Source organism: Providencia burhodogranariea DSM 19968, from assembly GCF_000314855.2.
GTDB classification, from domain to species: domain Bacteria; phylum Pseudomonadota; class Gammaproteobacteria; order Enterobacterales; family Enterobacteriaceae; genus Providencia; species Providencia burhodogranariea.
This window is the reverse complement of record NZ_KB233222.1, coordinates 1,073,664-1,189,006: the sequence shown is the minus strand read 5'-3', so window position 1 is coordinate 1,189,006 and position 115,343 is coordinate 1,073,664. Positions and strand designations below refer to the sequence as shown.

101 protein-coding genes, 1 tRNA gene, 1 pseudogene and 1 riboswitch (1 of these 104 only partly in view) are annotated in these 115,343 nt (G+C 37.9%); of the genes and pseudogenes, 47 read left to right on the top strand and 56 right to left on the bottom strand.

Annotated elements, in window-relative coordinates; genetic code table 11:
• The first annotated feature begins 711 nt into the window (after positions 1 to 711).
• Positions 712 to 1,464 (top strand): YciC family protein, encoded by a 753-nt coding sequence (locus tag OOA_RS04995; RefSeq protein ID WP_008911041.1) that lies wholly within the window; start codon positions 712 to 714, stop codon positions 1,462 to 1,464.
• A 153-nt stretch (positions 1,465 to 1,617) separates the two neighbouring features.
• Here the strand turns inward: OOA_RS04995 and OOA_RS04990 are convergent, their stop codons facing one another.
• Positions 1,618 to 3,339, bottom strand: a complete 1,722-nt coding sequence (locus OOA_RS04990; protein ID WP_040690811.1) for a SulP family inorganic anion transporter — start codon at positions 3,337 to 3,339, stop codon at positions 1,618 to 1,620.
• A 224-nt stretch (positions 3,340 to 3,563) separates the two neighbouring features.
• Here OOA_RS04990 and OOA_RS04985 point away from each other — a divergent pair, with 224 nt between their 5' ends.
• Positions 3,564 to 4,136 (top strand): septation protein A, encoded by a 573-nt coding sequence (locus OOA_RS04985; RefSeq protein ID WP_008911039.1) that lies wholly within the window; start codon positions 3,564 to 3,566, stop codon positions 4,134 to 4,136.
• Positions 4,137 to 4,216: 80 nt separating this feature from the next.
• Here the strand turns inward: OOA_RS04985 and OOA_RS04980 are convergent, their stop codons facing one another.
• The gene (locus tag OOA_RS04980; RefSeq protein ID WP_008911038.1) at positions 4,217 to 4,411 is read right to left on the bottom strand and encodes a YqaE/Pmp3 family membrane protein; all 195 of its coding nucleotides are present in this window, start codon (positions 4,409 to 4,411) and stop codon (positions 4,217 to 4,219) included.
• A gap of 529 nt (positions 4,412 to 4,940) precedes the next feature.
• On the opposite strand from OOA_RS04980, the gene yciA reads away from it, so the two are divergent.
• Positions 4,941 to 5,357 (top strand): acyl-CoA thioester hydrolase YciA, encoded by a 417-nt coding sequence (gene yciA, locus OOA_RS04975; protein ID WP_008911037.1) that lies wholly within the window; start codon positions 4,941 to 4,943, stop codon positions 5,355 to 5,357.
• Between the two features lie 100 nt (positions 5,358 to 5,457).
• Here yciA and OOA_RS04970 read toward each other — a convergent pair whose 3' ends face one another.
• Positions 5,458 to 6,198 carry a TonB family protein gene (locus tag OOA_RS04970; RefSeq protein WP_008911036.1) on the bottom strand — a complete coding sequence of 247 codons (741 nt, stop codon included), beginning with the start codon at positions 6,196 to 6,198 and terminating at the stop codon, positions 5,458 to 5,460.
• A 116-nt stretch (positions 6,199 to 6,314) separates the two neighbouring features.
• Positions 6,315 to 6,497: a YciY family protein gene (locus OOA_RS04965; protein ID WP_008911035.1), complete on the bottom strand. Its 183-nt coding sequence runs from the start codon at positions 6,495 to 6,497 to the stop codon at positions 6,315 to 6,317.
• 300 nt (positions 6,498 to 6,797) lie between these two features.
• On the opposite strand from OOA_RS04965, the gene cls reads away from it, so the two are divergent.
• Both cls and OOA_RS04955 read left to right on the top strand, forming a co-directional pair.
• Complete coding sequence (gene cls / locus OOA_RS04960) at positions 6,798 to 8,258, top strand: cardiolipin synthase (RefSeq protein WP_008911034.1); 1,461 nt, start codon at positions 6,798 to 6,800, stop codon at positions 8,256 to 8,258.
• 23 nt (positions 8,259 to 8,281) lie between these two features.
• Positions 8,282 to 8,614 carry an HI1450 family dsDNA-mimic protein gene (locus tag OOA_RS04955; protein WP_008911033.1) on the top strand — a complete coding sequence of 111 codons (333 nt, stop codon included), beginning with the start codon at positions 8,282 to 8,284 and terminating at the stop codon, positions 8,612 to 8,614.
• An 80-nt stretch (positions 8,615 to 8,694) separates the two neighbouring features.
• Here the strand turns inward: OOA_RS04955 and oppF are convergent, their stop codons facing one another.
• The 7 genes from oppF to OOA_RS04920 all read right to left on the bottom strand — a co-directional run bounded on the left by oppF (position 8,695) and on the right by OOA_RS04920 (position 17,686).
• Positions 8,695 to 9,696 carry a murein tripeptide/oligopeptide ABC transporter ATP binding protein OppF gene (oppF, locus tag OOA_RS04950; RefSeq protein ID WP_008911032.1) on the bottom strand — a complete coding sequence of 334 codons (1,002 nt, stop codon included), beginning with the start codon at positions 9,694 to 9,696 and terminating at the stop codon, positions 8,695 to 8,697.
• The gene (oppD, locus tag OOA_RS04945) at positions 9,693 to 10,682 is read right to left on the bottom strand and encodes an ABC transporter ATP-binding protein (RefSeq protein ID WP_008911031.1); all 990 of its coding nucleotides are present in this window, start codon (positions 10,680 to 10,682) and stop codon (positions 9,693 to 9,695) included. The genes oppF and oppD overlap by 4 nt, the downstream gene beginning before the upstream one ends.
• Positions 10,683 to 10,693: 11 nt before the next feature.
• Positions 10,694 to 11,602: an oligopeptide ABC transporter permease OppC gene (gene oppC, locus OOA_RS04940; protein ID WP_008911030.1), complete on the bottom strand. Its 909-nt coding sequence runs from the start codon at positions 11,600 to 11,602 to the stop codon at positions 10,694 to 10,696.
• Positions 11,603 to 11,617: 15 nt separating this feature from the next.
• On the bottom strand, positions 11,618 to 12,538 hold the full coding sequence (gene oppB, locus OOA_RS04935) for an oligopeptide ABC transporter permease OppB (protein ID WP_008911029.1): 921 nt from the start codon (positions 12,536 to 12,538) through the stop codon (positions 11,618 to 11,620).
• 493 nt (positions 12,539 to 13,031) lie between these two features.
• On the bottom strand, positions 13,032 to 14,672 hold the full coding sequence (oppA, locus tag OOA_RS04930) for an oligopeptide ABC transporter substrate-binding protein OppA (RefSeq protein ID WP_008911028.1): 1,641 nt from the start codon (positions 14,670 to 14,672) through the stop codon (positions 13,032 to 13,034).
• 225 nt (positions 14,673 to 14,897) lie between these two features.
• Positions 14,898 to 16,511: an ABC transporter substrate-binding protein gene (locus tag OOA_RS04925; RefSeq protein ID WP_008911027.1), complete on the bottom strand. Its 1,614-nt coding sequence runs from the start codon at positions 16,509 to 16,511 to the stop codon at positions 14,898 to 14,900.
• A 530-nt stretch (positions 16,512 to 17,041) separates the two neighbouring features.
• Positions 17,042 to 17,686 carry a YchE family NAAT transporter gene (locus tag OOA_RS04920; RefSeq protein ID WP_008911026.1) on the bottom strand — a complete coding sequence of 215 codons (645 nt, stop codon included), beginning with the start codon at positions 17,684 to 17,686 and terminating at the stop codon, positions 17,042 to 17,044.
• A gap of 422 nt (positions 17,687 to 18,108) precedes the next feature.
• Here OOA_RS04920 and adhE point away from each other — a divergent pair, with 422 nt between their 5' ends.
• Complete coding sequence (adhE, locus tag OOA_RS04915) at positions 18,109 to 20,769, top strand: bifunctional acetaldehyde-CoA/alcohol dehydrogenase (RefSeq protein WP_008911025.1); 2,661 nt, start codon at positions 18,109 to 18,111, stop codon at positions 20,767 to 20,769.
• Between the two features lie 1,185 nt (positions 20,770 to 21,954).
• Here the strand turns inward: adhE and OOA_RS04910 are convergent.
• Positions 21,955 to 22,584 carry a thymidine kinase gene (locus OOA_RS04910; protein WP_008911024.1) on the bottom strand — a complete coding sequence of 210 codons (630 nt, stop codon included), beginning with the start codon at positions 22,582 to 22,584 and terminating at the stop codon, positions 21,955 to 21,957.
• Between the two features lie 549 nt (positions 22,585 to 23,133).
• Here OOA_RS04910 and hns point away from each other — a divergent pair.
• Positions 23,134 to 23,544, top strand: a complete 411-nt coding sequence (gene hns / locus OOA_RS04905; protein ID WP_008911023.1) for a histone-like nucleoid-structuring protein H-NS — start codon at positions 23,134 to 23,136, stop codon at positions 23,542 to 23,544.
• Positions 23,545 to 23,983: 439 nt separating this feature from the next.
• On the opposite strand, the gene galU is transcribed toward hns, so the two are convergent.
• Both galU and rssB read right to left on the bottom strand, forming a co-directional pair.
• A complete protein-coding gene (gene galU / locus OOA_RS04900; RefSeq protein ID WP_008911022.1) occupies positions 23,984 to 24,904 on the bottom strand; it encodes a UTP--glucose-1-phosphate uridylyltransferase GalU in 921 nt (306 codons plus the stop codon).
• 167 nt (positions 24,905 to 25,071) lie between these two features.
• On the bottom strand, positions 25,072 to 26,082 hold the full coding sequence (gene rssB / locus OOA_RS04895; protein WP_008911021.1) for a two-component system response regulator RssB: 1,011 nt from the start codon (positions 26,080 to 26,082) through the stop codon (positions 25,072 to 25,074).
• A 130-nt stretch (positions 26,083 to 26,212) separates the two neighbouring features.
• Between rssB and OOA_RS04890 the strand changes: the two genes are divergently transcribed.
• From OOA_RS04890 to OOA_RS04880, 3 genes are all read left to right on the top strand, one after another.
• A complete protein-coding gene (locus OOA_RS04890) occupies positions 26,213 to 26,692 on the top strand; it encodes a YchJ family protein (RefSeq protein ID WP_008911020.1) in 480 nt (159 codons plus the stop codon).
• Positions 26,693 to 26,782: 90 nt separating this feature from the next.
• On the top strand, positions 26,783 to 27,631 hold the full coding sequence (gene purU / locus OOA_RS04885) for a formyltetrahydrofolate deformylase (RefSeq protein WP_008911019.1): 849 nt from the start codon (positions 26,783 to 26,785) through the stop codon (positions 27,629 to 27,631).
• Positions 27,632 to 27,768: 137 nt separating this feature from the next.
• Positions 27,769 to 27,853: transfer RNA gene (locus OOA_RS04880), tRNA-Tyr, on the top strand.
• A gap of 1 nt (position 27,854) precedes the next feature.
• On the opposite strand, the gene OOA_RS21220 is transcribed toward OOA_RS04880, so the two are convergent.
• Positions 27,855 to 28,730: a LysR family transcriptional regulator gene (locus OOA_RS21220; RefSeq protein WP_040690805.1), complete on the bottom strand. Its 876-nt coding sequence runs from the start codon at positions 28,728 to 28,730 to the stop codon at positions 27,855 to 27,857.
• A 460-nt stretch (positions 28,731 to 29,190) separates the two neighbouring features.
• Between OOA_RS21220 and xthA the strand changes: the two genes are divergently transcribed.
• Positions 29,191 to 30,003, top strand: a complete 813-nt coding sequence (gene xthA / locus OOA_RS04870) for an exodeoxyribonuclease III (RefSeq protein WP_008911017.1) — start codon at positions 29,191 to 29,193, stop codon at positions 30,001 to 30,003.
• Between the two features lie 326 nt (positions 30,004 to 30,329).
• Here the strand turns inward: xthA and OOA_RS04865 are convergent, their stop codons facing one another.
• The 3 genes from OOA_RS04865 to OOA_RS04855 are packed head-to-tail and all read right to left on the bottom strand — an operon-like array spanning position 30,330 to position 33,868.
• On the bottom strand, positions 30,330 to 32,258 hold the full coding sequence (locus OOA_RS04865; RefSeq protein WP_008911016.1) for a DNA topoisomerase III: 1,929 nt from the start codon (positions 32,256 to 32,258) through the stop codon (positions 30,330 to 30,332).
• Positions 32,259 to 32,261: 3 nt separating this feature from the next.
• Entirely contained in the window at positions 32,262 to 33,302 is a 1,041-nt protein-coding gene (selD, locus tag OOA_RS04860) for a selenide, water dikinase SelD (protein ID WP_040690801.1), read from the bottom strand.
• Positions 33,303 to 33,316: 14 nt separating this feature from the next.
• Positions 33,317 to 33,868 carry an NAD(P)H nitroreductase gene (locus OOA_RS04855; protein ID WP_008911014.1) on the bottom strand — a complete coding sequence of 184 codons (552 nt, stop codon included), beginning with the start codon at positions 33,866 to 33,868 and terminating at the stop codon, positions 33,317 to 33,319.
• Positions 33,869 to 34,186: 318 nt separating this feature from the next.
• On the opposite strand from OOA_RS04855, the gene sppA reads away from it, so the two are divergent.
• The 7 genes from sppA to fhuB all read left to right on the top strand — a co-directional run bounded on the left by sppA (position 34,187) and on the right by fhuB (position 44,026).
• A complete protein-coding gene (sppA, locus tag OOA_RS04850) occupies positions 34,187 to 36,043 on the top strand; it encodes a signal peptide peptidase SppA (protein WP_008911013.1) in 1,857 nt (618 codons plus the stop codon).
• A gap of 326 nt (positions 36,044 to 36,369) precedes the next feature.
• A complete protein-coding gene (gene ansA, locus OOA_RS04845; RefSeq protein ID WP_008911012.1) occupies positions 36,370 to 37,389 on the top strand; it encodes an asparaginase in 1,020 nt (339 codons plus the stop codon).
• Positions 37,376 to 38,032 (top strand): bifunctional nicotinamidase/pyrazinamidase, encoded by a 657-nt coding sequence (gene pncA / locus OOA_RS04840; RefSeq protein ID WP_008911011.1) that lies wholly within the window; start codon positions 37,376 to 37,378, stop codon positions 38,030 to 38,032. Before ansA ends, pncA begins: the two co-directional genes overlap by 14 nt.
• Before the next feature lie 205 nt (positions 38,033 to 38,237).
• Entirely contained in the window at positions 38,238 to 40,313 is a 2,076-nt protein-coding gene (locus tag OOA_RS04835) for a TonB-dependent siderophore receptor (protein WP_008911010.1), read from the top strand.
• A 50-nt stretch (positions 40,314 to 40,363) separates the two neighbouring features.
• On the top strand, positions 40,364 to 41,146 hold the full coding sequence (locus OOA_RS04830; RefSeq protein ID WP_008911009.1) for an ABC transporter ATP-binding protein: 783 nt from the start codon (positions 40,364 to 40,366) through the stop codon (positions 41,144 to 41,146).
• Complete coding sequence (locus tag OOA_RS04825) at positions 41,137 to 42,069, top strand: ABC transporter substrate-binding protein (RefSeq protein WP_008911008.1); 933 nt, start codon at positions 41,137 to 41,139, stop codon at positions 42,067 to 42,069. Before OOA_RS04830 ends, OOA_RS04825 begins: the two co-directional genes overlap by 10 nt.
• Positions 42,059 to 44,026: a Fe(3+)-hydroxamate ABC transporter permease FhuB gene (gene fhuB, locus OOA_RS04820; protein WP_008911007.1), complete on the top strand. Its 1,968-nt coding sequence runs from the start codon at positions 42,059 to 42,061 to the stop codon at positions 44,024 to 44,026. The genes OOA_RS04825 and fhuB overlap by 11 nt, the downstream gene beginning before the upstream one ends.
• Positions 44,027 to 44,116: 90 nt before the next feature.
• On the opposite strand, the gene OOA_RS04815 is transcribed toward fhuB, so the two are convergent.
• Positions 44,117 to 46,300, bottom strand: coding sequence for an extracellular solute-binding protein (locus OOA_RS04815; protein ID WP_008911006.1), 2,184 nt, complete (start codon positions 46,298 to 46,300; stop codon positions 44,117 to 44,119).
• A 305-nt stretch (positions 46,301 to 46,605) separates the two neighbouring features.
• Here OOA_RS04815 and OOA_RS04810 point away from each other — a divergent pair, with 305 nt between their 5' ends.
• From OOA_RS04810 to OOA_RS04800, 3 genes are read left to right on the top strand one after another with little or no spacing between them, the layout of a single operon-like run.
• A complete protein-coding gene (locus OOA_RS04810) occupies positions 46,606 to 47,427 on the top strand; it encodes an MBL fold metallo-hydrolase (RefSeq protein ID WP_008911005.1) in 822 nt (273 codons plus the stop codon).
• 11 nt (positions 47,428 to 47,438) lie between these two features.
• Positions 47,439 to 48,701, top strand: a complete 1,263-nt coding sequence (locus OOA_RS04805; protein WP_008911004.1) for an MFS transporter — start codon at positions 47,439 to 47,441, stop codon at positions 48,699 to 48,701.
• 31 nt (positions 48,702 to 48,732) lie between these two features.
• On the top strand, positions 48,733 to 49,443 hold the full coding sequence (locus tag OOA_RS04800; protein WP_008911003.1) for an MgtC/SapB family protein: 711 nt from the start codon (positions 48,733 to 48,735) through the stop codon (positions 49,441 to 49,443).
• Between the two features lie 71 nt (positions 49,444 to 49,514).
• Here the strand turns inward: OOA_RS04800 and OOA_RS04795 are convergent, their stop codons facing one another.
• Positions 49,515 to 49,817: a YeaC family protein gene (locus OOA_RS04795; protein ID WP_008911002.1), complete on the bottom strand. Its 303-nt coding sequence runs from the start codon at positions 49,815 to 49,817 to the stop codon at positions 49,515 to 49,517.
• Between the two features lie 118 nt (positions 49,818 to 49,935).
• Positions 49,936 to 50,349: a peptide-methionine (R)-S-oxide reductase MsrB gene (gene msrB / locus OOA_RS04790; protein WP_008911001.1), complete on the bottom strand. Its 414-nt coding sequence runs from the start codon at positions 50,347 to 50,349 to the stop codon at positions 49,936 to 49,938.
• 355 nt (positions 50,350 to 50,704) lie between these two features.
• Here msrB and gapA point away from each other — a divergent pair, with 355 nt between their 5' ends.
• The gene (gapA, locus tag OOA_RS04785) at positions 50,705 to 51,700 is read left to right on the top strand and encodes a glyceraldehyde-3-phosphate dehydrogenase (RefSeq protein WP_008911000.1); all 996 of its coding nucleotides are present in this window, start codon (positions 50,705 to 50,707) and stop codon (positions 51,698 to 51,700) included.
• A 406-nt stretch (positions 51,701 to 52,106) separates the two neighbouring features.
• Positions 52,107 to 52,988, top strand: coding sequence for a D-hexose-6-phosphate mutarotase (locus OOA_RS04780; protein WP_008910999.1), 882 nt, complete (start codon positions 52,107 to 52,109; stop codon positions 52,986 to 52,988).
• Between the two features lie 73 nt (positions 52,989 to 53,061).
• On the opposite strand, the gene OOA_RS04775 is transcribed toward OOA_RS04780, so the two are convergent.
• From OOA_RS04775 to fadR, 4 genes are all read right to left on the bottom strand, one after another.
• Positions 53,062 to 53,814, bottom strand: a complete 753-nt coding sequence (locus tag OOA_RS04775) for a MipA/OmpV family protein (protein WP_008910998.1) — start codon at positions 53,812 to 53,814, stop codon at positions 53,062 to 53,064.
• A gap of 274 nt (positions 53,815 to 54,088) precedes the next feature.
• Entirely contained in the window at positions 54,089 to 55,162 is a 1,074-nt protein-coding gene (alr, locus tag OOA_RS04770; protein WP_008910997.1) for an alanine racemase, read from the bottom strand.
• Between the two features lie 113 nt (positions 55,163 to 55,275).
• The gene (locus OOA_RS04765) at positions 55,276 to 56,577 is read right to left on the bottom strand and encodes a D-amino acid dehydrogenase (protein WP_008910996.1); all 1,302 of its coding nucleotides are present in this window, start codon (positions 56,575 to 56,577) and stop codon (positions 55,276 to 55,278) included.
• Between the two features lie 698 nt (positions 56,578 to 57,275).
• Positions 57,276 to 57,992 carry a fatty acid metabolism transcriptional regulator FadR gene (gene fadR, locus OOA_RS04760; protein WP_008910995.1) on the bottom strand — a complete coding sequence of 239 codons (717 nt, stop codon included), beginning with the start codon at positions 57,990 to 57,992 and terminating at the stop codon, positions 57,276 to 57,278.
• 222 nt (positions 57,993 to 58,214) lie between these two features.
• Here fadR and nhaB point away from each other — a divergent pair, with 222 nt between their 5' ends.
• On the top strand, positions 58,215 to 59,762 hold the full coding sequence (nhaB, locus tag OOA_RS04755) for a sodium/proton antiporter NhaB (protein WP_008910994.1): 1,548 nt from the start codon (positions 58,215 to 58,217) through the stop codon (positions 59,760 to 59,762).
• Between the two features lie 256 nt (positions 59,763 to 60,018).
• A complete protein-coding gene (gene dsbB / locus OOA_RS04750) occupies positions 60,019 to 60,540 on the top strand; it encodes a disulfide bond formation protein DsbB (protein WP_008910993.1) in 522 nt (173 codons plus the stop codon).
• Between the two features lie 86 nt (positions 60,541 to 60,626).
• Here the strand turns inward: dsbB and OOA_RS04745 are convergent, their stop codons facing one another.
• The 4 genes from OOA_RS04745 to OOA_RS04730 all read right to left on the bottom strand — a co-directional run bounded on the left by OOA_RS04745 (position 60,627) and on the right by OOA_RS04730 (position 63,689).
• The gene (locus OOA_RS04745; protein WP_008910992.1) at positions 60,627 to 60,932 is read right to left on the bottom strand and encodes a DUF333 domain-containing protein; all 306 of its coding nucleotides are present in this window, start codon (positions 60,930 to 60,932) and stop codon (positions 60,627 to 60,629) included.
• Between the two features lie 36 nt (positions 60,933 to 60,968).
• Positions 60,969 to 61,301: a DMT family transporter gene (locus tag OOA_RS04740; RefSeq protein WP_008910991.1), complete on the bottom strand. Its 333-nt coding sequence runs from the start codon at positions 61,299 to 61,301 to the stop codon at positions 60,969 to 60,971.
• 138 nt (positions 61,302 to 61,439) lie between these two features.
• The gene (locus OOA_RS04735) at positions 61,440 to 62,642 is read right to left on the bottom strand and encodes a sugar transporter (protein ID WP_008910990.1); all 1,203 of its coding nucleotides are present in this window, start codon (positions 62,640 to 62,642) and stop codon (positions 61,440 to 61,442) included.
• Between the two features lie 189 nt (positions 62,643 to 62,831).
• Positions 62,832 to 63,689, bottom strand: coding sequence for an NAD(P)H-hydrate dehydratase (locus tag OOA_RS04730; RefSeq protein WP_008910989.1), 858 nt, complete (start codon positions 63,687 to 63,689; stop codon positions 62,832 to 62,834).
• A 293-nt stretch (positions 63,690 to 63,982) separates the two neighbouring features.
• Between OOA_RS04730 and OOA_RS04725 the strand changes: the two genes are divergently transcribed.
• Positions 63,983 to 64,204, top strand: coding sequence for a DUF2594 family protein (locus tag OOA_RS04725; RefSeq protein WP_008910988.1), 222 nt, complete (start codon positions 63,983 to 63,985; stop codon positions 64,202 to 64,204).
• A gap of 436 nt (positions 64,205 to 64,640) precedes the next feature.
• Here OOA_RS04725 and OOA_RS04720 read toward each other — a convergent pair whose 3' ends face one another.
• The 5 genes from OOA_RS04720 to OOA_RS04700 all read right to left on the bottom strand — a co-directional run bounded on the left by OOA_RS04720 (position 64,641) and on the right by OOA_RS04700 (position 69,986).
• A complete protein-coding gene (locus OOA_RS04720; protein WP_008910987.1) occupies positions 64,641 to 64,922 on the bottom strand; it encodes a hypothetical protein in 282 nt (93 codons plus the stop codon).
• Between the two features lie 390 nt (positions 64,923 to 65,312).
• A complete protein-coding gene (htpX, locus tag OOA_RS04715; RefSeq protein ID WP_008910986.1) occupies positions 65,313 to 66,194 on the bottom strand; it encodes a protease HtpX in 882 nt (293 codons plus the stop codon).
• A 443-nt stretch (positions 66,195 to 66,637) separates the two neighbouring features.
• The gene (gene prc / locus OOA_RS04710; protein ID WP_008910985.1) at positions 66,638 to 68,680 is read right to left on the bottom strand and encodes a carboxy terminal-processing peptidase; all 2,043 of its coding nucleotides are present in this window, start codon (positions 68,678 to 68,680) and stop codon (positions 66,638 to 66,640) included.
• 19 nt (positions 68,681 to 68,699) lie between these two features.
• On the bottom strand, positions 68,700 to 69,392 hold the full coding sequence (proQ, locus tag OOA_RS04705; RefSeq protein WP_008910984.1) for an RNA chaperone ProQ: 693 nt from the start codon (positions 69,390 to 69,392) through the stop codon (positions 68,700 to 68,702).
• A gap of 111 nt (positions 69,393 to 69,503) precedes the next feature.
• On the bottom strand, positions 69,504 to 69,986 hold the full coding sequence (locus OOA_RS04700; RefSeq protein ID WP_008910983.1) for a GAF domain-containing protein: 483 nt from the start codon (positions 69,984 to 69,986) through the stop codon (positions 69,504 to 69,506).
• 136 nt (positions 69,987 to 70,122) lie between these two features.
• Here OOA_RS04700 and yebS point away from each other — a divergent pair, with 136 nt between their 5' ends.
• From yebS to OOA_RS04685, 3 genes are all read left to right on the top strand, one after another.
• Complete coding sequence (yebS, locus tag OOA_RS04695) at positions 70,123 to 71,349, top strand: membrane integrity lipid transport subunit YebS (RefSeq protein ID WP_008910982.1); 1,227 nt, start codon at positions 70,123 to 70,125, stop codon at positions 71,347 to 71,349.
• Positions 71,324 to 73,663 (top strand): PqiB family protein, encoded by a 2,340-nt coding sequence (locus OOA_RS04690; RefSeq protein WP_008910981.1) that lies wholly within the window; start codon positions 71,324 to 71,326, stop codon positions 73,661 to 73,663. Before yebS ends, OOA_RS04690 begins: the two co-directional genes overlap by 26 nt.
• 146 nt (positions 73,664 to 73,809) lie before the next feature.
• Positions 73,810 to 74,043, top strand: a complete 234-nt coding sequence (locus OOA_RS04685) for a DUF1480 family protein (RefSeq protein ID WP_008910980.1) — start codon at positions 73,810 to 73,812, stop codon at positions 74,041 to 74,043.
• 362 nt (positions 74,044 to 74,405) lie between these two features.
• On the opposite strand, the gene OOA_RS04680 is transcribed toward OOA_RS04685, so the two are convergent.
• The 4 genes from OOA_RS04680 to ftnA form a co-directional block, all read right to left on the bottom strand.
• The gene (locus OOA_RS04680; protein ID WP_008910979.1) at positions 74,406 to 74,753 is read right to left on the bottom strand and encodes a DUF2511 domain-containing protein; all 348 of its coding nucleotides are present in this window, start codon (positions 74,751 to 74,753) and stop codon (positions 74,406 to 74,408) included.
• 42 nt (positions 74,754 to 74,795) lie between these two features.
• On the bottom strand, positions 74,796 to 75,692 hold the full coding sequence (gene copD / locus OOA_RS04675; RefSeq protein WP_008910978.1) for a copper homeostasis membrane protein CopD: 897 nt from the start codon (positions 75,690 to 75,692) through the stop codon (positions 74,796 to 74,798).
• Between the two features lie 2 nt (positions 75,693 to 75,694).
• Positions 75,695 to 76,081: a copper homeostasis periplasmic binding protein CopC gene (copC, locus tag OOA_RS04670; protein ID WP_008910977.1), complete on the bottom strand. Its 387-nt coding sequence runs from the start codon at positions 76,079 to 76,081 to the stop codon at positions 75,695 to 75,697.
• Between the two features lie 187 nt (positions 76,082 to 76,268).
• Positions 76,269 to 76,772 (bottom strand): non-heme ferritin, encoded by a 504-nt coding sequence (ftnA, locus tag OOA_RS04665; protein ID WP_008910976.1) that lies wholly within the window; start codon positions 76,770 to 76,772, stop codon positions 76,269 to 76,271.
• A 552-nt stretch (positions 76,773 to 77,324) separates the two neighbouring features.
• On the opposite strand from ftnA, the gene OOA_RS04660 reads away from it, so the two are divergent.
• Positions 77,325 to 77,555, top strand: a complete 231-nt coding sequence (locus OOA_RS04660) for a DNA polymerase III subunit theta (protein ID WP_008910975.1) — start codon at positions 77,325 to 77,327, stop codon at positions 77,553 to 77,555.
• Positions 77,556 to 77,652: 97 nt separating this feature from the next.
• Here OOA_RS04660 and yebF read toward each other — a convergent pair whose 3' ends face one another.
• Entirely contained in the window at positions 77,653 to 78,018 is a 366-nt protein-coding gene (yebF, locus tag OOA_RS04655; RefSeq protein ID WP_008910974.1) for a protein YebF, read from the bottom strand.
• A gap of 179 nt (positions 78,019 to 78,197) precedes the next feature.
• Positions 78,198 to 78,464 carry a YoaH family protein gene (locus OOA_RS04650; RefSeq protein WP_008910973.1) on the bottom strand — a complete coding sequence of 89 codons (267 nt, stop codon included), beginning with the start codon at positions 78,462 to 78,464 and terminating at the stop codon, positions 78,198 to 78,200.
• A 259-nt stretch (positions 78,465 to 78,723) separates the two neighbouring features.
• On the opposite strand from OOA_RS04650, the gene pabB reads away from it, so the two are divergent.
• The 8 genes from pabB to mntP all read left to right on the top strand — a co-directional run bounded on the left by pabB (position 78,724) and on the right by mntP (position 87,046).
• Complete coding sequence (gene pabB, locus OOA_RS04645; protein ID WP_008910972.1) at positions 78,724 to 80,097, top strand: aminodeoxychorismate synthase component 1; 1,374 nt, start codon at positions 78,724 to 78,726, stop codon at positions 80,095 to 80,097.
• Complete coding sequence (locus tag OOA_RS04640; RefSeq protein WP_008910971.1) at positions 80,090 to 80,650, top strand: CoA pyrophosphatase; 561 nt, start codon at positions 80,090 to 80,092, stop codon at positions 80,648 to 80,650. Before pabB ends, OOA_RS04640 begins: the two co-directional genes overlap by 8 nt.
• Positions 80,651 to 80,822: 172 nt before the next feature.
• Positions 80,823 to 82,187 carry an L-serine ammonia-lyase gene (locus tag OOA_RS04635; RefSeq protein WP_008910970.1) on the top strand — a complete coding sequence of 455 codons (1,365 nt, stop codon included), beginning with the start codon at positions 80,823 to 80,825 and terminating at the stop codon, positions 82,185 to 82,187.
• Between the two features lie 663 nt (positions 82,188 to 82,850).
• Positions 82,851 to 83,822 (top strand): PTS mannose transporter subunit IIAB, encoded by a 972-nt coding sequence (gene manX, locus OOA_RS04630; protein ID WP_008910969.1) that lies wholly within the window; start codon positions 82,851 to 82,853, stop codon positions 83,820 to 83,822.
• Between the two features lie 87 nt (positions 83,823 to 83,909).
• Positions 83,910 to 84,713: a PTS mannose/fructose/sorbose transporter subunit IIC gene (locus tag OOA_RS04625; protein ID WP_008910968.1), complete on the top strand. Its 804-nt coding sequence runs from the start codon at positions 83,910 to 83,912 to the stop codon at positions 84,711 to 84,713.
• Positions 84,714 to 84,725: 12 nt separating this feature from the next.
• A complete protein-coding gene (locus tag OOA_RS04620; RefSeq protein WP_008910967.1) occupies positions 84,726 to 85,577 on the top strand; it encodes a PTS mannose transporter subunit IID in 852 nt (283 codons plus the stop codon).
• Between the two features lie 90 nt (positions 85,578 to 85,667).
• Complete coding sequence (locus OOA_RS04615) at positions 85,668 to 86,126, top strand: DUF986 family protein (protein WP_008910966.1); 459 nt, start codon at positions 85,668 to 85,670, stop codon at positions 86,124 to 86,126.
• A gap of 152 nt (positions 86,127 to 86,278) precedes the next feature.
• A riboswitch (yybP-ykoY riboswitch) is annotated at positions 86,279 to 86,456 on the top strand.
• 5 nt (positions 86,457 to 86,461) lie between these two features.
• Positions 86,462 to 87,046, top strand: a complete 585-nt coding sequence (mntP, locus tag OOA_RS04610) for a manganese efflux pump MntP (protein ID WP_008910965.1) — start codon at positions 86,462 to 86,464, stop codon at positions 87,044 to 87,046.
• A 295-nt stretch (positions 87,047 to 87,341) separates the two neighbouring features.
• Here mntP and rlmA read toward each other — a convergent pair whose 3' ends face one another.
• From rlmA to OOA_RS04590, 4 genes are all read right to left on the bottom strand, one after another.
• Positions 87,342 to 88,163, bottom strand: coding sequence for a 23S rRNA (guanine(745)-N(1))-methyltransferase (gene rlmA, locus OOA_RS04605; protein WP_008910964.1), 822 nt, complete (start codon positions 88,161 to 88,163; stop codon positions 87,342 to 87,344).
• A gap of 239 nt (positions 88,164 to 88,402) precedes the next feature.
• A complete protein-coding gene (locus OOA_RS04600; protein ID WP_008910963.1) occupies positions 88,403 to 88,588 on the bottom strand; it encodes a hypothetical protein in 186 nt (61 codons plus the stop codon).
• Positions 88,589 to 89,457: 869 nt separating this feature from the next.
• Positions 89,458 to 90,195: a phosphatase gene (locus tag OOA_RS04595; RefSeq protein ID WP_008910962.1), complete on the bottom strand. Its 738-nt coding sequence runs from the start codon at positions 90,193 to 90,195 to the stop codon at positions 89,458 to 89,460.
• 448 nt (positions 90,196 to 90,643) lie between these two features.
• Positions 90,644 to 90,985: a hypothetical protein gene (locus tag OOA_RS04590; RefSeq protein ID WP_008910961.1), complete on the bottom strand. Its 342-nt coding sequence runs from the start codon at positions 90,983 to 90,985 to the stop codon at positions 90,644 to 90,646.
• A gap of 708 nt (positions 90,986 to 91,693) precedes the next feature.
• Here OOA_RS04590 and OOA_RS20755 point away from each other — a divergent pair.
• On the top strand, positions 91,694 to 91,960 hold the full coding sequence (locus tag OOA_RS20755; RefSeq protein ID WP_201764573.1) for a hypothetical protein: 267 nt from the start codon (positions 91,694 to 91,696) through the stop codon (positions 91,958 to 91,960).
• A 14-nt stretch (positions 91,961 to 91,974) separates the two neighbouring features.
• Positions 91,975 to 92,549 (top strand): annotated as a pseudogene (locus OOA_RS04585) (DUF1349 domain-containing protein).
• Positions 92,550 to 92,984: 435 nt separating this feature from the next.
• Here OOA_RS04585 and OOA_RS04580 read toward each other — a convergent pair.
• Both OOA_RS04580 and OOA_RS04575 read right to left on the bottom strand, forming a co-directional pair.
• The gene (locus OOA_RS04580) at positions 92,985 to 94,172 is read right to left on the bottom strand and encodes an MFS transporter (protein ID WP_008910960.1); all 1,188 of its coding nucleotides are present in this window, start codon (positions 94,170 to 94,172) and stop codon (positions 92,985 to 92,987) included.
• A complete protein-coding gene (locus OOA_RS04575; RefSeq protein WP_008910959.1) occupies positions 94,169 to 95,152 on the bottom strand; it encodes an aldo/keto reductase in 984 nt (327 codons plus the stop codon). Before OOA_RS04575 ends, OOA_RS04580 begins: the two co-directional genes overlap by 4 nt.
• Positions 95,153 to 95,213: 61 nt before the next feature.
• On the opposite strand from OOA_RS04575, the gene OOA_RS04570 reads away from it, so the two are divergent.
• Positions 95,214 to 96,152, top strand: a complete 939-nt coding sequence (locus tag OOA_RS04570; RefSeq protein WP_008910958.1) for a LysR family transcriptional regulator — start codon at positions 95,214 to 95,216, stop codon at positions 96,150 to 96,152.
• A 231-nt stretch (positions 96,153 to 96,383) separates the two neighbouring features.
• On the opposite strand, the gene OOA_RS20980 is transcribed toward OOA_RS04570, so the two are convergent.
• The 3 genes from OOA_RS20980 to guaB form a co-directional block, all read right to left on the bottom strand.
• Positions 96,384 to 96,533, bottom strand: coding sequence for an Arm DNA-binding domain-containing protein (locus tag OOA_RS20980; RefSeq protein WP_008910957.1), 150 nt, complete (start codon positions 96,531 to 96,533; stop codon positions 96,384 to 96,386).
• 158 nt (positions 96,534 to 96,691) lie between these two features.
• Positions 96,692 to 98,269 carry a glutamine-hydrolyzing GMP synthase gene (gene guaA / locus OOA_RS04565; RefSeq protein WP_008910956.1) on the bottom strand — a complete coding sequence of 526 codons (1,578 nt, stop codon included), beginning with the start codon at positions 98,267 to 98,269 and terminating at the stop codon, positions 96,692 to 96,694.
• Between the two features lie 214 nt (positions 98,270 to 98,483).
• Positions 98,484 to 99,950, bottom strand: a complete 1,467-nt coding sequence (gene guaB, locus OOA_RS04560) for an IMP dehydrogenase (RefSeq protein ID WP_008910955.1) — start codon at positions 99,948 to 99,950, stop codon at positions 98,484 to 98,486.
• A 172-nt stretch (positions 99,951 to 100,122) separates the two neighbouring features.
• Here guaB and xseA point away from each other — a divergent pair, with 172 nt between their 5' ends.
• The gene (gene xseA / locus OOA_RS04555) at positions 100,123 to 101,505 is read left to right on the top strand and encodes an exodeoxyribonuclease VII large subunit (protein WP_008910954.1); all 1,383 of its coding nucleotides are present in this window, start codon (positions 100,123 to 100,125) and stop codon (positions 101,503 to 101,505) included.
• A 181-nt stretch (positions 101,506 to 101,686) separates the two neighbouring features.
• Here xseA and OOA_RS04550 read toward each other — a convergent pair whose 3' ends face one another.
• The 5 genes from OOA_RS04550 to maeB all read right to left on the bottom strand — a co-directional run bounded on the left by OOA_RS04550 (position 101,687) and on the right by maeB (position 110,694).
• Positions 101,687 to 103,942: a TonB-dependent receptor domain-containing protein gene (locus OOA_RS04550; protein WP_008910953.1), complete on the bottom strand. Its 2,256-nt coding sequence runs from the start codon at positions 103,940 to 103,942 to the stop codon at positions 101,687 to 101,689.
• Between the two features lie 364 nt (positions 103,943 to 104,306).
• Entirely contained in the window at positions 104,307 to 106,472 is a 2,166-nt protein-coding gene (locus tag OOA_RS04545; RefSeq protein ID WP_008910952.1) for a S9 family peptidase, read from the bottom strand.
• Between the two features lie 20 nt (positions 106,473 to 106,492).
• Positions 106,493 to 107,290 carry an energy transducer TonB gene (locus OOA_RS04540; RefSeq protein WP_008910951.1) on the bottom strand — a complete coding sequence of 266 codons (798 nt, stop codon included), beginning with the start codon at positions 107,288 to 107,290 and terminating at the stop codon, positions 106,493 to 106,495.
• A 136-nt stretch (positions 107,291 to 107,426) separates the two neighbouring features.
• Positions 107,427 to 108,299 carry a ChaN family lipoprotein gene (locus tag OOA_RS04535; protein ID WP_008910950.1) on the bottom strand — a complete coding sequence of 291 codons (873 nt, stop codon included), beginning with the start codon at positions 108,297 to 108,299 and terminating at the stop codon, positions 107,427 to 107,429.
• Between the two features lie 115 nt (positions 108,300 to 108,414).
• Positions 108,415 to 110,694, bottom strand: a complete 2,280-nt coding sequence (gene maeB / locus OOA_RS04530) for an NADP-dependent oxaloacetate-decarboxylating malate dehydrogenase (protein ID WP_008910949.1) — start codon at positions 110,692 to 110,694, stop codon at positions 108,415 to 108,417.
• 449 nt (positions 110,695 to 111,143) lie between these two features.
• On the opposite strand from maeB, the gene OOA_RS04525 reads away from it, so the two are divergent.
• From OOA_RS04525 to OOA_RS04510, 4 genes are all read left to right on the top strand, one after another.
• On the top strand, positions 111,144 to 111,764 hold the full coding sequence (locus OOA_RS04525; RefSeq protein WP_008910948.1) for a LuxR C-terminal-related transcriptional regulator: 621 nt from the start codon (positions 111,144 to 111,146) through the stop codon (positions 111,762 to 111,764).
• Positions 111,765 to 112,150: 386 nt separating this feature from the next.
• Positions 112,151 to 112,522: an ArsC family reductase gene (locus tag OOA_RS04520; RefSeq protein ID WP_008910947.1), complete on the top strand. Its 372-nt coding sequence runs from the start codon at positions 112,151 to 112,153 to the stop codon at positions 112,520 to 112,522.
• 14 nt (positions 112,523 to 112,536) lie between these two features.
• Positions 112,537 to 113,667 (top strand): succinyl-diaminopimelate desuccinylase, encoded by a 1,131-nt coding sequence (gene dapE, locus OOA_RS04515; protein WP_008910946.1) that lies wholly within the window; start codon positions 112,537 to 112,539, stop codon positions 113,665 to 113,667.
• The gene (locus tag OOA_RS04510; protein ID WP_008910945.1) at positions 113,664 to 114,332 is read left to right on the top strand and encodes a M15 family metallopeptidase; all 669 of its coding nucleotides are present in this window, start codon (positions 113,664 to 113,666) and stop codon (positions 114,330 to 114,332) included. The genes dapE and OOA_RS04510 overlap by 4 nt, the downstream gene beginning before the upstream one ends.
• 41 nt (positions 114,333 to 114,373) lie before the next feature.
• Here the strand turns inward: OOA_RS04510 and OOA_RS04505 are convergent, their stop codons facing one another.
• Positions 114,374 to 114,763 carry a DUF454 family protein gene (locus OOA_RS04505; protein WP_040691104.1) on the bottom strand — a complete coding sequence of 130 codons (390 nt, stop codon included), beginning with the start codon at positions 114,761 to 114,763 and terminating at the stop codon, positions 114,374 to 114,376.
• 178 nt (positions 114,764 to 114,941) lie between these two features.
• Between OOA_RS04505 and OOA_RS04500 the strand changes: the two genes are divergently transcribed.
• Positions 114,942 to 115,133, top strand: coding sequence for a YpfN family protein (locus OOA_RS04500; protein ID WP_008910943.1), 192 nt, complete (start codon positions 114,942 to 114,944; stop codon positions 115,131 to 115,133).
• On the opposite strand, the gene OOA_RS04495 is transcribed toward OOA_RS04500, so the two are convergent.
• A protein-coding gene (locus tag OOA_RS04495; RefSeq protein ID WP_008910942.1) for a tRNA(Met) cytidine acetyltransferase TmcA crosses the window boundary here: on the bottom strand, positions 115,114 to 115,343 show its 3' portion. The gene runs 1,783 nt beyond the window's last position; the window shows 230 of its 2,013 coding nt (coding positions 1,784-2,013); its start codon lies off the right edge, out of view; its stop codon occupies positions 115,114 to 115,116. The genes OOA_RS04500 and OOA_RS04495 overlap by 20 nt on opposite strands.

The window sequence follows — 115,343 nt, the reverse complement described above, 5'->3', positions numbered from 1 at the left end:
TAATGCTCAAATCAAGATCACATCTTTTAATAAAAATCACGTAATCTGATTAGGTTGGAATTATTATTTCATTTATAGACTTTTTATTTTTGATGCAGATCAATTTTTATCAGATATACATTAAATAAAAATTATTGTTATTCAGTTTATATTTTCAAGCATTAATAAGATATATTCAAAATGCATATTTAATGAAGTAACGTCTGAACTCCCCATGCTCAAATATTTCATCACGATGGTAAATCGTAAACAAAGCTCCTGTATCGCAACAATCTGATGGTCAAAGTCGTTTACATAATATGAGCCGTTTTGTTATACGATTGTATTAGATATAATTACCTTACCCATTGACACCCAAAATGAATGATAAAATTAGAAAGCATAATTTATCGAAATTGATAAAATCAATTTTAGCGTGACATGTCACTTTTTTATTTTTTTAGTTTTAAAACATAATGTTATTAAAAAAAACCAAGGGTAACATTAATATACAAATCATTGATTTCACTACTTGCTGCGACGTATGAACAATCACACTTAATCGCTTTCCCTACATTGTTATGATTAGCGCCTACAATAACCTTTGTGGAAGATAAGTTCTGAACTTTTTTGCTAACTACACGTCTTTTCTCATCTTTCTCTACCTATGCGCTACATACTCAGTTACAATCACGTGAAAATTTTGTCCAGCTTGTAGATAGGAGCATTTACATGTCCATTTCGGCCAACTCACTCATCCGTGATAGCATTAACTTTTTTAAAAATCAGTTGAGTGGCCTATCCACAATTATACTGTTAGCGACAGCAGTCAGTGTTGTTATTTACTCAATGATGATCCCAAATGCGCAGATGATTGGTGTTCTTTTTGACGCTCAAACCAAATTCATCGATGCAGGTAATTCAGGCTTACAAAATTGGGTGCAAGACCTTTCTGAAGAAGATAAAAGCAGCATCCTTCGAGTTTCACTCGGTCTTATTCTTTCAGTTACCTTTGGTAGTTTAATTCTGATTTGCGGTGTTTTATCGTATATTTCAGGGTTATCACGCGGCGAGGAGATGACTGGTACTCAAGCGTTATTAGCCTCTTTACCTAAAGCACTTTCAATGCTTCTGCTATTAGTAATCTGCTCGTTACTGGTTCAGCTAGGCATTACTATCATGGTGCTTCCAGGTGTTGTACTTGCCATCGGTTTTTCTTTAGCGCCTGCAATTCTTATAAGTGAAAATGTAAACCCGTTTAATGCGATGGGTAAAAGTTGGAAGATGTCTTATGCAAACTGGCGTCTGGCTCTGCCAATGGTATTAATTTGGATGGCAACACAAATGCTCGTCAGTTTAGTCGTGAGCAGTCTTAATCTAAATCATATTGTTACAAATGGCCTTTCTTTTTTAATTAACAACATTATTGCTGCGTTTGCATTACTCTATTTTTATCGCCTTTATATGCTGATTAAAAATCAGTAAGCAATCGCAGGGTTAATTAGGTTAAAACTAGACTGCACCCCAAACGTTAACAATAATAGCGAATTAAGGTGCAGTTTTTTATCGCTTAATCTTTGTTTTAAAACATTGCCTCTGATGGTAAACAAATAACTTAGTCAGTGTTCTCACCTATGTTTATGACTCGACGTTCTCGTCCACATCTTTCATTTTTATCTGTTGCTTACTTTGAATTAAACGAATAGCAAAATAAATATCAGGTACTACTAACAAATCATCATCAGAACGATTGATTTTATTCTTCTCAAGCCAACGATTTATCGACGTTCGACGCCCTGCTAAAACTAATGTCACGCCCTTCGCTTTCAATGCGGTCACTATATCATTCAATGATAAAAAAACACTAACATCGTTATGTGTGAAACTCACCGCAGCATCAACAATTACCCATGCCGGTCGTTTGGGTTGATTGTCTAAATGTTTGTTTAACCGCTCTTTAAAATAGTTCACATTGAAATAAGTCAGCGGGGAGTTAAAGCGATATATCAGTATCCCTTCAATTGGCTGAATTTCATTATCTTTTGAAATAGAATGTAACATTCCTTGGTCATCAACCCCTAAAAGCTGATCTGTTGGTCGGAAAATAACTCGAATAAACTGTAACAACCCCAGTAAAACAGCTAAACCAACGCCATTTATCAAGCCCGAAACAAGCACCGCACAGAGAGTGAAAATACACAGTGTAAAGGCTTCTTTATTACGTTTTCGCATCGAAAATATACTGCGAAAACTCAGTAATGACCATGTGGAAACGACTAATACCACGCCCAATGCTGGCATAGGGATGTAACCTAGTAAATTAACCGAAAAAAGTAAAACTGCTAAAATGGCCAGTGCCGCAACTATCGAGACCAACTGTGTTTTGCCCCCCATCATGTCATTGACGGCAGTACGGCTACTCGCCGCACTAACGGCAAAGCCTTGAGATAAGGCTGAGGCAATATTTGCCATTCCTAAGGCTCTAAGCTCCTGATCCGCATCAACAGAGTAACCATTTTTGCTCGCAAAACTTCTCGCTGTCATCATAAAACTCACAAAGCTAATCACGGCTAAGTTCAATGATGGCGTAATAAGATCACGCATTAGCCCAGGATTAAATTGTGGCATTGTAATAAACGGCAGCCCTTCCCCTAAATCGCCAACAATACTGATACCATACTTCTCTACATCAAAAACAACACTCACCATCGTTGCTAATACCATCGCAATTAGCAATGATGGCCACATGTTTCGCTTTTTTTTAATAATAATGATAATCGCCAAAGTCGCTACAGACATTAACAAAGTAGGAATATGTGTTTCGAGGAGTGCAATTGGGAAAGCAATTAAGCGCTCGATAAAATCACTCGGTAATGAGGAAATTCCAAATATTTTACCTAATTGGCTTAAAATTATGGTCAATGCAACACCATTTAATAAGCCCTGTAAAATAGGTCTTGATAAAAAATCGGCGAATGTTCCTAATCTAAATCGAGCGGCGATTAAGCACCACACTCCCGTCATTAAACTCATGACAATAATTAGCTGCCATCGAATGGTATCATCTCCCATTGCTAATGGACTGACAGCTGCGGCTATCACGGCACAAGTCGCTGCATCCGGTCCAATGATCAGCTGCTTAGATGTTCCAAATAAAGCATAAATGATCATAGGTAAAATGCATGCATATAATCCGATGATGGCGTTAATTCCCATTAGCTCCGCGTAAGCGATAGCAACCGGTAAAGCGACTGCCGCGACAGATAAACCCGCTTTGATATCCGGACCAAAGTCAGCCAAACGGTAATTAAATAACGTTTCTAAACCGGGCATCCAGACAAACAATCTTGCCTTTATCATTGTCAGAAAATTCTCTAAAAATTAGGAAGTTAAATTAATATGGTTATTATATATATGAAGTATCAAATATTTTCCATTACTAAAGCCAAATATAAGTAAAATAATGCAAATATGATTGGTAAACAGCGGTATTCTTGGTAAAAAGGAGCAAACTTTTAACAATTCTCACGAAAATCGGTTAAACTATGCCATTATTTTGATGCGAGGCTCGGGTACCCACTGTTATGAAACAACTTATTGATTTTATCCCTTTGGTGATTTTTTTTCTTGTCTATAAAACTTATGACATTTACTATGCCAGTGGCGCATTATTGGTCGCAACCCCGCTCGCGTTACTCGCGACTTATCTCGTTTATAAAAAAGTTGAAAAAATCGCTAAAATCACTTGTATTATCGTGATGGTTTTCGCTTCATTAACGCTTATTTTCCATAGCGATGCCTTTATCAAATGGAAAGTTACCATTATTTATGCTTTGTTTGCTTTAGCATTACTGATCAGCCAATGGTTCACCAAAAAACCATTAATTCAACGAATGTTAGGCAGTAATCAAGAAATTAAACTTCCCGATAGTAACTGGATTAAACTGAATAGCGCATGGGCAATCTTTTTTATTCTTTGCGCTGCATTAAATATCTATATCGCATTTTGGTTGTCTCTTGATACATGGATGAACTTTAAAGTGTTCGGTTTAACCGCTGGGACATTAATATTCACCGTTCTTAGTGTTGTCTATATTTATAAAAATATGTCTAAAGAAGAACACTCAGAAGAAGAAAATCATAAGCCTCAGCAATAAATTATAGTCAATAAAGAACCTGCAAGTTGAAATATCCAATATTATGGAACCATTTCAAAATGCAGGTTTTTTTATTTTGTTTAATATCGTTTGCCAAATGCTTGTTCGATCTTCTTATCTGTATTGTATTGAGATAGCGCATATACAGACCAAATCGCCGCGGGGATCCACCCAATCAAGGTAACTTGTAAAATAAGGCAGATAATCCCAGCAAATGGGCGGCCGATAGTAAAAAATTGCAACCAAGGTAGTAGAATTGCCAATATTAATCTCATATCGTCCCTCCTGAATTCACAACAAAAAAACACAAAACACGTTTTTATTGTAGACAAATAAAATTAATTATTAAATATAAAAAACACTTCTTGCCATTTCTTTGCGTTTTTATAGCCTTGATATGCCCTAAATAATTCAAATTATAGCTAAAAAGTAAAGCAATAAAGCGCTAGTGACTGTTGGTCTTTGTTATTTGTTTTTATTGCATTAACTGATTGAAATGGCAGTAATATAATGATGTTAAGTATTTAGGTGATTAAAAAACATCACAGCAACTTCAAGCTAAAAATCAAAAATGCCCTTCTTATTCGATTAAACATGATTTTTTGCCGTATTGAGTCGTTCTTGCCTTACTTTTTACCTTAGGTAAGGATGTTTAATTCAAATAAAGATTGACCTTCAAAGATCAACAGCCTCTAGGAAAACTGATAACTAAAGTTGGCTCATGATTCATCGTGACTAAAACTGGGGTTATAGTTTATGATTAACGTTAGTTGAACATTTCTATATTTTAATAAAGAGTTTGATATGCAATTACCAAACGGCGAATTAGTTTTACGTACATTAGCAATGCCTGCTGATACTAATGCAAATGGTGATATTTTTGGCGGTTGGTTAATGTCTCAAATGGATATTGGCGGTGCCATTTTAGCGAAAGAAATTGCTCTTGGTCGTGTTGTGACCATTGCTGTGAATGGTATTAAGTTTCAAAAACCCGTTGCTGTTGGTGATGTCGTCTGCTGCTATGCACGTTGTTTAAAGACAGGTAAAAGCTCTATCACCATTAACATTGAGGTCTGGGTTAAAAAAGTTGCAACAGAGCCAGTTGGTCAGCGTTATCAAGCAACTGATGCTGTTTTTACCTATGTTGCTGTCAATGATGACAATACACCACGAGAATTGCCTAAAGAAAAACAGCAATTCAAATTAGAGAGCTCTGAATAGCTTTCACCTTAAGATTATTTTCTAACATAAATATCCCCTCATAATTTTTTGATTCATTATGAGGGGATATTATTTTCAATATGAATAAAAAGATGGTGATTTAAACTTGGCTCACAGTGCCATCAATTTTAAAATAGATTTCTGTTACATAGCCTTTTGCAGGCAATTTTTCGAACGTCCATCGATTCATTGCGCGTTTGACATCACGTTCAAACAAACCTTTTGGGGATGCTTCAACAAATTCAATATTTGTCACTCGGCCATCTTCATCAATGTCATAACGCACCTTAACATAGCCGTCTTTGCCTAAACGCCTTGCACGTTCCGGATAAGAAGGCGCTTGCTTACGAATTGCTTGAGGCCCGCGCTTGCTAGTTGACTCACTACTAGTAGCACCATTATTTTTAGCTGTAACATTAGTATTCGATTTTGCAGGTGCCGCATTTAAATCAGATAACGGTTTCAAATCACTATCATTTTTCGCTAATTTTTTCTCAACAGGCTTAGCATCTTTTTTGATTTCACGTTTTTCTTCTTTTTTAGGCGTTGGCTTTTTCTTTACTTCAGGTTTCTTTTCAGGCAAAGCAATTACAGGCTCAACAACAGGTTCTGGCTCGACAATCGGTTCCGGCTCTGGTTCCGGCTCTGGTTGTGGAGCAGGCTCGGACTGAGCCGTAACAGGCTCTGTTGCAGGCTGCTCCGATTCAAATGCTATCATTGCAACCGTCATAGGCTCCGCAACGGGTGTCATTTTCGGTTGATTAAAAATCCATGCCATAGCAAGACCTGCATGAATAGACAATGAAAGAATAATAATAAGAGGCCAACGAATCCAACGCATATGAATTTTCTACCCTACGACGATAAACCTAAAGAATATGATCACTAGTTTAAATGCAAATAGCAATCATATTCAATAACGTTTGTCCTTCAATGTGAAAATTGTGAAATTTATCCTCAATTTCCCCAGTCATTCCATTGAGTAAATAACAGTGAACGACGGCATTTGTAGATATCAAATTTTCTTATTGAGTAGATACGCATATTGCGTCTTGAATGCCCTTCAAGCCAACGGCGACGGCGACGCAGTGATTGTCTTAACATACGCCAGCGACCAACTTCATGCCTACTACGTCTCATTCTTATCCCTTTTCTTTCTTGAGTAATGAAATTGGCTGAATATTATAAACCTTTACTTGTCTGAGCCAAGAATTACCTTTCAATTAGTTTAATTATTAGAATGACAACTAAAGTAATTTCAAAATAAAACTATCAATATAATGAATTGTTTTTTCGTGATTAATCTATAACATCTAACAAAGTTTTTGATATGAAACTTGGCTAAATTCAATTAAGTTTAGTCTCGAGTTTTATTTAGTCGGGTCTATTTCATTTTTTGACCACTTTTACGCCCCCATGTTTATGAGGTATGTAATCCATATGGCAACAGTTTATACATTATTGAGCTGGTTATTTTTTTTCTTGTACTGGCTAGTGATTGCGGGAGTTACCGTTCGAATTCTGGTCAAACGTAGACCTGTTACCTCTGCCATGACATGGTTACTAATCATTTATATCCTGCCATTAGTCGGAATTATCGCCTATATCGCCTTTGGTGAGCTTCATCTGGGCAAACGACGTGTTGATAAGGCTCAACAAATGTGGCCTTCTGTGGCTACTTGGCTCGAAAATTTACGCCATTCAAAACACATCTTTACCAAAGAGCATAGTCGTGTTGCTGAGCCACTGTTCCAACTTTGTGAAAAACGTCAAGGTATTGCGGGGGTTAAAGGTAACCGTATACAGCTAATGACCACATGTGAAGAGTCACTTAAATCTATTGTTAATGATATCAATAATGCGCAGCATTCAATTGAGATGGTATTTTATATCTGGCAAACAGGTGGTTTAGTTGATGGCGTTACTGAAGCGTTACTCAATGCCGCTAAACGGGGTGTTAAATGCCGTATCATGGTCGATTCTGCTGGTAGCTGGCATTTCTTTCGCAGTGATTATCCCAAAAAAATGCGAGCCGCTGGGATCGAATTTGTTGAATCATTGAAAGTTAACCTCATGCGTTTTTTCTTACGTCGAATGGATTTACGCCAACATCGTAAGATGGTCATCATCGATAATTATATTTCCTACACTGGCAGTATGAATATGGTCGATCCTCGCTACTTTAAACAGGATGCTGGGTTTGGTGAATGGGTAGACATCTTAGTTCGTATGGAAGGCCCAGTTAGTACTACATTAGGTATTGTTTATGCATTTGACTGGGAGATGGAAACCGGGCAACGTATTCTGCCGCCACCACCTGACACTAATATAATGCCATTTGAGCAAGCAAACGGGCACACAACCCAAGTCATTGCCTCAGGTCCTGGTTTCCCTGATGAGTTGATTCAACAGTCATTAATGACGGCAATTTTCTCTGCGCGCAAGCAATTGATCATGACAACACCTTATTTTGTCCCAAGTGATGATTTGCTACATGCCATCTGTACCGCCGCTATGCGTGGTGTTGATGTAAGTATTGTTATGCCAAGGCTCAATAACTCTTTTCTGGTTCGCTGGGCAAGTCGTTCGTTTTATACTGAATTACTTGAAGCAGGCGTTAAAATTTATCAGTTTGAAGATGGCTTATTGCATACCAAAAGTGTCTTAGTTGATGGTGAATTAAGCCTTGTTGGCTCAGTCAATTTAGATATGCGTAGTTTATGGTTGAACTTTGAAATCACGGTTGTCATTGATGATAAAAACTTTGGTAGTGATCTGACAATTGTGCAGTATGATTATATCGCTCGTTCTACCCGCCTTGAACTCGAGGAGTGGGAACAACGACCATTCTGGAATCGAGTTATTGAACGCCTTTGCTACTTTTTTAGCCCATTACTGTAATTTTGAAAACTTTAGGAACTGTCATGACTAAGCCACAATTTACCGCACTTATCGATGAAGATGAAATCATTGAAATAGCCTATGACCTTTTCCTAGAAAATGCGATGGACAATTTAGAGCCGGCTGATCAGGTTCTTTTTGCTCTGCAATTTGAAGAATCCGGTGCCGCTGAGATTATACCGTTAACATCCCATTGGCACAGTGTTATCCAGCCAGAGTTCAATTTAAACAATTTTAGTGAAGTTATTATTGGCTTAGCACAATCTGAAGAAGATGAAATAAATGATATTTTTGCAAGAATATTGATTAGCCGTGATCCAACACAGCCTTTTAATCATATATTGTGGAAACGTTAATTCAATTTCCATAGCTGCTAACGGTGCTTAAAGTTACTAATAAAGCGGGCGAAATAGTTTCGCCCGCTTTATGTTCATATTTAGAGTGGATCCGCTTTTAAACAAGATACTGCATGTTTGAAACTCCCTTCCAATAGCGGTTTAGTTTTAGCGCAACCTTCATCTGCTAATGGACAACGAGTTCTAAATACACATCCTGATGGCGGATTTATTGGCGAAGGTAATTCACCTTCCAATAATTGAATCGATTTACTTTTCTCTTTGTCAGGATCAGGTACAGGGACTGCTGACATTAAGGCTTTAGTGTAAGGGTGAATTGGATTGTTATATACCTCATCATAAGTGCCCAATTCAACAGCATGCCCCAAATACATCACTAATACACGGTCTGAAATATGTTTCACCACCGCCAAGTCATGGGCAATAAAGATCAGTGATAATCCCATTTCTCGTTGTAGCTCTTGCAATAAGTTAACAACCTGAGCTTGAATTGATACATCCAATGCTGAAACAGGTTCATCACAAATGACTAATTTAGGCTCTAGAATTAATGCTCTTGCAATTCCAATACGCTGACATTGCCCTCCAGAAAATTCATGTGGATACCGATTTACCAAGTTTGGTAATAACCCAACCCGTTTCATTATTTTACGGACTTTGTCTGTCACTTCTGATTGAGGCATTTTCGGGTTATAGGTTTTTAATGGCTCAGCAATAATATCACCGATAGTCATTCTCGGATTGAGCGATGCCAAAGGGTCTTGGAAGATCATTTGAATATCGCTACGTATTTCACGCCACTGCTTATCATTTAATCCTAAAAGATCGCGCCCTAACCAGCTAACTGTTCCCCCCGTTGATTTCACTAAGCCAATAATAGCGCGGGCAAAGGTTGATTTTCCGCAGCCAGACTCACCGACGACTCCCAGAGTTTCACCTTCATAAAGCCGTAATGTTACCCCATCGACCGCTTTTAAACTTTTGTCGGGTTGCCAAAACCACTGTTTTTTATCTCTAATCGAAAAATGAACTTTTAAATCATTCACTTCGAGCAGAATTGGCCTATTTTCTTGTTGGCTCATACCAATTCCTCCACTGGTTTAAAGCAGGCTCGTAAACGATTAGTTGAAAATGCAGTCAATGCTGGCTCTTGTTCAACACATTGTTGATTAGCATATTGGCAGCGCGGTGAGAACGGGCAACCTTTCGGTAATCGTAATAGATTAGGTGGATTTCCCGGTATGGTCATTAGACTTTCATTATCACCATCTAATCTAGGTACCGCAGCGAGTAAACCTAATGAATATGGGTGTGAGGGATGATAAAAAATATCACGGGCAGTACCATATTCCATGGTTCTCCCTGCATACATGACTAATACTTTATCGCAAACACCCGCAACGACACCTAAGTCATGAGTGATTAAAATGATAGCCGTGTTAAATTCTTTTTTCAGTTCATTCAGTAGTGTCATGATTTGCGCTTGTACCGTCACGTCCAGCGCAGTGGTAGGTTCATCAGCAATAAGTAACTTAGGCTGACATAATAATGCCATCGCTATCATGACACGTTGGCGCATCCCACCGGAAAATTCATGGGGATACATGTTCATTCGATTACGTGACTCAGGCATTTTAACCGCATCGAGCATACGAACTGACTCCTCAAATGCTTGTTGCTTTCCCATACCTTTGTGCAGCATTAATACTTCAGATAATTGAATGCCAATCTTTAAATAAGGGTTAAGCGAGGTCATTGGATCTTGAAAGATAATAGAAATTTCTTCCGCCCTCATTTTATTTAACGCTTTCTCTTTTAAGTTTAAAATTTCACGTCCATTAAAAATGGCTGAACCGCCAATTTTGCCATTACGGGCTAAGAGGCCCATTAGAGCAAATGCAGTTTGTGATTTGCCTGAACCAGATTCACCCACAATACCTAGAGTTTCTCCTGAATGTAATTCAAAATTTAGCTTATTAACTGCCGTTACATCGCCATCAGGCGTAGAAAAGTTAACATCTAAATTTTTTACGCTTAATAGAGGAGTTGATGATTTCGTTTCTGACATAATAGTTTCCTCTAGCGATCTTTCGGGTCGAGGGCATCACGCAAACCATCGCCGATAAAGTTAAAACAAAAAAGCGTCACAACAAGAAAGCCTGCTGGGATCAATAATAACCACGGGGTAACTTCCATCGAATTTGCACCATCACTTAATAAGGCTCCCCAGCTACTTAGTGGCTCTTGTGTACCTAACCCTAAAAAGCTTAAAAAGGATTCAAATAAGATCATGCTTGGTACTAACAAAGAAGCATAAACCACAACGACACCCAATACGTTAGGTACAATATGACGCAAAATAATATTACGTGTACTGACACCGGAAACTAATGCCGCCTCTATAAACTCTTTTCGCTTAAGCCCCAATGTTTGCCCACGAACAATACGTGCCATATCAAGCCAAGAAACCATGCCGATCGCCACAAAAATCAATAAAATATTAGTACCAAAAAGAGTTACTAATAAGATCACAAAAAACATGAAAGGAAATGAGTTCAATATCTCCAATAAGCGCATCATGATGGAGTCAATTTTTCCACCTACATAGCCAGCTAAAGAACCATATAGTGTACCAACAATCACAGCAACCAAAGCCGCTGCAACCCCCACCATCAAAGAAATACGACCACCAATTGCGACCCTCACCAGTAAATCACGCCCCGAAGCATCAGTACCGAAATAATGGCCGCTTGCCATATCAGGCGCCATAGACATCATCTCCCAATCGGTATCATCATATAAAAATGGCGATAACATCGGTGCAAAGATAACAAATAGTGTAATAAGGCATAGGACACATAGACTGAAAATAGCGGCTCGGTTATGCATAAAACGACGACGAGCATCTTGCCATAAGCTACGCCCTTCAATATCTAATTGCTCAGAAAGTTTTTCCAGAGCTTCACTATTCTTTTGATTCAATAACATAGTGCACCCTCCGGATTAATAGCGAATTTTAGGATCAATAACGGCATATAACACATCGACAATCGCATTGAAGGCAATGGTTAATACTCCAACTAAAATGGTCAAGCTAAGTACCAATGAATAATCACGATTAAGAGCACCATTAACAAATAATTGGCCAATTCCTGGTAAACCAAAGATAGTTTCAACAACCATTGAGCCGGTAATAATTCCAACAAAGGCGGGTCCCATATATGAAAGGACTGGAAGTAATGCAGGTTTTAAGGCGTGGCGAAAAATAATAGTACGCAATGGCAAACCTTTAGCTCTTGCAGTACGAATAAAATTAGAGTGCATAATTTCAATCATTGAACCACGAGTGATACGCGAAATACTGGCAATATATGCAAGAGATAATGCGACCATCGGTAAGATCATATGTGTAAGATTACCCCCATCCCAACCTCCACCGGGCAGCCATTTCAATTGAATGGCAAAAATAAGTACCAACAGTGGAGCAACAACAAAGCTTGGGATAACAACCCCCGTCATGGCGAATCCCATGACTGTAAAATCCCATTTAGTGTTTTGGTTAAGGGCCGCAATTACCCCAGCGGAGACACCAAAGAAAACGGCAACAATAAACGCTGTTGCGCCTAGTTTTGCAGAAACAGGAAATGCTTTTTCAACTAACTCATTAACACTGTAGTCTTTATATTTAAATGACGGTCCAAAGTCCCCTTTAGACAACTGTACCAAGTAGCTAAAATATTGCTGATACATCGGGTCATTTAAGTGATATTTCGCTTCAATATTCGCCATGACTTCAGGTGGTAACTTACGCTCCCCAGTAAATGGGCTACCAGGCGCTAAACGCATCATAAAAAATGAAATGGTAATAAGAATAAAAAGTGTTGGAATCGCTTCGAGTAAACGACGCAAAATAAATTTTAACATTGCTCTTTCCTACTTCAGTTGCTTAGTCAAACCAATAATCATGACATTACCTAAGGGTCATTGATTCTTTGAAGGTCAGTTTTTATTCGAATTAAAAGTTTCTTAAGTAAGCCGAATGGTTCGTCACCTAGTTGACTAGGTAAGAGCCACTCAACATAGCAAAAATCACGTTTAATCGAACCTGAAAAACAATTTGCCTTTGCAATTTGGGTTTTCAGTGATGATTTTTAATCACCTAAATACGTCACGTCATTGTATTGCTGTTATTCTGACCACTGAGTACAGTCAAAATAAGCAGCAAAGCTCAACAACCTCTAGCTTCATAAAGCCGAATTACGGTTACTAACAAGGCGAGAAAATCGTGATTTCCATCACCTTAAATTATCAGCCGAAAATCAATAAATTGATTTTTTATTATTACAAGCTTTCAGGACCGTCAACCAACCTATTACGTTTGCCAACGGCCTGAATTCAACTCAATAGAGTAGGATTATTAGTGTTTAATAATATAAAGGTCTTTAGTATGAAGATTGTCGAGCGGATCTTTGCCCGTATATCCACCCACATATGGCTTAACTAAACGTGTGTTTACATAGTAGTAAAGAGGAACCAGAGCAGAATCTTTATCTAATTGCCTTTCCGCTTGGTTATAAAGCTCAGCACGTTCTTCATCTGTTTTCACTTGCAATGTTTTCTTCATTGCAGCATCGAAATCTTTGTTTTTATAGTGAACGGTATTATTGCTGCTATAAGAAAGTAACATATTAAGGAAGGAGGATGGCTCGTTATAATCAGCACACCAACCCGCACGAGAAATGTCATATGCGCCTTGATGTCGACTATCTAAGAATGTTTTCCATTCTTGATTTTCTAGCTTAACTTCAGCACCAATGTTTTTCTTCCAAATTGATGAAGCGGCAATGGCAATACGCTTATGTAAATCTGATGTGTTGTACAACAAATTAAATTTGAGTGGATTTGACTTATTATAACCCGCTTCTTCAAGCAACTGTTTCGCTCGCTCATTACGCTGATCTTGCGTCATATTAGCGTACCAGTCAGGTTTTTCCGTTTTAATTCCGTCCGTAAAGGGAGGAGTGAAACCATAAGCCGGAATATCACCTTGATCTTTCACTTTGTAGGTAATGACGTCTCTATCCATTGATAGTTTCAACGCTTCTCTAACTCGCGGATCATTAAATGGTGGTTTTTCATTATTAATTTCATAGTAATAAATACAGAGATATGGGCTAACACGCAGTTCATCTGGCATGTTTTTTTGTAGTGATTTGAATTGCTCAATTGGCAAGTTACTATAAGTCATGTCAATTTCGCCACTGCGATAACGGTTCACATCCGTCACTTCAGATGAGATAGGTAAAAAAGTGACTTGATCAATCACCGTGTGCTCGTTATCCCAATAAGTTGGGCTACGTTCAAGAACAATACGTTCGTTCACTGTCCAATCTTTTAATTTAAATGCCCCATTACCAACAAAGTTTTGTGGTTGAGTCCATTTGGCGCCAAATTTTTCGATCGTTTTTTTATTAACTGGCGACATCGAGGAGTGGATTAATAATTTAGGAATGTAAGGCACTGCTTCAGTAAGTTCAAGCACTAAAGTATGGTCATCTAGTGCTTTAACGCCTAACTCTTCAGGTTTTTTCTTGCCTGCAATAATCTCATCAACATTTTTAAGATGAGCATACTGCAGGTAACTTGCATAAGGAGATGCGGTATCGGGATCAACTAAACGTTGAAAGCTATACACGAAATCATTAGCAGTGACAGGGTCACCATTTGACCATTTAGCGCCCTCACGAATTTTGAATGTCCATTCTTTAAAGTCTTTATTATCCCAACTCACTGCTGAACCCGGTAGAATTTCTCCATTTGGTCCTACAATCGTTAATCCTTCAAATAAATCTCTCGCTAAAGACGATTCTGGAACACCTTCAATTTTATGCGGATCAAGGGATTGTGGTTCTGAGCCATTGTTACGTACGAGGGTTTGTTTTTCAGCAAGCTCAACACCTGCTGGCACTGTAGCAGCAAAGCTACTTGCCATTCCTGCGGTCATCAATCCAGCGGCTACGCTCAAAGCAACCATGGTTTTATTAATAGATTTACTCATTTTATGCTTTACTCCCATACTATATTTTATTGTTGTGTTGTTGGTTTTGATATTTATCTTCCATAGCTCAATTTGCTGTTTGCTATTTATACAGGTCACGTTAAAAAACCTAATAGCCTTATTTATCAAGGTTAATTTAGTCTTTATATCAGTAACTTTATTGGTTGCTTACATTTATCTTGGACTATTTCAGATAGATTCCTTGCAAGGTAAATTGTTTAAATATTATTTATTAGATTGTTTTATATATAACCGCTTGACATCAATATAATCAAGAGGGTCTTTGCCTTTAAAACTACCGACTGATGGATTTATGAGCCGAACACTAACTCGGTAGTAAACAGGAATAATGGCGGAATCGTGATCGAGTAGAAGCTCGGCTTGTTGATAAATTTGTTTACGTGTTACATCATCGGGTGCGATCAACGCTTTTTCTAATAAGGCATCAAACTGCAAATTATTGTAGAAACCTGTGTTATTGCTATTTTGTGACAACATGATATTTAAGAATGCAGAAGGTTCATTATAATCAGCGCACCACGTCGAACGGGCTACATCATAATTACCACTATGACGATTCTGTAGAGAGGTTTTCCATTCTTGATTTTGTAAACTGACTTCTGCCCCAATATTTTTTTTCCACATCGATGCGGCAACAACTGCTTGTTGTTTGTTTTGGTCAGAAGTGTTGTACAACAGCGAAAATTTAAGTGGGTTTGACGGGGTAAAACCAGCTTCAGCAAGAAGCTCTTTGGCACGTTGATAACGTTTTTCATCACTCCAACTAGCCCATTCAGGTGGCGAAAAATCACCATTATTGATAAACGTCGGCGTAAAACCATAAGCAACAATTTGCCCTTGCGCCATAATTTTGTCAGTAATTGTTTTTCTGTCTAAACCCAGTTTTAATGCTTCCCTAACTCTTGAATCGTTAAATGGTGGCTTATTATTATTAATTTCATAATAAAAAGTACATAAGTAAGGCCGAATATATAATTCATCAGGCCGCTCTGATTGCATTTTTTTGAATAAAATAGGTGGGATGGCTGAATTACTGATATTAATTTCACCGCTACGATAGCGGTTAACATCGCTGGTCTCTGAAGAGATTGATAAGAAAGTTGCTTGGTCTATTTTACTATTTTGATTGTCCCAATAATTAGGATTTCGCTTAAGCACAATTCGCTCGTTAACCACCCAATTATCCAATAGGTAAGCACCATTACCGACGAAATTATTTGGTTGAGTCCATTTATCTCCAAATTTTTCAATAGCCTGTCTATTTACAGGCTTCATTGCTGTATGATTCAGCATATCAATAAAATACGGAACGGGATGAGTTAACGTCACTTGTAAATGTTTATCATCAAGCGCTTTCACACCCAAAGATTCTACTGGCATCTCACCTTTTAGAATTGCTTGCGCATTTTCCATGTAAGCATTTTGGAGATAACTTGAATAAGGGGAACCCGTTTTAGGATCTGCAAGTCGTTGCCAACTGTATACAAAATCTTGCGCTGTTACAGGAGTACCATCACTCCAACGAGCATTGTCCCTTAACGTAAATATCCATGTGGTATATTTGTCATTAGTCCAGCTTTCAGCTACTCCGGGGGCAACTTTCCCATCAATATCTGAATAAATTAATCCTTCAAGAAGATTAAGAATAATATTGCTTTCTGGTATTCCTTCAACTTTATGAGGATCTAATGACACAACTTCACTGCCATTATTAATGGTAATAGATTGATTTATATCAGTTAATATTGGGTCCGCATTAGACTGTAATGCAATTAAAAAAATGGGTAGAACACACAAACCCGTTTTGACAAATTTCATCATTACCCTCCGTAGTACTTAACTTTGCGACTAAAAATTCAGTAACCTATTTGATTATCTAAACTGTAATAATTATTATGCATCCGAATCATTATCCTTATTAGATTATTTTTTTTAATTCGAAATTACCCATCACAATAAGCTACAAGTTATTAACCTTATTTATGGCTATCGTTGTACCTTGATTACCATAAAACTCAGGAAGGCAATCACTTGTTCGAGTTAAAAGAAGATTAACCTGCTATCTACCGTTTTCCTTATCAATATCGACTTTAAACATATCATTAACATTACTTGAGTTAAATAGCGTAAAAATCTACTTAGCTCACAATTCCTTACTTTTTGTGTTTTATTTAACAAAAAATGCGAAATTATATTATAGATAATGAAAATTAATTGCTGTTCAAAATGTCAGCACATTAATTTATAAAACATGATTATATTGTGATTATTGATTACGTCATGTATGCGTGTAATAACCACCAGTAATGGCAGTTATTACACATTGATTAATCGACAGAAAGGAAATACTAGAGAAGACCTGGAAATATCGCTTTTACGCCAGTAACAATAAACTCGATACCTAATGACATAAGTAGTAGCCCCATAATACGCGTCACAACGTTAATACCAGTTTGGCCTAGGTAACGTACAAGTAATGATGCTGAGCGGAACAACAACCAACAACAAAAAGCAAATATAATACAAGTTAGCGCAAGCCCTAAAAAATTTTGCCAGCCGTTCCATCTTGATGACCAAACAATACAGGAGCTAATCGCCCCTGGCCCCGCCATAAGAGGCAATGCAAGAGGAACAACACCGATACTATCACGTACAGCTGTTTCTGATTTTTCTTGTTTATTTTGTTTATCTTCACCAATTTTTCCGCTAATCATCGACATTGCTATAGTCACTATCAAGATCCCTCCAGCAATACGGAATGAATCGATAGAGATACCAAACAACTGAAGGATTGAATCGCCTACTAATAGAGAAATACATAATATAATAGCCACAGAAGTATTCGCTATCGTGTTTGTTTTATTGCGCCCCGCACTACTTTGATAATTAGTCATACTAATAAACACAGGGAGAATTCCGACTGGGTTTACTAACGCAAAAAGGCCAATGAAAAACTTTATATAGCCTGATAAATCAAGTAATCCTGCACCCACTCATCAACACCTTTAGAAAGAGTCCCGTTAGAGAAAATTTTAAACCGCTAAAGTGTATCATTAACCCCAGAAAATACCTTGAGCTAACCTCAATTTTGTCATCATCGTTTTCTATCAAAATAAAGTTGTTATACGCAAACTGACATGCTGAAAGGTGTCAGCTTTGAGATTTTATGACATAGATCACATTAATTAACTTAAATAATGATAATCTAATCTTAACAAAAAAGTTGAGTTGTATTTAGGAAAGCTAGAGCTTCACATTAATAAAAGATTTTTAAGCCAATTAGCTGATTAACAACGTATAGTAATAATTATAATCTATAATTGTTTTCTTGGTCCTGTAACACTTATTTTTTATTTTTATTTGTATGAACTGCACATTGGCTTAAAAATTTTAACATTTATCAGGAGTGAACCCTATGTCAGTAACTAATGTTACCGAACTCAATGAACTCGTTGCTCGCGTCAAAAAAGCTCAGCGTGAATTCGCTAACTTTTCTCAAGAACAAGTTGACCGAATTTTCCGTGCGGCCGCACTTGCCGCAGCAGATGCTCGAATTCCTCTGGCTAAGCTTGCAGTTGAAGAATCCGGTATGGGTATTATCGAAGATAAAGTCATTAAAAATCACTTTGCTTCTGAATATATCTATAATGCCTATAAAGATGAAAAGACTTGTGGTGTACTTTCTGAAGATCTCACTTTTGGTACTATTACTATCGCAGAACCTATTGGTATTATTTGCGGTATAGTTCCAACAACTAACCCAACATCCACCGCTATTTTTAAATCGCTGATCAGCTTGAAAACTCGTAATGCGATTATATTTTCCCCACATCCGCGAGCTAAAGATGCAACCAATAAAGCCGCTGAAATCGTCTTAAAAGCAGCTATTGCAGCAGGAGCTCCTAAAGATATTATTGGCTGGATTGATGCACCTTCTGTTGAAATGTCCAATGCATTAATGCATCACGATGATATTAACCTGATCCTTGCAACGGGTGGCCCTGGTATGGTTAAGGCTGCTTATAGTTCAGGTAAACCAGCTATTGGAGTTGGTGCTGGTAATACTCCAGTCGTTATTGATGAAACAGCAGATATCAAACGCGCAGTTGCTTCAATATTAATGTCTAAAACATTCGATAACGGCGTAGTCTGTGCCTCTGAACAATCTGTTATTGTGGTTGATGAAATTTATACTCAAGTTCGCGAACGTTTTGCTAGCCATGGCGGCTATATTCTACAAGGTAAAGAATTAAAAGCAGTTCAAGATATTATTTTGAAAAATGGCAACCTAAATGCTGCTATTGTTGGTCAGGCTGCTTACAAAATTGCGGAAATGGCAGGCGTTAGTGTTCCTGAAACGACTAAAATTCTTATTGGCGAAGTAAAACTAATTGACGACTCTGAGCCGTTTGCTCATGAGAAACTTTCTCCAGTCCTTGCAATGTATCGCGCTAAAAACTTTGACGACGCCGTAGATAAAGCAGAGCAACTCGTTGAACTAGGCGGTATCGGTCACACTTCATGTTTATATACTGATCAAGATAACCAAACTGCACGCATTAACTATTTTGGCGCGAAAATGAAAACAGCGCGTATCTTGATTAATACGCCTGCCTCACAAGGCGGAATCGGTGACTTATATAACTTTAAGCTCGCGCCTTCTCTCACACTCGGTTGTGGTTCATGGGGTGGTAACTCTATCTCTGAAAACGTTGGACCAAAACACTTAATTAATACTAAGACTGTGGCGAAAAGAGCTGAAAATATGTTATGGCATAAACTTCCTAACTCAATTTATTTCCGTCGCGGTTGTCTTCCTATTGCACTTGAAGAAATTGCAACTGATGGCGCAAAACGTGCATTTATCGTAACTGATAGCTATTTATTCAATAATGGCTATGTAGAAAAAGTTGTCGAGGTTCTTAAACAACACCATATTGAAACAGATGTATTCTTTGAAGTTGAAGCTGACCCTACTTTGACTGTTGTTCGTAAAGGTGCGGCCCAAATGAACGCGTTCAAACCTGATGTTATTATCGCGTTAGGTGGTGGTTCACCGATGGATGCAGCAAAAATCATGTGGGTAATGTATGAGCACCCTGAAACCCATTTTGAAGAGCTAGCTCTGCGCTTTATGGATATTCGTAAACGTATTCACCGTTTCCCAAAAATGGGCGTGAAAGCAAAATTAGTCGCTATCACCACAACTTCAGGTACAGGTTCAGAAGTTACACCATTTGCTGTTGTAACTGATGATAAAACCGGTCAAAAGTACCCGTTAGCTGACTATGCATTAACACCAAATATGGCAATAGTTGATGCAAACCTCGTCATGAACATGCCTAAATCACTTACTGCTTTTGGTGGTCTTGATGCGGTAACTCATGCTTTGGAAGCCTATGTTTCTGTTCTTGCGAATGAATATTCTGATGGCCAAGCTTTACAGGCATTGAGCCTGTTAAAAGATTATCTGCCAGCAAGCTACCATGAAGGTGCTACCAACCCAGTAGCCAGAGAACGTGTCCATAATGCAGCAACAATTGCAGGTATCGCATTTGCAAACGCATTCTTAGGTGTATGTCACTCAATGGCTCATAAATTAGGCTCTGAATTCCACATCCCGCATGGCTTGGCAAACGCGCTGTTAATTAGCAATGTAATTCGTTATAACTCTAACGATAATCCAACTAAACAAACAGCATTTAGCCAATATGACCGCCCACAAGCTCGTCGTCGCTATGCTGAAATCGCGACTCATTTAGGCCTCACTAAACCAGATGATCGTACAGGTGCTAAAATTGAGAAGCTGTTAGCTTGGCTTGAAGAAATTAAAGCTGATTTAGGCATCCCTAAATCAATTCGAGAAGCTGGTGTTGCTGAAGCAGACTTCTTAGCTAAAGTTGATAAACTCTCTGAAGATGCGTTTGATGACCAATGTACAGGTGCAAACCCGCGTTACCCGTTAATCTCAGAGTTAAAAACGCTGTTACTTGATACTTATTATGGTCGTGAGTTTACAGAGCAAACAAACACGCCTGCGGCCCCTAAAGCTGAAAAGAAAAGTACAAAGAAATAATTATTTAACTAATTAGTAATATATAAGGCATTGAGTTAAACTTCAGTGCCTTATTTTTTAGCTCTCTCAGTGTAAATCCTCGTTGGATGAATACGATGAGAAACCACAACTAGCCCCATCACCTGTAGCACCAATACTCTCCTCAATTAAATTCGATGTGTGTTTAATAATAAGTGCTTTCACCTTCTTTCTGATACGTAAAAATTGCCCTATCATTCTATGAAGCAGTGAAAAGTTAGTCTTTTCAGCTTGTTTTTACTACATCAATTAATTTAAATGACTGCAATATAATGATGTGACGTATTTACCTGATTAAAAAATATCACTGTAAAACTAAAAAATGAACAAAAAGGATCCTTCGGATTCGATTAAAAACCACTTTTCACTGCATTTGGTGACTCTTGCATAATCTACTAGGAGGTTAACCAGACACCTTACTTATTTTACCTTACCTAATCATTTTTAATTCGAATGAAAATCGACCCTCAAAGCTCAATAATCCCAAGTAAATCTTCAAAGCATAGGAACATCATCTTAATCCAAAAGTACGCCTACATCGCCTATTTTAGTTGCTAGATATAATCTATAACTTAATGTTTAATCAGCTGTTCTTATTCAAAATAATCATAAGCATAAAATGTGTTCAACGTTCATAACCTAGACGAATTTCGAAATATTAAGTAAAAAATTAAAACCAAAAGTAGGCAGCGTTATCATTAATTAATAGATTGAGTAGAGAGCTGCAATTTTACACTAAGCGGTAATAGATAATGATAAAAAATATTTCTATATAGGATTATAGGCTGATATGCAGATAAGATAGTTATCAAAAGGCGTTAACAAATTTAGATAATACTATTTTAAAGAATCAACCTTTACAAAATTAACTCGTAAAGATTAATTAGGATGAGAAAATACGTAAAAACCGTACCGTTAACGAGCATATATATCGCTGAAATATTAAAACGCCAGATATAATATATCCAGCGTTTTAAATGCTTAAACTATCGTTCTTTAGTAGAACTATGCTTAGTTAAAAACTACTCTTTGTTAGTAAAACTGAGCATATCGGCGCATCTTTAATAGCGAAATAAAGAACAAATACACCCAAAAACATTCCCATTTATATAATGATTAACGATTTTCACTTTCTTTTTACACATATAATGAATCATTACATCTAAATTAGTTAAAACCAATAGGTACTTTAGGAATGAGACCTTGCCCCATTAATTTAGCTTGTTCGATTGCCTCAGTATAATGTTTACGACAAACTGATATATACTTCTCATTACCGCCTATATCGACCTGTGCGCCTTCATACATAGGAATACCATCGCTACCTACACGTAATACTTTATTCGCCTTACGGCCGCAGTAGCATACTGTCTTTAATTCTACTAATTTGTCAGCCCAAGCTAATAAATATTGGCTACCTGCAAACAATTCTCCAGAAAAGTCTGTTCTTAACCCATAACATAAAACGGGAATATCGACATTATCGACAATATCGCATAACTCTTCAACTTGCTGTTTTGTTAAGAATTGACACTCATCAATCAAGACGCAATGTACCTTTTGTATACTATTTTCGTTTTTAATGATTTCAGCCATATTTGTTATGGGCGTAAATAGTAGCGCTTGTGCAGATAACCCAATTCGAGATGAAACTTTACCCTGCGCAAAACGATTATCAATTTCAGCAGTAAAAATCAATGTTCGCATCCCTCTTTCATTATAGTTATAAGAAGATTGCAACAATGATGTCGATTTTCCTGCATTCATCGCAGAATAGTAAAAATATAGCTGGGCCATCAGCCTCTTTCCTCTAGAATAATAAACCTCATAATTTTACCATAAAACATACCATTAGATTAACAATCATCATTCGTTCACAGTTAAAAACTGATTTTACCCCCTCGTTTTTACGAATAAAACTAAATTTATGCTGACAGTGATTGTTAGATTTACTTTCAGGATAGCTAAAATAACGAACTATCATTTACTAAAATATATTGTTATCTTTTCACACATATAGCTAATTTACTGTATCAAAAAAAGAAAATTTACGTTTAAGTTACCGAGTTTGACTTCTTATGGCTAATAAGACGACGTTTTCCTACCTTACTTATCCAATTATAATCCAAAAAATTTGGCCTAATTGGAACTGATTTTTCATTATTTTGGATATTGATAATAGTGATATATATATATTAGAGAAAAGTTAATATTTCTTTTGTAAAAAAATTGCATTCGGTAAAGATAACTTTTAAACTAATAGTGTAATTTAGCTATTGCAGAAAATAAAATAGCATTCTATTATTACTGTACACAGGCCAACAATTAAATTTGAGACCAGGAAAAATGAGCGAATCTTTAAAAGCATTAAATAACATCCGTACTCTTCGCGCTCAAGCGAGAGAAGTTTCTTTAGAATCTTTAGAAGAAATGTTAGAAAAATTAACTGTCGTTGTTGATGAACGTCGTGAAGAAGAAAGCCAAGTTCGCGCAGAATTAGAAGAACGTAACCGTAAATTGGAAAAAGTTCGTGAAATGATTCTGGAACAAGGTGTAGATCTAAACGAACTTCTACAAACAATGGATTCAGGTAAAAGCACAAGTGCTCGCGCTAAACGTGCAGCACGTCCTGCTAAATATAAATATATTGATGAAAATGGCGAAGCTAAAACTTGGACTGGCCAGGGTCGTACCCCAGCAGTAATCAAAGTTGCCGTTGAAGAACAAGGTAAATCTTTAGATGATTTCTTGATCTAAGATTCTATAATTTATTCAAAAACACTCTTTTTTAAGAGTGTTTTTTTTACCCAAACTTTAACTTTTATGATTTTTGACAATATTATCATTCATTGAACGCTTAATATCTTTTACTCACTGCACTTAATTTGTTCCTTTTTATGAGTATTTAAGCTTCTTAATGCTCATTTTGCCCAATGAATACTGCCTGTTATTTAGATTTATATCCAATTTTAAAGTAAAGTTATGTAATCTAAATCCATTTATTTTTGGGATTTGACTGAATAATGACGTTTCCGTTTACTCAAAACTTATGATTTATTTAATTTTAAAATGTGTAAGTGAGATCAAATATTAATTTACATTAGTTGATGTTTAATAATTGAATAGCCCTATGAAATACAAAAAAAGCTAACTTTTATAGTGTTAGCTTTTATTAACTATCATAAGAAAAAACAGTTTATTTAGAGCCATTCAATTCTGTAGATAGATTTTTTATCCACTGGGAAAAATCTTCACCCAATGTTTCGTGCTGTAAGCCATATTCAACGAAAGCTTTCATATAACCTAATTTATTACCACAGTCATGACTTCTGCCACGCAAGTGATATGCTTCTACTGGCTCATTATTTTCCATCATGATAGTAATAGCATCAGTTAATTGAATTTCATCGCCTGCACCAGGAGCAGTTTTTGCCAATGTATCCCAAATTTTTTCAGATAATACATAGCGACCAACAATAGAAAGATTAGATGGTGCTTCCTCTTTCTTTGGTTTTTCGACCATCCTAATGATTGGTTTACTTTCACCTGGTTGTAAAATCACACCATCGCAATCGACAATACCATAATTTGATACATCATCTTCTGGAACAGGCTCGACTAATATCTGACTTGCACCCGTTTCTTCAAAATGATCTAGCATTTCGCTCAAATTAAATTTCGTTAAATCGGTACTATAATGATCCAAAATTACGTCAGGTAAAACAACAACAAAAGGCTCATTACCCACAAGCGGTTTAGCGCATAAAATGGCATGTCCTAGCCCTTTCGCTATTCCTTGACGTGTTTGCATAATAGTCACGTGACTTGGACAAATAGATTGAACCTCGTCCAGTAATTGACGTTTAACACGTGCTTCTAAAATAGCTTCAAGCTCAAAGCTTGTATCGAAATGGTTTTCAATCGAGTTTTTTGATGAATGAGTTACCAATACAATTTCATTTATTCCAGCAGCAATACACTCATTAACAACATATTGAATTAATGGTTTATCAACTAACGGTAACATCTCTTTTGGAATAGCTTTAGTTGCTGGTAACATACGCGTACCAAGACCTGCAACAGGGATTACCGCTTTGCGTACTTTTCTATTTGTCATATTAGCCATAAGTCCAGAATTCTCCTAAGTACCTTATACAAAAATAACTAACAAAGAAGGCACATTTTAAGTGGCGGGAAGTATAGCAGGAATAATTCAAGGATAAATAGTACGACGCACAAATTAGCCTAAATTATTACTTTTAACGGATTAAATTTAAACGATATTTATACTTCTGGATTAAACATCAATTTTATCTTTTGATGGTTATTCCAAATTCGACATTGCCAAAAGGCTCCTCTAATATCTAGGTGGTTTGAAGGATGATGCTTTAGCGTACCTAATGGAATACTTCTGGATAGACTATATTGAGCATTTTCAGTTGCAACCTCAGCTTCAAGCCCTGCACTCGCTAAAATAATCGCTTTATTTTGCGTATTAAAATAGCCTAACAATATCGGATATTGACCGGTAAAACCGGAATCCTCTAACAAATAATTTATTTGATTAATTACCTTATCAATATTAGGTAGCTTTTTATCAGGAAAACTAACTGCATTTTTTAATAAATTATTGAATACCACTCTAATCAAAAAAGCGGCCATAACCCCTTCTTGTGGGGAACGTTCTATATCAATACAGTAAAAACCAATTTGGCTATCTGATATAGGTGCTAAATCAATAACCAATCCAAATTTATTAATTTCATTTAATTGGCGATAATTAACTCGATACCCATTGATACTTTGGTTAACTGGAGGTTGTAGTTGTTTTAGCACCGATGTGATATCCAAATTATTATAATCTAACAACGGCGATACATGCTCTACTTCATGATGTATTAAGGTTTCTACATCATACTGTTCAGGATAAAGATTCGCGTGTATGGTGACTTTTAATTCATCTAAGTTTTTAATGGGCTTCAGTAAAGCATCTTTTGCTCCTAGCCTAAACATTCGGTCAAATTGAGTAAAATCAGTTGTTGCAGATATAACAATAACTGGAATATTGATATTCTTCGCAACAAGTTGCTCCATAAAAGCTTCACCACTCATTATGGGCATATTAAGGTCACATAAAATCACATCGGGTTTAAGTTTCTCAACGGTCAGCTGTTCTAGTGCACTTTGCCCATTATCTGCGACAAGAACTTGCATACCTTGTGATTCCAAGTACCCTTCTAGCATTGAACGAAAAATTTTTTCATCTTCAACAATGAGTATCTTTTTATTTTTCATATTTAACCTGCTTGTCGCGATAATCTGATAATTACTACCAATACTATTATTCATATGACAAAATGATTTTACTTTCATTTTTAAAGTATAGTTATTTTTACAATTTATACTTATTTTTATAGAGAGAAAAATGGAACAATCTCTAAACAACTCGTGTTTTTGTGGTAACCATCAACCATTCGATGAATGTTGTTACCCATATCTTACCCATCAAGCTATTCCTCAGACGCCTGAGCAGCTTATGCGCTCTCGGTACAGTGCCTATGTCACAAAAAACGCTGATTATCTCATTGCAACGTGGCACCCTGATTGCCATGCCCAAGAGTGGCGTGAAGAACTACTTAACAGTTTCACACAAACAAAATGGATCTCTCTTCGTATTATTAGTTCTTCTTATGCTAAAAATAAGGAGGAAGGATATGTCGAATTTTCAACTTGCTTTATTGATGAAAAAGCTGATCATAAACAGCTTATTCATGAACGTTCCCGTTTTATTCGCATTGAAAAACATTGGTATTATATCGATGGCATCACACCTAAAACGGGTCGAAATGATCTATGTCCATGTGGTTCCGGTAAGAAATTTAAAAAATGCTGTCATAGTCGTTAGCAATTATGTTTTACCAACCACAACGGAAATGCACAATGTATCGCTTGCCTATTTATTGGCTTTTGTATTAGTTAAGGATCAGACAGTTTCATGCAACAAAAAAATGTACAGAAAAAAATCCTCCGCACTATCTGCCCAGATGCTAAAGGATTAATCGCAAAAATCACCAATATTTGTTACAAGCATCAACTCAATATTGTCCAAAATAATGAATTTGTTGATCATCGTACTGGCCGCTTCTTTATGAGAACTGAACTTGAAGGGATTTTTAATGATGAGACCTTACTCGCAGATCTCGATGACGCCTTACCAGTGGGATCTAAGCGTGAATTAAACTCTTCAGGTCGCCGCCGTATTGTGGTGATGGTTACAAAAGAGGCTCATTGTTTAGGCGACCTACTCATGAAAAGCGCATATGATGGCTTAGATGTGGAAATTGCTGCTGTTATTGGCAATCATGACACGTTGAAAAATCTCGTCGAACAATTTGGTATCCCTTTTCATCATATTAGTCATGAAGGCCTAACTAGAGAACAACATGATGAAAAAATGACAACACAAATAGACCTTTATCAACCTGACTATGTTGTACTTGCGAAATATATGCGTGTTCTTACCCCTGAATTCGTACAACGTTATCCGAATCAAATAATTAATATCCACCATTCCTTCTTACCTGCATTCATTGGTGCCCGTCCATATCACCAGGCATATGAACGGGGAGTTAAGATCATTGGCGCTACAGCTCACTTTGTTAATGATAATCTTGATGAAGGGCCAATTATTACGCAAAACGTGATTAATATAGATCATACCTTCACAGCAGACGATATGATGCGAGCTGGCCGTGATGTAGAAAAAAATGTGCTCAGTCATGCACTTTTCTGGGTTTTAGCCCAGCGAGTGTTTGTTTACGGAAATCGGACTATCATCCTGTAATATTGATATTTGCTGCTTAAGCATTCATTGAGCATAAAAAAACAGCATTTAAACATTTTTTAAAAATTAATACTTTACAGCGGCGTGTCATTTGGTATTATGCCGCCGCTGCCAACGAATACGGCAACTCAAAATCTGGTGGGATACCCAAGCGGCCAAAGGGAGCAGACTGTAAATCTGCCGTCACAGACTTCGAAGGTTCGAATCCTTCTCCCACCACCATTCAAACCTTACTCTCATCCAGAGTATCAATAACGTTAGTAAATCGGTTTAGCACACTTGAGTGTGACTTTGACTTATAAATATAACAACAACAACTATCTATAATCGAATCCAACGGAATATAACTTAGTGATTTATTGTTAAGATCATTTTCTGGATAATAATCAATTATACCTATAAAATCACCAACCTGAAGAAAGCTTTGACAGCTACCAATGTTATCCATTTGCCTTATACTTGCTTTATTTCCATCCAATTCGGTTTTATCTAACAACTCACTCATCAAGCTACTTTTATAAAATGCAGGATTACATAACCATGTGCAACTTCTCAATAAATTCATAATATTATTCCCATACTTTTCATACAGTTCACTTCGACAATAAATACCTAACGAAGTGTTTTTTATTTTTCTTTGCAATGAAAACCGTTCACTAATTACTGGTTGCGAACTTAATATAACCGTATTCCCATCATAATCGAAAATTTCATCAACCTCCTCATAATTAAATCTCAATATATTAATTTGAACATTATTTTTATTAGCAGCTTGATACAAATTAATAAGAAACTTTTCCTTACCCCAGTCATAATAAATATTTGCTTCATTGACAATATAACCAGTGAAGTGTTTTTTTGTTATTTCCTTCTCTTGTAAATAAAGATCACGTAGATCATTATATAACTCCTGACCATCTTTGGTTAATGTCATACCAAATTTTTCCCTTTTAAATAACCTCTTACCCAAGCTTGTTTCGAAATCTTTAATCGACTTAGCAATAGGCGGTGTCGTTCGATTCATCACCCTTGCAGCCTTGCTTAATGAGCCATTTTCAACAACTGCCATAAATGCCTCTAATTTTTTTGAAAAGAACATATCTATGACCCCATTCTGTTTATTAATACGCATAATTCAACGCAACTCTCTATTAAAACAACACGTTGAATAACCCATTATTTGACATCTTAGATGAAAAAATTCAATTTAATACTTCATTGAATGAGTAACAATATTTCATAAAAGTATTTTTATAATTTCCATCAAGGCAAAGCAATATATTATACTGTTTCATTTCATTATTTTTTATGGGTTGACTATTAAATCACATTAAATATAAATCACCAATTGGAAATAGACGAACATATTTTTCATTAATTGTATAACTAATAATCTTATTTAATTTTAAATTTATAATATTAATATTATAATTAAATATGGAAATATTTATGTTTCATAATTAATTCATTATTTAAATAGTTATTTAATAGTTACAGTTTACGCATCATCTGTTAGAATCAACTAATACATAAAAATATCTAACAGGTGATAAAAGACCATGAAATTTATCTCTTTCAACATTAATGGCCTCAGAGCTCGTCCACACCAATTGGCTGCGATCATTGATAAGCATCAACCTGAGGTAATAGGCTTACAGGAGACTAAGGTTCATGACGATATGTTCCCTTATGATGACGTCAGCAAACTGGGATATCACGTATTTTATCACGGTCAAAAGGCTCACTATGGCGTCGCACTACTCACAAAAAATAAACCTATTGCTGTTCGAAAAGGCTTTCCTACAGATGCTGATGATGCTCAACGTCGTATTATCATGGCAGACATTGAAACCAATAATGGCCCGTTAACTGTTGTAAATGGTTATTTCCCTCAAGGTGAAAGCCGCGACCATCCGACTAAATTTCCAGCAAAAGAAAAATTTTATCAAGACTTGCAGAATTATATAACATCAACGCAAACACCTGAGTCACAGCTACTAATTATGGGCGATATGAATATTAGCCATACTGATCTCGACATTGGTATTGGTGAAATCAATCGTAAACGTTGGTTAAAAACGGGTAAATGCTCATTTTTACCTGAAGAGCGTGAATGGATGGAAACGCTGTTAAATTGGGGATTAATCGACACCTATCGCACAATGAATCCTGATATCTCTGATTGTTATTCATGGTTTGACTATCGTTCAAAAGGATTTGATGACAATCGAGGTCTACGAATCGATTTACTCTTAGCTTCTAAGCCACTTTCTAACCGTTGTATAGCAACGGGTATTGATTATGAAATACGAGGTATGGAGAAGCCGTCAGACCATGCACCAGTTTGGGCTGAGTTTGATTTAACCAAGTAATAAGTCGCCTCTCGCGTTGTCAGTATAAAAGATATTTTATTATTATTGAGTAATTCTACAAAAATAATGCAGCGTGACATGTCACACTGCATTATAAAAAACACTTAAATTGGCCGATGTTTGTCGTTGTTATCTTTGAATATGTTTAGCCCGTACTTATTGCCAAATCCAAATCTAATGCATTGATATTATTATACTTAATGACTAGGTACGGTTATACTCTTTTTCTTATTCACGCTTTTTCGGTAATAAATATTGGAAAACGTTAGAACCATTCACTTAATTATTATAAGCAAATAATACTTTTTCCATCTTCCATTATTTTATCATTCATCACCTTTTTTCGATTTTTTCATCGGCTTCGCTGGTTTTTTGTTACCTTTATTTTTTGTTACAGGAGGCAGTTCACGGAAGGCTTTGAGATTCGTAAACTGACGGGCTTGATGTATAAGCTTCATCAGTGTTGAACTCAATGGATTCATAAAGTCATCATAACGGGTCTGCTTCTCACTAATTTGAGTCAATATAGACTCCCAATGCGCAGTCATATCCGGTAATGTTGCCATATCTGGAAGTACGTGGATTAACGCTCTTCCTGCTGGAGAAGAATGAATATATCGACCTTTTTTAAATAGAAATTGGCGCTTAAACAATAAGTCGATAATACCCGCACGAGTTGCTTCCGTACCTAATCCATCGGTTTCTCGCAATACTTTTTTTAATGCTTTATCTTGCACGAATCGAGCAATTCCAGTCATTGCAGATAACAACGTTGCATCCGTAAAAGGCCTTGGTGGTTGAGTCTGTTTCTCAATAACTTCACCTTTCTCACACAATAGCTCATCCCCTTTAGCTACAATAGGTAAAGGAGTTCCATCATTCTCTGCATCACGTTCTTTACTGCCCAAAACTACACGCCAACCTGCTTCAGCTAAAAAGCGTGCTTTCGCTGTAAATTTACCGTTCTCAATTTCAAGGTCGATAGTACATTTACGGTACACCGCATCCGACATAAATTGGATAATATATTGCCGCGCAATTAGTTGATAAACATTAGCTTCATGTTCAGTGAGTTTAACTGATACCGCTTTCGCCGTTGGAATGATTGCATGGTGAGCATCGACTTTTTTATCATCCCAACAGCGATTTTTTTTATCGAGTTCCGGTAGTTCAAATTTTGTTAATTCAGGCTGATGGACAGAAATTGCATTTAGCACTGAATGACGGCCAGCGAAATGTTCATCAGGCAGATAACGGCTATCCGAACGTGGATAAGTAATCAGCTTATGAGTTTCATACAAACGCTGGCAGATATCTAAAATCTCTTGAGCGCTCAAACCATATTTCTTTGACGCTTCAATCTGCAATGCCGAAAGTGAAAATGGCAACGGGGCTATTTCAGATTCACGTTTATCTTGATACTGGGTGACAAATGCAGGTTTTCCGGTAATACGCGATACAACATGATCAGCTAAAGGTCGGTGGAACAAACGGCCTTCTTCATCTTGATAATCAACACAAGATTCACTCGGCTGCCAGATAGCCACAAATCGTTCATCTTGTGGCGTCACAATATGCGCCTTAACCTCGAAATAGTCTTTAGGGATAAAGTTTTCAATGTCTTCATCACGACGTACAACCAGACCAAGCACAGGGGTTTGTACTCTCCCAACAGAAAGTACACCTTGATAACCACCGCGTTGACCAAGCAAGGTGTAGGCTCTAGTCATATTAATACCATATAACCAGTCAGCTCTAGCTCGAGCCAGAGCTGAAACACATAATGGAATAAATTCGCGATTTTCGCGTAGCCTATCAATTGCTCTTTCAACAGCTTGAGGGTTGAGGTCATTGATTAAACAGCGCTTAACTTGCTTTCTTTTTTCTCCGGCAAGATCCAAGTAATCTAATACTTCATCCACCAGCAATTGCCCTTCTCTATCAGGGTCTCCGGCATGCACAACTACCGTCGCCTGTTTTAGAAGAGCTCCTATCGTTTTAAGCTGTTTGGTTACTGAGGAACGCGGTTTTAACAACCATTTTTCTGGAATAATGGGTAAATCTTGCAAATTCCAACGCGCATAGCGTGGTTCATAAGCATCTGGTTCAGCTTGCTCCAATAAGTGCCCTATACACCAAGTGACCATTTGGTCGTCACCACACTGGATAAAACCATCCCCCCGTTTATGAGGTTTAGGAAGTACATCCGCAATTGCCCGCGCAAGGCTAGGCTTTTCCGCAATAAACAAACGCATGAATTAATCTATCACTTCAATTAAAGGTACATTGTCCCGATGGGGTAATAATTTCCCGATAGACTGTAACAAAACACCTTGCTGCTGTGCAATGTCTTTAATTTTGGCTATTTCAGAAGGTTCGACTGCAATTAACAATCCACCCGATGTTTGTGGGTCACATAACAAATTACGTTGGGCATCTGTCATAGGACCAATAAGATGTCCATAACTATCAAAGTTACGTTGCGTTCCACCCGGTACACAACCTGCTTCAATATAGCTCTCGACATTATCTAATTTTGGAATTTGACTAAAACGAATTTCAGCACGAACATTAGAACCTTGGCAAATCTCACTTAAATGACCAAGCAAACCAAATCCTGTCACATCAGTCATGGCTGTCACACCATCTAATGGCGCAACAACTGCCCCTAATTTATTCAATTGACACATGGTTTCTGTTGCTAAATTTTGGTGTTCAACTGCTAAAACTCCTTTTTTCTCAGCGGTCGTCAGTACACCTATTCCCAGAGGCTTAGTCAGGAATAGTTCACAACCTGCGGTTGCTGCGCTGTTTTTCTTCACAAATTCAGTATTCACTACGCCCGTTACAGCTAAACCAAAAATAGGCTCTGGCGCGTCAATTGAATGACCACCCGCTAAAGATATTCCAGCATCAGCACAAGCAGCTCGACCACCTTCGATGACTTCTCTTGCAACTTCAGGCGGTAATTTAGCAATTGGCCAACCTAAAATTGCAATCGCCATTATAGGTTTACCACCCATCGCAAAAATATCACTAATTGCATTTGTTGCAGCAATCCGGCCAAACTCATAAGGGGAATCGACGATTGGCATAAAAAAATCAGTTGTGCTGATGATGCCAATACCATTACCTAAATCATATACTGCTGCATCATCTTTCGTTTCATTGCCGACTAACAAATGAGGATCTTGGAACTTTGCTTGCTCAGTATGAAGTATTTGTTCCAACACTTTCGGTGCAATTTTACAACCACAACCCGCACCATGGCTATACTGCGTAAGTCTAATTTTTTCCATTATTATCAACCCTCTTAAAAATGAGAAACAAAGTCTTGCATGTCTGGAATTTGTATCTTAGCTGGTGCCTTTAATTCAGGAGTCCCCAAATACAAAAATCCAACGATATGGTCAGTTGGTGCGCAGCCTAATCCCTCGCGAACGACTGCATCTTCTGTCCAAGAACCAGAACGCCATATCCCACTATAGCCTTGTGCTACAGCTGCCATTTGCATCGCTTGCACTGTACAACCAGCTGCAATAATTTGTTCCCATTCAGGAATTTTTGGATGATCTTGAGTTTTTGCAATAACGGTAATAATCAACGGTGCTCGAAATGGTGCATTACGTGCTTTTTCTTCAACCTCAGATCCCAACTTACTTTCCTTTGCCGCTCTCTCAAGGAGTTGACTAAAGCGATTTAGCCCCTCATCTTGCATAACAATAAAATGCCAAGGGCGTAAAGCACCGTGGTCAGGAGCTCGCATACCAGCCGCTAGAATATTTTGTAACTCATCTTGTTGAGGTGCTGGTGTTGTTAGCCGTGAAGCTGAACGGCGGGTCAATAAAAGGGTTAAAGCATCCATATTCATCTCCGATTCAGATTAAACTGATATAATAGTGATTCAAACAAGCAATTATAGCCATGCTCATTTACGCTCACATTCACTTTTGGTTTTGTGATTGTGAATTCACTTAGGCTGATTACCATCTTCTTAGCTAAGTGAACTATGGTTAGATAAATTAATTGATTGAATTATATCATTTGTATGTATTGAAAAATATAATCACGGCATTGTACAACGCCCTTAACCGTTTTGTTATGAATAAAAATGCCATTCATTAGCAGACAACTGTTTTTATTTCATTAAGATAGAAGTGCAAATTCGTGTCTCGGAGAGATTATGCGTCAAATATGGGAGATTATCGCCACTGTATTTAAGTTTAGCTGGCGAATACTAAATTTTATTCGGGAACTGGTTTTTAATACCATTTTCCTTGTGTTGTGCTTTTTAGTTATTGGTTCGATAGCCCTCTATCAATCAGAATCTAAACCAGATCAAAATTATTTTGGTGCACTTTATGTTGATTTGCAGGGTGTCATTGTTGACCAAGTTTCATCGCCTGATCCTTTAGGCCGAATGAGCCGTGAATTATTAGGTTCATCAAGCAATCGTATGCAAGAAAACTCACTGTTTGATATTGTCGATACAATTCGCAGTGCAGCGTCTGATGATCGCATTACGGGTATGGTACTCCGTTTAGATAATCTTGTTGGGGCAGATCAGCCTTCTCTTAACTTCATTGGTAAAGCCATCACACAATTTAAAGAATCAGGCAAACCTATCTATGCTGTTGGTGATAGCTTTACTCAGGGGCAATATTATTTAGCTAGCTATGCTGACAATATATTCCTTTCTCCCCAAGGCATGGTCGAGATACGCGGCTTCTCAACAAATACCCTCTACTATAAATCGCTACTAGAAAAGCTTAAAGTTAGCAGCCATATTTTCCGTGTGGGTACTTATAAATCTGCGGTAGAGCCATTGATGCGTGACAACATGTCACCTGAAGCACGCGAAGCGAGCAAACAGTGGTTAGGAACGCTATGGAATAACTACTTAGGTACATTGGCTAAAAACCGCAATACAACTGTAGACAGTATTTTCCCCGGTACAGCGACCTTACTTACCAAGTTGCGTGCAGCGGGTGGCGATAGTGCACAGTATGCGTTAAATCAGAAATTGGTTGATAAGGTTTACACGCGTGAGCAAGCCGAAGATGTACTGAAAAAGCATTTTGGTTGGAATGAATCTGATAAACATTTCAATTATATCAGCATCTATGATTACTCAAGTAAGTTAACAAACTTAGGAACTGAGACAGCAGGTAATATCGCGGTAATTGTCGTTCAAGGTGCCATTATGGATGGCCCACAAACGCCTGGAATTGCAGGTAGTGACCTTATCTCATCACAAATTCGTGAAGCTCGGCTCAATGAAAACATTAAAGCCATTATATTGCGGGTAAATAGTCCTGGTGGTAGTGTCACCGCCTCTGAACTCATCCGTAATGAATTAGCTTCTGCGCGTGCAGCGGGTAAGCCTATTATCGTTTCAATGGGTGGCATGGCCGCATCAGGTGGCTATTGGGTATCAACACCTGCTGATTATATTATTGCTAGTCCAAGTACATTAACGGGTTCTATTGGCATCTTTGGTGTCATTAACACCTTTGAAAATGTGCTTGATTCAATCGGTGTCTATACTGATGGAGTTTCAACAACCCCTCTTGCCGATGTTTCTGCCACAAAAGGTATTAGCCCTGAGTTCTCCGATATGATGCAAATCACCATCGAAAATGGCTATAAAACTTTTGTTGGGCTAGTGGCCAAATCACGTAATAAGACTCCAGCTGAAATTGATAAAATCGCACAGGGCCGTGTATGGATTGGTAGTGATGCTAAAAAAATCGGATTAGTTGACCAACTCGGTGATTTTGATGATGCCGTCAACAAAGCTACAGAATTAGCTAAGCTTGATAATGTCGAGCTAGATTGGATGCAACCTGAGCTAACATTTATGGATCAGCTTATATTAGAATTAAGCAGCAGTGCTCAAGCTGTTATGCCAGATGCGTTACAAGTATTTTTACCACAATCAATCGCAACAGATATCCGCCAGCAGGCACAATTCTTCTTGAAGATGAATGATCCTCAAAGTCGCTATGCATTCTGTTTAAATTGTGCGGAAATTAATTAGTACTTCGTTTTTTATTAATAAAATAGAAGACAACATTATATCTATCCAAAACCCAGATCATATAACTTACCTATATGGTTTGGGTAATCGACTTTTTTACATCAGCATCAACGACAATTTGGCGTATAATAATTACAGCGCTCCTTAGGGAATTTATCCATCCTATTCACTAACAACCACATTTTTCCGCTGCACAATAGCGTTTTAGCAGTAGATAACCATCATTAAATAAGTCAATATTGCTATATCTTGGAATAGAGAAAATGATAACAACTCTTATTCACACCATTTGTTAAGCATATACTCAGTAAAAGCTAGGTAGATAAATGCAAAGGAAATCGATTTATGTTGTGTATACCGGTGGCACCATTGGTATGCGCCACTCAGCACAAGGCTATATCCCAGTATCAGGCCACCTTCAATCCCAATTGGCTAAAATGCCTGAATTTCATCGCCCTGAAATGCCTAAGTTTACAATAAAAGAGCATCTGCCTTTAATTGACTCTTCCGATATTACACCTGAAGATTGGCAAAATATTGCAGATGATATCAATGATAATTACGATAGCTATGATGGCTTTGTGATCTTGCATGGTACTGACACCATGGCTTATACAGCGTCTGCATTATCATTCATGCTAGAAAACTTGAGAAAACCAATTATTGTGACAGGGTCACAAATCCCCTTGGAAGCACTCCGTTCTGATGGACAAACTAACCTACTGAATGCACTGTACCTTGCAGCTAACTATCCTGTTAATGAAGTGGGTCTATTTTTTAATAATAAATTGTACAGAGGCAATCGTACTGTAAAAGCTCACGCGGATGGCTTTGATGCATTTACCTCACCCAATTGCCCACCGTTGATGGAAGCGGGTATTCATATTCGAGCTTTCAATACTTGCCCTACTCCTATTGGCGTTGGTCAATTTATCACTCACCGTATTACGCCTCAGCCAATTGGTGTGGTCATGTTATATCCAGGTCTCTCTATCGATATTGTGCGTAACATTTTACAACAGCCAGTAAAGGCCCTGATCTTGCGTTCTTATGGTGTCGGAAATGCACCACAACAACCGGAATTATTACGGATCCTCCATGATGCAACAAGCCGAGGTATTATTGTGGTAAATCTAACACAATGTATTTCTGGTCGAGTCAATATGGACGGTTATGCAACAGGCCATGCACTTGCCGAAGCTGGTGTTATCAGTGGATTTGATATGACATTTGAAGCCGCTTTGAGTAAATTACACTATTTACTCAGTCAAGATTACACTCAAGCACATGTGCGAGAATTAATGCAAAATAATCTTAGAGGCGAACTTAGCTATGCCGATGAATAACCAAAGTGAAGATACAATTAAATCCGCTTTACTATTAGTTGATCTACAAAATGATTTTTGTACTCATGGCGCCCTTGCGGTTAAAGAAAGTGAACTCGTGATCCAAGCTGCCAACAAAGCGATTGAATATTGCCAACAACAAAATATTCCAATTATTGCTAGCCAAGATTGGCATCCTGCTGAACATCTCAGTTTTGCTGTCAATTCGGGAACTCAAGTAGGCGATGTTGGCAAACTTAATGGCATTACCCAAGTTTGGTGGCCAGTCCATTGTGTACAAGGTGAAACTGGTGCAGATTTTCATCCTAGTTTAAATAGTAAAGCAATATCTGAGGTCTTTACTAAAGGTGAAAATCCTCAAGTTGATAGCTACAGTGCTTTTTTCGATAATGATAAAGTGAGTCAAACCCGTCTGCATGCTTGGTTACAAGAACAGCAAATCACTCAGCTATTTATAATGGGGATTGCAACTGATTATTGTGTAAAATTTACCGTATTAGATGCATTAAAGCTTGGCTATGAGGTTGATGTTCTTACTGATGGGTGCCGTGGCGTTAATTTATCTGCCATGGACAGCGAACTTGCTTTAGCAGAAATGTCACAACAAGGCGCAACATTATTGACTACTGATTCTTTACAATAAAAAATGACTACCTTGCCCTCTATAGCAAGGTATCACCTCAATTTTATTTGTCATCTTCGTTTCCCTCTTCTGACTTTTAAAGACCTCTATTAAAAATTCTGCTTATAACTATTTCTTACAAAAAAATGATAATTATTTATATTCACAATGCACATTATTGGTAATAATACTGATAGTTATTATCACTATTATTTAGGTTAAATTTGTGAAGAAAACACACCAATTTCGTTTACATCACGTTGCAATATGTACAGTTTCTGCATTATTTGTTCACAATCAAGCAATAGCTAATGAACAAAATAGTGATAAACATGATTCTCTGGTCGTTAGTGCCCAAGCATTAAAGGTTAATACAGCATTACAAGAAACACCTAAATCTGTTTCTATTATCACTCAGCAAGATTTAGAGTTGCATGCCCCGCAAAAAATTGACGAAGCACTCCGCTATACTTCCGGTGTTGTCGCACAACCTTATGGCGCAGACAACGATACAGATTGGTTTAAAGTACGTGGCTTTGATGCGGCAACTTATTTAGACAATAGCCGCTTATATCGTGATGGATACTACACATGGCTGCTTGAACCCTATGGGCTAGAGAGCATTGAAGTTGTTAAAGGTTCATCCGCAGTATTATTTGGCGAATCAACCCCTGGCGGTGCGGTCAATTTAGTGACTAAAAAACCCTCACCGAATGCTAAAAATGAGATCTATTTAGAAGCGGGTAATAATGATCATCAAGGATTAGGTTTCGACCTTTCTACTCAATCTGGTAATACAGATTCAGCTCGCTACCGTTTAGTGGGACTGATGAAAAAATCGGATGGTGAGTTAAAAGGGACAGATAACAAGCGAATCTATCTTGCGCCAAGTGCTGCCTTTGATCTTACTGATAGTACTATGCTAACGTTGATGGGAACTTATTTACATGACGATGGTACGCCGACTAACCCATTCTTTCCAGCAGCTGGCACATTGATCCACTCTCAATACGGTAAAATTAAGCCTTCAACTAATTTAGGTGAACCAGGTTACGACAAATACAAACGAACACAATTATCTGTTGGTTATTTATTAGAACATCAATTTAATACTGAGTGGCGCTTTGCTCAACGTGTTAATTATGGCTATAACGACCTCACTCTTCGCAGTGTATATGCTTACTTTAATAATGAACCAGCAAAGTTAGAGTTGGATCGAGGTATCGTATTCCGTGATGGTAAAAACCAAAGTTTTAGCTTTGATAATAATGTTGTTGGTGAATGGGATAGTGAACGATTTGAACACACATTATTAGCGGGTGTTGAATTTCAGTACCACCGCACCAAAGGTGACGAACAAGATACTTCTTTCGGCACGATTAATCCTTGGAACCCGATTTACGGTTATTATACGCCGCTGAATCCAGCAAATAATATCAATCGCACTATTGATAAAACTCAAACAAGTCTATATTCACAGTACCAAACTAAATTTGAGGGTAAATGGATTGGTGTCGCAGGTGCCCGTTATGACTGGGTCAAAACGGAAAATAAAACCCAGCAAAACGATCAAAATGAATCTCGTCGTGATGGTGAAATGAGCCTAAATGCAGGGTTAATGTATTTAGCCGATAACGGTGTTTCACCGTACTTGAATTACTCTCAATCTTTTGAAGTACAATCTACCATTGACCCAACGACAAAGCAGCTATATAAGCCGCTTAAAGGGGAACAGTTTGAAGCTGGGGTTAAATATACCCCCTACTTTATTGACGGCTACCTGAATGTTGCTTGGTTTGATATTGAACAAAAAAATGCGTTAGTCACCAATCCTACTACCTTTATTGCCAGCCAAACAGGTAAAGTGACCTCTCAAGGTATTGAAAGTGAAGTCTTTGCTAATTTAGCCGATAACTGGAGCGCTAAAGCAACTTACACCTATACTAATGCTCAAACTGATAATACAGGCGGCAAAGGGCGTAAGCAAGCCGGCATTATCCCTAAACACATGGCCACTGTATGGACTGATTATGAAATCCCAGTATTGGATAACCAATCCCTAAAATTAGGAACTGGTATCCGTTACTTTGGTCAATCAAAGGATAGTCCAGCAAGCAGTGATTTGACGGTGCCTAGTGCTACTTTATGGGATATGGCAGCGATTTATAAATTATCTAATAATTGGCAATTTCAGTTCAATATGAACAATATTCTCAATAAAGAATATATTGCATCATGTGATTACTGGTGCTATTACGGCCAATCTCGCTCTTTTGTTTTACAAACAAAATACTTTTGGTAATTTTAATTGGGCGTACACATTTTTAATGTACGCCCTTTGAGTCTCTATTTATGTTTCAATTATCGAATATAAAAATCATTCGCGATAATCGCACCATTTTAGCGATAGATTCGTTAGCCATTCCGACAACTGAATTAACTGTTGTACTGGGACATAATGGCTCTGGAAAATCAACTTTGGTTAATCTTCTTTCTGGGCAAATGGCACCAGATACCGGTACTGTCTGTTTGCAAGGAAAAGACCTTACCCAATATAAAACCAAGACACTGGCGCAAAAAATTGCCTACCTCCCTCAAAAGTTGCCTGCTTCTGCTGGCTTATCTGTCAGAGAATTGGTTCGCTTAGGTCGTTTCCCATGGCGTGGTACATTCGGTCGTTGGCAAGCTGAAGATGACGCAATTATCCAACAAGCAATCGACAAATCAGGCGTTGCTGAATTTGCTGATACCCTTGCCGATAACTTATCAGGTGGTGAACGCCAACGCGCTTGGGTTGCTATGTTGTTAGCCCAACAATCCCCTGTCTTGATATTAGACGAACCAACATCTGCGTTAGATATCCAGCATCAATACCAGCTAATGAAATTACTGAGTGAGTTAAATCAAGCGCATAAAATCGGCATTATTGTTATTCTTCATGACATTAACTTATCATTACGTTATGCAACTCACATTATTGCCCTTAAAAATGGTCAAATTGATTTCGAAGGCAACTCTTCGCTTCTACACAATGAATCACGCTTATCATCACTCTATGACACACCAATCAAATTAATATCACATCCCGATTATCCAGATTCTGATGCTCATAGGGTGGCTGTCGTATGCATTTGATTACAAATTGGTGGCGCTCACTATTATTATTCAGTGTATTTTGTTGCACTTTCGTGGGAAATGCCCAAACAATTTCGATTACTGATGGATTGGGCGAACAGCATTTCGCCGCTCCACCTAAACGCGTAGTAGCTCTCGATTGGGATCTTTTAGAGCAGTTATTAACGCTGAACATTGTCCCTGTGGGGGCAACTGAACTGAGTAGTTATCAGCAATGGGTAGTTGAACCTGCAATTCCCTCCTCCATAGAGGAAGTAGGGACACGAGCAGAACCTAACTTAGAAAAAATTTCTCAACTTCATCCTGACGTCATTATCGCGACTAGCTCTCAAGAAGACTTACTCCCCCTGCTACAAAAAATTGCACCCGTTGTCTACTTACCGAACTTTGGTCGTGAAGATAATGCAGGCGCTGTCACGATCGCCAATTTTAATACATTGGCTGAACTCTTTGAACGGACTGAGTTAGCGAAACAGTTTCTTAGTAATATGGATAAACGATTTACAGAGTTGAAAGCTAAACTCGCTATTGCATTTGACGAACAGCCTAGTGTTGCGGTAATCCGTTTTTCGAGTCTTAGTACGGTATTTCTCTATACCGATAATTCAACATTAAATTATGTGCTTGAACAACTAGGGTTAAAACCCGCAATATTATTACCTGCGCGCCCATGGGGAATCGAACAACAGCGTATAAATTCATTGCAATTCATTGATGATGGATATGTTTTGTATATCAAACCATTCGCAGATGAGAGCCAACTAGCAACTTCAATTTTATGGCAATCTATGCCTTTCGTTAAACAGAGGCATGTGAATAGTGTTCGCCCTGTTTGGAATTATGGTGGCGTATTCTCGCTACAATTGATGGCAGAAGCACTAACTGAAAGCTTATTACAAGTTGCCCCAAATCATGACCACTAAACATTATTTAATTCTGTTAATTACATTAGCGCTTTTAGCGTTATTCAATTTACAGCTAGAGCCTGGTTTAACGATGAGTCAACAATTACAGTTGGTGAAAGATCCCTCATCTGCCGATACATTTGCTGATTTTTTCTTTCTATTTGGGCAACTTCCTCGTTTGACCATGGCTTTACTGGTCGGAGCTACCTTTGGGTTGCTGGGTAGTTTAATGCAACAATTAACACAAAATAACCTTACATCACCACTCACACTAGGATCTTCATCAGGTGCTTGGCTTGCTTTAGTCATCATGAATATTTGGTTTAGTCATGATGCTGGGTTATATAGCACAATTGCAGCGATGGTGGGTGCGTTATTGGCATTTGGTTTGGTTATTTTAATTGCTGGCATTCGTAATATGACAGGCTTACCACTCGTTGTTTCTGGCATGGTGGTCAATATTCTGCTCGGTGCAATTGCCACCGCACTTATCACGTTGAACTCACAATTTGCACAAAATATTTTTATGTGGGGAGCAGGAAACTTAGCTCAGGATGGATGGAATAAAATCAATTGGCTCTTTCCATTGTTATTACCAATCCTCATTATTGTTTGCTTTGCTCCTCGTGTATTAACACTCCTTAAGCTAGGCCATGAAGGTGCTCAAGCTCGCGGATTAGCCGTTTTGCCTGTTTTTTTACTTTTCATTGTTTTAGCTACATGGTTAGTTGCAGTAACAATTACTAGCGTGGGCGTGATCAGTTTTATCGGTTTACTCGCACCGAACATTGTTCGTCGATTTGGGATACTTAGCGCACGCTCAGAATTAGTTGTGAGTGCAATTATGGGGGCTATTTTACTTCTTATTGCTGATAGCGGAGCTATTGTGCTCAGTAATTACTTAAATATTGTAGTTCCCACAGGTGTAATGACCGCAGCTATTGGTGCACCTCTATTAATTTGGTTTAGTCGCCGAGCACTAACAGCGCAAGATCAATTATCAATAGGGTTATTATCGACAACAAAAAATTTGTCTAAACCAAGTATTTCAGCGCTCGTATTATTCCTTATCCTCGGTATTGCAATATCACTTTTATTGCATACAAATGGCACAGATTACTACTGGGATATTCCTTCAAATTTTCAGTGGGACTTAAAGTGGCCACGAATTCTCACCGCTCTATTTGCAGGCTTAGCACTTAGCATCGCAGGGGCTCTATTACAACGAATTATTTATAATCCTCTGGCAAGTCCAGATATTTTAGGTGTCTCCTCAGGTGCTAGCGCCGCTTTAGTGCTCGCTAGCTTACTGTTAGGTAGCACTATACAAACCTCATTATGGGGAGTTGCACTTATTGGTAGTTTGCTGGTTCTCTCTTTACTACTAGTGCTTGGTAAACGCCAATCTTATGCCCCAGCTAGCTTAATCTTAACTGGTATCTGTTTAACAGCGACTCTTGAAGCTTTCGTTCAGTTCTTTCTCGCACAAGGTACGTTAAGCAGCTATCGCATACTACTATGGTTATCAGGCTCCACCTATCGAGTTGGCGGCCAACAAGCTATTATTTTTGCCATTGCCATCACTGTTTTGAGTATTCTAACTTTGTGTTTAACCCGCTGGTTAGTCTTACTTTCAGTGAGCCGTTCTTTTGCACAAGGTCGTGGGTTACATGCTCAAAAAGCCAATATTATGCTATTAGTTCTCGTCGCTTTACTCTGTGCTTTGGTGACATCAACTGTTGGGCCTATCGCATTTATTGGATTAGTGGCGCCTCATATGGCTTTTCTATTAGGCGCTAAAAAAGCTAAGCAGCAGCTTCTTATCGGGGGATTAATCGGCGCGACATTGATGCTTTGGGCTGATTGGCTTGGACAAACATTGATTTACCCTACACAAATCGCAGCGGGTATCTTTGTTGCCATTTTAGGAGGAGGATACTTCTTGATTTTGATGGCAACAAACAAAATGAAATAATTCCAGCTTAAATCCTCTCATTTCCTTTACTATGAGTACTATGAGAGGATTTATCACAGGTCTATATATTCTCAATCATTAAATATTTAATCAATTATCAATCTGTTGTAGATTAATATTAATATATTCAATAGCTTCTTCAATTGACATGATTTTATCAATGGTATTTCTGACACCTTGGCCAATAATGATCTCCGCACGACGCAAATTGAATACATTACCATTCTGGGTAGTCGATTCCCTTATTCCCACATTGATTTCTTCGTAAGCAAGCGGTAACCAAGGATAACGATGGCGGACTTCTTGGCTGTGAATAAAATCTTTCTGAATATTATTACCACCCAACATTAACAAATGGTCTGTAATTACACTTGAGTGAAGCCACCGATAAAATTGTTCTGCTAATAAACCTTTTTGGCTATGACGTGATACACCAATAACTCCCCCTCCTATTTGAGGGATCCCTCCAGGCACCGATGTAAAATCAATTTTAGGTGACATTGGGCTATGAGCGACATCATTAAATAAATTCATATACGCAATAATCATAGCTAAATTACCTTGCTCAAAATGAGCAATAGAATCACTCCACCATTCACTATTAAGCGAATCTGTTATTGGTAATTGTTCAATATATGTTTTTAATACAGCTTGAGCGAGATCTGGCTGTAACCTTGGTTGAGTTTTCGAACCGACTAACCGACCACCAGCAGCGTAATAACGTAACAAAAATTCAGAAGAGATTAAGCCAGCACTTCCCATAGTCGTTGATGCACCAGCCGGACGCATTGGGTTAGCGACTTCTTTATGTTTATAAAAAAAATGCGTAATTCGATCATACTCTTCAAAAGTGACTGGTGGACGTAATTCTTTACCCGTTGATTCAAAGTACATTCGTTTGAGTACCGCATCTTCAAATAAGTCTTTACGGTAAAATAATAGTTGCACGCTTGCATCAAATGGGATCCCATAGGGAATGCCATTAACAATACTAAAACGCTTTTGTTTTTCCTCAGTAAACTTATCCAGTAAATCTGTTATCCCATGTCCTATTTGATTTAATGGTAATAATGACTTTTGTGCGAACCAAGGATAACAAGCCACATCAATACGGATAAGGTCATAATATGGATGGTCATCAATCTGATTGAGAATATTATAAATTTCATCAAATGGCCGAATGGCTAAATTCACATGAATCCCAGTTTGCCGATAAAAATTAGGGAGTAATTTTTGTAATGCCGTCGTAGATGGGCTAGGTAAGGTTAATAAATTTAATGATTTATTGCCTTCATTGTTATGACTTGCGGGTTTGCTACCCGTATATATTTTATTACCTAGATTAGCAACTTTAGTCGTTGTGTTATATTCATTGTTACCAATAAGATAATTAACAACATCCTGACCCAACTGCGCATAATTTACCGGAAAACAAAAAAGCCCTTCGATCATTAAAGGTGTATTACTGGTCAATGTATAGATTGCAGGACAAGCCTCCGCACTACCGAAGTTACTTGCTTGCGTTAAGAAACACGCTTTTTCAATATCCTGAGCAATAATAAAATCGAACTTTACTGTTTGCGAAAAAAACTCAAATGCTGTTTTATAGCTCTCCTCATCAGAGGAATCGTAATGAACTAATTTTATGCGAGTTTTATGTTTTATAATTTGCGCGTCAATAGCCTCAATAAATGCCTGACTATTTAAATGGCATAATTCATCAGCAAATATACCCAGAACTTTAATTTCATCAATATTAACCTGACCAAAAATTGCCTTAATTGCTTGGTCATAATCGAGAGTATAAAAAACTTTCGCATTATTAGGGCGACGGTAGATAAAAATAATATTTTCTGGTGATAATTGTAACGTATCAAAATAAATCGTTGCATCATCTAAACAACTCACTGTAACGACCTGCTTATACCCACCCGAGGCGATTTTTTTTAAAACAGCGAGTTCATTGGCTTTCAAGTCATCCGTGAAAAAAAGGTCAAAACTAATATCAGAAAATTCATCAAATGTTTGCCGAAATGCATTAAAAAAAACAGCATATTTTTCCGATAATAACTGCGGCAACACAACTGCAATTTTATTGCTACTATTGGAACGTAATAATTGCGCCTGAGTATTCAACCGATATCCAGCTTGCTCTGCCGCCTTTAAAACTATTTCCATTTTTTCTACGCTGACATTCCCACGCCCATTCAAAACATTTGAAACTGTTCCGTGAGATACACCTGCAATCTTCGCAATATCTTTCATTGTTGCCATGAAGCAGCTCCTGATTTTATTTTTTACTATCATAACCTCAATCTTTCTCAATCGTAACACCAGCATATTGACTCGTACCAATTAATATAATTTAATTAAAAATAGAAAAATAATTAATGAAATAAAATAATAAAACAAAACAAACAAACTAACCTCATGTTTTATAGGTGATTATATATATTTAGCTTGAGCAAGATCACCAATCCGATCTTTAACGCTATGAAAAAAACACAATCATTTTATTATTGGAACGTGTCAATACCGGAAATAAGCACACTACATAAAATAATAATTAGGATCTATCTATGAAAATTCATTTTTTAGGAACGGCAGCATCAGAAGGGATCCCAAACCCTTTCTGTCGTTGTCAGCATTGTTTGAAAGCTAGGCATCTAGGTGGAAAAGAAATTCGTACTCACTCATCTGCTATCATTGATGACCTCATGTTAATCGACCTATCTCCGACTTTTAGTCATCAACTACTACGCGATGAATTGAATGCATCCAATATCGAAAGTTTACTATTTACTCATACTCACCCTGACCATTTCAACGTTGGCGAGCTATATAGCCGAATGGAAGGTTATGGTTATGAAATAAATCATCCACTGCATATTTTTGGTAACGACCGAGCCATTAATGGCGCCGTAGAAGTACTTCCCGGTTATAGCAAGGAGCGATTTGCATTTCATTGCTTGGTGCCTTTCGTTACTGTCGAACGGCAGGGTTACCAAATCACACCTCTACTGGCAAACCACGCTAAATGGGAATATTGCTTTGTTTATCATATCGAGAAAGACGGTAAATCAATTTTTTACGGCCACGATTCAGGCTGGTTCCCTGAATTAACTTGGAATTGGTTAGAAGATAGGCCATTGGATATCGTTGTGTTAGAAGCTACCTATGGTTTAAATGGAAATGACCGAACTGATAACCATATGAGTCTTGAAACTGTATTCGCTGTAAAACAAAAGTTAACCGATTTAGGTTGCATGCATGATAATAGCCAAACATTTATTTCTCATATCTCACATAGTGCCGGTTTACTTCATGAAGATTTAATCGCTGTCTGTGCTGAACATAACATCCAAGTTGCCTTCGATGGCTTAACTGTTAATTCCTATTAGGAGGAATATCAATGAAATTTAATATTACCTCCCGATTGTTTATTATGATGTTTGTTCAATATTTCATGCAAGGTGCTTGGAATATGACCATGGGATTAGTGCTTAGCTCATATGGTATGGCAAACATCATTGGTAATGCTTATGCATTACTGGGTCTTGCCACCATACTGTCACCATTATTTATTGGTATGATCGCAGATCGCTTTTTCTCTTCTCAAAAAGTTATGGCAACCCTGCATATTATTAACGCTGCGGTGCTGTTCTGTGTGCCTCAGTTCGTCGAGTCACATAATGTACCAATGACTTTATTTATGATCTTTGTCGTTGGATTACTTTTCTACCCAACGACTGCATTGTCAAATAGCATTACCTTTTCACACATCAATGGTGTGAAATATTTCCCTATTATTCGCGTATTTGGTACTTTTGGTTTTATGGCTATCGGCTTTCTTTTAGGTGAAATGGGCATGTCAGGTAGCACAATGACATGGTACATTGCTGCTGTAACAGGGATTTTTCTCGCACTTTATTGCCTTACCTTACCGAATACACCACCAAAAGCAAAAGACAAACCATTTTCCGCTCGTGACATATTATGTCTCGATGCGCTATCTCTGTTTAAAGACCGTTATTTTGCCATTCTAATGTTAAGCATTTTTGTTTTAATGATCCCTAAAACAGCTTATTCAGCATACATTCCCGTTTTTATCAAAGCATTAGGTTATGATAACGCCGCCTCCATGATGCAAATTGGGATTGCCTGCGAAATTGTGTTTATGTTTATTTTATCCGTTTTCTTAATGAAATTTGGATTCAAGATCACTCTATTACTAGGAGCAATATCATGGATAATTCGCTCCATGTTCTTTTCCTTTGCCGCTGTTGAGACCAGTACGGCATTTATTGTAATTGGCTTGCTACTTCAAGGCTTTTGTTGGGATTTCTTTTTCACCGCTGGCGACATTTATGTCGACCGAAAAGCAAAACCAGAAATACGCGCACAAGCCCAGGGAATACGTTTTATCGTTTCCAATGGTGCCGGATTACTCTTTGCCTCTACGGTATGTGGCTACATCTTTAATAATACCGTCACAGAGCAAGGGGCAACTTCCCTACCTCAGTGGGAATCTTTCTGGTATTACCCTGCAGGCGTTGCAGCAGTCGTAACTATTTTCTTTATTGTTTTCTTTAAAGATGATGTTTTCAAAAAACAAAAAACTCAGAATTCAACCACAAAAAATTCCGTATATAACGAATCAGAGCCCACTAACTAAAAACTGTTGATAAAGCATTCTGGAGCTACTCATGGATAACTTTATTGATATCTTTAACAAAATGAATGCTTTCTATCCTGTTTTAGTCAAACTTATGACCGCCTTTATATTAGGCGGTCTACTTGGACTAGAACGTGAATCGAAAGGAAAACCAGTGGGGTTTACGACTTGTGTCATTATATCAGTCACCAGTTGCTTACTCACTGTAGTTTCAATTCAATCAGCAGAATATTACGCAGGGATCTCCGATAATATCCGTAGTGACCCTATGCGATTAGCTGCACAAATCATTAGTGGTATAGGTTTTCTTGGAGCTGGTGTAATCATGCACCGCAGTGATGATGCTATTTCAGGGTTAACAACTGCGGCTATTGTATGGGCATCTGCTGGAATTGGTATCGCATCAGGAAATGGCTTTTATTTACACGCGCTGGCTGTTACCTGTTTATTTTTTCTTGCTATTTGGATCAGCCCACAAGTATTGCTATTTGAAGCTCAAGATAAAAAATTAGGGAAGTTATCGGTGAGATTACTACTGAATGATGAAGAAGGATTACCCATCATGATCGCTTACTTAAAGAGCCACCGTAATATTATTGATAATTTAAATATTCGAGATATCAAAAAAGAACGCGTTGAAGTCAATTTAAAATTAAATGTGAGACAAAAAATTACATTACCTGAATTTTACTGCTCATTAAAAAAACTTCCACATGTTCATGCTGTAATGCTAGAGCATTAAACTTCATCACTAAATTAAGGGCGTTATACAAACGCCCTTTTCGTTATATGACGCGTTCATTAAAGCGTAATTTAATCTTTATTTTGTGGCTTCAAGGTAGCTAGAAGCTCCCCTTGGAATATTGATTTTAATTCTTGTTTACTTTTCATAATGATTTGCCCATCTGTGCCGATCGTCATATGCTCTGGACTATGGTTATGCCGTGATTGCCATAACATAACCATTTGTAAGCTATGCTCTTTTTGTTCTGGTGTTAATGCAACACCATCCGGCCATTTACCTAATTCAACAGCAGTAACTAAACGCTGATAAATTTCAGGTGTCATCACTGACAGTAATTGCTCTAAATGCTCCGGTTCTATTTCTATACTCACTTCAGTGCTCCTTAAAAAATTCAGCGAAAATATCGTTATTCAAATTATTATTAGTTTAAACTTTAGCTGAACCGTTATAGCTAAATCTCATTTGTAACTGTCAGCAAACTTCAGCACACTATCCACGGGTCTTAGCACCCGTTTCATCATCAAGAAAGCTAAGTGATGCTGAATTAATGCAGTAACGTTGCCCTGTCGGTTGAGGCCCATCAGGAAATACATGACCTAAATGAGCATTACAATTTTGGCAGCGCACTTCAATTCTATGCATTCCGTGGGTGAAATCTTCAATAAATTTAATCGCATCTTCAGTTACAGGCTGATAAAAGCTTGGCCAACCACACCCCGCATCAAATTTGGTTTCCGATAGAAAAAGAGGTGTACCGCAACACAAACATTCGTATACACCGTCTTTACGATTATGTAATAAGTGCCCTGTAAAAGGACGTTCTGTTCCGGCTTCCTGAGTAACATATTGCTGAATCTCGCTTAACTTAGAGATATCAATTGGTTGCTTACTTTTTTCTGACATATAAAACCCAAATGTTTAGATAAATTAGCGATATTGCATAAATAATACACTTGTTTGAAACAACAAAAAATTAACAACATTTTTTATAAAGATATTCTAAACTAATTAACATGATGCTTTCCGTTTTGATTTGTGACGAGTTTCACATATATCACTGATGGAAGGTTTCTTTATTCCGCACAATCCCGATAATACGTGCGGATAGATTTGCCGCCAAAGTGGCTGACAAGTAAACAATTAGTGCTTTTAAAATTGATTTTTTTCAATTATTGACACGATTCCGCTTGACGGCTGGCAAGGTTTTGGTAACTTTAACTACAACTTAATTCACGAATAAATAGCTGGTGGAAATACTATGACTATCAAAGTAGGTATTAATGGTTTTGGTCGTATTGGCCGTATCGTTTTCCGTGCTGCACAAGAGCGTTCTGATGTCGAAATCGTTGCTATCAACGACCTGCTCGATGCAGAGTATATGGCTTACATGCTGAAATATGACTCTACTCACGGTCGTTTCAACGGTACTGTTGAAGTTAAAGATGGTCACCTAGTTGTAAATGGCAAAAAAATTCGCGTTACTGCAGAAAAAGATCCTGCAAACCTGAAATGGAATGAAGTCGGTGTTGACGTTGTTGCAGAAGCAACAGGTATCTTCTTAACTGATGAAACTGCACGTAAACACATCCAAGCTGGTGCTAAAAAAGTTGTTCTGACTGGCCCTTCTAAAGATGACACCCCTATGTTTGTTATGGGTGTTAACCATAAGAGCTACGCAGGCCAAGAAATCGTTTCCAACGCTTCTTGTACTACAAACTGCTTGGCACCTCTGGCTAAAGTTATCAACGACAAATTTGGTATCGTTGAAGGCTTGATGACAACTGTTCACGCAACAACTGCAACTCAGAAAACTGTTGATGGTCCTTCTCATAAAGACTGGCGTGGTGGTCGTGGTGCTTCTCAAAACATCATTCCATCTTCAACTGGTGCTGCTAAAGCTGTAGGTAAAGTTATTCCTGAGCTAAATGGCAAATTAACTGGTATGTCTTTCCGTGTTCCTACTCCTAACGTTTCTGTCGTTGACTTAACAGTACGTTTAGAAAAACCAGCAACTTATGCTCAAATCTGTGATGCAATTAAAGATGCCGCAGCTGGTGAACTAAAAGGCGTTCTGGGTTACACCGAAGATGACGTTGTATCAACTGACTTTAATGGCGAAAAACTAACTTCAGTATTCGATGCTAAAGCAGGTATCGCTCTGAATGACAACTTTGTGAAACTGGTTTCTTGGTATGACAACGAAACTGGCTATTCAAATAAAGTTCTCGACCTAGTCGCTCACATCTCTAAATAAGAGTTGTAACGCATAAAGGTTAATTTGAGCCGCCTCATGGCGGCTCTTTTGTTTTTGTTGAATTATTTGGTGTACACAACAGTTAATTCAAACAATACCTGCGCTACCATTAATATTATACTGAGCACGACAACAAACTCTGTGATCCTTTAAATTGGAGCTAATTATTGATAATTTGAAACGTAAAGAGCATATACAAGTAATAGCTAGAATTTTCCTATGCTCAAGATCACATTATCATTCAGACTGGTTTGGTACTGTAACTTCATTGACAACACAAGCTATGCAATTGGAAGTATAATCTGTATATATCAATTATGAGTGTCGTTGTAGATACGGTGTATTATGTTCTCCAGTTTTGCTAATCTGTTTGTTATCTATGTTCCATAATCATAGGCAAATAACTATGCACGATAAACTTTTTGCTCTACCGGTCATTAAGCAGCTTTCGGCTTATATTAGTCAGCGCCAATTGGGTGAACTGCCCTTAATTATCATCTCTCACCCAAAAGTTCGTGGTGCAGTCAGTATTCAAGGTGCCCACTTAATCGATTGGCAACCTTGTGGGCAAAAACCTTGTATTTGGCTAAGTAGCGAAAGTGCCTTTAAAACAGGTACAGCAATCCGTGGAGGTATTCCCATATGTTGGCCTTGGTTTGGTCCTGCTGGCAGCCCTAGTCATGGTTTTGCTCGTATTTTACCTTGGCAATTTACTGCGCATAATGAACATGAAGATGGCGTTATTCTCACCTTCACCCTCACAGATACAGAATATACTCGCAAATTGTGGCCTCATGAATTCACATTGATCCTTCGAATGAAGCTTGGTGAAACTTGTGAAATAGAATTAGAAAGTTACGGTGATTTTGAAACTACGGCGGCAATGCACACTTATCTTAATATTAGTGATATCCATAAAACTACCATTTATGGGTTAGGTGGCCATTATCTAGATAAAATAAGCGATAAAGAGGTCTATGCTAATTCACCACTAAAAATTAACAGTCATACGGATAGAATTTATTCTGAGTCTGAAGAATATAGCTTGATCCGTGATGATGGCTGGTCACGTACCATTGAAATACACCATTATCATAATTCAGATGTAGTTTGCTGGAATCCATGGGCAGAACTCTCATGTAGTATGCAAGATATGCCTAATAATGGTTATAAACAAATGGTCTGCGTTGAAACAGCAAGTATTAATAAACCAATGAAAAGTGAAAATCAGAACCCTTCACGCTTATCTTTAGTAATGATGACTCGCGACAACAAACCACAAGATTAACTAATGACGATAAAAAATCCCAAAAGTAAAATTCTACTTTTGGGATTGTTATAACATTCGATTTATTGAGCAATTAGAAGGTGTAAGTCACACCACTCCAAAGGATAGCTGAAACAGATTTGTTAACCATTGGGCTATCTTTAACTTCGCTTGGTAGGCGATCAACACGGCCCATTGCAAACGCACTCCAATTATCCGTGAACTTATAATTACCACTCAATTCAAGGTAAGGAGTCCAGCTATCACCTGGGCGGTAACGAGCTAAACCACTATTACGGGACTCTTTTGACGAGACGCCAAATTCATAACGGTTTTGGTTTTCACTATCCCATTTAATACCGATACCTGGTACTAAGGACCATTTATCACCGTGGAAACCATAAAGGTATGCTAATTCTCCACGTAATCCTTTACTGATCCCCAACATATCACCAGACGCTACAGCCCTGATTGTACCCCAATCGGCTACATGTCTATAAGTAAAGCCACCCATAACTGTATCGCGGCGTCTGTCTAATTGACGCATATCACGGTCGTCGTTATCTTTTGGACGGAAATATTGAGGGTAATAATATGCATCAACTGACAACTGATCCACTTTATCATTCCATAAATAGTAACCTGCGGCTAAGGTATGGAAATAAAAATCTTCACTATCATAGTTTACAATAGGAAGTGGAGTGACATAGTCTTTAGATTTTATACCTTTATAAGGTGTTGACTGTGCCAATACGGAACCACCTACAGACCATGTACCAGCAACCGCAGCTGAAGATAACATACCTAATGCAACAGCAAGTGATGTTAATTTAATTGTTTTAGACATATAAAACCTAAAATATTAGAAGGTTGATTATTAAAGCGCATCATACATTGATGTTAACTTTAGCCAAAATGCTAGCAGAGCAAAACACATTTTTAGCTAAATTATTAATCTTGTCCATTATTCGTTTTCAACTAAAATAATTCAATTTGTAACTAGCTAGGTAGTAAGCGCAAATATTTTGGTTATTATAAAAACAAGATTACTTAGTTAGCTAAATATATTTAATTACTAATATCATACGCTATTAAACTCGAAGTGTAATGTTTGGCTACTATTAATTATTTTCGTACAAAACAGGGACTCTTTTTGCTAACGCACACATTAGTTCATAACCAATCGTTCCTGCCACTTCTGCAACATCATCAATCGGTAAATTTTGCCCCCAAAGTTCAACAATATCGCCAATTTCCACAATTGGGATTCCACTAATATCAATTGTTAACATATCCATCGATACTGTACCTAACAATGCGCACCGGACACCGTTTAACCATACAGGCGTTCCTGTTGGAGCATGCCGTGGGTAACCATCTGCGTAACCGCAAGCAACTGTTGCGATCCTCATTGATTTGCTCGCCGTGAACTTGCTCCCATAACCTATAGATTCATTAGCTTTAATATCATGAATTGCAATGATTTGTGATTGCAATGTCATCGTGGCTTTTAAATTTTTATTTGCAATATCACGCCATTTACCACTTGGAGATGCTCCGTAGAGGATCACTCCTGAGCGAACCCAATCATAATGCGTTTCCGGACACCAAAGTGTTGCTCCAGAATTAGCCGCACAGAGCGGCAAAGAACCATCAATAAACTGTTTGAACATTTGATGTGGCACATCAGTACCCATTGCTATGTCCGAATTAGCAAAATGAGTCATTAACGTTATAGCATTAATATTAGGCATCGATTTTAATCTTGTGATTACTTGGGCATATTCACATGATTTAAAACCAAGCCGGTTCATTCCACTGTTTAATTTCACATATACTGGAATAGTCGAGTTAGATTTCATTTTATCAATAGCATCAAGCTGCCAAGTACTATGTAGAGCTGTAGTTAGTTGATATTGAATAATAATATCAAGATCTTCAGGTTGAAAAAAACCTTCTAATAATAATATTGGTCCTTGCCAACCGCGTTCACGCAATAAAATGGCCTCATGTAAATCTAAAACAGCAAAACCATCCGTTTCTGCTAATGCTTGCCAAACTTGTTCGATACCGTGGCCATAAGCGTCAGCTTTCATGACTGACCATATTTTCGATAAGCCTACATGTTCACGAACTATAGACAAGTTATGGTGAAAATTTTGCAGATGAATGACCGCACTAATCGGACGTGGCATACTGATTCCTTATTCTTTTTTTACTCTATACTCGTCATATTTTAAGTTGCGATTAAAACTGTCTACCACCTAATTGTATTGGATATATTTCAATTTATTCTCGCCCTAATAGCTCAGTTCGCAGGTAATAAATCATCATTAGAGACTAATTTCGTGTTGAAACCATCAATATATCTAAAGACCGATAAATCATTCGATGCAATTTCTGGGGTTTTACCAGAAATAAGGTCGGACAATAACTTCCCTGAGCCACAGGCCATTGTCCAGCCTAATGTACCGTGGCCTGTATTTAAATATAAATTTTTATATACTGTTGGCCCTACGATTGGAGTGCCATCAGGTGTCATTGGCCTCAAACCTGTCCAAAAAGTAGCTTGAGATATATCACCGCCACCATGGTAGAGATCTTGCACTACCATTTTTAATGTTTCACAACGTTTTTTTACTATATTTAAATTAAAACCAACAACTTCAGCCATTCCCCCTACTCTGATTCGCTCATCAAAACGCGTCACGGCAATTTTATATGTTTCATCCAATACAGTTGATGTGGGGGCTCGTTGTGCATCAATGATAGGCATCGTCAGAGAATAACCTTTCAATGGATAAACCGGTATTTTTACCATGTTTTGTAACAATGTGGTGGAATAAGAACCCATTGCGACAACATAACGATCAGCTTTCAGTATTTCACCATCACATCTGATACCACTAACAACATTACCTTCAGTTAAAATTTGCTCGATGGTTTGGCCAAATTGAAATTTAACACCGAGATCTTCTGCCATTTTAGCTAATTTTTTGGTGAATTTTTGACAATCACCAGTTTCATCATTAGGCAAATGAAGCCCCCCTGTTAGCTTACCTTTAACAAATTCTAAAGCAGGCTCAACCTTGGTAAGTTCATTTGCTGTTAAAAGCTCATAAGGTACACCTTCATGTTTTAAAACCGCAATATCATTAGCTGCATTATCAAACTGCTTTGCTGTTCTAAATAGCTGTAATGTTCCACCTTGACGTTCTTCATACTCAATCCCCGTATCTGCGCGTAACTGGCGAATGCAATCACGGCTATATTCCGCAATGCGCACCATACGACTTTTATTCATCGCGTAATGTTGAGTATTGCAATTTTTTAGCATTTGCCACATCCAACGTAATTGGAATGACGTTCCATCCGGCCTAATCGCTAACGGAGCATGTTTTTCGAACATCCATTTAATCGCCTTAAGTGGGATACCTGGAGCTCCCCAAGGTGTGGCATATCCTGGTGATATTTGCCCTGCGTTTCCAGCACTTGTTTCTTCTGCCACACTCATTTGTCTATCTAATACAATAACTTCATGGCCTTCTTGAGCAAGATACCAAGCTGTTGTAACACCAATGACACCGGCTCCTAATACTAAAATTTTCATTTATACCTCCTACCCACTGAATAAATGTTCACAATTAGAATAATATTCTAGATGTTATTTTCCAATACAGTTAATTAACATTTTTAACAATAAAGAGGATAAATCCATAGACCTTTAAATGACAATGACATTACAACACTTTATTCCACTACCAACTTTACCAACTTTTACTGGCATTTTATTTTCACTTAAGTATCAATTGCATATCCAAAATTACTGCATTACATATTTATAAGAAAATTTAAAATTCAGAATTATATTCTTTCCAGATGAAATATTATATTGCGATACTATTTTTAGCTCATTTTTACGCATCATATTTCTGTAAAATTTATAGTCACATTATAGGGAATATTCAAACAATTCGACTATCAATAATTATAATTAAATACCAAATACAATAGTTTTCATTGTTGATTGTTTATCATATGAAGAAATATTAAAGATGTTTTTTTGAAACAATGATTTTGAGATTATAAAAGTAATTTATAATTCAATTGGTTACATAGAAAATTGCAATTATCTATCGCGAGAAAGGTTTTACTCAAAGTAGTAAGAAGGATTATCCATCATTGTGCCTACTAAATACCTATCCCTAAATACTTGTCTTTGCTACGTTTAGGATAGATTACATTAAAAAAAGCAACCCACTACAAGTAGCGGGCTGCTTTTCATTTTTAGCTCGATATCGATTTTATCTAACGAATGTGTGCAAGGTCATTAGGCATATTGCCTTGCATACTGTGCCAAATTAATCCACTCTCTTTTCCGTAATTTCTAACGCATTCCATAATACGGTCATATGCTTGTTCACGGCATAAGTTTGACAATTGTTGATAAAAATTGAGCGCAAGACGCCTAGCTTCAGGATTAGAAAAATAATAGCGTCCAACTCGGGTATATAACCCTTTAAGTCCATTAATAATTAAGCCATAAATAGGATTACCTGATGCAAATGCTAACCCACGAAAAATATTATAATCGAGTACACTAAATGCATCCGCGTTGTCATCTACTTTGTCGCGTTCACCTAATACTTCGATTGATTTTTCAGGATTTTGACGAAATGCCGTGCGGATAAAAATAGCGGCTATATTGGTACGAACTGCCAATAAATTATCAATAAGTTGTGGTACACGGTCATGATCTAATCTAGCTAATGTCTCTAAAATATTAAGACCTGATGTCTCCCAATAATTATTTACTTTTGTTGGTTTCCCATGTTGAATGGTTAACCAACCATCTCTAGCTAAGCGTTGGAGCACTTCACGAAGTGTGGTGCGAGTTACACCAATTAATTCTGAAAGCTCACGTTCAGCTGGTAAAATAGACCCCGGTGGAAAGCGGTTGTTCCAGATGCTTTCAATAATATACTCTTCCGCAAAACCTGCAGGACTTTGAGCTTTTATGACCATATTTTTATTATTCCAAAGATTTTAAGACGGATTATTATAGAAATCATACCAGATTGTCATAAGTTGAGATAGTTAGGCTCAATTTAAACAGTGAGGCTAATCATAAAACTCTCATATAATTAACATATTATCAATTGATGATCGGGCTTAATTTATGAGTAAGAGAAGCGTACCATATAAAATTACTGCACTACACATCCAGTAAGAGGAGAAAAAACCATAATGGATTTCAGTTTAAAAAGAGCATTTTTAAAAAATTTTCTAGGTAATTCGCCTGATTGGTATAAGCTCGCAATTATTATATTTCTCATCATCAATCCGCTTGTTTTTTATTTTATAAGCCCATTCATTGCAGGGTGGTTGCTGGTCATTGAATTTATTTTTACACTTGCAATGGCGCTCAAGTGCTATCCGCTACAGCCCGGTGGGCTTTTAGCAATTGAAGCTGTTATTATTGGAATGACAACGCCAGCACAGATATCCCATGAAATCAGTAATAATTTAGAAGTGATCCTGCTATTAATTTTTATGGTGGCGGGTATCTATTTTATGAAACAGCTGTTGCTGTTTGTTTTCACTAAACTCTTACTATCAGTTCACTCTAAACGAGCATTGGCATTGGCTTTTTGCTTAGCAAGCGCTTTTTTATCTGCATTTTTAGATGCATTAACAGTTATTGCCGTTGTAATCAGTGTCTCCGTTGGGTTCTATTCTATTTACCATCAGTATGCATCAAACCAACGAAATAATACTGATTTACTGAATGATAGCTTTATTGATAGCGCAGAAAAAAAACAGACACTAGAACAATTTAGATCATTTTTGCGTAGTTTAATGATGCATGCAGGTGTTGGAACTGCATTAGGTGGTGTTATGACCATGGTTGGTGAACCACAAAATTTAATCATTGCAAAACATGTTAATTGGGATTTTGTTACTTTCTTTATTCGAATGGCACCTGTTACTTTACCCGTTTTTGTCGGTGGGTTTTTAGTCTGTTATTTACTAGAAAAATTTAAATTATTTGGTTATGGGACTGAATTACCCGAAACTGTTCGCCAAGTACTTATTGAGCATGACAATAAAAATCGCGCTAAAAGAACACAAAGAGATAAAGCACAACTTATTATTCAAGCCATTATTGGTATTTGGCTAATTTTCGCACTCGCTTTTCACCTTGCAGAAGTTGGTATTATTGGTTTATCTGTGATCATTTTAGCAACTGCATTTTGTGGTATCACCGAAGAACATGCCCTAGGCAAAGCTTTTGAAGAAGCATTACCCTTTACTGCACTTTTAACCGTTTTCTTTTCTGTTGTAGCAGTAATTATTGACCAACAGCTGTTTACTCCTTTCATTCAGTTTGTATTGCAATCTTCGGAATCATCACAATTGTCGCTGTTTTATCTATTCAATGGGCTACTCTCCGCTGTTTCTGATAATGTCTTTGTTGGAACTGTTTATATCAACGAAGCTTTGAGAGCGGTAAATGATGGATTGATTTCACAGAATCAATACGAATTATTAGCTGTTGCGATAAATACAGGGACGAACCTTCCTTCAGTTGCAACACCAAATGGGCAGGCGGCTTTCTTATTTTTATTGACGTCAGCACTCTCACCATTAATCCGGCTTTCATATGGACGCATGGTTTGGATGGCGCTTCCTTATACCATCGTAATGACGGTTATTGGGTTATTGGGTGTTGAATTTTGGTTAGTACCTGTTACCGAGTGGTTAGAAAATTTAGGTTGGATCACTTTATCTTAAACATAACGTCATCCAATGGCCGCCTACAATAAGCAGTCCATTGAACTAAGTCTATATTTCGTACAATCTCTATATAATGGAATGCTTATCAAGTGGCTTGATATATAACAGTTATATTTTAAATACTCAGTTAAAGAGATTTATTTGTAATGTTAAGTAAAACCTTATCCGTAAACACATAATTATTCGTTTACACCTTTTTTTGTCTAGAAGATAGGCGCAAAATATGCGCACCATTAATTTAGGGAATTAAAGTATGTTCAGATTCTTTAACCACTGCTCACAAGGACGAGGCGCTTGGCTTTTAATGGCCTTTACTGCGTTTATACTTGAATGTGCTGCGCTCTACTTTCAGCATGTTATGAAGCTTCAACCGTGTGTCATGTGTATTTATGAGCGCGTTGCTCTTTTGGGGATTATGGCTGCTGGCTTGGTAGGCGTCATAGCACCTCGTAATGTCGTTATCCGTTGGATAGCAATTTTTATCTGGATATACGCCGCATGGCGCGGCTTAGAGCTTGCTTGGGAACATACCATGCTGCAACTCTATCCATCACCTTTTGCTTCATGTGATTTCTTTGTTAATTTCCCTGAATGGTTACCATTAAATGAATGGGTGCCTGCTGTATTTGTAGCTTCTGGTGACTGTGCAGCTAGGCAATGGGAGTTCTTAGGATTAGATATGCCTCAATGGTTAATTGGCATTTATGCCGCTTACATTATAGTTGCAATTATTGTGGTAATCAGCCAGTTCTTCCCTTCCCATAAAAAAATATAGAATCGAGCCAAAACCAATTTTTAAATCTTGTTCGATACTTTAAGCCTACCAATATAATGGTGGGCTTTTTATTTAAATATGATTTATTAAATACATGCACCACTACGAATAAGCTCTGCAGCGCAACGTTTGCCATTTGCGAACTGGCAAACTGCTGTTTGCCCACCATTAAGCTCTAAGTTCATTGCGGGTAAGCCACCAGCAGAAACACATGCTTCTTGAACGCCTGGACCTAAATTCACAACTTGCTGAGCGTATTGAGATGCGGAGTAATCAGCTTGAGTCATTTTCATTGTCTCTGAGCTTCCACAGCCAACTAAAACAAGTACTGCACTACCAAATATCCCATTCAAAAAAGTAGACTTAAGCAGAAAACTGATTTTTTTACTCATGTAATTCCCCATTTATATCTGCTTCTGCCACATAGATCAGTGAGTGCCACTTTTCGAAAACAGATTGATGACTAATACCCCTACGATAATTAATAGCATACCAATAATTGCAGGTAAATCGAGTTTCTGCTGATAAATAAATATTGCTGCAACTGAAACAAGTACAATACCTAAACCTGACCAGATGGCATAAGCAATCCCTAAAGGCATGACTTTGACGACTTGTGATAGCCCCCAAAATGAAACAGCATAACCAATTACCACAACCAGTGATGGCCAAAAACGGCTAAGCCCATCTGATGCTTTTAATGTCGTGGTCGCAATAACCTCCGCGACAATTGACATCAATAAAAAACCCAGTCCTTTCATTGATTAACCTTAGCAACTGAAATAATTATAATTCCAAGAAATTTAGTGGACTTATCAACCACTAAACTTCGCCGTTAATAAAAAACCCTGCAATGCTTTTGTTATCATTGCAGGGTTTTCAAATCCAACCAAACAAAATTAATGCATCATTGGCGTTGTTTGTAACTTATCACTGAACGATGTCTTATATTTTCTATAAATAAAAATACACCAAATTAGTGAAGCGAGGCCAAATAATGCACCTACATAGCCAATGTTAGTCATACCCATGTGAACAATAACCTGGTTTCCTAACAAAGCACCACCACCAATTCCAAGGTTAAATATACCTGAATAAATTGACATCGAAAGGTCTGTCGCATCTGGCGATAAATCAATAACTTTAACCTGCATACCAAGGCCAACACACATGATCGCCATTCCCCAGAACACACAAAGTGTGATAAGTGAACCGAGATGATCACCAACAGGCATCAATAACAACAAGCAGACTGTCAAAACTGCAATAGCTATAGGTAAGAATGATAAAGCATATTTACCGCTGTAACGACTAAAAATAACGCTTCCGAAAATTCCTGCTATACCAAATATCAATAACAGCAACGTTGCGAAGTTTTGACTTTGCAGTGCTATTTCGCGCACAAATGGTTCAATATAACTATAAGCTGCAAAATGTGCTGTTACGACAATGACAGTTAAAACAAATAAACCAACTAACGCAGGTCGTTTCAGAATGACTGGTAAACTTTTTAACGACCCAGAATGTTCACTTGGTAATTTAGGTAAGAATCGAATTAAAGCAATCATTGTGAATAACGCGATTCCACCAATACATAAAAAGGTCACACGCCAACCAAGAAATTGACCAATCACTCGACCAATAGGTAAACCTAAAACAGTGGCTAACGCAGTCCCCGTAGCTAATAAACCTAACGCTTGTGCTTTTTTGCCATGTGGAGCGACTCGAATAGCCAATGCAGCAGTTATTGACCAAAATACCGCATGAGATAATGCAACACCGACCCGAGCCACAATCAAGACATTAAAATCCCAAGCAAAGCCTGAGAGAATATGGCTAAGAATAAAAATAATAAATAGGAATACCAATAGTTTTCGGCGTTCAATCTTACCCGTTAGAAGCATCAATGGTAATGACATTAGAGCGACAACCCAAGCATAAATGGTAATCATCAACCCAGTATGTGCAACCGTCATATCAAAACTTTCTGCAATATCACTAAGCAGTGCGACGGGAACAAACTCTGTCGTATTGAACACAAATGCAGCTACCGCTAATGCCACAACTCTAATCCACGCTGTTTTTCTAGAAACCTGTGTCATTGTTTTTAGTTACGCCTTTACTTGTAACAGCAAAAACTCACACTATCGCAAAATAACTGCGACACAAAAAATAAAAAGAGTTGAGTTAATACTGAATGGAAGCTGTTATTTTGGTAAAATTTAGATAAATATTTATGTGAATTGTATCACGTTTTTCTCGTGAATTTAAAGTGAGTCAATCGGCGTTCATCAATAAATAATAGATAAATTTCTTATCATTCTTACTTCATCTATAATTTCATGCGCAGTTAATCCTATTGGGCCAATACCTCTTTTTGCTAAAATTTCTGCGGCCTTACCGTGCAACCATACACCACCACGTATAGCCTCCTCTATAGGAAGATCTTGCGCCAATAGGCTACCAATGATCCCGGATAGCACATCACCGCTGCCAGCAGTCGCTAACCCACTGTTGCCTGTTTCGTTACGCCATATTTGTCCATCAGGATTGCTAATAATTGTCTGATGGCCTTTAAGAACAACCCAACAACCGTAACGTTCACTTAAACGCTTAGCAGCAAAAGGCCTATCAGCTTGAATATCAGAAACGCTGATTTGTAATAATCTTGATGCTTCTTTAGGGTGTGGTGTTAGGACAGTTCTTGATGTTAGTTTTTTGGCAACGGGCATTTGACTCAATATGTTAAGCCCATCTGCATCAATTAACACTCGCTGCTCTTGTTCAATAGGCAACATAATTTCAGTCATTAATGCTTTTGCAACAGAAGATATTCCCAATCCACAGCCTATCACCCAAGCAGTTGGTTTTTCATCACCCATTAATGATTGTGCTTGCCTTAAGATCAATTCAGGTGCTTGCTCAATTAAATTCAACATTAGTGAATTTTGATTAAAACCAATAACGACTTTCCCGCAACCACTTTTTAACGCCGCTATTCCAGCAAGCACACAAGAACCGCTCATACCAGCACTTCCACCAATGATATTCAGAGTACCGAAAGTACCTTTATGACTCTCTTCCGGTCTAGGTTGTACTAGAGTGGGAAATTGCTGCACTAACCATTGTTTTTCTATTGAAGTTAACATATTTAACCTTCTTAAAATTTCCATACTATACATAAAATAATTCGAGTGCATGTAAGCGGTAAGATGATCTATCCCTAGATATAAATTTTCATCGGCATTACCAATGAGTGATCTTGATAGCTGAACTTCGTTACAGATCGGTAACACATACTGTACAGCTTAAATTATATTGATAGTAATATTTTGTTCAAAAAATGAATAACGCATATTGAGCCATTATGTTAAGGCGTACACCGATAATTTTTTCCATGTTATAATATTAGCAAGCAAATTAATCTTTAAAGGAATTTTTAATGAAAACACATTTTCCCACCCAGCCGGATGTTAACGTACTGGCAGAAGAAGTTACCTGCATAAAAAACATACTCGCGCATATGTTAAAAGCAATTGGTCAAGCGGATGCAGGCAAAATCTTGATTAAGATGGAGCGCGAAATCGCATTAATGGAAGATGAGAAGCAAGCCGAAACTTATAGGAATACGTTAGATCAAATAAAGGCAGGCTTTCGCCAATAGAATATTTTAACGATAAATGCTATTTAAAAGATTTTGCAACTAATTAATAATTAAACTGCACAAATAACTAAATATCATTTATCGAAATAACTTATCTTTGATCTCGAATTAAACCATTCTTTATTCATTTAGCTCCCCCTTCAGATTTATATGAAGGGGGCTTTTTTTAGATGCTAGAAGCGGCTGAGCTTTGCTGATTATTTTTATTGCGTTAAATAATTAAAATAACCGCAATTTCACCATGCCAAATATACTGTCCATCAAAAAAACACTGCCGCAAACCTAAACGCAAATAAACGCACTTTTTAGGTTCGAGCAAACGTGATTTTTCGTTATGTTGAGAGGCTCCGGTCTAGTTCACTAGACACCAAGCCACTCGCCTCACTCAAAAGACTTTTAATTCGGATAAAAATCGACCGTTAAAGGCCAACAGTCCTTAAGCTTTTACTTTCCCATCATAGATGTCTTGGCAATGCTGAATATAACCATCTAATGATATTTCACCTGATTGTTTTTCATGTGCTTTTTGTTCTTCAAAAGCCCATACCTTAAACAATTGCCCCACGTTTGCACCTGACATACCAACTTCTTTATACATTCGATGGTAATATCCATTAGGGGACTGGTAAATTTCAAATTTAAATGGCACTAAACGTGCAGGGTTTTCTACTGTTGCAAAATCATTACCAAAAATAAGCGTTTTTACAAGTATATCCATTTTAACTCCTTATTAATTGTTAGGCTTTTTTTCGTATTTTCTCTGATATCCATAATAGCCTATTTGTCTATTTCAAGCCTAAAAATAACTTCATTATTTGACTTAAGAGGGATGTCATTTTTGAGATGAGATAAATTATCGGGTTAATATTATTCTGACCATTATTTCAATTACTAACATATTATAATGATCAGTGATTAAAATATTCACTATTTATTCAGCACTATTACTATAGTTAGGGTTTTAAATCGCCGTTGTTATAATAAATCTACTCAGGAGAACATAAAAATTGAATTACTATGTTAATTTACTAAACAAAAAACCCATGGTGAAAATGTATTCGCCATGGGTCTGAATTCAATCAATACCATTAAGTGGTGATGTTAATCACTACTTTAAATAATCACCAGCACGTAATGCTTCGATACGCTTATCCAATGGAGGATGCGAAAGGAATAATTCGCTGAAAGCTTTGCCACGTCCATTAATACAAAATGCCATCAAACGGCCTTCTTCTTGTGGTTCATAGCTAGTTTTCAAACGTTGTAATGCAGCAATCATTTTTTCTTTACCCACAAGTTTTGCTGAACCTGCATCTGCATGGAATTCACGATGACGAGAGAACCACATCGTGATAATACTCGCTAAAATACCAAATACGATTTCTAATACCATCGACACTGCAAAGTAAACCATTGGGTTACCGTTACTACTTTCACTTTCATCATTGTTATTTGACATAAAACCAGAAACAAACTGGGCAATAATGCGTGAAATAAAAATAACAAAGGTATTCACGACACCTTGGAGCAAGGTCATAGTAACCATATCACCATTTGCAATATGGCTTATCTCATGAGCGATAACAGCTTCTGCTTCATCACGGCTCATGTTTTCTAACAAACCAGTACTCACAGCAACTAACGATGCATCACGTCGTGCACCTGTCGCAAATGCATTGATGTCTGGAGCATGGTAAATTGCCACTTGAGGCATTTGTATACCAACCTGTTGAGCCTGACGGCTAACCGTATTCACTAACCATTGCTCTGCTTCATTACGTGGTGATTCGATAACCTCACCACCAACTGATTTTAATGCCATCCATTTTGACATTAGCAGTGAAATAAATGCACCACCAAAACCAAACAGGCCAGCCATGATCATCAAGCCTTGAACGCTGCTTCCTCTAATTCCTGTTAAGCTTAATATTATCCCAAACACAAACATAACAGCTAAGTTTGTGAGTAAGAATAAGGCAATTCGCATCATATTTTTTAGGTCCCTTGGTAAAAATAAACATCACGAAAGATTTATTGTTTGGCATCCTTCTGCGCCGAGTAGGCTAGGATTCCTATAGCATGTAGACCTAGGTCTTACTCGCTTTCATGGATTTCCTGCTTCACAGAGAAAATTAACAACCTCATCTCTACAGGCTTAAAATCCCGCATGCCTTGCGGTAATTCTGCTGCCATTCTGGCATTAAAGCTTAGCGCGACGACAAGCTGTCAAAATTTAACACCTAGTCGTTAGAGTGCTCTGACTTATATCAGCATCTTGCAGACAGCATTTTATAACACATATGATAAATAGAGCTTTTTTGTATTTTTTCAAGTGGATTAACAAAAAAAAACCAAAAATTAACATAACTTTACACATTTTATGAAAAAGGCCAGTAATTACTGGCCCTTATCTTAATTTATTGTTTAACCAATTTATTTTTTATTGGGCAATAAATTTGTTTCAGGATGCGCAAGGTCAATTGCCATTTTAACTGTTTCATCTAAATATGGGTCTGGCCCTTCGTAATCCTTAGGTAAGTCATCGATAGATTTCAATAATGGCTTACCTTCTTTAGCATTACGCTCATTTACACGTTTCAGTTTTGTGGCTTCAATTTCATTGTCTTCTTTCAAGCGTTCAGCATAATTCAACGAAATCAGATTCTTTTTATCTTTATTCGCTTTATAGCGCGCAATATCTTCACCAATATACTTAAATTCAGTATCTTGGCTAATACGCGCATCATGTTTAGCTTTTAATTCTGACAAATCAGCCGCCACGTCACCCGCTTTATTGTAGTTTGCTGGTGGAATGCTATCCCATGGCAATGCATTATCTTCAAAGCTCTCACCGGTTTCAGCAGGGTCTTGACCTGTTGGCATAATAACATCAGGTGTCACACCTTTGCGTTGTGTACTCCCACCGTCAACACGATAAAATTTTTGGATAGTATATTGAACCGAGCCTAACGATGGCCAATCAGGCTTAAGCATTTGGTCATACACTCGGCTTAAGCTTCTATGTTGTTGAACCGTTCCTTTACCAAAGGTCGGTTCACCAACAATTAAAGCTCGCCCGTAGTCTTGCATCGCAGCAGCGAAAATTTCAGAAGCGGATGCACTAAAACGGTCGACAAGCACAACCAACGGCCCTTTGTAGTAGATTACATCATCATCATCAATATCTTGACGAACTTGCCCATTATTATCGCGAACTTGAACAACTGGACCTTTCGGAATAAATAAGCCAGATAATGAAACCGCTTCTGTTAATGCACCACCACCATTACCTCTAAGGTCAATGACCAGTGCAGAAACATTGTCTTTTGCTAGTTTCTGAAGTTGTGTTTTGACATCATTGGTTAAACCTACATAAAAACTTGGGATATCAAGTACCGCAACTTTTTCTTTGCCGACGTTTTTAATCGTCAACTTAGCAGCCCTATCTTCTAAGCGAATTTGCTCACGCAGGATAGTCACAGTATGTGGTTTAGCACCTTTAGTATCTGACACCACTTCTAAACGAACTTTGCTACCTTTAGGTCCTTTGATGAGTGCAACCACATCATCAAGTCGCCAGCCGACAACATCAACCATTGGCTTATCTATTTGACCAACACCAATAATTTTATCGCCAACTTTTAACTCTTTACTTTTTGCCGCAGGCCCACCAGCAACTAACGAATTAATAACAGTATTTTCATCATCTTGCTGCAAAACAGCACCAATCCCTTCAAGCGATAAACTCATTTGAGAGTTAAATTGCTCAGTATTTCTCGGTGAAAGGTAGCTAGTATGTGGATCGATTTCACGCGCAAATGAATTCACGATCAATTGAAAAACATCTTCACTTTGCCCTTGCGTCAAGCGCTTCAATGCAAAATTATATCGCTTGGTCAGTTTTTCTTTGATCTCTTTGTCATCTTTGCCCGATAGCTTAAGGTTCAGCCAGTCATATCTAACTTTTTGATCCCACAGCTTATCTAATTCTTGCTTATCTTTTGGCCAAGGCATTTTAGAGCGATCAACGTCGATAGAGTCATTCGCATCAAAATTCATTGGTTGGTCAAGACGTGCTAGCGCATATTCGAAACGCTCTAGACGCCTTTGTTGTGAGAGGTTGTACAGGTCATAAAACTTATCCAGTTTTCCCTCTTCAAGCCATTCACCGACCTTAGCTTTATCTTTTGCATATTCGTCGACATCAGATTGAAGTAAAACATTATGACCGTAATCCAACATATTCAGATAGCGATCAAAAATTTTCCCAGAAAACTCATTATCCAAATCAAATTGGCGATAATGAGAACGAGTAAATCTCGATGTCACCCTTTCGCTTACTGTGCCATGTTGAGTATCCTGTTTTAAGGCAGGTAACTGAACAGCAGTGACCGGAGTCACTGCTTGAGGATTAGCCATTGCACTACCAAAAGTGGCTACACTTACAACTAATGCAACTTTTAAAAGTTTGTTCATGACCTGATCGACCTCCGTATCAGAACTTTAAGTGTTCCGCGCGCACAATCATTGCCATTCCTGTTGGCAACTGAACTCTGACCCCATCTTTTGCAATTTCCAGCACAGATGCGTCCATCAAACTAGTACCCACTTTCACTTTCAAAGTCTGACCGACATGTAGTGCATGGATATCAGTAACTGATTTCAGTTTTTGCTCTGGAGCTGCGGCACCATTACGGTGCTGAGGTTTTGTTGAAGAGTTCTGAGGGCGTTCTTTATTTTCTGACTGACGATGGCGCGGCGCGTTTTCTTTCGCTGCGGCCGGATTGCGGGTGTTTTTATCACCTGTTTTTTTAGCTGCTGGACGTTTTTGCGCTTTTTGCTCTGCACGTTGCGCTTGAACTCTAGCTTTTGCTTCAGTCAATTGTTGACGTGCATGTGTAATATGCTCCGCCTCTAATTCACCACAATCATTACCATCTAAGTCAACGCGTTTAGCGCCTTCTTTAACACCGTAGAGATAACGCCAGCTAGAAGTGTACATACGCAGCGCAGAACGCAATTGCGTTTTGCTAATGCCATCTTCTTCTGTTAAACGCTCTACGATATCTTGAAAAATTCCGACTTTTAACGGACGAGCTTCGCCTTCAGCGATAAAACAGCGTGGAAAACGCTCTGCTAAAAATGCGATTACTTCTTTACTACTATTCAACTTAGGTTGATTTTCCATGAAATTTCCTGATAACAACGATTTTGCCAACCAGCACGGGCATGAACAAGCCGACATTATAATAGCGTTGCAGACAATTGCCACGTTCCTATTAAGTTAACATACCAATATTTAGTGATAATTTGGTGTCGAACACAATGCCAGATGTTGGCACAACTGGTCTACAAGATATTTTAAGCCATCTTCATCATCTTGGTCGAATTGATTAAAATTTGGGCTATCGATATCCAGAACGCCTAAAACTTGACCATTGATTTCCAAAGGAAGTACAATTTCAGAGTTACTTGCTGCGTCACAGGCAATATGACCTGGGAAAGAATGAACATCTTCAACACGTTGGATTTTATTTTCGCTATATGCCGTCCCACAAACACCTTTGCCAAAAGGTATTCTGACACATGCTATTTTTCCTTGAAAAGGACCAAGAACTAATTCCTGCCTATTTCTTAGGTAAAAACCCACCCAGTTTAAACCATCTAAGTGCTCATACAACAAGGCGCTTGTGTTTGCCAAACTTGCAATTAGATCATATTCCCCTGCCAATAATGCAGACAAATTATCTGAAAGCTCGCGATAATACTTACTTTTATCCATAATATTTTCTTGTAATAATCAAATGATGCAATAAATTAAACATTCTGAGTAACTCGTAGGTTACCAAGTTGTCAGTTAGTCGTAAATTTTTTTACACTAGATTACATGCATAGCAAACAAATTAATGAGCATATATATGGATCACATTAAACATAGTGACATAATTTCGCAACACTGTTGCTATTGCAATCTCAAATTATCGATTCCACCACATGCTCCCCAACAGGTTATCATCTGCCCTCGCTGCGGAAGTCAACTTGATGACGGGCGCTCTTGGTCATTAAATCGATTATTTATCCTCTCAATTACTCTAATAATGCTAGCGCCCATTGCTTTTTGGCAGCCTTTAATTTCTATCAATTTATTGGGCACGCAAATCAATGCCAATGTTGTTGAAGGAATTAAACTAATCAATCAGCAAGGGGACCCACTAACAGCCAGTATAGTGGCTTTTTGTGCAATTGTAGCCCCTTTGCTTCTACCAATTTCAATTATCTATCTTTATTTTGGTAAATGCTTTGGGTTTAATTTGCGACCTATTCTATTAGTTTTGGGCCGCTTAAAAGAGTGGGTGATGCTTGATGTCTACCTGATAGGCCTTGGTATCGCCGCAATAAAAATGCAAGATTATGCAAAAGTGTTATTAGGAAATGGCTTTATTGCTTTTATCACAATGACATTAATCAGCTTGGTGATCCTTATTCATCTTAATCTTGAACAGTTATGGCGTTTTTTTTACCCAAAACTAGAGCAAGGGCACGAGCCAGGTGCATTATCATGCCAAGCCTGTCACTATAGCGGCCCTGCTAATTCACAAGGGCTCTGCCAACGTTGTCATCGCCCATTACATAAACGGGAAACTTATAGTATTCAAAAAACTTGGGCCGCACTCATTGCAGCCATGGTTTTGCTTTTTCCTGCTAACTTGATGCCTATCTCAATTGTTTATCTCAACGGGCAACGCACCGAAGATACCATCTATTCAGGGGTTGTTTCATTAATCAATACAGGGAACTGGCCTATTGCCGTAATTGTATTTATTGCCAGTATCTTAGTACCATTCATTAAAATATTGATTATGGTCATACTGCTATTTTCAATTCAACGTAACAGTAATATTGACCCTATTTTAAGGATGAAATTACTTAAATTCGTATCATGGATTGGACGCTGGTCTATATTGGACTTATTTGTTATTGCATTGATGATGTCACTTATTAATCGTGATCAATTAATGTCTTTTACTATGGGCCCCGCTGCTTTATTTTTCGGTGTCGCTGTTATTTTAACCATACTCGCCGTCGAGTGGCTCGATAGTCGTTTAATTTGGGATTCTTATGGGAAATCAAAATCAACAAAATGAACCTGCTGAACAAGAGCAAAATGCAATATTACGCAAAAGAGCGCGTATATCACCATTTTGGCTGTTGCCACTTGTTGCTGCGTTTATTGCTGGCTGGTTACTGTTTCAAAACTGGTTAGAACAAGGAACTGAAGTCACAATTGAGTTTGCTTCCGCCCCTGGAGTCGTATCAGGCAGAACGCCTATTCGCTACCAAGGCGTCGAAGTTGGTTTAGTTCAATCTGTTACTATTAGCCAAGATATGAAGAAAATTATTGTCAAGGCGAGTATTAATAAAGACATGAAATCCGCACTCACCTCCGGTACAAAATTTTGGTTGGTCACACCAAAAGCATCCTTAGCCGGTGTTTCAGGCCTAGATGCTTTAGTGGGGGGAAACTATATTGGTATGCAGCCTAGTAAGGGAACAGAACAGCATGATTTTATTGCTCAAGACTCGCCGCCTCAATTACAAACCGATGAAGGCCAATTATTAATCTATTTAACAGCTAAAGATCTTGGCTCTCTTCATGAAAACTCACCGATTTATTATCGAAAAGTTCCAGTGGGTTATATTTCGGATTACTCAATATTACCTGATGACAAAGGAGTTTCTATTGCAGCAGTTATTAAGAAAAACTATGCCAACTTAGTGCGTGAAAACAGTCAATTTTGGAATGTATCAGGCTTTGAGGGGGGATTTGATCTTAATTCAGGCTTAAATGTTAAAATGGAAAGCCTTTCTGCTATGATTAATGGCGCGGTTGCCTTTGACTCCCCTGTTAATAGCTCACCAGCTCAAGAGGGGCAGCAATTTGCATTACAGCCAAATAAGCAAGATGTTGAAAACTCTGAACAACAAAATAACGAAAGTCTTAAAGTGGCTCTTTGGTCTCCAGAAACCTATGGGGTCAATAATGGTCAGCCCGTTATTTATCGCGGTATCAAAATAGGCGAAGTGTTACAGCGTCACTTACTGGATGATAAAGTGACATTCAATATTGCTATTTTAGATGAATACCGACACCTTATTCGTGCGGATAGTAAGTTTGTCGCGAACAGCCGTGTGGATGTGCAACTAGGCTTAAATGGTGTGCAATTTCAAGGCGCAACCCCACAAGAATGGCTAGATGGAGGGATTCATTTAATAGCAGGAAAAGGTGAAGACACGCTCCCTGAAACTTTCCCTTTATACCGTAATGACGATAATGCAAAATCTGGCGTAATCGGATCAGCACCAACAACCACACTGACATTGAACACCAATACGCTTCCTGATATTCAAGCAGGTTCAGTTGTGCTTTATCGCCAATTCACCGTTGGGGAAATCGTCTCCATCAAACCATCAAAAGATGGCTTTGCCGTTAATATTCACATCTCTAGCCAATATCGAGATTTATTAACTGATCAAAGTGTATTTTGGGCTGAAGGTGGCGCGAAAGTTCAACTCAATGGTAATGGCTTAACAGTTCAAGCAGCGCCACTGACTCGAGCGATTAGGGGCGCAATTAGCTTTGACAATATTCAAACATCTGCTCCTGATAATGTCAGACAGCATACCCTTTATCCAACAGAGACTGCTGCAAAAGCAATTGGTAGTGTTGTAACCCTAACCACTTATGATGCATCTAAGCTTTCCGAAGGCATGCCAATTCGCTATCTAGGCATCGATATCGGACAAATAGATTCGTTGAAATTGTCTCCCAATAATCGAGAGGTGAATGCCCGAGCTATTCTTTATCCTGAATATGTCCAATCCTTCACTAAAAGTGGTAGTCGTTTTGCTATTGTTAGCCCTGAACTATCCCCCGCTGGCTTCAACAACCTTGATACTCTGATCCAACCTTATATCAATGCTGAACCAGGGCGAGGAAATAGAAACCGTTACCAATTTGAATTACAAACAGCAAACATTACTGATTCCCGTTATTTAGATGGTTTGACAATTATTTTAGATGCAAGCGAAGTCGGCTCCATTCAAGTCGGTACACCACTTCTATTTAGAGGAATTGAAATTGGTACTGTGACAAGTCTATATTTGGGAGAGCTTTCCGACCGAGTTTATGTATCTACTCGAATTGGCAAAGAATACCAATATCTTATCCGAGATAATACTGAGTTCTGGTTATCGTCTGGCTATAACTTGTCTTTCGGCCTAACTGGCGGCGTAATCAAGAGTGGTACTTTTCAACAATTTATCCGAGGTGGCATTTCACTCGCAACACCACCTACGGTACCTCTTGCGCAAAGAGCTAATGCTGATCAGCATTTCATTCTAAAATTAGAGCCACCAAAAGATTGGTTAGACTGGGGTACTGCCATTCCTAAAAAATAATCACTAGAAAGGTGTATGTATTAAACACATTACACCTTTCCAATCACGTCTCTTAAAAAATATTTTGGAAATGCATTCCATTTATACTATGCTTAATTTCATTGAGTTGTTATCCTGTTGTTATACGAAAATTAAGGGGTAGTATCATGAGCATAGTTAATTTGAAAATATCTTCCTATGAAATCAATGACGCAATCATGGTAGACAGCAAGAGTGATCTCGTCAGTATTCCTTGCGATTCAGATACTGAATTTTGCATGCAATTAGATGGCTGGGATGAAAATACCAGTATTCCAGCATTGATTAATGAAAAACCGGTGCTGTTATACCGTCAACGTTATGATAAGGACAATCATCATTGGGTGATGAGAGTATCATAAATAATGAAGTTGCTTGATTTTAGGAAAAAAAAGAGGCCTGGTAGATTCCGATTACCTGGCCTTGGGAAATGGCTCTGGCAGAGCCGTGCGCTAAAATTTGCCATTGAGACGTAACAAAGTACAATTTAATACTAGCTTGCTAAGCGCACTCTTACCACTCCAGTTATCAACTATTTTACATATTATTAACACAATTTACTTGTTAATTTTGTCATATCAAACTCTTTGATTGATTCAAGGTTTTTATATCAAAAATAGCGATAAACTTCTAAACTAGCTCGATATAAAATAAAAAAACATCATAAATTATAAGCGTTTCACTTATAACTTATGACGTTCTATTAATTTGAAGGATCTTTATATTAAAAATTCTGGCAGAGCTTTTCAGCTGCTAATTTGAGAGGTAACACGCGCTCTTCGGTGTTTTTTTCAGTCTCAATTGGTTTTAATAAAACATCAATTGGTTGTGCTTTTATTTCTTTCCTCTCCATTTGGTTTCTAGCAACATCATTTAAAGGATATTGTACTAACGTTGCTGGATTTATTACAATTAACGCCCCATTACTTCTACACTCCAGCATGACTTCTTCTCGAGTAAATGGCCAATCATCACCAAATTGTTTTTTACTGACTGACTCGATTGGAGCCGCTGCTGCACTAAAAGCAGCGCAAGCTAACAACATAGAACAAAATGCTAATTTCAGTTTCATTCAAATTACCTTGTTAAAACAGCGAATTCACGATGGTAAACATTATACAGGCTGATAGGTTGCAAAAATAGCAACCGCTAAAATAGCCATTGTACCTAATAATAACTCTATCCAGCTATTAATGATCAAATACTGTAATCGCCCTTTTCTTTTTATATTAGGCACTAATATATAGCGATTAACTAATGCAAGCAGTACCATTAATCCCACTAATGAAATTTTTAACCATAGTAGCGATTGATATTCTGATGCTGAATAGGCAAACGGCCAGTTGGGTAACAATGTGACTGAGCTAATAATACCGGTTATCAAGACGGCAGCGACTGCGATATGACCATACCGAGAAAAACGGATCATACTCAGAGAAATTTGTTTATCTAATCCAGCAGCAAGCTCTCTCTTATCACGCAAAAATTGGATACAAATCAAAAAAGGCCATAACCCGCCAAACCAATAAGCCGCACTAATCAAGTGAATGAATTGATTCAAACGATGAAGACTACCAGCAACTCCATCATTCATCGCCGCGTGCCCAATCAAAGCATGCAAACCAAGCATTACGACAGAAAGTACTAACAGAAGATACAATTTAACATTTTGCGACCGTATAAAAACAACGCCCAATGTGAGTAATGCACACAATAATTCCCAGCGCCAAACTTGCCCAAATGTGGTATTAATTACACCTAACCAAATTTCAAAATCAAACGCATCTTCCCAACCATCCCCCATCAAACCAGCTTGAGCAACAGTCCATCCAAAAGTTGTTATAGCCGTAATCACCGCGCTAAATACAATACCTTTAGTGAGAAAGCAACGCAGGATTTGATTGAAAGTTCCAACGCTAAGAATGACTGCGAATATTGACATTCCACACATCAACATCACAGCCACAAAATGAGAAAAACGGGTGACAGTATAAAATGTCTCTAGCGACATAATTATTTCACTGTGAAGCTATATTCGCCCTTAGTTTTATGTCCATCCACTGAAACAACACTCCAATTCACATCGTACTTCCCTGAGGCTAATTTACCTTCAATAGGCACGATAACTTTGGTGTCGTTACTTGAGTCTAATGCCGCCTTACCCGTTTTAACGACCGTATCATTAGGGCCAGTGACTTTAACTTTCGTGAAATTAATCTCAATACCTTCAGAAAAATTCAGTGTAATTGACTCAGGAGCCTGTTCAATTGCAGCGCCTTCCGCAGGAAGTTGATCTTTTAAATGTGCGTGGGCAAATGCTTGTTGAAATGACATACCTAAAAACAGGACAGCCACAGCACTTAGTTTTCGCCAAGATGATGTGAGTTGGTGAATTGGCATAGTAACCCCTTAATTTGCAGGTGAATTTAGAATCATTGCCAATCATTATACGGAAGAAATAGCGTTTATCTGCCAAAAAAAACGATTTAGCTGCTTAAGGTGTGATTATTGGCACAAAATGAAAAGAAAAAGGCTCATGAATGTTGAAATTAATCACTACCATTCATGAGCCTATTAATACTTTATATTAAATGTGCGTAGCTGCTGACATATTTTTTAGGTCTTTATCCAATAGGAATAGCGCTTTTCCACTTTCACCAACCATATCCAACTTATCAAGAATTGATTTAAACAATTTCTCTTCTTCGTGTTGCTCTGAAACATACCACTGTAAAAAGTTGAATGTAGAATAATCTTGAGTAGTCATTGCAAGATGAGCAAGCTTATTAATTTCAGCTGTAATATGCTGTTCATGCTCATAAGTGCGAGTAAATACATCCGCAATTGACTCAAACGCTACTGGTGGTGCAGCAATTTGGCCTAATAATGGAAGTGCACCTGTATCACTAAGGTAATCAAATAAACGCTGCATATGTTCCATTTCTTCTTGAGAATGTGCTTTTAAAAATGCAGCTGCACCTTCATAGCCTTTATCACTACACCATGCGCTCATTTGTAAATATAAATTAGCAGAATAAAACTCAAGGTTTAATTGTTCATTCAATTTACTGATCATGTCATTAGTTAACATTTTAATTCCTTAGCGATTAAGATTTATGGTTTTATTATGCCTAATTAAAAAATAATTAAAACCCCAAAACAATAATAAAACAAAAAAATACAATTTACTGATAATTAATAACTTTTAGTAAAATAAATAATAATCAATCTCATTATCTTTAAAACACTTTCTATTATCTTTAAGTACCTTTTTTATTATTTTTAATCATTTTTTATGATATTCTCAATCTAAAAAAGAACTATTATTATTTAATAATTCATCAACATATATTAAACGCGCGATTATTTTTTATCGCCATTAAACTATTTTCCGTTATATATCTAAGAACTGTCGATGTTTTAAGCCAAATTTATATTCAAATTGAATGACATTACTTGAGGTAAAAATAGATAGTGAGAAATTTTTAGTCTAAAAATATAAGTAAAGTAACTTTCAATGCAAGATAAAAGAGAAAACCGTCTTTTTAATTGGCCCAAGGATGCTTTTATTTCAATGAGTGTTTGCAGTAATATAAACAGTCTCTAGACTATGTGCTGAAAATTGAAGTAATTGAGAGTCCATATGAGCCATAACCTTGCATTATTACCAAAAGACCAAATGGATAGAGTCAACGTAGACCTTCAAGCGTCAGGTGTTGCCTTTAAAGAACGTTACAATGTTGCGATTATCCCAGAAGTCATTGAACGCGGGCTACCTGAGAATCTAAGAGAGTATTTTAGAGAGCGATTAACGTATTACCGCCACTTATCCAAAAACTTTGCACGTCTACCTTATGAACCAAGAAATCGCTAAGTCATCACAATAGCTCTCTGCCATATTCGTAAACAGGCAAAAGGAGAAAATTCGTTTCTCCTTTTGCCTTGAAAGAACATAAATTAAATACTTTGATTTATTTGGCACTATTGTAAGTAATTGTGGATTGCTCGCAATCTACCTTCACATTGTAATGTAGATCGGATTTAGAACCTCGCACTATTAATGGCACTTGATAGCCCGTTGCTGTTTTTGTCACATCTTGATTATTAACCCATGCAACCGCTTTTTTACCAACTAAGGCTTTTTCATCTGCCCAACGAGGTAACCGATTGTGCATGAAATCGTTTTTAACCTGTGCAGCGACTTGAGGCTCTGATAGATTTCCGCAGCTAACAAACGGAGCCGCTTTACCTTCATCTTGGTTAGCACTAAATGCAATTGAACTAAATAACAGCGTACAACAACCTAAAGCAAAACTAATTTTCTTTCCAGCCTTCATACTTCCTCCGATCCCTAAACAATGTTAGGTGGCAAATTAGAATCATGACCATAGTTAATTTTATGTAATATTTATCTATTTTAACTAAGATTAAAAAGTAATTATCGAAAAACCAAAATGGTATAACTAAACTAATATGTATCAGATTTTAGCATAAATGTTAATAGTTTGTTTTAATGTTATTGATTTTCGCCTTCATCATCACCATTACCTTCATATTCATCGACATATCCATCGACATATTCATCGTTATCTTCGTTTTGCTCTTCGTTTTCATCTTCAAAACAAGCGTGGATTTGTTCTTTATCTTTAAATTTTTCGCGAATTTCTTGTGCGACCAGCGCAATCGCTTCACCACTGCTCATTCCATCAGCCATCAATTGATGGATACGCTCAACAGCTTCTTGCTGTTGTTGATGATTGAGTACTGGCATACCTGAAAACATGTTTAAACCTCTTAATAGGATTGCAAAATATACAAAAAATAATTCAAAACGTATGAGGAAGACCTGAGAAGTTACGTAATTCTACGCTAAACTCAGAGAATTAGCCCGTTAGATTCAGTTACAAGTGCGACCGACTGACTTCTTAATGAATGACGGGTATACAATAAAAAAATTTAAAAGAATTTTAACAGCTATTATCTTCTTAAGATAAGATTATATGTTAATCTCACTATCATTCTTTTGTAGATTTGTTTCGCTCATGGAAATGGTTATCAATAAAATACAACTCCCTTATCAGTCAGATGCCGCTATCGCTTATTTTACACCAATAGCTCATCTACCTTGGTCAATGCTTCTTCATTCAGGTAATGCAGAGCATTCACATAATCGATTCGATATTATTGTGGCTGAGCCTATCGCAACACTGATGACAGTTGGCGATGAAACGGCAATAACGCACCAACAAGTTGTCGAAACCTCAGGTGAAGATCCTTTCATTTTGCTACAAACACTCATTGAACAGTTTACACCTGAGAATTGCCAAGATAATTCGTTACCATTTACTGGCGGCGCATTAGGAATTTGGGGCTATGATTTAGGCCGTAGGATTGAACAACTGCCGCAGATAGCCAAAACTGAAATACAGTTTCCTGACATGGCAATAGGCATTTATCAATGGGCATTGATTGTTGACCATTTAGAAAAAACAGTGACCTTATTCAGCTACTCTGATGTCACTGAGCGTTTAAATTGGTTGAAAAAACAAAAAGCGTCTCGTAAACATAAATTTACGCTAACGAGCCCATGGCATTCTAATATGTCGCAAGAGCAGTATCATCAAAAAATCGGCCAAATACATGAATATTTGCACAGCGGTGACTGTTATCAAATCAATCTTGCGCAACGTTTTCATGCAAATTACAAAGGAAACGAATGGGATGCATTTTTGCAACTGAACCAAACTAATCGCGCCCCGTTTTCTTCTTTTATCCGTCTCCCTGAAAACGCGATAGTAAGTGTTTCACCTGAACGCTTTATTCTTTTGCACAATAGGGAAATTCAAACTCGTCCGATCAAAGGTACCTTACCTCGTTTAGCGGATGAAACAGCAGATATAGAGCAAGCAGAAAAATTAGCTAACTCACCTAAAGATCGTGCTGAAAACCTGATGATTGTCGATTTATTACGTAATGATATTGGTCGCGTTGCTGTCCCAGGAACAGTTAAAGTACCTGAATTATTTGCCGTAGAAGCATTCCCTGCCGTTCATCATTTAGTTAGTACAATTACAGCAACGCTTGCTAAGCGTTATACTGCAACAGACTTGTTACGCGCATGTTTTCCTGGCGGTTCAATTACGGGCGCACCAAAAATTCGTGCGATGCAAATTATTGAGGAGCTAGAACCTCACCGTCGGCATGGCTATTGCGGTGCTATAGGCTATATTAGTTTTTGTGGCAAAATGGATACAAATATCACTATTCGTACCCTATTGACTTACAAAAAACAGATTTTTTGCTGGGCTGGAGGCGGTATTGTAGCAGACAGCCAAGCCGATAAGGAATATCAAGAGACCTTTGACAAATTAAGCCTCATATTACCCGTTTTAGGAGAATTAGCGCACGATGACTAAACTGAATGACTTTATTAATCGCTTTCAGTTTACACTTCCTCTCTCTCGCCAACCGCTGAGGTCGGCGAGTAAATCTGCTGCTGTCTTACTCCCTATTATTAATAAAGAAAACCCAACCTTATTATTAACTAAGCGTTCGCCATTTTTACGTTCGCATGCGGGAGAAATCGCTTTTCCCGGTGGTGCAAGTGATCCTGATGATAATTCGTTGATTACTACGGCCTTACGCGAAGCTTACGAAGAGGTTGCCATTCCCCCCGAAAAAGTTCAAATACTTGGCCAACTCACCCCAGAAATTAGTATTGGCGGGTATGAAGTAACACCTATTATTGGTTTACTACCATCTGGTATCCACTATCATCCTAATCCTAGCGAAGTTGCTTCTGTCTTTGAAGTCCCTTTATTTGACGCACTTACACTCGCTCAATATAAATATATTGATATAAAACGTGGTGGACATCGTAAGCGTATTTTCTTTTATTGGTATAATGGCCATCTTGTTTGGGGCCTCACTGCAACTATCATTCATCAATTAGCACTCCAACTTAAATAATCATTTCATGATACAATTGAATACAATTTGTGCTATTTTTAGATGATTGATATTTTGCCTCTACCTTATTTTAAAAAATAATTTAAACTTACTGGTTAACGCTACTAAATAACAGTAAAGTAGCATCCTTTAAAATAAATAACTAAATACATACTTTTTTTAAGGAGTCTGCGTGATAAGCGTTTTCGACATGTTTAAAGTGGGCATAGGTCCTTCAAGCTCTCATACCGTCGGTCCAATGAAGGCGGGAAAAGAATTTGTCGATGATTTGGTAAATAAACAATTATTACCAAGCGTCACACGTATTGCGGTTGACGTTTATGGCTCTCTTTCTCTCACTGGAAAAGGTCACCATACTGATATTGCTATCATTATGGGCCTAGCTGGCAATCTGCCTGCAACTGTTGATATTGAATCCATTCCTAGCTTTATCGACAATGTTGAAAAAACACAAAAACTGCTGCTAGCCAATGGAACCCAACTTGTGGATTTTCCACATGAAGGTGGTATGAATTTCCGTCTAGATAACCTTCCGCTACATGAAAATGGTATGACAATTCATGCATTCTCTGGTGATGACGAAATTTATACCAAAACTTACTACTCTATCGGTGGTGGTTTTATCGTTGATGAAGAGCACTTTGGTGAATCAACTCTTGATAGTAAGCCCGTGTCATATCCATTCAAGTCAGCTGAAGAGCTTTTACTTAACTGCAAAAAATCAGGTTTATCGATTTCTAGCTTGATGATGAAAAATGAACTTGATTTGCATACTAAACCTGAGATAGATGCTTATTTTGCTGATGTTTGGCAAACCATGTTGGCATGTATTGAACGTGGCTTAAACACCGAAGGCGTCTTACCTGGCCCTTTACGTGTTCCTCGTCGTGCGCCGGCACTCAATCGCTTGGTAACCTCTTCAAGTAAGCTGACTAATGACCCGATGGTCGTTATCGACCTTATTAATATGTTTGCACTCGCAGTTAATGAAGAAAATGCTGCGGGCGGACGTGTCGTTACCGCTCCAACTAACGGCGCATGTGGTATCGTTCCTGCTGTTCTAGCTTACTATAATCACTGTATTGAGCCTGTAACACCTGAGCTATACATTCGTTATTTTCTAGCTTCTGGTGCTATTGGTATTCTTTATAAAATGAATGCTTCAATTTCCGGCGCTGAAGTTGGTTGCCAAGGTGAAGTCGGCGTGGCTTGTTCAATGGCCGCAGCGGGTCTTGCAGAGCTATTTGGTGGCAGTCCAGAGCAAGTTTGTATTGCTGCTGAAATTGGCATGGAACATAACCTTGGATTAACCTGTGATCCTGTCGCAGGACAAGTTCAAGTACCTTGTATTGAACGTAATGCGATTGCTTCCGTTAAAGCGGTCAATGCAACTCGAATGGCTTTACGTCGGACAAGTGAGCCTCGTGTTTCACTCGATAAAGTTATCGAGACCATGTATGAAACTGGGAAAGATATGAATGCTAAGTACCGTGAAACCTCTCGGGGCGGTTTAGCAATTAAAGTACAGTGTGACTAAGATGATTGTGTATTAAAAGAGTCCCGTCATAAAATAATATTTTAAATCGTGCCACATGCTGGATCATATAGTTTCATTCAGAATGTGGCAATTACTCCGCTCCAATATCGATAATAATTTATCCATTATATTCTGTTTATTATCAGATATTGATACACCCACATTAGACTCACCTCTTCTTTTTATTTTGTAACCAATATTTAATTAAATCGTTACAAAAATCGCTTGATTATAAAATAAAATCAATTTAGAACTTCCTACTGCTGAAACGTGTCAATCTTCATTGAACTTTCACGCTAAATTGCTCAAAAAAAAATCTAACCAGTCTTTTCCTGTTACCGATAACAGTTTTATATATCGCAAAAAACCACACTTTAGCAAAAAAACATTAAAATCCAACATTGTTCGATTTAATACTTTTTTTATTCAAAATAAAAATTATGTTTTTAATTTTCTGACGCAAAACAAGTTTTTACGTTAATACAAAATGTTATGCTAATCACATTAGCGATAATAGCTAACAAATTAATTGTTTTTTGATTGAGTTAAGTAGAGTGAAATTATTCAGCTAATATTATGAATAACATTTCCAGTTAGGAGGTTTAGTTAATTTGATTTTGAATGATATGTAAATTCCATTCTATCTGTTAAGAGGGAAATCTAGTGAGTATAGCGATTATGATTGGTACCCACGGTGTGGCAGCAGAACAACTACTGCGCACAACCGAAATGTTGATTGGCGAGCAAGAAAATGTCTCGTTTATTGACTTTGTACCTGGGGAAAACGCCGACACCCTGTTTGATAAGTACACAGCAAAACTAGCTGATTTAAATACCTCATCAGGGGTACTATTTTTAGTGGATACATGGGGAGGCAGCCCATTCAATGCGGCCAGCCGTATTGTAAACGAGCATAATAATTACGAAATAGTCACAGGTGTCAATGTGCCTATGTTAGTTGAAACCTTTATGTGTCGTGATGATGGTCCATCACTCGATGAGCTGATCGCTGTAGCCTTAGAAACTGGCCGTGGTGGTATTCGCGCATTTAAATTTAAAGAACCTGATACTAGCTCTGCTTCAGCACCAGCTCCTGCTGAAGAACCCGCCTCAGTACAAATAGTTACAGCAGGTCCTGGAGAGCACATGACAATTGCACTTGCTCGTATTGACGACCGATTGATTCATGGGCAAGTTGCAACTCGTTGGACAAAAGAAACCAATGTAAAACGTATCATTGTTGTCAGTGATGAAGTTGCTAAAGATCAGGTACGTTCAACACTGCTCAAACAAGTTGCACCTCCAGGAGTGACAGCTCACGTTGTCGATGTCGCTAAGTGTATTCGTGTTTACAACAATCCTAAATATGCAGGCGAACGCGTCATGTTGTTGTTCACTAACCCAACAGATGTTAAACGTCTTGTTGAAGCTGGTGTTGAAATGAAGTCTATTAATATCGGTGGCATGGCATACCACGAGGGGAAAACCCAAGTGACCAATGCTGTTTCTATCAACCAACAAGATATTGATGCCTTTAATTATCTGAATGATAAAAATATTGAATTGGAAGTCCGTAAAGTTTCCTCTGACAGTAAAGTTCAGATGATGGATTTAATTAAAAAATCAAAAATTTAGTCTCACTTAAACCGTTAATTTTATTATATTTTAACTATTACTCGAAAACAGATTTACCAAACTCGTTTGGTTACAGGAGATTAAACAATGGAACTTACCGTTGTTCAAATAGTACTGGTTTTCATCGTTGCTTGTATCGCAGGTATGGGTTCAATCCTCGATGAATTCCAGTTCCATCGCCCGCTCGTTGCCTGTACGCTTATCGGTATCGTATTGGGAGACATGAAAACAGGTATCATCATTGGTGGTACACTGGAAATGATCGCGTTGGGCTGGATGAACATTGGGGCCGCTGTTGCGCCTGATGCGGCACTTGCCTCTATCATTTCAACCATATTGGTTATTGCTGGTGGACAAAGTATTGGTGCTGGTATTGCCATTGCAATCCCGCTAGCTGCCGCAGGACAAGTACTGACTATTATCGTTCGTACTGTAACTGTTGCATTCCAACATGCCGCTGACAGAGCAGCCTTAAAAGGTAACTTAGCGGCTATCAGCTGGATTCATGTTTCTGCCTTACTTCTTCAAGCAATGCGTATCGCAATCCCTGCGCTTATCGTTGCCGTTTCTGTTGGTACATCAGAAGTTAAACAAATGCTGGATGCTATCCCGCAAGTTGTGACTGATGGTCTGAACATTGCAGGTGGTATGATTGTCGTTGTCGGTTATGCAATGGTTATCAATATGATGCGTGCAGGCTACTTGATGCCATTCTTCTATTTAGGCTTTGTTACCGCTGCGTTTACTAATTTCAACCTTGTTGCACTGGGTGTTATCGGTACTGTTATGGCTATTCTATATATCCAACTCAGCCCGAAATACAACAAATCCCAAGTTGTTGTGACACAAGGAAATAGCGGCAAAAACAACCTTGATAATGAATTAGACTAGGAGGATCGCACAATGGTAGATACAACAAATCCAACAGCGAAAAAGCTCACACAAAGTGACATCCGTGCTGTCTTCTTACGTTCTAACCTTCTACAAGGTTCTTGGAACTTTGAACGTATGCAAGCACTTGGTTTCTGTTATTCGATGGTGCCGGTGATCCGTCGCCTGTATCCAGAAAATAACGACGATCGTAAACAAGCTATTAAACGTCACCTTGAATTCTTTAACACCCATCCTTATGTAGCCGCGCCGGTATTAGGTGTCACCATGGCAATGGAAGAGCAACGTGCAAACGGAGCAGACATTGATGATGGTGCAATCAACGGGATTAAAGTTGGTTTGATGGGACCACTTGCTGGTGTTGGCGACCCAATTTTCTGGGGTACTGTTCGTCCGGTATTCGCCGCACTCGGTGCAGGTATTGCAATGACAGGTAGCCTTTTAGGTCCAATCCTGTTCTTTGTTCTATTCAACCTAGTTCGTCTATTAACCCTGTATTATGGTGTTTCATACGGCTATAAAAAAGGCATCGATATCGTTCAAGATATTGGTGGTGGCTTCCTTCAAAAATTAACAGAGGGTGCATCGATTCTAGGTCTCTTTGTTATGGGGGCTTTGGTTAATAAATGGACACATGTCGATATACCCGTTGTGGTTTCAGCCATCGAAAACCCTGAAACCAAAGTAGTGACAATCACAACGGTTCAGAATATTTTAAATGATCTGATGCCCGGATTGGTGCCATTATTACTCACCTTCGCGTGTATGTGGTTGCTTCGCCGTAAAGTAAACCCATTATGGATTATCATTGGATTCTTCGGTCTTGGTATCCTTGGTGCTTGGTTAAAATTCTTAGCTCCGTAATTAACTGTAATTAATTGAAATGGGAGGTTGCAGCCTCCCATTTTTGCTTTTAAGCTCTCTAGCATGTTTACTTAGCCAAGGGCACTCAAAATGACCTTAAATGATATCATTCTGGCCATTATCATTTTACTAATGCTTTTATACGCAATTTATGATGAATTTATCCTGCAATTGCGTAAGGGAAAAACGCTTTTAAAAATTAATCTCAAACGCAAACATCGTGTCGACGCTATTATTTTTATTGTCTTAATTTGCATCGTTATTTACACCAATATTTCGCGACATGGCAGTATGTTAACCACTTATTTATTAATGGTTACTATTATGATGTCAATTTATTTGGCGTTTATTCGAACACCAAAATTATTTTTCAAACAAAAAGGTTTTTATTTCGCCAATACATTTATATTATTTGAAAGAATAAAGACAATGAATTTATCTGAAGATGGTATATTGATTATAGGTTTGGAACATAAGAAAATTCACATCCAAGTATCACAACTAGATGATTTACAAAGGATATATGAATTCCTTATTAATAATAAATAATTAGAATATATATTCCCATCAATATTAAGGTTAATTACTAATTAAATTAACCTTAATATTCCAAATCATTGCAAATGGAAATTATTATCAATAACATTTAATAGCCACATAAATTTAAGTGTTGTCTTTATATTAATTTGTGATATCTTTCAACCCACGTCATTGGGGAGTAGCCTGTTCTGGAGATTACGTCCAGAAAGTCCGTATCAACATACTCGTTTGAATTTAAACGTGGTGCGGACACCATCTTGGTTGGCAAGACCATAGACACATAAATAAGCCTTTTGGTTGGGGGTAATTTATGTGTATATGGATTCGCCAACCGAGGTTATGTTATGAGTTTTTACGCCACTATTATTCTAGCGCTCGCGCTTTCTATGGATGCATTTGCTGTTGCTGTTTGCAAAGGAGCCGTCCTTCATAAACCCCGCTTTAAAGAGATCCTCCGAACTGGTTTTATCTTTGGCTTTATTGAAGCAATAACCCCAATTATAGGATGGGGAATCGGTATTTTGGCGAGTCAATATGTCATTCGCTGGGATCATTGGATTGCTTTCGCCCTGCTATTTATTCTCGGTTCTCGCATGATTTGGCAAGGCTTTAAAGCTAAAGAAGATGATGAATGCTGCACTAAATCCTCACGTCATAGTTCAATGAGCTTAATCATTTCAGCTATTGCCACCAGCCTTGATGCTATGGCTATTGGTTTAGGACTTGCCTTTTTACAAGTCGATATCGTTCATACTGCAATGACCATTGGCTTAATGACCATGATCATGGCAACGATAGGCATGATGATTGGTCGCTATGTTGGGCCATTACTCGGAAAAAAAGCAGAAATTATTGGTGGTCTGGTATTAGTTGGAATTGGCTTTAATATCTTATTTGAACATCTTCAATTGTTTATGTACGCGCCTTAAATAAAAATACCCTCTAATACTACAAGTAAAATAACTTAAATTAAGTTGTATTCAATCATCCAGACGAAATCATCAACATTTGCATAGATAAAATAAAACGAAGATTGATTCCGGATGGATGATAAACTAAGGGTAATATAATGGTGTATATGTAACTCTAAATGATCCAAGTTGCATATAAACAAAATAGTAAAACCATTCCCACCAAAAACCTGAGCCATACAAAAATACGGTGGCTCAGGTTATACATACTACCTACTTATCTACTCAATATCGTGTTGAAAGGTAATATCAATTAATCGTTTAATTGATATACACGGATCATAAAATCAGCCGTATAATCTGTTAATGCTGCTTGCTTTAATGCCTGTTTCACATCTTCTGATGCGCGCCATGCAAATGGCGTCATTTGCAACAGTTCAAAAGCTTCATTACCTGTAAGTTGCATAGAGTAATTTAAGTTAGTTTCATCTAATAATGTGAACTGAGGCAATTCTTCTTCTTTAATTGGGTGAAGTTTAACTTCAGAATAAATTAATCGCTTTAATTCTTGTAAATGTCGTGGGGCTGGCGTCACCGTAATCAATATCCCTGCTGGCTGTAAGACTCTTGATAACTCTTCAGCTTTGCAAGGTGCATAAATACGAATGATTGCACCAATGCTATCTTGGAAAAATGGTAGGCGATGGCTTGAGGCAACGCAAAAGTTAACTGAGGAATAGCGTTTTGCTGCATAACGAATAGCTGCTTTTGATACATCTAAACCAAAAAATGAAATAGATTGATGCTGCTTTCGGATATCCTGCATAAAATAATCAGTATAATACCCTTCCCCACAACCAATATCTAATACAGTATCACTCTCTTTAGCGAGATATTGATTCAATTTTTCAGCCGCTAATTTCCGCATAGAGTCATAATGACCTGCATTTAAAAACTGGCGACGTGATTGCATCATTTCTGCACTATCGCCCGGATCTTTTGAACGTTTATGCTGGACTGGAAGCAAGTTAACATAGCCTTCTTTTGCACGGTCAAATTGATGCTTATCTTCGCATTGCCAATTATTGTTAAGAAGTCGTAGCGGTTTAAAACACAGAGGACATTGATAATTCATAGAATAGTATATTTTGACAAATAAGATTAATTATACCCTATAACCATTAAAAAAGCAGTGCCACGAATGAGCATTCCCATTCGTGGCACTAAGATAGTATACCTACCATACTTCAAATCACAGGCATCTATTATAAATATAGTTTATTACTCAACCACCTGAGTTGCTTTCATAAAGATAGCAACGATCAATACTACATATAATTCGAAATATTTTTAGATATAACTATTTAATCTATATTAGCTTTTTTTAGATTCAGCTGATTTCTTTTTTTCTACTGTATTATTTGCTTTAGTTTTTGATTTGCTATTTTGCTGAGATTTTGCAGAAGGAGCAGCTTGATCTCCTTTAGCTGCTGTAGCGGCTAAAGCTGAACCAGAAATAGCTAAAGACAATACTGTTACGATTGCTAATAACTTTTTCATAATAAGGACCTTCAGAAGATAGTATGCAAGGATATTCTTGCACCTCTAATTAATCATATTTAATGTATGAATAGCAATAGGGTAAATATAAAGATTTTAAAATTTATCGTAGGTTATTTTCAATTAAGTATTTATGCTTTTCGTTGATGATATATTTACGTTGTTAACATGTTAATTTATAAAACCAGTTTTTCAATCACATCATTAAAATACAAGCAATTGATTTTTAATTAAATTAAAATAAAATCACTCACGCCACAGCCATAAAAACAATACATTAAACATCATTATTTACTACTCATAAAGTTAATCTATCGAAAATATATGTATATATTTATTCACACACAAATAGTATTTTAATTTATTAAACCAATTTAATCATAGAGATATAATTAAAATACCCTTTGTTAATCATTAAAATCTAAAATAAAAATAAATTATTTTACAATTTAAGATTCCACATAAAATTTAAAATAAAAATAAGAATGTTGCCAAACAAATGATTAAGTTTTTTATTAAAAAATAAAATTTAAAAATAATTCATTATAAAATTCACTCACCCTACCAGTTCCATTTTAATTTAAAGAAAAAGTGAATCAGATTTCTCTTATAAAACAAAATTCTTTGGTTGTTAGTCCATTTCCCGTAGCTGATTAAATTCCATTATTTACCCTTAGGATTACCTCTTGAATAGATAAAATAATTAAACGGATAATAATTTCATGATACCAAGTAAAGGTAACGACGATATCGTGTTCGCAAAAGTGCATCTGCCTTATGTTAATATGAGTTTGTTTTTATAGCCGTAATCAATCTGTGACTTAGATAAAATATTAGCCGTCCTGTTCTCACTAAACGGCTTAATTTGACTAAAAATCCGCAAATTCAGGTATCGGTTTACGACCATGAGATTCTAAGAAATCCAGAACTCGGCGTGGAGAAACATTTAAGATTTGATCTTGCGGAAAATCGATAGAGGCTAACATTTCAATTACTTTGTCAAAATTACCTAAATAACCTGCATAATGAGAATCAGAACCAAGAGAAATCCACCCTCCTGCATCTTTTACCGCTTTGGCTATCGCTAAGCAATTAGGTTGGCTACCAACCCTAGAATGTAGAAATGATGAATTATTCATTTCCAACGCTACATTAGATTCTTTAGCTGCTTGAGCTACCGCATTAATATCAATAGGATATTTAGGATTGCCTGGATGAGTGATAATTTGTACTTTACCACTTTGAATCGTTGCAATCATCGCTTCTGTATTATTGGCTTGGCTTTGAGGTCCTAAAACTGGCTCATGAAAACCAGCTAAAATAATATCTAGCTGTTTAGCTATTTTGTCATTGCAATCTGTTTCACCCAGCTTGTTTTTTATATTAGCTTCAATTCCATATAACAAACCAACACCATTAACGATCCGCGGTAAAATTGGCATATTGGAAAAATGCCATTGATGAGGAGCATCATCCATCTCTGGGCCATGATCAGTGATGGCAAACAGTTTCATGCCTTTATTTGCTGCTTCCAAAAAATAGTCGTTAAACGTACTGTAGGCATGGGTGCTGGCAATAGTATGAGCATGTAAATCAACTAAATACATAATAAAACCCTTCTCATTATACTCAGAATTTTTTTAACCCTTAAAAAAGCAAGGACTATTCAAACTAACACAATGATAGATGCGATTCGAATATTATCTACAACAAGAGCACTTACCAACTAAGTGATTTTACTCGTTTCTCATCTGATAAGTACTGACCTATGCTTAACCTCAAATAATAGAGTCATACATTCATCATGCTCCTCATCATATTCTTCTATAGCGCATAGATACCATTTAAATAACCTTAAACCAAACTAAATGCATACATAAGATGAAACCTGCATTTCATCTTAATGATCGATTTATTATTATATTATCTTTTAATAGAAAATTAGCTGTAATACTACTGTCGTGATGAGCAATTAGCCGTATTAATTGATTTATCAGTTGAAAATATTTAATAGGATTTTTTATTTTATGAATTTCAAAATAATTATTAATCTTATTATTTAATTTTCAATTTAACCTCATGCCACCCTAACGTCACCCAGCATTTAGAATCACCAGCAAGGCAACATTCCTTCACCGGCAACTGTTTATTGCATCTATCACACCGCTCACTTTCCAATCTATGCATTTTCTCTTGAAGTTCATTATTATCTTTGAGGATAAGTAGCTGAATATATTCGTTCATATCATAAGGTTCTCTACCTAGCCGCCTCAAGACACAGTTTTTTTTCAATATTTCCAATTCCATTGACTCAATTAATAATTCAATCTTAATTATTCCCATTCTTTTTTGATTAGCTCGTTGCACTGCTTTACGTTCTACTGCTGATTTTGCCATTTATTAGAATCCTTTTTATCGTGACATGTCACGAAAATTTATTTTTATCCATCAAAATAAAACTAAAAAAACAATTAACCGCCTTCACAAATCGAATTTAACTCATTAAAAATCAATGTGATGAATCGAAAATCTAAATATTTTAACTTTGCAATCAAAGTCAAAACAAAAATAAAATAAAATAAAATAAAATAAAAAACATTAATTTATAATTCATTTAATTTAATTTAATTTAATTACATGTTTCTAGATATATTAAGCAGAATAAATATAAGCCTATATTAATATTTTAAATCAATAAAATTGAAATCATTAATAAAATCCACCCATGCTAGAGATTTATCAGAAAACAACAATCACTTACTTAACTATCTATATAATATTCGCTTTTCGTGTATCAAAACACAACTAAAATCAGTCTCAATATTAATATTGTTTTTTATCCAATCAATAACATCAAAAAATTTAGTAATGAAGAATAATATTAAAACAAAAAAAGGCCTACCATTTATATTTTGGTAGACCTTATGATGATGTAACTGATTATTTAATTTATTTGTTATCTACGAGAACAAATATGAAATTCAGCATAAAAGAAAATACAAATACACTACAGCCCCCAAGAACTGCTTGAATAAAATTTTGTGTACCACCCGCTAAGTAGGCAGGTAAGCTGAAACTGATGATAGAATATAGCTGGTTAAATGCGTGTCGAGAGTGACGGAGATAGCACCGAACACCCCTATAGCTAAGCTCACCATAAATAATGCTTTGGTATATTTAGTCAGAACACCAAATAATGCAGGTTCAGTAATCCCTAAAATTGCCGTAATACCGGAGCCTAGCGTGATAGAAAATTGCTTCCGTGATGATAGCTCTGTGAATTTGGAGCATCTTGAAGTGCAGTTTTATATCGACCGCTCAAATTACCTAACACAGAATACGCGGACGCCACAGAACAATCATTGGTTTTAAAAGGGTGAAAAATAATGAATACGTCATTTTACTGGATAAACGAGCCTAAACGCTGGCAATATGATCAAGGTATTCTATCGGTCATTACTGAGGATAATACTGATTTTTGGCAAACTACTTGGTACGGTTTTGAACGGTTTCCTGTCCATATTTTTGCCACAAATGTAGTCGAAAACTTTACTTTTCAGGTAAAAGTATCTGCGGATTTTACAACATTATATGATCAGGCTGGCATCATGTTTATGACTGATGAAAAACACTGGTTAAAGCAGGTATTTAGTTAAACGATGGCACACCAATGATTGGCAGCGTATTAACCCTCGGTCATTCGGACTGGGCTACTGGCATTTTTCCTGGCAATCCAAAAGCATTTTGGCTTCGGCTCACACGCAAAGGAGATAGCCTGCGGCTGCAATTTTCTGCCGATGGTATTACTTGGCCTCTCCTTCGTTTAGCACATTTCCCATCTGTACAGAAATGCATCGTTGGTGTGAAGTGTTGTACCCCAGAACGCGGTGCTCTGCGGGTTTGCTTTGAGGACATGATATTAAGCCCTGCACTTAGTAAAGAACTGCACGATCTAAGCTAATACTCTAGAGTCTCTGATAGATATGACTTTCTTACACGCTTTCCAGCCGTTCATTTCGGTTATTAATACGGGAAAAATGTATTCATCCTTCCCAATGAATCGGTAAACCTCTCACCTTTGAAATAGCGAGTACTGGTGGTTACTCCCCACCGTAAATGAACTTCCCCCAAAAGTTAGATGCTTTTAGTCTAACGTGAAGGGGGCAGTTCATTTTGCGTGGGCTTATATACTTACTCTGCCAGTTAATATCCCCTGATTCGTAATGCGCTATTTTCCCCATATAAATATATAAAAAATTATATTTATATTCAGCTGTTAAGAGAATCAGTCATTCTCAATATTATTATCTATACATCACTTAACGTTATTTCTATTTTTTGCATACAGTTGCTCTTTAAGCTCAGATTTTTAAATCTTTTACGCTTAGAGAATTTCTTACTCAGAAACGGCTTGTCCTTCAGAATTATCTCGGCAGATAGCGACTAAAATAAAACTTAGCAATGTGATTAATGATGCAATTAAATATAGCGTTTTGATATTCCAATGATCTAAAACACCTGCTCCCAACACAGCTCCTGCGCCAACAGCACCATTAAAAATAGAAGCATAAATTGCTGAAGCAGGTAATGCTTTATCCCCAGCTAATCGAATTATCCAAGCTTGAAGGCTCACAAATAATATGGCAACGCCAAGCCCCCATCCAGTCATTAGTAATAGTACAATAATCTCACTTTTAACTGTTGAAACGCTAATTAACATCAAGCTAAGGGATATCAATAGTAAACCGACACCAAGAACTCGTTTTAGGTAGCTATCGATAAATATCCCACATAGAAAGTTACCGATTATTCCAGCGACACCAAAAGCCAATAAACAAATGGCTATCCAACTATTAGATATGGCAATTTCTGAAGACAGTAAGACTTCAACATAAGTAAATGCAGCAAAGTGCGCAACGATACCACAGGTCGCTATCAGATATACCATTCTCAACTTGGTATTTTGCAACACAGATGAAAATTGATTTCGACCTAAACTCACCATACCCGATACATAGGGAAGGCTACAGGCTAAAGTAAACGCTGTAATAACTGATAGTATTCCTAATAATAAAAAAGATACCCGCCAACTCGCATCACTACTGATCCAGCTAATTAACGGAACGCCTAACACGCTTGCTATCGATACTCCCCCAAAGATTATCGAGGTCGCTTTCCCCACATGGTTAGAAGAAACTAATTGCGCTCCCATTGTACCAATCATTGCCCAGAATGCTCCGTGAGCGACTCCGCCCAGAAGTCGAGCAATTAAAAGCACTGTAAAACTATGACTGGCTGCTGATACGAAATTAGAGAGTCCCAAAAATAGCATCAGACCGACTAATAAAGGTCGACGAGGTAAATGACTAATCATCATTACCGATAGTAAGGCTGCAATAGCGCCAATCCATGCGTACAAGGTAACAATTAATCCTGTCGTACCTGCATTCTGCCCCATATCTTTTGCTATTGCTGAGAGCATGCCTATCGGTGCTAATTCCGTGGCGACTACAATAAATGATGCAATTCCAAGCATGGACACCGCGGCCCAATTGCGCCATCCCGTATTATTTAATGTTCTCACGAATTAACTCCTTTCATACCTTCTAAGGTATAACGGGCACCTGCAGGTTTAAAATTACCAATAGCAGATTCTATTTGTGCCAAATCATCTGAGGTCAGTGTGATATTAGCGGCACTAAGATTATCGATAAGATGAGTGACTTTCTTCGTTCCGGGAATGGGGACGATGTCAGTTCCTTGAGCCAGTAACCATGCAAGCGCGATTTGTGCAGAACTACACGACTTATTGTGAGCCATCTGAGCTATCACCTCAGGTAGAGGCCGATTAGCCTTCAAATTATCTGAGCTAAACCGAGGTAGATCCTTCCGAGCGTCGTCCTTATCAAAAATACTTTGTGAATGGAAACGCCCTGTCAAAAAACCACGTCCTAGTGGAGCATAAGGTACAAAACCAATACCAAGTTCCCGACAAGTTGGCAAAATATCTGTTTCCACATCTCGCGTCCAAAGAGAGTACTCCGTTTGTATCGCAGTGATCGGATAGATGAGATGTGCTCTTCTAAGCGTTTTCGCGCTAACTTCAGACAACCCAATGTGGGCAATTTTCCCTTCCTTAATGAGTTCGGCAAGTGTTTGTATCGTTGTTTCTATTGGCACATCAGGGTCTAGGCGATGAATGTAATACAAATCAATACATTCAATGCCTAACCGCCGCAGAGAGCTCTCACAAGCTTTTCTAATATACTCACGGCTATTATCAATATGTCTTTGATATTCCCCAGGACGACGAACAATGCCACACTTTGTTGCTACTCTGATATCAGGGCGATTCTTGCTAAGAAAATTACCAATGAGTTCTTCGTTATGATAGTTTCCATAAGTATCTGCAGTATCAAACAGTGTGCAGCCTAATTCGACAGCCTTGTGAAGCACAGCAATCGACTCTTTATCATCTCGTGGCCCGTAAAACTCACTCATCCCCATACAGCCTAAGCCAATTGCTGATACTTCTAATCCTTGCCCTAATATACGTTTATCCATTTTGGTTCTCCCTTGGTTTATTTTATGTTTTCCAGTATGCTTTCCAAAAACGGAGATTCATATGGTAAAATTAGGCAATCAATTTTCCGATATCGGAAAGCAAAGAGAAAAACAGCATTTGAACTGGGATGACGCCAGAATATTTTTAGCTATAGCAAGAGAAGGCACGCTGAGCAGTGCATCTAAGGCTTTGAAACTTGGAATTGCAACAACATCTAGACGGCTGGAACGATTAGAAGACGCTTTAGGTATCAGACTATTCACGAGAGATCAGCTCGGCTTTAAGCTGACTGATGAAGGAAGCGCTTTAATTTCCCATGCAGAAGCACTTGAGCAGGCAGGTTATGCATTCGGAACAGCAACTCGAGGAAATAATGAAAGTGTTATGGGACATATTCGTCTAGCAACAGCTCAAGGACTTGCAGATTACCTCATTATCCCAGCATTACCGGCTTTAATGGAATCGCATCCTAATTTGACAATAGAAATTGTTACCAGTGTATCAACGGTTAACTTACATAGACGTGATGCAGATATGGCATTGAGAATGGTGAGACCCGAACGTGGTAATGTCAGTATTCGGCGATTAGGTGAACTGGGGTTTGGTCTTTACGCTTCAAAACACTATTTACAACGGAAAACGAGTTACGATCCAAGCAGTACTTTTGAGCATGATGATTTTATTGGATGGTCAGAGACTCAGCAGCACCTTCCCGCAGCACAGTGGCTAGAAAGAACTTTACGAGGTAAACCTTGTCGATTAACAACGACCAGTATGTCTGCGCAAATTAGTGCAGCCGAAGCGGGAATTGGTATGGCTGTTCTCCCTCACTTTATTGCACAACCAAAAGATCTGGTTTGTGTAGAAAGTGATATTGGTTGTAATCAACCCATTTGGTTAGCGATTCATTCTGATCTTGCTCAATCTCGCAGAATAAGAGCTGTTGCTGAGTTTTTAAGTAGCCTCGTCATTGAACATGATAAATTACTGTCTTCATAGTTATATCAGTCTATAACATGGACTCGCATAATAATTTATACAGTTAAATAGCGCTGTATTGATTGAGTAAGATTAGTAACTATTCTTACGTTCTTGATAATGATTGAGCTTTACCGCCTCTTTCACATGACTATGCTTCATTACGAACAATGTTGTAAGTTATCTGTAAGTCTGTGAAGGTGCAGTATTATAAAATCAACTAATCACATCCACTTGATATTAAAGCTATTTTTATACTGAAACATACAAACCATCACGATCAGACAGCTTATAAAGCTTACTTTCAGGCTTTAAGCTCTTTAATTTTTTATCGGTTAACACGTCGGTATTCCTTTGTGTGATACCGTCATTTTTATTATTTTGCTGACGGTATTGGTTCACTCATATAGTCCATTTTATTTTCAATACCGTCAATAATACCGTCAAAATTATCGGCTACTATCAACTGTTAACCGCTGTAAAAAACAAAAAGGCACCAGTAAGTTACTGATGCCTTTGGGATTATCGACAACTAACGATTGTTATCAACTGATGCTATTTTATTCCCACTCAATGGTTGCCGGTGGCTTGCCGCTGATGTCATAGACCACGCGAGAAATGCCATTGACCTCATTGATAATACGGTTTGAAACGCGGCCTAAGAAATCATATGGCAAGTGCGCCCAGTGTGCGGTCATAAAGTCGATAGTTTCAACAGCACGCAAGGAAACAACCCAGTCATACTTACGACCATCGCCCATTACGCCAACTGAACGAACAGGTAAGAATACGGTGAAGGCTTGGCTAACTTTGTTGTACAGATCTGCTTTATGCAGCTCTTCAATAAAGATAGCATCTGCACGACGCAGAAGATCACAATACTCTTTCTTCACTTCACCTAATACGCGTACACCTAGACCTGGACCCGGGAATGGGTGACGGTACAGCATGTCATATGGCAGGCCAAGCTCAAGACCAATCTTACGCACTTCGTCTTTGAATAGCTCTTTCAACGGCTCAACAAGACCCAGTTTCATGTCATCCGGTAATCCACCGACGTTATGGTGAGACTTGATGACGTGAGCTTTACCCGTTGCAGATGCGGCAGACTCAATAATATCTGGATAGATAGTCCCTTGCGCTAACCATTTCACTTGGCTTTGCTTAGACGCTTCTTCGTCAAATACATCAATGAAAACGTGACCGATCGCTTTACGTTTAGCTTCTGGATCAGCAATGCCAGACAGTGCATTTAGGAAACGATCTTCAGCTTTCACATGGATAATATTGAGGTCAAATTTGCCTTCAAACATTTCCATGACTTGATCTGCTTCATTCAAACGCAACAAACCGTTATCAACAAACACGCAAGTTAAACGTTTGCCAATCGCGCGGTTTAATAGCAATGCGGTGACAGATGAATCAACACCACCAGAAAGTGCTAAGATAACATGATCATCACCAATCTGTTCTTTCAAACGTTCAACGGTGTCATCAATGATAGCAGCTGGAGTCCACAGCGCTTCACACTGGCAGATCTCCTGAACAAAACGTTTAAGAATATTAAGACCTTGGTAAGTATGGGTCACTTCCGGGTGAAATTGTACACCGTAGAATTTTTTCTCTTCATTCGCCATGATGGCAAATGGGCAGCTCGGCGTGCTAGCAATAGTTTTGAAATCAGCAGGAATTGCAGTAACTTTATCACCATGGCTCATCCAAACATCAAGAACTGGCGTGCCATTTTCATTCAGTGAATCTTGAATATCACGGAACAGCTCAGATTGCTCAGTCACTTCAACTTTAGCATAGCCAAATTCACGCTCACCGGAGACTTCAACAGCGCCACCAAGTTGCATAGACATAGTTTGCATACCATAGCAGATACCTAAAACAGGTACGCCTGCTGTGAATACGTAGTCTGGTGCACGTGGACTATCATTTACCGTTGTACTTTCTGGGCCACCAGAAAGAATGATGCCGTTTGGATTGAATCCACGAATTTGCTCTTCTGAAACGTCCCACGCCCAGAGTTCACAGTACACACCAATTTCACGAATACGACGAGCAATAAGCTGTGAATACTGTGAGCCGAAATCAAGAATAAGAATACGATGCTTATGTATATTTGTTGTCATTTGAGGCGAATTCCAGAAATTCAAGTCAAAATAGAAAATCAGTGACCCCGATATTAAACACGAAGCCACCCTGAATCATTATAACCGTCATACATCAAGTTGCCGCTGGCAGTGCATGTAACCTACACCTACAACCCGGGGCATATCGTTATCGCTGTTCCCGAGTTAGCGCAGCCATTAGCTTACACACCGCTTGAATCATTTACGGCCTATATTATTGCCCCAGACGGTAGTTAGGGGATTCTTTCGTGATGGTAACGTCATGCACATGGCTTTCTTGGATACCAGCACCACTAATACGGACAAATTCTGCCTTAGTACGAAGTGCGTCGATAGTACCACAGCCAGTCAGTCCCATACAGGAACGCAGACCACCCATTTGTTGATGAATAATATCTTTCAGGTGACCTTTATAAGCCACTCGACCTTCAATTCCTTCCGGAACCAGTTTATCTGCAGCATTATCAGTTTGGAAATAACGGTCAGAAGAACCTTTAGACATTGCACCCAGTGAGCCCATACCGCGATAAGCTTTGTAAGTACGGCCTTGGAACAGAATAGTTTCACCCGGAGATTCTTCTGTGCCTGCAAACATGGAACCAACCATGACGCAAGCAGCGCCCGCAGCAATAGCTTTTGAAATATCGCCAGAGAAACGGATACCGCCATCAGCAATAACAGGGATACCCGTACCTTCTAATGCTTCGACTGCATCAGCAATCGCAGTAATCTGAGGTACACCAACACCTGTTACGATACGCGTTGTACAAATAGAACCTGGGCCAATACCGACTTTAACAGCACTAACACCTGCATCAGCTAAGGCTTTAGCACCTTCTGCTGTCGCGACGTTACCACCAATGATTTGTAAGTCTGGGTATTTTTGGCGAGTTTCACGAATACGTTGTAATACACCTTCGGAATGACCATGAGATGAGTCAATCAGTAATACATCGACACCAGCAGCTACCAGAGCATCGACACGCTCTTCGTTGCCTGCGCCAGCACCGACAGCAGCACCAACACGTAGACGGCCTTGGTCGTCTTTACAGGCGTTTGGTTTACGTTCTGCTTTTTGGAAATCTTTTACGGTGATCATACCTAGCAAATGGAAGTTATCATCAACAACCAATGCTTTTTCGACACGCTTTTCATGCATTTTTTGTAAAACCACTTCACGCGCTTCGCCCTCTTTCACTGTGACTAAACGCTCTTTAGGCGTCATTACCGCAGTGACAGGCTGATCAAGATCGGTAACAAAGCGAACGTCGCGTCCCGTAATAATTCCCACCAATGAATTATCAGCAGTCACAACTGGGTAACCCGCGAAGCCGTTACGTTCAGCCATTTCTTGAATTTCGCGAATACTGGTATCAGGAGTCACTGTAACAGGATCTGTTACAACTCCACTTTCATGTTTTTTCACGCGACGAACTTCATCAGCTTGGCGTTCAATAGACATGTTTTTGTGGATGAAGCCGAGCCCACCTTCTTTAGCAAGTGCAATCGCAAGGTCAGATTCAGTGACAGTGTCCATTGCTGCAGAGAGCATAGGAATGTTTAGGCGGATAGTTGCAGTAAGTTGAGTAGACAGCTCAGCCGTGTTTGGTAGTACGGTTGAATGTGCAGGAACGAGTAATACGTCGTCGAAAGTTAGTGCTTCTTTTTTAATGCGTAACATAGGCAATATCCCACCTGGCAGCGTGTATGGAAAGGTATAAAATATTGCCGCGGCATTATACACACCGAAACCGATTGCCTCTAGTCCTTTTTTCAAAAAAAACTTGATAACTCCTCTGACTAGGTTAGTATCAATCAATTAAGTCATTGTTTTAAAATTTGATCTAGCTCACATGTCAACTCAAGAAAATAGTGGAATTTATTCTGTCAGTAAACTCAATCAAGCGGTTCGTGAACTTCTAGACCGCCAGATGGGTAGGATTTGGCTGACCGCCGAAATATCGAATTTTTCGCAACCTAGTTCTGGTCATTGGTACCTCACCTTGAAAGATGACAAAGCTCAGGTTCGTGCTGCTATGTTTCGAGGACAAAATGCTCGGGTAACCTTTCGCCCACAAAATGGGCAGCAAGTTTTAGTCCGTGCTACAGTGACTTTGTATGAACCTCGTGGTGACTATCAAATCATTATCGAGAGTATGCAACCCGCGGGGGAAGGTCTTTTACAACAGCGTTTTGAACTATTAAAACAGGCTTTAAGTACTGAAGGTTTATTCGATGCAATGCATAAGCAACCTTTACCCTCTCCTGCTAAACGTATCGGGGTAATCACATCAGCGACGGGCGCTGCATTGCATGATATTCTTCATATTTTACGCCGCCGTGATCCTTCACTTCCCGTTGTCATTTATCCAACCGCTGTTCAAGGTGATCTTGCTCCTGCTCAAATTGCACGTGCCATTGCATTAGCAAACAACAGAAATGAGTGTGATGTCCTCATTGTTGGGCGTGGTGGAGGGTCCCTAGAAGATCTGTGGGCGTTCAACGAAGAAATCGTCGCTAGAGCCATTTTTAATAGCCGTTTACCTATCGTCAGTGCTGTTGGCCATGAAACAGACGTTACAATTGCCGATTTTGTCGCGGATGTCCGAGCACCAACCCCCTCAGCTGCCGCAGAATTAGTCAGCCGAAATCAACTTGAGTTAATACGTCAATTACAATCTGGCCAACAACATCTCGAAATGGCGATGGATTATTATCTTGCTGGCCAGCAGCAACGTTTTAGCCGTTTACAACATCGCTTACAACAACAGCATCCGCAACTGCGCTTAGCAAGACAACAACATCAATTAAGTTTACTAAATCAGAAGCTCAATCAAGCCATGGCAAGGCGGCTTCAAATTGCCGAAATGCGCCACGAACAGCTACAACGTCGTTTAACTCAACAAGACCTACGTCCTCAATTACAGAAGCAACAGCGGTCATTACAGCAAACACAGTATCATTTGCAAAATATGATGTCCGGTTTACTAAATAGTTATCGACAACGTTTTGCCGTTGCTTGTTCGAAAATGGAGACTGTAAGTCCTCTTGCAACACTGGCTCGAGGTTTTAGCATTAGCGAAACCTCCGATGGCATCGTGTTGAAAAAAACCTCACAAGTTAAATTAGGCCAAAAATTAAAAACTCGACTGAATGATGGCTGGGTAGAGAGTGAAATCACTGATATTACTAAAACCAAAGCCAAACGTACTCCTAGAGCATCAACGAAGTCATAATCCAGATTCAGAGACAGTGGCATTAAACTTGCTCCATCAAAGCTACTTGATACTATTAAATTTAAAAGTCGAAATCTATTATTGCGTGTTTCACCACAAATAATTTTGGTTATCAGCAAATAAAAAATCAGTAACGCAAGGTTAATGCGCTACTGATCTTGTTTTACTTATCTCAATTCAGCTAAAACCGAACCACACCACCAATCATGTATGCTCTTCCTCTCGCTGTCGCATTATTTTTACCGCGCTCCTCCATAATGGCTGTCGAATTAGAACGATTTAATGCATCAGAATAGTTTCGATTAGTCACATTGTTCACACTCATCATCAAGGTGAAATTTTTGTTGATTTCATAATCAGCATATAAATCAATGATTGTTGGCTGTTTCTCATATTTATCTTTAAGCGCATCACCGTTGTTATCGACGATTGATTCAACGCCAATTCGTTTTGCAGGCCCTGTGACTGTAATGGTTGTGCCTAGTGTTAATGTCTCATCTAGTAAGCGTATACCTGAGTCTAATGTCAAATAATAATCAGGTAATTCGGTAAAATCACCTGCACTAAAATCAGCCATCCGAGCAATCGAATTGGGTTGATTACCCGTCTCCTTGGTGTAAGAGAGCGTTGAATAAAATACACCAGCATCATAGTTAGCTTGTAATTCATAACCACGTAAATTCACATCACGCGGATCATTGACGTAGATATAACTTTTTTGGATTGATGCCGGAGATTCCTGATCCCAAACATCATCATTCATCAAACACCAAATAAATTCAGCTTCTGTTTTGGGACGGCATAATAAATAGGGTTTGCTGGTAATATAATCTTTGATTTTGGTATGGAACCACAATGCTTTTAGATTAAATTGGTCGCCAGTCACAACAAGATCCGGTCTAAAAGTATTGAATCCAATCTGCCAAGTTTTTGATTTTTCGCCTTTTAGGAAAGGGTTCATTGAATTGCCCCCATTTTGCGAATAGAACACTTCTTGTGAATTTGGTGCTCGCATTGAGTGAGCGTAACTTACGAAAGGTTGGAATTCAGGAATAATTTCAGCAGAAAGCAATACTCCGGGATTAAATCCGCCTTCACGCAGATTGATATTTGCATCGCCTTGGGGGAAACATTTTACGTCATAGTCACAAGCAGGCTTAAACCCTTTGAGTTGATAATGCATATAATTCAAATCAAATGTAGCTGAATAAATATCATATTTTGCATTAAATTGTGTATATAAGCTGGCCAAATCTAACGTACCACTTGGTGAAAATGGATTATACGTTATCGTATTTTGGTCAATAACAGAGCCGACTTCTCGCTCGTATTTATTTTTCATTAATTTCGAGCCCACTTTCCACTCATAGTCTGTTTGCCCGTATGAAAAACGACTTGTATTTGAAAGTGCCATACCATCTGCAATATTTTTAGATTGACCTTGCCTTAATGCCCAGCCAAGGGAATCACCTTCAAATTTTTGATTACTTTTACCATGATTGACGATTAATTCAGTATCGATTAATTCACTGAGTGGTGTGTATTTATATTTAATATAATAATCTTCACTATCAATTTGACGTCTGGTTAATTTGTTTTGATAAAATCGCCCACTAAACTCTAATTCATGGGTTTCATTTGGTTTGTATGTGAGCTTGGTTAATTGAGATTGTGGTTTTTGTTTAAATGTTTCATCAGTTGCAAAGTCATCACTATTATAACCTGCCCCATTTTTATAATTACCGGGAATGTTATGCCCACTCACAGCAATAAGCCCGCCCAAATATCCTTCATCTGCATTTAATAATGTTTTGCCCGCAACAGCCACCATGCCTGTATAGCCGAGGCCATTGTCTCCCCATCGAGCTTTACTACGAAGTCCATATAAATTATCGTCGAAAATAACATCATTAATTCCAATTGTTCTAAAATTGGCACTACCAGCAAGGGCATTGATACTATTACCTCCATTTAATTGCCCTTTATCAACTTCAACTTCAACCACGAAATTAGGATCAATTAGAGCTCCGAAGTCATTATTAGGTTGTTGACCATGGGTATAGCTACTTGGTGAGATACCATAATACGTTTGAGTAATGCCATCGACCATCATGTTAACGCGACCAAAGCCACTCAAACCACGAATATTCACATTTATCGTACCTTGACTCGCATCCATTTGGGTGTACGTTCCCGGCATGGTACGAATAATTTTATCAAGACCTTGCAGTTTATTTTCGGTTCCAACTGCACTAAATGCCCCCGGTTTTTCTAACGCTTTAACTAATGGTGTTTGTTTTTGTGCTCCTGAAACTTTTAATTTACTAAATGTAACTACCTCTTTATTATTTTGCTGCTGTGTTTCTTCAGCTAAAGCAATACCATTAAGCCCAGTAATAAATATACCGGCCCCTAATAATTTTAATTTTTTGTTCATTAAACCATTCCTGTAAACGCGATGAAAATATATGCGCCCACATGCCTAAAAACAGAACGTACTTCCCTTGTTAATATTTAAAAATTAAATTATAGCTCTTATATTTTTATATGATTACAGCTTATATTTTTATGGAAAAACAGTTATAGACTTCATATCCTACAAGATACATTAGCCTACTAAACACAAATTATTCGGAGTGATTAAACCATACAGATAAAGTTGTTATTAATAGTAACGCAAAAAAACACCCCGAATGATAGTATTTATCTTTGCTCATCGGGGTAGCCTAGTTTACTTATTGTCTTATCTAAAACAGCTTAACTTTAATTGTAACTAAATTGTTAATTAAAGTTATTCCTTATTAATATTTCTTTAATTGTGGAAGATATTTATGTTTATCTTCCAACATTAAAATAAAGCTATAATCGAGTGCGATATCATTCAATGCATTATAGCGACCTGATTTACCACCATGACCTGCATTCATATTCGTCTCCAATAATAATAATGAATCGCCTTGTTTGTAATCACGTAATTTAGCAACCCATTTTGCCGGTTCCCAATATTGAACTTGAGAGTCATGTAAGCCAGTTGTAACTAGCATATGAGGATATTGCTGCTTTTTGACATTATCATATGGGCTATAGGCTTTAATACGCCAATAAGCTTCTTTGTCTTCTGGATTTCCCCATTCATCATATTCACCAGTCGTTAATGGAATAGATGGATCAAGCATTGTTGTGACGACATCGACAAATGGAACTGAAGCCACCACGCCTTCATACAATTCAGGCGCCATATTCACAACCGCGCCCATTAACAGCCCACCCGCACTTCCACCCATGGCATAAATATGGCCTGGCTCGCCATAACCTTGGCTAATCAGTGCTTTGGTAGCATCAATAAAATCAGTAAATGAATTCATTTTATTGACTGTTTTACCTTGTAAATACCATTTTTTACCCAATTCACCGCCACCACGAATATGAGCAATCGCATATACAAAGCCCCTATCTAATAGCGATAGACGGGAAGAACTAAATGAAGGATCAATACTATAACCATAAGCACCGTAACCATAAACCAGCAATGGATTCTGCCCATCTTTAAATAAGTCTTTACGATAAACTAATGAAACAGGTATTTTCACACCATCCTGTGCAGTGATCCATACACGCTGACTTTGGTATTTTGATTTATCGAAATCTTTGACTTCTTGTTGTTTCAATAACTGCCTTTCTTGGGTCAGCATATTAATTTCGTAGACCGAAGAAGGGGTTGTCATTGAAGAATAGCCATAACGCAACTTATCAGTATCAGGATCTGGATTATTATCAACCCATGCCATATAAGCAGGATCATCAAAGCTGACATAATTTTCTGCTTTAGTTTGCCAGTTAATTTGGCGAATATTAACTAAACCATTCTGACGTTCTTCTAATACCAGCCATTGGCTGAACAGGTCAAATCCTTCTAAATCGACATCATCACGAGGAGCAATTAACGTTTTCCAATCATCCCTTGAGCTCGCAGTGAGATATAAACCAAATAATGGATTTTCATGATTAGAGCGCACATAAAATTGGCCGCGGAAATGATCTGGATAATATTCAACTCCTGTTTTACGAGGTTGAAAAATAGTAACAGCTTCGTTAGGTTTATTTGCATCAATTAAACGATACTCGGATGTTTCTGTACTAGTTATCCCAACTAAGATGTAATCTTTAGAGGTTGACTTAGAGATACTGACATAAAAAGTATCATCTTTCTCTTCATATACCATTGCATCTTGTTGCTGTTGCGTGCCAACTTGGTGACGGAAAACTTGATAAGGTAATAGTGTTTGCAAATCTTTATTAACGTAGAAAAGTGTGTTGCTATCATTTGCCCAAACAATGTTACCTGAGGTATTCAGTAACTGATCGTTTTGCCATTGATCACTATCAAGCTGACGAAAAGAAACTGCGAAATTATTACGGCCTTCCCTATCTTCAGCAATGGCGATAGTTTTATTATCAGGGGAAACCGTCATTGCCGCTAAACGATAAAATTCCACGCCCTCTGCACGTTGGTTACCATCAACAAGTCGCTGCCATTCACCTTCACTCTTTATGGGACGACGCTCATAAATAGGATAGTTTTTACCTGACTCGACTCGGCTACGATAAGTATAACCATTGTAATTATAAGGAACCGACTGGTCATCCTGCTTCATTCGAGAGAGCAGTTCGTCATAAATTTGTTTCTTTAGTGGTTCACCGAGCATGAGTTTCTGTTGACTATATTTATTTTCTTTTTCAATATAATCAATGACTTCTGGCGATTTTCTTTTATCATCTCTTAACCAATAGTAATTATCGATACGGACATCTCCATGCATTGACATTTTATATGGTTGTTTTTTAGCCTTAGGTGCTGACATCTGTTCCTCCGCCAAACTATGGCTTATATTTAATCCCAAAAGTGCAATCAGACAAAATTTAGCGAGTCGAGTAGAAACTGGCAACATATTTAATCGTTCAGACATTTTGTTATCCCGATGAGCAATTAATTTTTAATAGAAAAATCTATTGGCATTTGCACTATAACCTTGCCATTTTTGATCATTTCAACAGGTGGTATAGGAAGTGGTTGTGCTCGTGAAAGTACTTTTTCGGCTTCTCTGTCAAGGGAGCGAGTTCCTGACTCTTTGACAAGTGAACTTTTAATAACATAGCCTTGAGTGTCGACTTCAAATCTAATGACAGGAATACCTGTGCGATTGCGTCGTCTTGCATCATCAGGGTAACGTTTAAATTTATTTAGTTTTCCCAGTACCAACGCTTGCCATTGTTTTTCCGCATCAAGAGCCGCTTGTGAATTACTATTAAACTCGGCTGCAATTTTATCTGTTTTTTTCAACGCAGCTGCGTCGCTGGTTGCAGGAGCTGTACTTGATTTAGAATCATCACTTTCAATTTCTTCAACCCGTTTATTCTTATTTTCCTTTTTTTCCTTTTTAGGGATAGATTGTGTTTTTTTCTTTTCTGTTTTGGTAACTAATACTTCAGCCTTTTCATTAACAGGAACAGGAGGTAATTCAGATTCTTCAGGTGTTGCTTCTTGAGCTTTGCTTGCCACAGAAACCTCTTGAACTTGGCCGATATTTACTTCTGTAATCTGCTTAGCTTCTGCTTCTATAGAAAGCTCCATCACAACGGATGGAGGGGGCGTTAATTCATCCCAACGATTTTCCTGATTGCTATGTAGAAAAAAAACGATAACCAAGAAATGTAATGCAATGGCAACAATTAGTGCCCCACCCATTTTAATATTGTCGTAGTGTCCAAGTGTAATTGTACTCATTTTGATCTTATTTTTTCGCGCCAAAGGACTAAATGATAATCAATTACATATAGAAATGAAAACTATTTCATTCATAATTAGGGTAAATATTACAATTAACTAGTTAATGATTATCGGGTGGTTACTTTATAGCCAGCTAATTTGAGGTAGGGGTGTACCAAACATAATCTGCGTGGAGATTATCGATTGCATTCTCTTTCTCAGAAATAATTAACACTTTAAATTCAGCTTCAGGTGCTAAATCTTGTATATGCAGTGGCACGCCAATAGCGCGTGTTGCGTGATAACCACCTGCAAATAGTAGCGCTGGTGTTGGTGCTTGCAATAAAGATTTCGCCATTCTGCGGTCTCTCATTTGTTGAATAACCGTCATCTTGGCAATTTGCTCAGATGTTAATTGACCACCGTGAGAACTCTCAATTGTTTTACTGATAAGTTCCTGAACTACAGGCTGTGTTGAATAAATCCCATTAAGTACTGGTGGAGTTTCATATGCTTGTTTAATTTCGTCTGTATTAAGGTTTGCTGCAAGTAGTGGATAAGGTGCTTTTAATAAGTGTTTAGTCAATTCGCCATACTGCTCCCACGGCCAACCTTTTTGCCATTTCAGTGCAGACTGTAATTTTTCATCACGAATGTAGGAATTCCCTTGCATCTCTACTTTAGTAGCATTAACACTACTTTGTTGGTCTGGCTTGATCATTTCGAGAAGAACAGAGCCTTGTGGACGAGTTTTATGCATCTCTTGTGCGAGCCACTGCTCTATTTGATGATGATATAGATTGTCATGTTTCTCACCAACAATCACACGTGAAGATTGTGCTAATTGTTCGATTAGTTGCTGAGGTGTAATGGATTTCCCCGAGTTGAGGTCGACTATTTGTCCTTGACCCGTTAGCTGCTCATCTAGCTGTAACGGTTTTTGTTCTGTTTGTTGTGCACAACCGGCAACAAATAGTAAGGCCATTGCGATGAGAGAGGACTTTACCTTCAATGCTACTGATATCATTATCTTTTCCATCTATTGAATACAAGAGCATTCAAAATACAGATAATGAGAATTATTTTCAATTAAAAATGACCTCTAAAATTAATAATTAGAGGTCATTTAATATTAAGTAAAACTACAGTGGGTGAGTTTGTGCTTCTACCGCTGCCAATGCCACCATGTTCACAATCCGGCGAACCGACGCAATTGGAGTCAAGATATGAACAGGTTTCGCAACTCCCATCAATACAGGACCTACTGTTACGCCATCTGAACTCGCTACACGCAATAAGTTATAACTGATACGTGCTGCTTCCATATTAGGCATAATCAATAAATTTGCTGAGCCTTTTAATGGGCTATCTGGCATAACATCTTTGCGGATAGCTTCAACTAATGCAGCATCACCATGCATTTCACCATCGATTTCAAGATGCGGCGCACGTGCTTTAATCAATGCTAATGTATCACGCATTTTTTGTGCTGATGAGCAATCTGATGAACCAAAGCTTGAACGCGATAACAGTGCTACTTTTGGTTCAATACCAAAACGACGCACAGTATCCGCCGCCATTAAAGTGATCTCAGCCAGTTCTTCAGGTGTTGGATCTTCATTTACATAAGTGTCTGCGATGAAAGTGTTGCCCGTAGGTAGTAACAGTGCATTCATAGCACCAGCGGCGTGAACCCCTTCACGGAAACCAAATAGATTTTTCACCACATCGTAATGTTCACTGTAGCTACCAACAGAGCCACATATCATACCGTCAGCTTCACCACGAAGTACCATGATACCGCCGATTAAAGTTGGATTACCAATCACTGCACGACGCGCCATTTCTTGTGATACACCGCGGCGTTTCATGATGTGATAGTATTCTTGCCAGTATTCTTTGAAACGTGGGTCATTTTCGTTATTGACCACTTCAAAATCTTTCCCTAGCTCAATATGTAAGCCGAGTTTTTGAATTCGCATTTCAATGACACTTGGACGACCAACTAAGATAGGGAAAGCCAAACCTAAAGAAACTAATTCTTGTGTAGCATGCAGAACACGCTCTTCTTCACCTTCAGCCAATACAATGCGCTTTTTCTGTGTTTTTGCTTGTGAGAAAATTGGCTTCATAAATAAGTTTGTTTTGTAGACAAACTGGTTTAATTTTTCGATATATGCATCAAAATCGGTAATTGGGCGAGTTGCAACCCCTGAGTCCATCGCTGCTTTAGCAACAGCAGGTGCAATTTTCACAATCAGACGTGGATCAAATGGCTTAGGAATGATGTATTCCGGGCCAAAGAATAGGTCTTGGTTGCCGTAAGCAGATGCAACCTCTTCGCTTTGCTCTGCTAACGCGAGATCAGCTATCGCATACACACAAGCTAACTTCATTTCTTCATTAATGGTCGTCGCACCAACATCTAATGCACCACGGAAAATGAATGGGAAACACAATACGTTATTAACTTGGTTCGGGTAATCTGAACGGCCAGTACAAATAATTGCATCTGGACGAACTTCTTTTGCAAGTGGCGGCAGAATTTCTGGATCTGGGTTAGCCAATGCGAGGATCAGAGGATCCTTCGCCATTGTTATCACCATATCTTGTGTCAGTACACCAGGCCCTGAACATCCAAGGAAAATATCGGCATTCGGAATTGCATCAGCAAGTGTTCTGGCACCATTATCTTCAATCGCATAAGCAACTTTAGTCGCATCCATTTTTTCATCACGACCTTTATAAATAACCCCTTTGGAGTCACATACCGTGATATTTTCAAGTTTTAAGCCTAAAGCCACTAGCAGGTTCATACATGCAATAGAAGCCGCACCTGCCCCAGAAACGACTAAGCGAACTTCACTGATTTCTTTTTTGACAATACGCAGGCCATTGATCACCGCTGCTGTACAGATAATCGCTGTTCCATGTTGGTCATCATGGAATACAGGAATATTCATTCTTTCGCGCAGTTTTTGCTCAATATAGAAACATTCTGGTGCTTTAATATCTTCTAAGTTAATGCCACCAAATGTCGGCTCAAGAGAGGCAATGATATCAACAAGTTTATCTGGGTCTGTTTCATCAACTTCGATATCAAATACATCGATCCCAGAAAACTTCTTAAATAATACCCCTTTCCCTTCCATAACGGGTTTTCCCGCCAAGGCGCCGATATTACCTAATCCCAAAACTGCAGTACCGTTTGAAATTACACCAACTAAATTCCCTTTTGCGGTATAACGATAAGCCTTTAGCGGATCTGCCGCAATTTCAAGACATGGAACCGCAACCCCTGGTGAATAAGCTAGAGCCAAATCGCGTTGAGTCGTTAATGGTTTAGTCGGTGTTACTGTTATTTTTCCTGGATGAGGAAACTCATGAAAATCAAGAGCACTTTGTTTTAATTTATCATCCATCATCAAGTCCTTTCAAAGTATGTAGGGTAAAAGCTGTAACAGTATAAACACATCAAGCACGCAAATCATGATCGTACTGGCAATTTCCAGAAAATTCTTTTAGTTACGTTAAGAACGATGATTTTCATATCACCAATTTTTAACCGTAAATATTGCTACAAAAGCAGGAAAATAATGAGTAAAATTACAATTATATATACAAACATAATTACTTTTGATAATTTTAATTATATTAAATGCGTTTTATAATATTTATTAAAAAATAACAAAAATTAACTAAAGGCTGATTATACAAAACTCATCACTTTATATAATAGTTGTTATCATAACTCACTAACATATAAAAAACACATCATGACCATTTAGAGTTTTATTTTCAAATATATTATTGTTAATTTAAAATCAAAATTTATAAAATTTAATTATTATAGATATAAAAGGATTAAAATTTGCCTACTTACACCGTTATGATTATTGATGAACACCCGATTTATCGTTATGGCTTACGTCAACTCATGAGCGCAGATAAACACTTTGTTGTCACGGCAGAAAGCTGTGATTGCTCTGAAGCATTGCATTTTGCAGATGAATTACAACCTGATATAATCATAATCGATACCCATATTTATGGGGCTAAAACATTTGAAACTATCCGTTTATTGCGTAAACATTGTACTAAAACCTATTTACTTGTTCTTTCACTATCCTCATCAAAAACAGATATATACAGTGCAACCGATGCAGGTGCGCAAGGCTATCTACTTAAAAACAGTGATCTCGATATGCTAATGAATAGCATACATAAAGCCGCAGCTGGGCATCATGTATTTAGTGAAAAAGTCTATACCTGTTTAATTAATCGCCATCAAACACCAGACCCTTTATCCTTATTAACTCGTCGAGAATTTGAAATATTACAAGAAATGGCTACAGGCTTAAAAAACAAAGAAATATCTAGGTTATTATTTATCTCAGAAGAAACAGTAAAAGTTCACATTCGTAATCTACTTAAAAAATTACACGTTCGCTCTCGTTTAGAAGCTAGTTTGATATATATGCACTCAAAATAATTCAAATTAAAATAATCACCAATTTTAATTTAATAAAATCATATGAAAATAAATAATATTAAAATCATCTTATGGTCGCCACCGTTTCAATCAAAATGGAAAACAATTTAGTATGTATATAGATAACAAATAAAATTATTAAAATAAAAACTAAAACATACCTAAAATAATTAAATTCAGATTTCGAAGAAAAAAAATAAACGACTGAGCATAGCTAAACTCTGTAACTCGATGAGCTGAACATAACCAAAAATCCTATATCTAAGGTATGAGGGATTATATCTTAATCATCAGATTAAGTGAGTCTTTCCAATACAAGGGGTAGATCGTGATTAAAATTTCACGCATTATGTAAGGCTAATAGTCCGTTATCAAAGGAAAATTTCATGTCTAGTATCTCCTCTTCTACTTACATTATGTATGGCATCAAAAATTGTGACACTATTAAAAAGGCTCGCCGCTACTTGGAAGATAACGATGTTAGTTATCAGTTCCATGATTACCGAGTTGACGGCCTTGATGATGCACTATTATCCACATTCATTTCACAGCTCGGCTGGGAAGTATTAGTGAATAAAAGAGGAACGACATGGCGTAAATTGAATGATGAAGAAAAAAATGCCGTCGTTGATGCCGCAAGCGCTAAAAAAGTGCTACTTGCTGAGCCAGCAATGATTAAGCGCCCCGTTCTAGTTTCAGCAGATAACCGCTACCTTGTTGGTTTTTCTTCTGATGAATATCAAAAATTTACAAAATAAACTAGGGTATTACGATGAATTGTCCTGTTATACAACTTGCTCAAGCACTCATTTCTCGCCCATCGGTTAGCCCTGATGACCAAGGCTGTCAGGCTTTATTAATCGAACGTCTCGAAAAAATTGGCTTTATTGTTGAAAAAATGCCATTTGGCGATACCCTTAATTTTTGGGCTCATCATGGCACAGACGGCAAAACGTTAGCATTTGCAGGCCACACTGATATCGTTCCTGCGGGCGATCCCGCAAAATGGCAAACGCCTCCTTTCACCCCCACTATCATCAATCAACATCTTTATGGTCGTGGTGCTGCCGATATGAAAGGCTCGGTTGCTGCAATGATTATTGCCGCAGAACGCTTCGTTGAGAAACACCCTGGCCACCAAGGTAAACTCGCTTTTTTAATCACTTCTGATGAAGAGGCAAAGGCAACAGATGGTACAGTTAAAGTCGTCAAAGCCTTGATGGATCGAAATGAACGCTTAGATTACTGCTTAGTTGGTGAGCCATCTAGCCAATCTCAACTTGGTGATATCATCAAAAATGGTCGCCGAGGTTCGATTACTGCTGATCTAACTATTCTAGGTACTCAAGGGCATGTCGCTTACCCACACCTCGCTGATAATCCTGTTCATCGCGCAACTGCTTTTTTGCAAGAGTTAGTTAGCACTCAATGGGATCAAGGTAACGAATTTTTCCCTGCAACCAGTATGCAAATTGCCAATGTTCATGCAGGAACGGGAGCTAGTAATGTTATTCCTGGTGAGTTTTTCGTCCAATTTAATTTTCGGTTTAGCACCGAGGTTACGGATACATTAATTCGCGAGCAAGTCGAAAGCATGTTGGCCCGCCATCAGCTTAATTATCAAATTGAGTGGGAACTTTCAGGTCAACCTTTTTTAACTGGTAAAGGTAATTTAGTTGATGCCACCGTACAAGCCATCAATGAATTAACGGGGCGAACCGCTGAGTTATCCACCAGCGGAGGGACTTCTGATGGCCGTTTTATCGCCCAAATGGGTGCGCAAGTCATCGAATTAGGCCCTTTAAACGCTACCATTCACAAAGTGGATGAGTGTGTCAGTGTTGAAGACCTGCAACAACTAGCGAAAATTTATGAACGCATCATGGAACTGCTACTACTATGATTTCGATTGAAATGCTAACAGGGCGCTCTACCGATCATCTGGTCACTTTAGGTGGAAATCATCGCTTGCAATTTAATGCCACTAAAGCTTTTTTAGCGATGCAACAAGCTGCTGCTAGAGCAGGTTTTAAACTGCAATCAGCCAGTGCTTTTCGTGATTTTTCACGTCAGCAATTAATCTGGAATGAAAAATTCGCTGGCAAACGCGCTGTTCTCGATAATCAAAACCAGCCGTTAGATATCAGCGTGTTGAATGAAGGCAAGCTATGTGAAGCGATTTTACATTGGTCTGCGCTACCCGGCGCGAGTCGACATCATTGGGGTACTGAAATTGATATTTATGATCCCTTTCGACTTCCCGTAGGTCAATCATTGCAATTAGAACCTTGGGAATATGAGACAGGTGGCTATTTTAGCGAGCTCAATCAATGGATAAGTGACAATATGGCCACATATGATTTTTATCGTCCATTTAGCGCTAAAGATGCAGGTGTTGCTTATGAGCCATGGCATATAAGCTATTGGCCACTTTCTCATGAAGCTGAGCAACTACTTACCCCGGAAGTGATCAAAACAGTATTAGATGAAGAAAAAATACTGGGTAAAGATTGGTTACTCGCTAATCTTGAATATGTATTTAATCGCTATATCAAAATCCCTGATTAATGACGAAAGCGCCTATTGCGGCGCTTTTTAATTATTATGTTTTATCTCACTTCATCTTTACTTGGTAAAGATTTATCAATCACAGGTAATCGGTACATAAAAACGACTAACCAACATAATAATGCGAATAAACCAATTTTTAACCACCAAAAACCCACTACCCAAATGGAAAACGAGAAAGTAATTAAAATAACAATAATGGCTTTAGGTTTAATTCCTTTTGGAAGTGCTTTATAAGTTTGCCAGTGACGAATATATCCACCAAACAATGAACGATAGAGTAACCAATAATGAAACCGTGGTGATGAACGAGAAAAGCACCATGCTGCTAGCAATAAGAATGGTGTTGTTGGTAAAACAGGCAATATAACGCCTAAAAATGCTAATACCACAGCGAGCCAGCCGACTAAGATTAAAAATCCTTTTTTTATATTCAAAACGACTCTCCTCGCTCAAGCAAAAACATGGTTAAATAGATACAATGACGTATAGGGGCATACCCTATCGGAATTTTCATTGTATTGCGATTCTAAATATGTGCCTGTAAAAGTGACAACTTTTCTTCCACTTCTTTAGTCACCTTATATTATCAAGTAAAGAAGATTGAATATGCATTGGTTAGCAGATTATTGGTGGGTAATCCTACTTATCTTAGTTGGCCTCATCTGGACTTCAGTTAAAGAGATGATGAGACTCGATCATAAAAAATTTCTCGATGATAAACCTGATATACCACCTCATAAAGATAACAACCATCTTTGGGATGAGGATGACGACTGGCCTAAGGATAAGAAGCGTTAACTTTTTGTTCTATTTTAATGGCAAGCTCTGGATGATCACGCTGCATAATGTCACAAATTTCTCCCCTAGCTTGTTTTAACCACTGTTTATGACCCGTTAATTTCAATTGCTGGCAAATCTCTGTCAGCGATAGTTTCTGTTGGAAATACAACCGCAATGATATTAAGTCATCCTCACTTTTAACTAAAAAGCGTTGGATTGAGGCGCTAC

What these genes read in the sequence shown, in the direction of transcription:
- OOA_RS04995 (WP_008911041.1), top strand. Translation starts at nt 712, where the DNA reads ATGTCCATTTCGGCCAACTCACTCATCCGTGATAGCATTAACTTTTTT.
- OOA_RS04990 (WP_040690811.1), bottom strand. Translation starts at nt 3,339, where the DNA reads ATGATAAAGGCAAGATTGTTTGTCTGGATGCCCGGTTTAGAAACGTTA.
- OOA_RS04985 (WP_008911039.1), top strand. Translation starts at nt 3,564, where the DNA reads ATGAAACAACTTATTGATTTTATCCCTTTGGTGATTTTTTTTCTTGTC.
- OOA_RS04980 (WP_008911038.1), bottom strand. Translation starts at nt 4,411, where the DNA reads ATGAGATTAATATTGGCAATTCTACTACCTTGGTTGCAATTTTTTACT.
- yciA (WP_008911037.1), top strand. Translation starts at nt 4,941, where the DNA reads ATGCAATTACCAAACGGCGAATTAGTTTTACGTACATTAGCAATGCCT.
- OOA_RS04970 (WP_008911036.1), bottom strand. Translation starts at nt 6,198, where the DNA reads ATGCGTTGGATTCGTTGGCCTCTTATTATTATTCTTTCATTGTCTATT.
- OOA_RS04965 (WP_008911035.1), bottom strand. Translation starts at nt 6,497, where the DNA reads ATGAGACGTAGTAGGCATGAAGTTGGTCGCTGGCGTATGTTAAGACAA.
- cls (WP_008911034.1), top strand. Translation starts at nt 6,798, where the DNA reads ATGGCAACAGTTTATACATTATTGAGCTGGTTATTTTTTTTCTTGTAC.
- OOA_RS04955 (WP_008911033.1), top strand. Translation starts at nt 8,282, where the DNA reads ATGACTAAGCCACAATTTACCGCACTTATCGATGAAGATGAAATCATT.
- oppF (WP_008911032.1), bottom strand. Translation starts at nt 9,696, where the DNA reads ATGAGCCAACAAGAAAATAGGCCAATTCTGCTCGAAGTGAATGATTTA.
- oppD (WP_008911031.1), bottom strand. Translation starts at nt 10,682, where the DNA reads ATGTCAGAAACGAAATCATCAACTCCTCTATTAAGCGTAAAAAATTTA.
- oppC (WP_008911030.1), bottom strand. Translation starts at nt 11,602, where the DNA reads ATGTTATTGAATCAAAAGAATAGTGAAGCTCTGGAAAAACTTTCTGAG.
- oppB (WP_008911029.1), bottom strand. Translation starts at nt 12,538, where the DNA reads ATGTTAAAATTTATTTTGCGTCGTTTACTCGAAGCGATTCCAACACTT.
- oppA (WP_008911028.1), bottom strand. Translation starts at nt 14,672, where the DNA reads ATGAGTAAATCTATTAATAAAACCATGGTTGCTTTGAGCGTAGCCGCT.
- OOA_RS04925 (WP_008911027.1), bottom strand. Translation starts at nt 16,511, where the DNA reads ATGAAATTTGTCAAAACGGGTTTGTGTGTTCTACCCATTTTTTTAATT.
- adhE (WP_008911025.1), top strand. Translation starts at nt 18,109, where the DNA reads ATGTCAGTAACTAATGTTACCGAACTCAATGAACTCGTTGCTCGCGTC.
- OOA_RS04910 (WP_008911024.1), bottom strand. Translation starts at nt 22,584, where the DNA reads ATGGCCCAGCTATATTTTTACTATTCTGCGATGAATGCAGGAAAATCG.
- hns (WP_008911023.1), top strand. Translation starts at nt 23,134, where the DNA reads ATGAGCGAATCTTTAAAAGCATTAAATAACATCCGTACTCTTCGCGCT.
- galU (WP_008911022.1), bottom strand. Translation starts at nt 24,904, where the DNA reads ATGACAAATAGAAAAGTACGCAAAGCGGTAATCCCTGTTGCAGGTCTT.
- rssB (WP_008911021.1), bottom strand. Translation starts at nt 26,082, where the DNA reads ATGAAAAATAAAAAGATACTCATTGTTGAAGATGAAAAAATTTTTCGT.
- OOA_RS04890 (WP_008911020.1), top strand. Translation starts at nt 26,213, where the DNA reads ATGGAACAATCTCTAAACAACTCGTGTTTTTGTGGTAACCATCAACCA.
- purU (WP_008911019.1), top strand. Translation starts at nt 26,783, where the DNA reads ATGCAACAAAAAAATGTACAGAAAAAAATCCTCCGCACTATCTGCCCA.
- OOA_RS21220 (WP_040690805.1), bottom strand. Translation starts at nt 28,730, where the DNA reads ATGTTCTTTTCAAAAAAATTAGAGGCATTTATGGCAGTTGTTGAAAAT.
- xthA (WP_008911017.1), top strand. Translation starts at nt 29,191, where the DNA reads ATGAAATTTATCTCTTTCAACATTAATGGCCTCAGAGCTCGTCCACAC.
- OOA_RS04865 (WP_008911016.1), bottom strand. Translation starts at nt 32,258, where the DNA reads ATGCGTTTGTTTATTGCGGAAAAGCCTAGCCTTGCGCGGGCAATTGCG.
- selD (WP_040690801.1), bottom strand. Translation starts at nt 33,302, where the DNA reads ATGGAAAAAATTAGACTTACGCAGTATAGCCATGGTGCGGGTTGTGGT.
- OOA_RS04855 (WP_008911014.1), bottom strand. Translation starts at nt 33,868, where the DNA reads ATGGATGCTTTAACCCTTTTATTGACCCGCCGTTCAGCTTCACGGCTA.
- sppA (WP_008911013.1), top strand. Translation starts at nt 34,187, where the DNA reads ATGCGTCAAATATGGGAGATTATCGCCACTGTATTTAAGTTTAGCTGG.
- ansA (WP_008911012.1), top strand. Translation starts at nt 36,370, where the DNA reads ATGCAAAGGAAATCGATTTATGTTGTGTATACCGGTGGCACCATTGGT.
- pncA (WP_008911011.1), top strand. Translation starts at nt 37,376, where the DNA reads ATGCCGATGAATAACCAAAGTGAAGATACAATTAAATCCGCTTTACTA.
- OOA_RS04830 (WP_008911009.1), top strand. Translation starts at nt 40,364, where the DNA reads ATGTTTCAATTATCGAATATAAAAATCATTCGCGATAATCGCACCATT.
- OOA_RS04825 (WP_008911008.1), top strand. Translation starts at nt 41,137, where the DNA reads ATGCATTTGATTACAAATTGGTGGCGCTCACTATTATTATTCAGTGTA.
- fhuB (WP_008911007.1), top strand. Translation starts at nt 42,059, where the DNA reads ATGACCACTAAACATTATTTAATTCTGTTAATTACATTAGCGCTTTTA.
- OOA_RS04815 (WP_008911006.1), bottom strand. Translation starts at nt 46,300, where the DNA reads ATGGCAACAATGAAAGATATTGCGAAGATTGCAGGTGTATCTCACGGA.
- OOA_RS04810 (WP_008911005.1), top strand. Translation starts at nt 46,606, where the DNA reads ATGAAAATTCATTTTTTAGGAACGGCAGCATCAGAAGGGATCCCAAAC.
- OOA_RS04805 (WP_008911004.1), top strand. Translation starts at nt 47,439, where the DNA reads ATGAAATTTAATATTACCTCCCGATTGTTTATTATGATGTTTGTTCAA.
- OOA_RS04800 (WP_008911003.1), top strand. Translation starts at nt 48,733, where the DNA reads ATGGATAACTTTATTGATATCTTTAACAAAATGAATGCTTTCTATCCT.
- msrB (WP_008911001.1), bottom strand. Translation starts at nt 50,349, where the DNA reads ATGTCAGAAAAAAGTAAGCAACCAATTGATATCTCTAAGTTAAGCGAG.
- gapA (WP_008911000.1), top strand. Translation starts at nt 50,705, where the DNA reads ATGACTATCAAAGTAGGTATTAATGGTTTTGGTCGTATTGGCCGTATC.
- OOA_RS04780 (WP_008910999.1), top strand. Translation starts at nt 52,107, where the DNA reads ATGCACGATAAACTTTTTGCTCTACCGGTCATTAAGCAGCTTTCGGCT.
- OOA_RS04775 (WP_008910998.1), bottom strand. Translation starts at nt 53,814, where the DNA reads ATGTCTAAAACAATTAAATTAACATCACTTGCTGTTGCATTAGGTATG.
- alr (WP_008910997.1), bottom strand. Translation starts at nt 55,162, where the DNA reads ATGCCACGTCCGATTAGTGCGGTCATTCATCTGCAAAATTTTCACCAT.
- OOA_RS04765 (WP_008910996.1), bottom strand. Translation starts at nt 56,577, where the DNA reads ATGAAAATTTTAGTATTAGGAGCCGGTGTCATTGGTGTTACAACAGCT.
- fadR (WP_008910995.1), bottom strand. Translation starts at nt 57,992, where the DNA reads ATGGTCATAAAAGCTCAAAGTCCTGCAGGTTTTGCGGAAGAGTATATT.
- nhaB (WP_008910994.1), top strand. Translation starts at nt 58,215, where the DNA reads ATGGATTTCAGTTTAAAAAGAGCATTTTTAAAAAATTTTCTAGGTAAT.
- dsbB (WP_008910993.1), top strand. Translation starts at nt 60,019, where the DNA reads ATGTTCAGATTCTTTAACCACTGCTCACAAGGACGAGGCGCTTGGCTT.
- OOA_RS04745 (WP_008910992.1), bottom strand. Translation starts at nt 60,932, where the DNA reads ATGAGTAAAAAAATCAGTTTTCTGCTTAAGTCTACTTTTTTGAATGGG.
- OOA_RS04740 (WP_008910991.1), bottom strand. Translation starts at nt 61,301, where the DNA reads ATGAAAGGACTGGGTTTTTTATTGATGTCAATTGTCGCGGAGGTTATT.
- OOA_RS04735 (WP_008910990.1), bottom strand. Translation starts at nt 62,642, where the DNA reads ATGACACAGGTTTCTAGAAAAACAGCGTGGATTAGAGTTGTGGCATTA.
- OOA_RS04730 (WP_008910989.1), bottom strand. Translation starts at nt 63,689, where the DNA reads ATGTTAACTTCAATAGAAAAACAATGGTTAGTGCAGCAATTTCCCACT.
- OOA_RS04725 (WP_008910988.1), top strand. Translation starts at nt 63,983, where the DNA reads ATGAAAACACATTTTCCCACCCAGCCGGATGTTAACGTACTGGCAGAA.
- OOA_RS04720 (WP_008910987.1), bottom strand. Translation starts at nt 64,922, where the DNA reads ATGGATATACTTGTAAAAACGCTTATTTTTGGTAATGATTTTGCAACA.
- htpX (WP_008910986.1), bottom strand. Translation starts at nt 66,194, where the DNA reads ATGATGCGAATTGCCTTATTCTTACTCACAAACTTAGCTGTTATGTTT.
- prc (WP_008910985.1), bottom strand. Translation starts at nt 68,680, where the DNA reads ATGAACAAACTTTTAAAAGTTGCATTAGTTGTAAGTGTAGCCACTTTT.
- proQ (WP_008910984.1), bottom strand. Translation starts at nt 69,392, where the DNA reads ATGGAAAATCAACCTAAGTTGAATAGTAGTAAAGAAGTAATCGCATTT.
- OOA_RS04700 (WP_008910983.1), bottom strand. Translation starts at nt 69,986, where the DNA reads ATGGATAAAAGTAAGTATTATCGCGAGCTTTCAGATAATTTGTCTGCA.
- yebS (WP_008910982.1), top strand. Translation starts at nt 70,123, where the DNA reads ATGGATCACATTAAACATAGTGACATAATTTCGCAACACTGTTGCTAT.
- OOA_RS04690 (WP_008910981.1), top strand. Translation starts at nt 71,324, where the DNA reads ATGGGAAATCAAAATCAACAAAATGAACCTGCTGAACAAGAGCAAAAT.
- OOA_RS04685 (WP_008910980.1), top strand. Translation starts at nt 73,810, where the DNA reads ATGAGCATAGTTAATTTGAAAATATCTTCCTATGAAATCAATGACGCA.
- OOA_RS04680 (WP_008910979.1), bottom strand. Translation starts at nt 74,753, where the DNA reads ATGAAACTGAAATTAGCATTTTGTTCTATGTTGTTAGCTTGCGCTGCT.
- copD (WP_008910978.1), bottom strand. Translation starts at nt 75,692, where the DNA reads ATGTCGCTAGAGACATTTTATACTGTCACCCGTTTTTCTCATTTTGTG.
- copC (WP_008910977.1), bottom strand. Translation starts at nt 76,081, where the DNA reads ATGCCAATTCACCAACTCACATCATCTTGGCGAAAACTAAGTGCTGTG.
- ftnA (WP_008910976.1), bottom strand. Translation starts at nt 76,772, where the DNA reads ATGTTAACTAATGACATGATCAGTAAATTGAATGAACAATTAAACCTT.
- OOA_RS04660 (WP_008910975.1), top strand. Translation starts at nt 77,325, where the DNA reads ATGAGCCATAACCTTGCATTATTACCAAAAGACCAAATGGATAGAGTC.
- yebF (WP_008910974.1), bottom strand. Translation starts at nt 78,018, where the DNA reads ATGAAGGCTGGAAAGAAAATTAGTTTTGCTTTAGGTTGTTGTACGCTG.
- OOA_RS04650 (WP_008910973.1), bottom strand. Translation starts at nt 78,464, where the DNA reads ATGTTTTCAGGTATGCCAGTACTCAATCATCAACAACAGCAAGAAGCT.
- pabB (WP_008910972.1), top strand. Translation starts at nt 78,724, where the DNA reads ATGGAAATGGTTATCAATAAAATACAACTCCCTTATCAGTCAGATGCC.
- OOA_RS04640 (WP_008910971.1), top strand. Translation starts at nt 80,090, where the DNA reads ATGACTAAACTGAATGACTTTATTAATCGCTTTCAGTTTACACTTCCT.
- OOA_RS04625 (WP_008910968.1), top strand. Translation starts at nt 83,910, where the DNA reads ATGGAACTTACCGTTGTTCAAATAGTACTGGTTTTCATCGTTGCTTGT.
- OOA_RS04620 (WP_008910967.1), top strand. Translation starts at nt 84,726, where the DNA reads ATGGTAGATACAACAAATCCAACAGCGAAAAAGCTCACACAAAGTGAC.
- OOA_RS04615 (WP_008910966.1), top strand. Translation starts at nt 85,668, where the DNA reads ATGACCTTAAATGATATCATTCTGGCCATTATCATTTTACTAATGCTT.
- mntP (WP_008910965.1), top strand. Translation starts at nt 86,462, where the DNA reads ATGAGTTTTTACGCCACTATTATTCTAGCGCTCGCGCTTTCTATGGAT.
- rlmA (WP_008910964.1), bottom strand. Translation starts at nt 88,163, where the DNA reads ATGAATTATCAATGTCCTCTGTGTTTTAAACCGCTACGACTTCTTAAC.
- OOA_RS04600 (WP_008910963.1), bottom strand. Translation starts at nt 88,588, where the DNA reads ATGAAAAAGTTATTAGCAATCGTAACAGTATTGTCTTTAGCTATTTCT.
- OOA_RS04595 (WP_008910962.1), bottom strand. Translation starts at nt 90,195, where the DNA reads ATGTATTTAGTTGATTTACATGCTCATACTATTGCCAGCACCCATGCC.
- OOA_RS04590 (WP_008910961.1), bottom strand. Translation starts at nt 90,985, where the DNA reads ATGGCAAAATCAGCAGTAGAACGTAAAGCAGTGCAACGAGCTAATCAA.
- OOA_RS04575 (WP_008910959.1), bottom strand. Translation starts at nt 95,152, where the DNA reads ATGGATAAACGTATATTAGGGCAAGGATTAGAAGTATCAGCAATTGGC.
- OOA_RS04570 (WP_008910958.1), top strand. Translation starts at nt 95,214, where the DNA reads ATGGTAAAATTAGGCAATCAATTTTCCGATATCGGAAAGCAAAGAGAA.
- guaA (WP_008910956.1), bottom strand. Translation starts at nt 98,269, where the DNA reads ATGACAACAAATATACATAAGCATCGTATTCTTATTCTTGATTTCGGC.
- guaB (WP_008910955.1), bottom strand. Translation starts at nt 99,950, where the DNA reads ATGTTACGCATTAAAAAAGAAGCACTAACTTTCGACGACGTATTACTC.
- xseA (WP_008910954.1), top strand. Translation starts at nt 100,123, where the DNA reads ATGTCAACTCAAGAAAATAGTGGAATTTATTCTGTCAGTAAACTCAAT.
- OOA_RS04550 (WP_008910953.1), bottom strand. Translation starts at nt 103,942, where the DNA reads ATGAACAAAAAATTAAAATTATTAGGGGCCGGTATATTTATTACTGGG.
- OOA_RS04545 (WP_008910952.1), bottom strand. Translation starts at nt 106,472, where the DNA reads ATGTCTGAACGATTAAATATGTTGCCAGTTTCTACTCGACTCGCTAAA.
- OOA_RS04540 (WP_008910951.1), bottom strand. Translation starts at nt 107,290, where the DNA reads ATGAGTACAATTACACTTGGACACTACGACAATATTAAAATGGGTGGG.
- OOA_RS04535 (WP_008910950.1), bottom strand. Translation starts at nt 108,299, where the DNA reads ATGATATCAGTAGCATTGAAGGTAAAGTCCTCTCTCATCGCAATGGCC.
- maeB (WP_008910949.1), bottom strand. Translation starts at nt 110,694, where the DNA reads ATGGATGATAAATTAAAACAAAGTGCTCTTGATTTTCATGAGTTTCCT.
- OOA_RS04520 (WP_008910947.1), top strand. Translation starts at nt 112,151, where the DNA reads ATGTCTAGTATCTCCTCTTCTACTTACATTATGTATGGCATCAAAAAT.
- dapE (WP_008910946.1), top strand. Translation starts at nt 112,537, where the DNA reads ATGAATTGTCCTGTTATACAACTTGCTCAAGCACTCATTTCTCGCCCA.
- OOA_RS04510 (WP_008910945.1), top strand. Translation starts at nt 113,664, where the DNA reads ATGATTTCGATTGAAATGCTAACAGGGCGCTCTACCGATCATCTGGTC.
- OOA_RS04500 (WP_008910943.1), top strand. Translation starts at nt 114,942, where the DNA reads ATGCATTGGTTAGCAGATTATTGGTGGGTAATCCTACTTATCTTAGTT.